Source organism: Mesorhizobium sp. WSM1497 (assembly GCF_001672455.2).
Classification (GTDB): Bacteria; Pseudomonadota; Alphaproteobacteria; order Rhizobiales; family Rhizobiaceae; genus Mesorhizobium; species Mesorhizobium ciceri.
The window spans coordinates 2,038,921-2,154,263 of record NZ_CP021070.1 but is presented as its reverse complement, the minus strand read 5'-3'; the positions used below and the strand labels follow the sequence as shown (position 1 = coordinate 2,154,263).

General features: G+C 63.5%; 102 protein-coding genes (2 of these 102 only partly in view). 59 read left to right on the top strand and 43 right to left on the bottom strand.

Annotated features, from left to right (window positions below; genetic code table 11):
* Positions 1-3,037: the start of a VCBS domain-containing protein gene (locus tag A9K65_RS35125; RefSeq protein WP_157678463.1), read on the bottom strand. The gene continues 6,071 nt to the left of window position 1, outside the view; only the first 3,037 of its 9,108 coding nucleotides appear in the window; it begins with the start codon at positions 3,035-3,037; the stop codon falls past the left edge of the window.
* A 323-nt stretch (positions 3,038-3,360) separates the two neighbouring features.
* On the opposite strand from A9K65_RS35125, the gene A9K65_RS10460 reads away from it, so the two are divergent.
* Positions 3,361-4,290 (top strand): transglutaminase-like cysteine peptidase, encoded by a 930-nt coding sequence (locus A9K65_RS10460; protein ID WP_064995657.1) that lies wholly within the window; start codon positions 3,361-3,363, stop codon positions 4,288-4,290.
* A gap of 48 nt (positions 4,291-4,338) precedes the next feature.
* Here the strand turns inward: A9K65_RS10460 and A9K65_RS10455 are convergent, their stop codons facing one another.
* From A9K65_RS10455 to A9K65_RS10400, 12 genes are all read right to left on the bottom strand, one after another.
* Positions 4,339-4,980, bottom strand: a complete 642-nt coding sequence (locus A9K65_RS10455; protein ID WP_024502654.1) for a ribbon-helix-helix domain-containing protein — start codon at positions 4,978-4,980, stop codon at positions 4,339-4,341.
* On the bottom strand, positions 4,970-6,259 hold the full coding sequence (locus tag A9K65_RS10450) for an HlyD family type I secretion periplasmic adaptor subunit (protein WP_013529846.1): 1,290 nt from the start codon (positions 6,257-6,259) through the stop codon (positions 4,970-4,972). Before A9K65_RS10450 ends, A9K65_RS10455 begins: the two co-directional genes overlap by 11 nt.
* Before the next feature lie 42 nt (positions 6,260-6,301).
* A complete protein-coding gene (locus A9K65_RS10445) occupies positions 6,302-8,434 on the bottom strand; it encodes a type I secretion system permease/ATPase (protein WP_013529845.1) in 2,133 nt (710 codons plus the stop codon).
* A 39-nt stretch (positions 8,435-8,473) separates the two neighbouring features.
* Complete coding sequence (locus A9K65_RS10440; RefSeq protein WP_013529844.1) at positions 8,474-9,922, bottom strand: TolC family protein; 1,449 nt, start codon at positions 9,920-9,922, stop codon at positions 8,474-8,476.
* A gap of 421 nt (positions 9,923-10,343) precedes the next feature.
* Positions 10,344-10,907: an invasion associated locus B family protein gene (locus tag A9K65_RS10435; protein ID WP_245322024.1), complete on the bottom strand. Its 564-nt coding sequence runs from the start codon at positions 10,905-10,907 to the stop codon at positions 10,344-10,346.
* Positions 10,877-11,338, bottom strand: coding sequence for a DUF4189 domain-containing protein (locus tag A9K65_RS10430; RefSeq protein WP_013529842.1), 462 nt, complete (start codon positions 11,336-11,338; stop codon positions 10,877-10,879). Before A9K65_RS10430 ends, A9K65_RS10435 begins: the two co-directional genes overlap by 31 nt.
* Positions 11,339-11,376: 38 nt before the next feature.
* Complete coding sequence (locus tag A9K65_RS10425) at positions 11,377-12,042, bottom strand: hypothetical protein (RefSeq protein WP_013529841.1); 666 nt, start codon at positions 12,040-12,042, stop codon at positions 11,377-11,379.
* 13 nt (positions 12,043-12,055) lie between these two features.
* Positions 12,056-12,613 (bottom strand): invasion associated locus B family protein, encoded by a 558-nt coding sequence (locus tag A9K65_RS10420; RefSeq protein WP_013529840.1) that lies wholly within the window; start codon positions 12,611-12,613, stop codon positions 12,056-12,058.
* A gap of 7 nt (positions 12,614-12,620) precedes the next feature.
* Positions 12,621-17,834, bottom strand: a complete 5,214-nt coding sequence (locus A9K65_RS10415) for a YadA-like family protein (protein WP_064995656.1) — start codon at positions 17,832-17,834, stop codon at positions 12,621-12,623.
* A 195-nt stretch (positions 17,835-18,029) separates the two neighbouring features.
* Positions 18,030-18,545 carry an AraC family transcriptional regulator gene (locus A9K65_RS10410; RefSeq protein ID WP_064995671.1) on the bottom strand — a complete coding sequence of 172 codons (516 nt, stop codon included), beginning with the start codon at positions 18,543-18,545 and terminating at the stop codon, positions 18,030-18,032.
* Positions 18,546-18,557: 12 nt separating this feature from the next.
* Positions 18,558-18,920: a hypothetical protein gene (locus tag A9K65_RS35625; RefSeq protein WP_064995655.1), complete on the bottom strand. Its 363-nt coding sequence runs from the start codon at positions 18,918-18,920 to the stop codon at positions 18,558-18,560.
* A gap of 611 nt (positions 18,921-19,531) precedes the next feature.
* Positions 19,532-19,732, bottom strand: a complete 201-nt coding sequence (locus tag A9K65_RS10400) for a hypothetical protein (RefSeq protein ID WP_013529836.1) — start codon at positions 19,730-19,732, stop codon at positions 19,532-19,534.
* Between the two features lie 308 nt (positions 19,733-20,040).
* Here A9K65_RS10400 and A9K65_RS10395 point away from each other — a divergent pair, with 308 nt between their 5' ends.
* The 4 genes from A9K65_RS10395 to A9K65_RS10380 all read left to right on the top strand — a co-directional run bounded on the left by A9K65_RS10395 (position 20,041) and on the right by A9K65_RS10380 (position 24,103).
* Entirely contained in the window at positions 20,041-21,504 is a 1,464-nt protein-coding gene (locus tag A9K65_RS10395) for a phosphatidylserine/phosphatidylglycerophosphate/cardiolipin synthase family protein (RefSeq protein ID WP_064995670.1), read from the top strand.
* 108 nt (positions 21,505-21,612) lie between these two features.
* Positions 21,613-22,461, top strand: coding sequence for an endonuclease/exonuclease/phosphatase family protein (locus A9K65_RS10390; protein WP_013529834.1), 849 nt, complete (start codon positions 21,613-21,615; stop codon positions 22,459-22,461).
* 62 nt (positions 22,462-22,523) lie between these two features.
* Positions 22,524-22,856: a hypothetical protein gene (locus A9K65_RS10385; protein ID WP_024502663.1), complete on the top strand. Its 333-nt coding sequence runs from the start codon at positions 22,524-22,526 to the stop codon at positions 22,854-22,856.
* Between the two features lie 386 nt (positions 22,857-23,242).
* Entirely contained in the window at positions 23,243-24,103 is an 861-nt protein-coding gene (locus tag A9K65_RS10380; protein ID WP_164919874.1) for a hypothetical protein, read from the top strand.
* A 62-nt stretch (positions 24,104-24,165) separates the two neighbouring features.
* On the opposite strand, the gene A9K65_RS10375 is transcribed toward A9K65_RS10380, so the two are convergent.
* From A9K65_RS10375 to A9K65_RS10340, 8 genes are all read right to left on the bottom strand, one after another.
* The gene (locus A9K65_RS10375; RefSeq protein WP_064995653.1) at positions 24,166-25,680 is read right to left on the bottom strand and encodes an aldehyde dehydrogenase family protein; all 1,515 of its coding nucleotides are present in this window, start codon (positions 25,678-25,680) and stop codon (positions 24,166-24,168) included.
* Between the two features lie 185 nt (positions 25,681-25,865).
* Complete coding sequence (locus tag A9K65_RS10370) at positions 25,866-27,140, bottom strand: RNA polymerase sigma factor (RefSeq protein WP_013529830.1); 1,275 nt, start codon at positions 27,138-27,140, stop codon at positions 25,866-25,868.
* Positions 27,137-27,511 carry a YciI family protein gene (locus tag A9K65_RS10365; RefSeq protein ID WP_013529829.1) on the bottom strand — a complete coding sequence of 125 codons (375 nt, stop codon included), beginning with the start codon at positions 27,509-27,511 and terminating at the stop codon, positions 27,137-27,139. The genes A9K65_RS10370 and A9K65_RS10365 overlap by 4 nt, the downstream gene beginning before the upstream one ends.
* A gap of 107 nt (positions 27,512-27,618) precedes the next feature.
* Positions 27,619-28,725 carry a DNA topoisomerase IB gene (locus A9K65_RS10360; RefSeq protein WP_063168907.1) on the bottom strand — a complete coding sequence of 369 codons (1,107 nt, stop codon included), beginning with the start codon at positions 28,723-28,725 and terminating at the stop codon, positions 27,619-27,621.
* Positions 28,726-28,809: 84 nt separating this feature from the next.
* Positions 28,810-29,694 (bottom strand): transglutaminase family protein, encoded by an 885-nt coding sequence (locus A9K65_RS10355; protein WP_013529827.1) that lies wholly within the window; start codon positions 29,692-29,694, stop codon positions 28,810-28,812.
* A gap of 3 nt (positions 29,695-29,697) precedes the next feature.
* A complete protein-coding gene (locus tag A9K65_RS10350; protein ID WP_063173000.1) occupies positions 29,698-32,109 on the bottom strand; it encodes a circularly permuted type 2 ATP-grasp protein in 2,412 nt (803 codons plus the stop codon).
* Between the two features lie 6 nt (positions 32,110-32,115).
* The gene (locus A9K65_RS10345) at positions 32,116-35,475 is read right to left on the bottom strand and encodes a transglutaminase family protein (RefSeq protein ID WP_064995652.1); all 3,360 of its coding nucleotides are present in this window, start codon (positions 35,473-35,475) and stop codon (positions 32,116-32,118) included.
* Between the two features lie 112 nt (positions 35,476-35,587).
* Positions 35,588-36,784, bottom strand: coding sequence for an acyl-CoA dehydrogenase (locus tag A9K65_RS10340; protein WP_024502670.1), 1,197 nt, complete (start codon positions 36,782-36,784; stop codon positions 35,588-35,590).
* A gap of 137 nt (positions 36,785-36,921) precedes the next feature.
* Between A9K65_RS10340 and A9K65_RS10335 the strand changes: the two genes are divergently transcribed.
* From A9K65_RS10335 to A9K65_RS10325, 3 genes are read left to right on the top strand one after another with little or no spacing between them, the layout of a single operon-like run.
* Entirely contained in the window at positions 36,922-37,818 is an 897-nt protein-coding gene (locus tag A9K65_RS10335) for a LysR family transcriptional regulator (RefSeq protein ID WP_064995651.1), read from the top strand.
* A 53-nt stretch (positions 37,819-37,871) separates the two neighbouring features.
* Positions 37,872-38,126 carry a type II toxin-antitoxin system ParD family antitoxin gene (locus A9K65_RS10330; protein ID WP_064995650.1) on the top strand — a complete coding sequence of 85 codons (255 nt, stop codon included), beginning with the start codon at positions 37,872-37,874 and terminating at the stop codon, positions 38,124-38,126.
* Positions 38,127-38,129: 3 nt separating this feature from the next.
* Complete coding sequence (locus tag A9K65_RS10325) at positions 38,130-38,441, top strand: type II toxin-antitoxin system RelE/ParE family toxin (RefSeq protein ID WP_064995649.1); 312 nt, start codon at positions 38,130-38,132, stop codon at positions 38,439-38,441.
* Between the two features lie 58 nt (positions 38,442-38,499).
* Here A9K65_RS10325 and A9K65_RS10320 read toward each other — a convergent pair whose 3' ends face one another.
* From A9K65_RS10320 to A9K65_RS10285, 8 genes are all read right to left on the bottom strand, one after another.
* Positions 38,500-40,827 carry a Tex family protein gene (locus A9K65_RS10320; RefSeq protein WP_064995648.1) on the bottom strand — a complete coding sequence of 776 codons (2,328 nt, stop codon included), beginning with the start codon at positions 40,825-40,827 and terminating at the stop codon, positions 38,500-38,502.
* 127 nt (positions 40,828-40,954) lie between these two features.
* Entirely contained in the window at positions 40,955-42,136 is a 1,182-nt protein-coding gene (locus tag A9K65_RS10315) for a serine hydrolase (protein ID WP_064995647.1), read from the bottom strand.
* Between the two features lie 37 nt (positions 42,137-42,173).
* Positions 42,174-43,370, bottom strand: coding sequence for a serine hydrolase (locus tag A9K65_RS10310; RefSeq protein ID WP_024502675.1), 1,197 nt, complete (start codon positions 43,368-43,370; stop codon positions 42,174-42,176).
* 64 nt (positions 43,371-43,434) lie between these two features.
* Complete coding sequence (locus A9K65_RS10305) at positions 43,435-44,469, bottom strand: extracellular solute-binding protein (protein ID WP_027161445.1); 1,035 nt, start codon at positions 44,467-44,469, stop codon at positions 43,435-43,437.
* A gap of 23 nt (positions 44,470-44,492) precedes the next feature.
* Positions 44,493-45,293 carry an ABC transporter permease gene (locus tag A9K65_RS10300; RefSeq protein WP_013529816.1) on the bottom strand — a complete coding sequence of 267 codons (801 nt, stop codon included), beginning with the start codon at positions 45,291-45,293 and terminating at the stop codon, positions 44,493-44,495.
* Complete coding sequence (locus A9K65_RS10295) at positions 45,286-46,206, bottom strand: ABC transporter permease (RefSeq protein WP_013529815.1); 921 nt, start codon at positions 46,204-46,206, stop codon at positions 45,286-45,288. Before A9K65_RS10295 ends, A9K65_RS10300 begins: the two co-directional genes overlap by 8 nt.
* A 2-nt stretch (positions 46,207-46,208) precedes the next feature.
* Entirely contained in the window at positions 46,209-47,303 is a 1,095-nt protein-coding gene (locus A9K65_RS10290) for an ABC transporter ATP-binding protein (protein ID WP_013529814.1), read from the bottom strand.
* A 141-nt stretch (positions 47,304-47,444) separates the two neighbouring features.
* Positions 47,445-49,124 carry an amidohydrolase gene (locus A9K65_RS10285; protein WP_064995646.1) on the bottom strand — a complete coding sequence of 560 codons (1,680 nt, stop codon included), beginning with the start codon at positions 49,122-49,124 and terminating at the stop codon, positions 47,445-47,447.
* 154 nt (positions 49,125-49,278) lie between these two features.
* Between A9K65_RS10285 and A9K65_RS10280 the strand changes: the two genes are divergently transcribed.
* From A9K65_RS10280 to A9K65_RS10265, 4 genes are all read left to right on the top strand, one after another.
* Positions 49,279-50,040, top strand: coding sequence for a TetR/AcrR family transcriptional regulator (locus tag A9K65_RS10280; RefSeq protein WP_245322020.1), 762 nt, complete (start codon positions 49,279-49,281; stop codon positions 50,038-50,040).
* Between the two features lie 26 nt (positions 50,041-50,066).
* The gene (locus A9K65_RS10275; protein WP_024502679.1) at positions 50,067-51,098 is read left to right on the top strand and encodes a histone deacetylase family protein; all 1,032 of its coding nucleotides are present in this window, start codon (positions 50,067-50,069) and stop codon (positions 51,096-51,098) included.
* Between the two features lie 551 nt (positions 51,099-51,649).
* Entirely contained in the window at positions 51,650-52,360 is a 711-nt protein-coding gene (locus A9K65_RS10270) for a helix-turn-helix transcriptional regulator (protein WP_013529810.1), read from the top strand.
* Positions 52,357-53,127 (top strand): helix-turn-helix transcriptional regulator, encoded by a 771-nt coding sequence (locus A9K65_RS10265; protein ID WP_027161441.1) that lies wholly within the window; start codon positions 52,357-52,359, stop codon positions 53,125-53,127. The genes A9K65_RS10270 and A9K65_RS10265 overlap by 4 nt, the downstream gene beginning before the upstream one ends.
* Before the next feature lie 16 nt (positions 53,128-53,143).
* Here the strand turns inward: A9K65_RS10265 and A9K65_RS10260 are convergent, their stop codons facing one another.
* Genes A9K65_RS10260 through motA form a run of 6 tightly spaced genes read right to left on the bottom strand, consistent with a single transcriptional unit; the run spans position 53,144 to position 57,982 of the window.
* Entirely contained in the window at positions 53,144-53,581 is a 438-nt protein-coding gene (locus A9K65_RS10260; protein ID WP_024502682.1) for a hypothetical protein, read from the bottom strand.
* Positions 53,578-54,660 carry a flagellar biosynthesis protein FlhB gene (flhB, locus tag A9K65_RS10255; protein ID WP_064995644.1) on the bottom strand — a complete coding sequence of 361 codons (1,083 nt, stop codon included), beginning with the start codon at positions 54,658-54,660 and terminating at the stop codon, positions 53,578-53,580. The genes A9K65_RS10260 and flhB overlap by 4 nt, the downstream gene beginning before the upstream one ends.
* Positions 54,661-54,669: 9 nt before the next feature.
* Positions 54,670-55,680 carry a flagellar motor switch protein FliG gene (locus tag A9K65_RS10250; protein WP_013529806.1) on the bottom strand — a complete coding sequence of 337 codons (1,011 nt, stop codon included), beginning with the start codon at positions 55,678-55,680 and terminating at the stop codon, positions 54,670-54,672.
* Positions 55,681-55,723: 43 nt separating this feature from the next.
* Positions 55,724-56,110, bottom strand: a complete 387-nt coding sequence (gene fliN, locus A9K65_RS10245) for a flagellar motor switch protein FliN (protein ID WP_023809994.1) — start codon at positions 56,108-56,110, stop codon at positions 55,724-55,726.
* Between the two features lie 16 nt (positions 56,111-56,126).
* Positions 56,127-57,074 (bottom strand): FliM/FliN family flagellar motor switch protein, encoded by a 948-nt coding sequence (locus tag A9K65_RS10240; RefSeq protein WP_013529804.1) that lies wholly within the window; start codon positions 57,072-57,074, stop codon positions 56,127-56,129.
* A 32-nt stretch (positions 57,075-57,106) separates the two neighbouring features.
* Entirely contained in the window at positions 57,107-57,982 is an 876-nt protein-coding gene (gene motA / locus A9K65_RS10235; RefSeq protein ID WP_013529803.1) for a flagellar motor stator protein MotA, read from the bottom strand.
* A 147-nt stretch (positions 57,983-58,129) separates the two neighbouring features.
* Here motA and A9K65_RS10230 point away from each other — a divergent pair, with 147 nt between their 5' ends.
* The 31 genes from A9K65_RS10230 (at position 58,130) to A9K65_RS10080 (ending at position 86,914) form a co-directional block, all read left to right on the top strand.
* Positions 58,130-59,941 carry a DUF1217 domain-containing protein gene (locus A9K65_RS10230; RefSeq protein ID WP_063173009.1) on the top strand — a complete coding sequence of 604 codons (1,812 nt, stop codon included), beginning with the start codon at positions 58,130-58,132 and terminating at the stop codon, positions 59,939-59,941.
* 7 nt (positions 59,942-59,948) lie between these two features.
* The gene (gene flgF, locus A9K65_RS10225) at positions 59,949-60,671 is read left to right on the top strand and encodes a flagellar basal-body rod protein FlgF (RefSeq protein ID WP_013529801.1); all 723 of its coding nucleotides are present in this window, start codon (positions 59,949-59,951) and stop codon (positions 60,669-60,671) included.
* 3 nt (positions 60,672-60,674) lie between these two features.
* Positions 60,675-62,078 carry a flagellar protein export ATPase FliI gene (gene fliI / locus A9K65_RS10220; protein WP_013529800.1) on the top strand — a complete coding sequence of 468 codons (1,404 nt, stop codon included), beginning with the start codon at positions 60,675-60,677 and terminating at the stop codon, positions 62,076-62,078.
* The gene (locus A9K65_RS10215; RefSeq protein ID WP_064995643.1) at positions 62,065-62,904 is read left to right on the top strand and encodes a hypothetical protein; all 840 of its coding nucleotides are present in this window, start codon (positions 62,065-62,067) and stop codon (positions 62,902-62,904) included. Before fliI ends, A9K65_RS10215 begins: the two co-directional genes overlap by 14 nt.
* Before the next feature lie 80 nt (positions 62,905-62,984).
* On the top strand, positions 62,985-63,365 hold the full coding sequence (gene flgB / locus A9K65_RS10210; RefSeq protein WP_013529798.1) for a flagellar basal body rod protein FlgB: 381 nt from the start codon (positions 62,985-62,987) through the stop codon (positions 63,363-63,365).
* A 2-nt stretch (positions 63,366-63,367) separates the two neighbouring features.
* A complete protein-coding gene (gene flgC, locus A9K65_RS10205; RefSeq protein ID WP_013529797.1) occupies positions 63,368-63,784 on the top strand; it encodes a flagellar basal body rod protein FlgC in 417 nt (138 codons plus the stop codon).
* On the top strand, positions 63,784-64,110 hold the full coding sequence (locus tag A9K65_RS10200; protein ID WP_013529796.1) for a flagellar hook-basal body complex protein FliE: 327 nt from the start codon (positions 63,784-63,786) through the stop codon (positions 64,108-64,110). The genes flgC and A9K65_RS10200 overlap by 1 nt, the downstream gene beginning before the upstream one ends.
* Positions 64,111-64,121: 11 nt before the next feature.
* The gene (gene flgG, locus A9K65_RS10195) at positions 64,122-64,910 is read left to right on the top strand and encodes a flagellar basal-body rod protein FlgG (protein ID WP_013529795.1); all 789 of its coding nucleotides are present in this window, start codon (positions 64,122-64,124) and stop codon (positions 64,908-64,910) included.
* 3 nt (positions 64,911-64,913) lie between these two features.
* Positions 64,914-65,441: a flagellar basal body P-ring formation chaperone FlgA gene (gene flgA / locus A9K65_RS10190; RefSeq protein WP_064995642.1), complete on the top strand. Its 528-nt coding sequence runs from the start codon at positions 64,914-64,916 to the stop codon at positions 65,439-65,441.
* Complete coding sequence (locus A9K65_RS10185; protein ID WP_013529793.1) at positions 65,438-66,679, top strand: flagellar basal body P-ring protein FlgI; 1,242 nt, start codon at positions 65,438-65,440, stop codon at positions 66,677-66,679. The genes flgA and A9K65_RS10185 overlap by 4 nt, the downstream gene beginning before the upstream one ends.
* A gap of 3 nt (positions 66,680-66,682) precedes the next feature.
* Positions 66,683-67,270: a MotE family protein gene (locus A9K65_RS10180; protein ID WP_064995641.1), complete on the top strand. Its 588-nt coding sequence runs from the start codon at positions 66,683-66,685 to the stop codon at positions 67,268-67,270.
* The gene (gene flgH, locus A9K65_RS10175) at positions 67,267-67,974 is read left to right on the top strand and encodes a flagellar basal body L-ring protein FlgH (protein WP_064995640.1); all 708 of its coding nucleotides are present in this window, start codon (positions 67,267-67,269) and stop codon (positions 67,972-67,974) included. The genes A9K65_RS10180 and flgH overlap by 4 nt, the downstream gene beginning before the upstream one ends.
* 17 nt (positions 67,975-67,991) lie before the next feature.
* Complete coding sequence (locus tag A9K65_RS10170) at positions 67,992-68,486, top strand: flagellar basal body-associated FliL family protein (RefSeq protein WP_013529790.1); 495 nt, start codon at positions 67,992-67,994, stop codon at positions 68,484-68,486.
* Positions 68,483-69,214 (top strand): flagellar type III secretion system pore protein FliP, encoded by a 732-nt coding sequence (fliP, locus tag A9K65_RS10165; RefSeq protein ID WP_013529789.1) that lies wholly within the window; start codon positions 68,483-68,485, stop codon positions 69,212-69,214. Before A9K65_RS10170 ends, fliP begins: the two co-directional genes overlap by 4 nt.
* A gap of 200 nt (positions 69,215-69,414) precedes the next feature.
* The gene (locus A9K65_RS10160) at positions 69,415-70,416 is read left to right on the top strand and encodes a flagellin (protein ID WP_013529788.1); all 1,002 of its coding nucleotides are present in this window, start codon (positions 69,415-69,417) and stop codon (positions 70,414-70,416) included.
* Between the two features lie 267 nt (positions 70,417-70,683).
* Positions 70,684-71,748 (top strand): flagellin, encoded by a 1,065-nt coding sequence (locus tag A9K65_RS10155; RefSeq protein ID WP_013529787.1) that lies wholly within the window; start codon positions 70,684-70,686, stop codon positions 71,746-71,748.
* A gap of 135 nt (positions 71,749-71,883) precedes the next feature.
* Positions 71,884-73,530 (top strand): flagellar basal-body MS-ring/collar protein FliF, encoded by a 1,647-nt coding sequence (fliF, locus tag A9K65_RS10150; RefSeq protein WP_064995639.1) that lies wholly within the window; start codon positions 71,884-71,886, stop codon positions 73,528-73,530.
* Positions 73,531-73,533: 3 nt separating this feature from the next.
* Positions 73,534-74,160 (top strand): hypothetical protein, encoded by a 627-nt coding sequence (locus tag A9K65_RS10145; protein ID WP_013529785.1) that lies wholly within the window; start codon positions 73,534-73,536, stop codon positions 74,158-74,160.
* Positions 74,157-75,494, top strand: coding sequence for a MotB family protein (locus tag A9K65_RS10140; protein ID WP_013529784.1), 1,338 nt, complete (start codon positions 74,157-74,159; stop codon positions 75,492-75,494). Before A9K65_RS10145 ends, A9K65_RS10140 begins: the two co-directional genes overlap by 4 nt.
* On the top strand, positions 75,491-76,873 hold the full coding sequence (locus A9K65_RS10135) for a chemotaxis protein MotC (RefSeq protein ID WP_024502693.1): 1,383 nt from the start codon (positions 75,491-75,493) through the stop codon (positions 76,871-76,873). Before A9K65_RS10140 ends, A9K65_RS10135 begins: the two co-directional genes overlap by 4 nt.
* A complete protein-coding gene (locus A9K65_RS10130; protein ID WP_064995638.1) occupies positions 76,870-78,246 on the top strand; it encodes a flagellar hook-length control protein FliK in 1,377 nt (458 codons plus the stop codon). Before A9K65_RS10135 ends, A9K65_RS10130 begins: the two co-directional genes overlap by 4 nt.
* On the top strand, positions 78,176-78,763 hold the full coding sequence (locus A9K65_RS10125) for a transglycosylase SLT domain-containing protein (protein ID WP_050596211.1): 588 nt from the start codon (positions 78,176-78,178) through the stop codon (positions 78,761-78,763). The genes A9K65_RS10130 and A9K65_RS10125 overlap by 71 nt, the downstream gene beginning before the upstream one ends.
* A 223-nt stretch (positions 78,764-78,986) precedes the next feature.
* A complete protein-coding gene (locus A9K65_RS10120; protein ID WP_013529780.1) occupies positions 78,987-79,655 on the top strand; it encodes a response regulator transcription factor in 669 nt (222 codons plus the stop codon).
* A 79-nt stretch (positions 79,656-79,734) separates the two neighbouring features.
* Complete coding sequence (locus A9K65_RS10115; RefSeq protein ID WP_013529779.1) at positions 79,735-80,994, top strand: flagellar hook protein FlgE; 1,260 nt, start codon at positions 79,735-79,737, stop codon at positions 80,992-80,994.
* Positions 80,995-81,021: 27 nt separating this feature from the next.
* Positions 81,022-82,476, top strand: coding sequence for a flagellar hook-associated protein FlgK (gene flgK / locus A9K65_RS10110; protein ID WP_064995637.1), 1,455 nt, complete (start codon positions 81,022-81,024; stop codon positions 82,474-82,476).
* A gap of 4 nt (positions 82,477-82,480) precedes the next feature.
* A complete protein-coding gene (locus A9K65_RS10105; protein ID WP_013529777.1) occupies positions 82,481-83,524 on the top strand; it encodes a flagellar hook-associated family protein in 1,044 nt (347 codons plus the stop codon).
* Between the two features lie 31 nt (positions 83,525-83,555).
* Positions 83,556-83,903, top strand: a complete 348-nt coding sequence (flaF, locus tag A9K65_RS10100; protein WP_013529776.1) for a flagellar biosynthesis regulator FlaF — start codon at positions 83,556-83,558, stop codon at positions 83,901-83,903.
* Positions 83,900-84,343, top strand: a complete 444-nt coding sequence (gene flbT / locus A9K65_RS10095) for a flagellar biosynthesis repressor FlbT (protein ID WP_064995636.1) — start codon at positions 83,900-83,902, stop codon at positions 84,341-84,343. The genes flaF and flbT overlap by 4 nt, the downstream gene beginning before the upstream one ends.
* A complete protein-coding gene (gene flgD, locus A9K65_RS10090; RefSeq protein ID WP_013529774.1) occupies positions 84,343-84,750 on the top strand; it encodes a flagellar hook assembly protein FlgD in 408 nt (135 codons plus the stop codon). The genes flbT and flgD overlap by 1 nt, the downstream gene beginning before the upstream one ends.
* A gap of 24 nt (positions 84,751-84,774) precedes the next feature.
* Entirely contained in the window at positions 84,775-85,041 is a 267-nt protein-coding gene (fliQ, locus tag A9K65_RS10085; RefSeq protein ID WP_013529773.1) for a flagellar biosynthesis protein FliQ, read from the top strand.
* A gap of 229 nt (positions 85,042-85,270) precedes the next feature.
* Entirely contained in the window at positions 85,271-86,914 is a 1,644-nt protein-coding gene (locus A9K65_RS10080) for an MFS transporter (RefSeq protein WP_063168926.1), read from the top strand.
* 22 nt (positions 86,915-86,936) lie between these two features.
* Here the strand turns inward: A9K65_RS10080 and A9K65_RS10075 are convergent, their stop codons facing one another.
* Complete coding sequence (locus tag A9K65_RS10075) at positions 86,937-88,718, bottom strand: chloride channel protein (protein ID WP_027161424.1); 1,782 nt, start codon at positions 88,716-88,718, stop codon at positions 86,937-86,939.
* 136 nt (positions 88,719-88,854) lie between these two features.
* On the bottom strand, positions 88,855-89,154 hold the full coding sequence (locus tag A9K65_RS10070) for a putative quinol monooxygenase (protein WP_063168928.1): 300 nt from the start codon (positions 89,152-89,154) through the stop codon (positions 88,855-88,857).
* Positions 89,155-89,301: 147 nt separating this feature from the next.
* Here A9K65_RS10070 and flhA point away from each other — a divergent pair, with 147 nt between their 5' ends.
* From flhA to A9K65_RS10055, 3 genes are read left to right on the top strand one after another with little or no spacing between them, the layout of a single operon-like run.
* On the top strand, positions 89,302-91,389 hold the full coding sequence (gene flhA / locus A9K65_RS10065; protein WP_063168929.1) for a flagellar biosynthesis protein FlhA: 2,088 nt from the start codon (positions 89,302-89,304) through the stop codon (positions 91,387-91,389).
* A complete protein-coding gene (gene fliR, locus A9K65_RS10060) occupies positions 91,386-92,138 on the top strand; it encodes a flagellar biosynthetic protein FliR (protein ID WP_013529768.1) in 753 nt (250 codons plus the stop codon). The genes flhA and fliR overlap by 4 nt, the downstream gene beginning before the upstream one ends.
* Positions 92,139-92,140: 2 nt before the next feature.
* On the top strand, positions 92,141-92,524 hold the full coding sequence (locus A9K65_RS10055; protein WP_013529767.1) for a hypothetical protein: 384 nt from the start codon (positions 92,141-92,143) through the stop codon (positions 92,522-92,524).
* 176 nt (positions 92,525-92,700) lie between these two features.
* Here A9K65_RS10055 and A9K65_RS10050 read toward each other — a convergent pair whose 3' ends face one another.
* The 3 genes from A9K65_RS10050 to A9K65_RS35620 form a co-directional block, all read right to left on the bottom strand.
* Positions 92,701-93,396 (bottom strand): response regulator transcription factor, encoded by a 696-nt coding sequence (locus A9K65_RS10050; protein WP_013529766.1) that lies wholly within the window; start codon positions 93,394-93,396, stop codon positions 92,701-92,703.
* A complete protein-coding gene (locus A9K65_RS10045; protein ID WP_064995635.1) occupies positions 93,393-94,769 on the bottom strand; it encodes a HAMP domain-containing sensor histidine kinase in 1,377 nt (458 codons plus the stop codon). Before A9K65_RS10045 ends, A9K65_RS10050 begins: the two co-directional genes overlap by 4 nt.
* A 160-nt stretch (positions 94,770-94,929) precedes the next feature.
* Entirely contained in the window at positions 94,930-95,823 is an 894-nt protein-coding gene (locus A9K65_RS35620) for a hypothetical protein (RefSeq protein ID WP_198327577.1), read from the bottom strand.
* A 57-nt stretch (positions 95,824-95,880) separates the two neighbouring features.
* Here A9K65_RS35620 and A9K65_RS10040 point away from each other — a divergent pair, with 57 nt between their 5' ends.
* The 9 genes from A9K65_RS10040 to A9K65_RS10000 all read left to right on the top strand — a co-directional run bounded on the left by A9K65_RS10040 (position 95,881) and on the right by A9K65_RS10000 (position 107,941).
* Positions 95,881-100,896 carry an autotransporter domain-containing protein gene (locus A9K65_RS10040; protein WP_198327575.1) on the top strand — a complete coding sequence of 1,672 codons (5,016 nt, stop codon included), beginning with the start codon at positions 95,881-95,883 and terminating at the stop codon, positions 100,894-100,896.
* Positions 100,897-101,318: 422 nt separating this feature from the next.
* Positions 101,319-102,404, top strand: coding sequence for a sn-glycerol-3-phosphate ABC transporter ATP-binding protein UgpC (ugpC, locus tag A9K65_RS10035; protein ID WP_064995632.1), 1,086 nt, complete (start codon positions 101,319-101,321; stop codon positions 102,402-102,404).
* Between the two features lie 37 nt (positions 102,405-102,441).
* A complete protein-coding gene (locus A9K65_RS10030) occupies positions 102,442-103,767 on the top strand; it encodes an ABC transporter substrate-binding protein (RefSeq protein WP_013529762.1) in 1,326 nt (441 codons plus the stop codon).
* Between the two features lie 94 nt (positions 103,768-103,861).
* The gene (locus A9K65_RS10025; RefSeq protein WP_063173028.1) at positions 103,862-104,812 is read left to right on the top strand and encodes a sugar ABC transporter permease; all 951 of its coding nucleotides are present in this window, start codon (positions 103,862-103,864) and stop codon (positions 104,810-104,812) included.
* A gap of 1 nt (position 104,813) precedes the next feature.
* Positions 104,814-105,707: a carbohydrate ABC transporter permease gene (locus A9K65_RS10020; protein WP_024502709.1), complete on the top strand. Its 894-nt coding sequence runs from the start codon at positions 104,814-104,816 to the stop codon at positions 105,705-105,707.
* 100 nt (positions 105,708-105,807) lie between these two features.
* Positions 105,808-106,419, top strand: coding sequence for a rod-binding protein (locus tag A9K65_RS10015; protein WP_064995631.1), 612 nt, complete (start codon positions 105,808-105,810; stop codon positions 106,417-106,419).
* Positions 106,420-106,432: 13 nt separating this feature from the next.
* Positions 106,433-106,858: a hypothetical protein gene (locus A9K65_RS10010; RefSeq protein WP_013529758.1), complete on the top strand. Its 426-nt coding sequence runs from the start codon at positions 106,433-106,435 to the stop codon at positions 106,856-106,858.
* Between the two features lie 85 nt (positions 106,859-106,943).
* A complete protein-coding gene (locus A9K65_RS10005; RefSeq protein ID WP_013529757.1) occupies positions 106,944-107,459 on the top strand; it encodes a hypothetical protein in 516 nt (171 codons plus the stop codon).
* Positions 107,460-107,656: 197 nt separating this feature from the next.
* Complete coding sequence (locus A9K65_RS10000) at positions 107,657-107,941, top strand: SCP2 sterol-binding domain-containing protein (protein ID WP_013529756.1); 285 nt, start codon at positions 107,657-107,659, stop codon at positions 107,939-107,941.
* A gap of 96 nt (positions 107,942-108,037) precedes the next feature.
* Here A9K65_RS10000 and A9K65_RS09995 read toward each other — a convergent pair whose 3' ends face one another.
* Positions 108,038-108,607, bottom strand: a complete 570-nt coding sequence (locus A9K65_RS09995) for an N-acetyltransferase (protein ID WP_064995630.1) — start codon at positions 108,605-108,607, stop codon at positions 108,038-108,040.
* Positions 108,608-108,760: 153 nt separating this feature from the next.
* Positions 108,761-109,894, bottom strand: a complete 1,134-nt coding sequence (gene odc2 / locus A9K65_RS09990) for an ornithine/lysine decarboxylase (RefSeq protein WP_027161415.1) — start codon at positions 109,892-109,894, stop codon at positions 108,761-108,763.
* Between the two features lie 539 nt (positions 109,895-110,433).
* Here odc2 and A9K65_RS09985 point away from each other — a divergent pair.
* The 4 genes from A9K65_RS09985 (at position 110,434) to A9K65_RS09970 (ending at position 114,480) form a co-directional block, all read left to right on the top strand.
* Positions 110,434-111,630 carry an amidase gene (locus A9K65_RS09985; RefSeq protein ID WP_064995629.1) on the top strand — a complete coding sequence of 399 codons (1,197 nt, stop codon included), beginning with the start codon at positions 110,434-110,436 and terminating at the stop codon, positions 111,628-111,630.
* A 2-nt stretch (positions 111,631-111,632) separates the two neighbouring features.
* Positions 111,633-112,532 carry a LysR family transcriptional regulator gene (locus A9K65_RS09980; protein ID WP_063168937.1) on the top strand — a complete coding sequence of 300 codons (900 nt, stop codon included), beginning with the start codon at positions 111,633-111,635 and terminating at the stop codon, positions 112,530-112,532.
* An 89-nt stretch (positions 112,533-112,621) separates the two neighbouring features.
* On the top strand, positions 112,622-113,290 hold the full coding sequence (locus tag A9K65_RS09975; protein WP_027161413.1) for a DUF1007 family protein: 669 nt from the start codon (positions 112,622-112,624) through the stop codon (positions 113,288-113,290).
* Positions 113,287-114,480, top strand: a complete 1,194-nt coding sequence (locus tag A9K65_RS09970) for a nickel/cobalt transporter (protein ID WP_064995628.1) — start codon at positions 113,287-113,289, stop codon at positions 114,478-114,480. The genes A9K65_RS09975 and A9K65_RS09970 overlap by 4 nt, the downstream gene beginning before the upstream one ends.
* A gap of 25 nt (positions 114,481-114,505) precedes the next feature.
* On the opposite strand, the gene denD is transcribed toward A9K65_RS09970, so the two are convergent.
* Positions 114,506-115,343, bottom strand: partial view of a D-erythronate dehydrogenase gene (gene denD, locus A9K65_RS09965; RefSeq protein WP_064995627.1) — the 3' portion only. It continues 140 nt past the right edge of the window; the window shows 838 of its 978 coding nt (coding positions 141-978); its start codon lies beyond the right edge, outside the window; it ends in the stop codon at positions 114,506-114,508.

Genomic DNA, 115,343 nt, shown 5'->3' with positions numbered 1-115,343 from the left:
TGTTGCCGGCCGCGTCGCTGCCCGTCGCAAGGCCCTTCTCGCTGACCAGAGCGTCGGTGTCGGATGCCGTCACCGTCACATTGTTGACGGTGATGTCCAGCGTCACCGTCGAGGTGTCGCCGTCGCCGTCGGTGATGGTGTAGACGAAGTGATCGACCGCGTTGGTGGTCACCGCGTTGGGGTTGGCCGTGTAGGTGTAGGCGCCGTTGGCGCCCAGGACCAGCGTGCCGTACTGGCCCGCGATCCCGGCTCCGCCGAGATTGCCGCTCACCGGGTTCGACACGTTCGAACCGGTTGCCACGCCCGTCACCGCCCCGCCAGGTGCCGCGCCGTCGGCGCCCAGGACGTCCGCCGTCCCGTCCGTCAGCACGTTGCCCGAGGCCTGCGCGCCTTCCGACACGCTGTTGGTGTCGGCATGCGCCGTGGGAATGTCGTCGACGATGTCGATGACGATGGCTGCCGGGGCCGACGACGAGGTGCCGTCCGAAACGGTGAGCGAGAAGCTGTCGGTCTCGGTGACTGCCGGAACGTCCGTCGTCGTGCTGGTCAGTGTGTACTGATAGGCAGCAACGCCGGTTGCCGGGTTGTAGCCGGTGATCAGCAGCGTGCCGTGGTCGCCCTGGAAGACCGAACCGTTGAGGCTGCCAATGGCAACCGTGACGCCGCCGATGGTGACGCTCTGCACGTCGTCGAGCCCGTCGGCGTCCGACACCGTGAAGGTGCCTGTTGCAACCGTGCTGCCGTCGCCGGCCGCCGAACCCGCCGCCAGACCTGCCTCATAGACCTGGTCATGCGCGCCGGCCGGATTGCCCTGGTCGACGACGATCTGCGGCACGTCGTTGGTGCCGTTGATGGTGATGGTCAGCGTTGCCGCATCGGTGTCGCCGTCGGCATCCTTCATCGTGTAGTTGAAGGTCTCGGTCAGCGTCTGGCCGGCGTCCAGCGCCTGCACCGCCGGATCGGCGTTGTTGAGCGTATAGGTGTAGGTGCCGTCGGGATTGGCCACGAAGGTGCCGTGCGCGCCCGTCGTCGAGCCATCCCAGCTGACGAAGCTCGTCGGCGTGTCGGCGCCCGGCTGGTTGTTGGCATGCAGGTCGTTGGTCAGCACATTGCCGTTGACCGGCGAAAGCGCGTCCTCGCTGATGCTGTTGGTGTCGTTGACCGCATTGGGCACGTCGTCGACGATGTCGATGACGATGGCTGCCGGGGCCGACGACGAGGTGCCGTCCGAAACGGTGAGCGAGAAGCTGTCGGTCTCGGTGACTGCCGGAACGTCCGTGGTCGGGCTGGTCAGCGTGTACTGATAGGCAGCAACGCCGGTTGCCGGGTTGTAGCCGGTGATCAGCAGCGTGCCGTGGTCGCCCTGGAAGACCGAACCGTTAAGGCTGCCAATGGCAACCGTGACGCCGCCGATGGTGACGCTCTGCACGTCGTCGAGCCCGTCGGCGTCCGACACCGTGAAGGTGCCTGTCGCAACCGTGCTGCCGTCGCCGGCCGCCGAACCCGCCGCCAGACCTGCTTCATAGACCTGGTCATGCGCGCCGGCCGGATTGCCCTGGTCGACGACGACCTGCGGCACGTCGTTGGTGCCGTTGATGGTGATCTCGACCGTTGTCGTCGAGGTGTCGCCGTCGCCATCGGTCAGCGTATAGGTGAACGTGTCCGTCAGATGCTGGCCGGTGGTCAGCGCCTGGACCGCTGCAGCGCCGTTGTTCAGCGTGTAGCTGTAGTGGCCGTCCGCATCGATCGTGATCGAACCGTAACTGCCCGCCACAGCCGACCCGACATGGCCCGAGGCCGATGTAACCGTGCCTGCCTCGACGCCCGTTACCGTCGCCCCGTCCGCGCCCTTAACGTCGGCGACGCCGTCCGTCACATTCGCGTCCGCGCCGCCGCTGGCCGTGATCACGTTGCCGTCCGCGACCGTCGCGCCGTCTTCCGTCACGCTGTCCGTATCGGCAACCGCGGTCGGCACGTCGTCGACAATGGCGACGGCAAAGGTGGTGCTGGCCGAATCGCCGTCGACGTCCGTGACAGTGATGCTGAAATTGTCCGGAACCGTGTCGTTGGGATCGAACCCGTTCGTGTGCTCGGGATGAGTGACCGATTCGGTCACCGTGTAATTGTATTGGATAGCACCCGTGCTCGGATTGTAGGAGACGATCTCCAAATAGCCGAACTGGCCCGGGATCTGCTGGCCGACGCCGGTGACGGCGACACCGTTGATAACGATCGACCCGATTCCATCCGGTGCGTCGATGCTGATCGTTCCGATGCCTGAGGTTTCGGAATTGCTTGGCGCGTCGCTGCCGGGCGATTGTGTCTGGTTGCCATCGAGGCCGGTTTCACTGGCCGCTTCGGTCGGGGCAAGCAGTGACGTGGCCACCACTGAAACCGGCCTGTCGACGATGGACGGGAACAGTTCGCGGCGATCCAGAAGCCCAAACTGCAAGGCGGTCGGCGGCAGCAATGCCGACAGGTCGAACCCGTCGCCGATGCCGCCGGGGGGAACCGAGAAATCACCGCCTGCGCTTGAATTCGAACCGCCGGGGCCGGCCGAGATGGAACCGTCGGCGCCGAAGGCGACATCGACATGGCTGGCTTCCAGCGCCGCCAGCAGCGCGACGCGCGGCACCTCGACGTCGCCGATGATGAAGGTCGGCACGTTCAGGGCGCCATCCTTGATCACGATCACCGAGCCGTCGGCCTGTTCGAGTACAAGGTTTTGGCCGTCGACCTTGATGTTGTCGATGGAGGCGTTGGCAGGAAGCCTTACCACGTGGCTGGCGTCGGCTACATATTCGTGCGGCGCAGCTGCCGGCAGCGTCTTCGCTTCCGCGGGGGCTTCCGGCTTGACGGGCGCTCCGCCGCCGACATCGACCGGCACCGGTTCGGACGCTGCCGGTGCGGCCTGCTGCGTCGAATTTGCCTGTGCGACCCGGATCTCCGCCGGCGATGCCTGATCGCCGTGTTCACTGGACGCGGAATGCTCGTTCAAGGAACCCGAAAAGCTGTCCAACTCGATATTGTTCGTCATGGCTGAAACCCCTCCGATATTTACCGGATAGAGACAGCGGCCATTTCTACTTTGCAACTGCCCCCTAATCTATTTCATATATTATGATATGCATTGCTCGGCATTTTTTACACGTGGTAAACCGCGACAATATAACCTGATATATGCTGGCTTCCGGAGGCTTCCCTGACGGAGGACTGGCCGGGATTTTTTGGTAAATCAAAGTATAAAATTGAATAAAATTTTAAATAAAATAGATGAAGACAGTTGCTGGATATTTATCCACCTTCCTTTCCAATAATTTGAGACAAGATTGGTAGCGTCCACAGTCAAAGGTGGGCGTTATGAAAAAGCAAAAATCGGTTCCGGGAAAAACCGGGCTCCAGATGCTCCTGCTGGCAATCGGGCTTGTCGGCCTGGCGGGGCCGTCATTCGCCAGCGATATCCCCGCACCCGGCAGGCCTCAGGAGAAGGTCCAGACGCCGCCCTGTCTCGGCGGTGTTTCACTGACGAGGCCCCAGCCCTGGCAGCCTGCGGACGCTTACCGGATCGGCATGGTCACCGGCAGCTATGGCCCGGATGTCGGCCGCGGGGACGGCTCGTCAACGGCGCGAGATGACGCCGGGATAGATCCGGTGCAGACCGCGTCGATTATTCCAGGGGTCTTCGGATCGGTTGCCTTGTCCATGCGCAATTTTCCCGTCGCGGCGCGCTGGGCGCCTGTCTACCGGGCAATCACCGCCTGCTCGGCAGGCAGCCCCTGCGAGCACAAGAGCACGGCTTTTGCCGGCATGATCGCCGCCGCTCAAGGCAAGGGATTCAGCGAGAAGCTGTCCTTCGTCAACAGCAGCGTCAATCGCCTGATCGCCTACAGGAAAGACAGCCTCGTCTACGGCAAGCTCGACTATTGGGCGAAGCCTTCGGAGATTCTCGAGCGGCGAGCCGGCGATTGCGAGGATTTTGCCATCCTCAAGATGACGGCCCTGCTGAGGGCCGGCATTCCGACGCAAAGCATGGCGCTTGTCGTCCTCCAGGATCGCAAGAGAGGCTTCTTTCACGCAGTGCTGTCGGTGAGCACAGGCAGCGGCACCTTCATTCTCGACAGCCTCAGCAACACCGTTATGCGTGACAGCGATCTCCCGGATTACGTCCCGCTCTATTCGTTCAGCACCGACCGGGCCTGGATCCACGGTTCAAGACCGGGCGGCGCCCAGATGGCCGACATCAAGGGCGGTTTCGCAACCGTCGCGCCCGGCGAAGGTTTTCAGCCATAGGGTTTCGGCCAGTCCAAGCCATAGGTTCTCGCCAAGACTGGCGGGCATTCAGCCGCCGAAGACGAACGCCATCAGCAGTTCCGGCTCGAGCACCGGAGCCCGCACCGCATTCAATTGCCCCCGGTATCGACGGTCGCCCGCGCCGATGACAAAACCGGTGGCCACCGGCGATTCGCCATTGGCGTCGAGCCGCGTGAAGATGTCGGCCACATTGAGGTCCAGCGCCAGCTTGAGGTCGTGCCGCGCGTCATCGCTTGGGGCGATCGGCAATTGGCGTTTGACCAGTTGCTGGAACGGCGCGTTGAACGACAGGATCTTCTTCGAAGAAGCCAGGGCAAAGGCCGGAGACGGGCACGCGACCAGTATGGCGTTGATGGTGTTGATCGATGCAAGCCTTCGCAAGGTCAGGTTTTCGTCCCCCAACCCACGCATGCAGGCCACCCTGATCGCGGATGTCAGATTGCCTGTCTGGGCCTGGCTTTCGGCGATCTCGTCGATGAGCATGCCGATCGTGCACTTCCTGCTTTCGGCCATCTGCTTCAGCGACATCCAGAATGCCCGCTCCAGACGAATGCCGCGCCGTATGCCGCCGCGCGCCACGACCCGAAACTCCAGCCCGAAGTCCTCGGCGGCGACTGGCGCAAGCAGCCGCTCGCGATCGGAATGATGAGGGCTGGCGCTACCGCTCACTCATCGCCTCCTCGCGCGCTTTGTTGATCGGCTTCAGGAGGTAGTGCAGGATCGTCTTGCGCCCGGTCTTGATGTCGACCGAGCAGATCATTCCGGGGATGATCGAATAGGCCTTGCCGTCTCTTTGAAGGGTCGATTTGTCCGTCGCCACGCGCACCTGATAATAGGGCTCCCCCGTTTTCTGATCGACCAGGCTGTCGGCTGTGATGTTGGAGACCTTGCCCTCGATGCCGCCGAAGATCGAGAAATCATAGGCGGTGACCTTGATAAGGGCTTCCTGGTCGGGACGGATGAAGGCGACGTCCCGCGGCGAGACCCGCGCCTCCACCAGCAACGTTTCGGAGGTTGGCACGATGCCGGCCACGACGGCGCCAGGCTGGACGAAGGCGCCGACCGTGTTCAGTTCCAGCGTGTTGACGATGCCGTCCACGGGAGACCGGATATCGGTGCGCGCGACCTTGTCGGTGGCTCCCCTTATGGTCTCATCCACCACCGAAAGGTCCGCCAGCGCCTGGGTAAGGTCGTCCAACGCCTCCTGCTGCAATTGCAGGCCGAGTTCCTCGACCTGAAGCTGAGCTTCCGTGATCGACGATTTGATCTTCTTTATCGTTTCGCCGGCAAGGTTCAGCTGGCCGTTGAGTTCGGTCTGTTCGCGCTCTACCCGGAGCTGCTCGGTCCTTGCCATCAGGCCTTTCTTGACCATCGCGTCGACGAGTTTTGCCTCCTGGTCGCTGACGACCAGGTTCTTAGAAAGACGATCGGAATTGGCCTCCGCCTCGGCAAGTTCCTTCTCGCGCTGATCTAGGCGTGACTTGAGCACGGACAGCTTGTTGTCGAAGTTCCCGCGCCGGGCGATGAGCAGCTTCTGTTCATTGTCGCAGATTTGCGGAGCGACCGACTGGATGTCCTGCGGGCATGGAAATGGCCCTGAGAGATTGCCGGCCTGTTCGTATTTCAGCCTCGCTATGCGCACTTCCAGCGCGCGCGCCTTGGCCTGCTGCTCGCCGAGACTGGACGTGTTGAGCGTGTTGTCCAGGCGGATGATGAGATCGTTCTTCTTGACGACCTGGCCGATCGTCACGGCGATTTCCTGAACCACACCGGCCTCGCTCGCCTGGATGATCTGGGTCTTGGAAGCAGGTATGACCTTGCCGTCGCCGCGTGCGATCTCATCGACTTCGGCAAAGGACGCCCAGGCGACAAAAACGACGAAGAGCGCTCCGATGATGAATATGGACGCCGACGCAAACAGCGGCGGTCGATCTTCCCTGGCAAGCATTTCCCACGCCCCAACGCATTGGATGCAGCAATAATTGTTTTGTCAGGCGCTTGTTTTCTGCAACGCCTGTATGACTTGGTCCTTCGGTCCGTCGGCAACGATTTTGCCCTGTTCGATAACGATCAGGCGGTCGGCCAGTTCAAGCATGCTGAACCGATGTGTGGAGACGATCAGCGTCGTGTCGCGGTCAAAGGCGACTTTGAGCTGCTTGATCAACTGGCGTTCGGAAGCAAGATCCATCGAGCCCGACGGCTCGTCCAGAAAGACGATTTTCGGTTTGGTCAGCAGCAGGCGCGCGATTGCCACCGTCTGCCGCTGGCCGCCCGAAAGATTGGTGCCGCGCTCGCCGACATTCATGTCGTAGCCGCGCGGGTGGCGTGAAACGAAATCGTCGACGCCGGCAGCCTTTGCCGCTTCGATGATCTGTTCGTCTGTAGCCTCGGGGCATGCCATCAGGAGGTTTTCCTTGATGGTGCCCGAGAACAGGTCGCCGGCCTGCGCAACGATGCCGACCGCGGCGCGAACCTCGGACGGGTGATACTGGCGAATGTCGATCCCATCCAGCAGCAACTCACCGGAAGTCGGCAGGAAGAGCCGGCCGACCAGCCGACCCATCGTCGTCTTTCCCGATCCTATGCGGCCGATGATGCCGATCCGCTCACCCGGCTTGACCGAGAAATTCAGGCCGGTCAAAACTTCGTTTTCCGAGCCTGGATAGACAAACCCGACATTCCTGAACACCATCGCCCCCTTGCGGATGGGGCGGTTGACGAAGCCTACCGTGTCGGGCCGGTCTTCCGGTTGAGCCATGATCGAATTCACCATCCTCAGCGAGAGCATGGCCTGGCGGAACCGGGACAACGTTATGGCGATCTGGCCGAGCGGCGCCACGGCCCTGCTCGCCAGCATCACCGTTCCTATGATTGCTCCCGTCGAAACATGCCCTTCTGAGAAGGCATAGGCGCCGGCCACGACCAGGGCGACGGTAACCAGCTGCTGTATGGACTGGGTGATGTTGCCCGCCGCCGCCGAAAGCTGCTTGATTTTCTCGGACGTGTTGGCGGCGTTCTTGGAGTGCTCTCCCCATTTCCGCAGCAGATACGCCTCGGCGCGCAGCGACTTGATGGTCTCCAGCGTCGAGATGGATTCGACCAGCAGGGCCTGGCGCTGCGATGCTTCGTTCATCGAGGCTGCGACGCGCTTGCCGATGCGGCGCTGGGTGACCAGGCCGACGATGACGGACATCACGAAGGCCAGCGCCGGTATGATCACCAGCCAGCCGCCTATTGCATAGATCACAAGGAGAAAGACGAAGACGAATGCCGTGTCGATGAACACGCTTATGGTGTTGGAGGTGAAGAACTCCCTGACGAACTCATATTGCGTGACCCTGTTTGCGTATTCGCCGGTCGAGCCGGGGCGCGCCGAAAGCGACGAGTTCAGCACTTTTTCGAACAGCAGATAGGATATCCGCAGATCCGCCTTGCGCCCGGCATAGTCGATGAGGGAAGCCCTTGCCGTCTTCAAAAGCAGGTCGAACAGGATGACCGCACCGATGCCGAGAGCCAGCACCCACAGTGTCGATATCGCCTTGTTCGGCAGGATCCTGTCGTAGACGTTCATGGTGAAGATCGGCGAGGCTATGGCCAGCAGATTGATGAACACCGCCGCCAGGACGACTTTCGAGTAGGTGCGCCAGAAAGCGCCCATCGTCCCCGTAAGCCAATGTCTTCGCTCGATCCTGGCCGCCGAGCCGACCGACATGGTCTCGGCGGCATTGGCATAGGTGATCGAAAAGGAAGCGCCGCCGCTGATGTAGCTGGCGGCCAGTTCCGACCGGCCGATCGTGGTGCGGCCGTCTTCCTGGGGCGCGGTGATATACGCATCGCCTTCGCCTAGAGCCAGCAGGGCGACGGGCAATTGGCTGACGCGAAAGACGATGGCCGGCAGGTCGATACGCCCCCTGAGAAAATCGCGATGATTGAACTCGGTGACTTCCAGGCCGATGCGTTCGGCAAGGTGCCTGATGTCGTCGGCCGCAATTCGCGTGTCCGAGAGCGGCACGCCGGCAAACAGCACGGTCTCCGCGCTCGGCCTGCCGAGATATCCGGCAACGGCCGAGAAGCAGGCCTTGAACGCCTCCTTCGGGGAGAGGATGTTGGGTTGCTGGTTCACGATCTGCCCGTCAGGACGCTCGCTGGACCTTGTGCTGTCCTATTTCTTCCTCACCGGAGCGAGAATATCGAATGGCAGGTCGTTCTTCTGCTCCGATGGCGTCCGCGCATAGGTTTCTGTGTCCGCGGTTTCCGGTGCTGCGAACTCGGTGCGTGCATAGGCCGTCGCTTGCTTTGCCGGCTCGAGATTCATCGTTTTCAGCAACTGTCCGGTCGCGGCCAGGAGCCGGTACTGGGCAAACAGCGATGCGTAGGACGCGGTATCCGCCAGTGTTGCCGTGTTGAACCGTGTATTCTGCGCGTCGAGCACGTCGAGCAGCGAACGCTGTCCGACCTTGAACTGCTCGCGATAGGAAGCAACCAGCTTCTCATTGGCAGCGGCTTGTTGCCTCAGGGTCTTTGCCAGATCGGCTTGCCGGAAACGGCGATCCCATGAGGTGCGAACGGCTTCCTCGATTTCGCGCTGGACCTGATGCAGCGCGAGACGCTGTTCACTGGTGCGGCGGATCTGTTCCTGCTCGTTGGCCTTGTCGATGCCACCGCGGTAGAGGTTCCAGCGCAGGACCACGCGCGCCTGCAGGTCGGTGGTGTCGCCATCGTCGCCGTCAATGTCGGTTCCTGCCCGGGCCCGACCTTCAGCGATGATGGAGGGGCCAAATTTTGCCCGCGCAGCGTCCACGAGAGAGGCCGCCGCGTCGATGTCGCTGTTGGCCATGTGTACGCGCGGATTGCTTTCCCGCGCCAACCCTATCGCGTCGTCGAGCGAGCGCGGGAGTGCGGCCGAAACATCGCCGGGCCTCGAAGGGCTGGTCAGTGGCTTTCCGACGGTTTTGAAGAAGCGGATCTTGGCCGCTTCCAGTTCCTCGGTCGCCTCCTGCATGCGCGCCTTGGCGGCGAACAGCCGTTCCTCGGCCTGTTGCCGGTCGGCCTCGTTCAGCGCGCCGCCCGAGATGCCTTGCCGGATGTCGCCGAGAATTGCCTGGTGGAAGCCCAGATTTTTCTTCGCTTCGGCAACGATCGAAGCCTGCAGCATGTATTCCAGATAGTCCTGGACAACGGACAGCCCGATGAATTCGGACCGTTCCAGCACGCGGAACGAAGCGCCATCGACGCGCGATGCCTGACGGTTCAATTCGGCCCGCCTTCCGCCGCTGTCATAAAGCGTCTGCGAAACGGTAAGATCCGTTTCAGCCGGATAGAGCGCATCGCCTTCGATGGAAAGAGAGCGCCGGGACGGATTGTCGAGCCGGCGAACGCCAGCCGATGCCTCGACATCGACACTGGGAAGATAAAGGCCCTTGGCCTGCCGCAACTCGAACTCGATGGCTTCGCGATTTTCGATCGCCTGTCCAATCTCGGGATTGGACTCCACCGCGACAGCCATCGCCTCCTTGAGCGTGAGCGCGTGAGCACTGCCGCAGGTCAGCATGGTGGCCGCCATCAAAAGACCAAGGCGCCTGCCTATGGTCGACATGTTTGTCGTATTCATTAATCCCACCCTAACGTTTCCCCAGCGTCCTTTTCAGAGCGCTAACCAAGCCAAGGCCTGCCCGTCGGTGGATTATTCACAGATTCACGAAATATGTGAGCGATTATTGATTTAGAGATCGCTAAATAGCCTTTTTGGGCAACAAGGCTGCGAGATGTAGCAAAAATAGCACATAACGTCGGCTCGCTGCGGTTGTATCCGGACGCCGCATTCAGTGGGAAAGCACAAAAAACGGCAGGCCAGTGGGCCGGTATGGCCAGAATCATGGCCGGTTCGGATAGCGGCTGTCGATGATCCAACCTGAAGTTGAGCCCTTTTTCAGGCGCGTCCCTTTGGATGCCGCGCCCAAAAATACTCCATCGCGGCGGCCGGCGTACGCTTCATGTGGCTCACTGCGGCCAAAAGCTGGTCAGCGCGCACCCTAATTTGCGCTCAACGCCACCATGCGGTCGAGCGCCGCGGTCAGGCCGCGAAGCGACACAGGGAAGCTCAGCGGGGTCTCGGCGTCCGTCGTGACATTGAGCTTCAGCACCGAGCCTCCCCTCAGCTTTCCAAGCGTCGGCCGATCGATCGTAAAGACGGAGACGCAACCCGTCGGCAGGCAGGTCCTGAAGCGCTGCGGGGACAGCGGCGGTTGATCGTCGATCTGCAGCGTCACGCCCGGATCAAGGAGGATGCCGAAGGGCAGAAGCAGGGTAGCCGTCGTCGAACCGTCCGGGCGTGCCGCGATCTCCATGGCAAGAAGCCTCTGCCCGTTCTGCTGGACCTGGTCTTGCGCAAGCGAGCACACTCTCGCCTTTTCCCGTACCGAACAGGTCACGCTCCAGTCCTGATAGACCTCACGCAGCGATGAGGGTCCATCCGGGACAGCCGCCACCTGTTGCTGGGCAGACGCCGTCGACATCAATGAGAATAGAATTGCTCCACATGCGGAGACGGCCTTCGGGCCAAGCTTCATGTGCAGACCCATTCGCGGATCTTGCATTTCTCTCCCGTCGCCTCGCAGGCCTGCAAAGCGAGATCCTCCGCTTCCCGACGGGTCTCGGCCGAGTTCACGCCCCAGGGCGTGAAACGGTTCTCCACTTTGTCTGCCACGGCAAGCGCACCGCAGTGCTTGTAGGGAAAGCCGGTCTCGTCGTCATCATTCCAATGGCGATGGTTGCGGAAGACGGTGACGACGTTGCAGGCCTTTCCGCCTGCGTTCTCGCAATATTTCTGTGCGATGTCTTTCGCTTCCTGCCGCTTGTCGGCGCCCCAGAAGAAGCCGTATTTGCTATCGGCCTGCGAATAGGCAATGGCCGCCCATATGCCCTTTTCCTCCTGTTGCGGTTCCGATGGCGCCACAAGGTCGGCTGAGACGACTTGTCCGCTCCACAACAAGGTCAAGCCCAAAACTGCCAAAGCCTGCAATCTCATGGTCGGCATCCTTTCCTTGACCTCACTCGCTTCGCGTCCTACTTCGCCGCCGAAGCAAGGGAGATCACCACACAGCTTTTGCCCGTCGGCAGGAGAAGCGCTTCACCGGCATTGCCGCCGAGCTCGTAGACCTCGACCTGCCCGAGATGGTCGGTGATCTTGCTGCCCTGCGGCAGGATGGATGGGATGTCGGCGCACGGGCTGGCGAATGGCGCCACCCGCACCATCGCCCCTTCGCAACCCGTGGCGGTGGGCGATGCGAAGACGATGCCGGCGGCCGGTCCGCTATAGCGTTCCGACGCATAGTCCATGCCGACAAAGGCCTGGATGGCGTGCTTGTCGGCGGCCTGGTCGTTCCACAGGGATTTGACGCTGTATTTCGTGCCGGTCGTCAGGATCTGTCCGAGCACTGGATAGACGGTCGAGCAGGCCTGCACACCGGCCTGCTTGACATGCTCGAGGAAGGGCGTGTCCGGAAGCACGGGGGCCGCCGCTGTTGCTGCAGGTGCGGCCGTCGCGCCGCCGACCAGATTGGCGACCGCGGCGTAATTCCCGGCGGCGAAGCCAAGCCCCGCCACGACCAATCCCAGCAATGAATATCCGGCCGCGCGTGGCCAGCGCCTTGGGGGCTCGGCCCGCCTCTGCCGATCCGCCTCGACGCTCGGAGTGCGTTTGGCGGACGTGAACTGGTCCTGCTGGCTCATGGTGGCGCCTCGGTTATTTGAGTGGTGAAAGGGCGTCTGACAGCCCCTTGAGTGTTGCGGTAACGGTGATCGTCTGCCCGTCGACCGTCGAGTAGGAGATCGCCGGCGTCGCGTTCTGCGATATCTGCCGGCGCATGACGGGGCCGACCGGCAACATGCCGACACAGACCATTTCGTTGCAGCCGTTCAGCTGCACGTCGATCGGCTGCTTCTGTCCATCGAATTTCACGGACACAAGGCCATCGCTCCTGGCGTTCGGGGCGGTGCGCAGGATCATGTACGGCTTGCCGTCCTGGGTGGCGGCAAGCGACCAGCTGAAGGCCATCTTGCCGGACGCGTCCTCGATGATCTGCGAAACGTTGCAGACCTTCTTGCGGGCTTTGAGGTTCTCGTCGCAGATCAGCGTCCAGTTGTCGAATGGGCGTATGGTGCGCTGGTAGTCTCCGAGCTTCACCTCGGGCGGGAGCACCACGTCCGAAGGCTTGATCCTGTAGGTCGACGCGACCTGCCCGGCGGCCGGCACGAGGCCGCCGCAAAGCGCCAGGCAGGTCAGGGCAACAAGTCCTTTCATCCCTGCCTCAGTTCAAGGTGAAGCTGATGCCGGCGCCGACGCCGACATGCCCACCCGCTGCCGTGCCCGACAGGTTGCCGCGGATGCGGCCGTCCTCGCTGGTGTAGCCCGCACCGAAGGCGAACGCGCCGGCGTCGCGCCAGAGGCCGCCACCCGCCGCGACGCTCAGCTTTCCGGGCCGGTCGTCGTAGCGCAGCGAGGCGGCGGCGAGGCCTATCGCGGCCGCCTGCCGGGCCTCGTCGCGGATGCCGTTGATGTCCGAATTGAGCTGGCCGAGCTTCTGGTCGGTATAGTCGTTGGCCTGCTGCAGGGTCGTGGCGGCTACCTTGTCGGTGTAGTCGTTGGACGTATCGATAGCGTAAGCCACGCGGTTGTCCGTATAGCTCTTGCCGGCGGTCAGGCCCTGGTTCATCTGGTCGACATTGACCGCATCGGTCCCTTTGACGCCGGGGCCGACTTTGGAGATGACGACCGGCGCGTTGACGTCGCCACCCTGCAGCGTGATGGTGTTCGACTTGACGCCGCCCGGGGCGTCATAGGTCACCGCGTTCTGGGTGAGGTTTCCGACGCCGGCTTTCAAATCCTCGATCGCCGTGTTGGTGGCGTAGAGCTGCGAGCCGTTGATCGCATCCGTGCTGCCGGCGTCGACGCGCCCGGCGGCGACATTGGTGATCGTCCGCTCGGCGCCGGCATCGCCGACGCTGACGGTTCCGGTCGGAGTCGTTCCGGCGAAGGTGTAGGTCTTGCCGCCGATGACGGTGCTGGAGGTGCCGACGGCTGTCTGCGTCACCGAGCCGGAGCCGAGCGCCACATCGTTGGCGTTGTTGGCCTGCGCACCCTGGCCGAGCGCGACGGCGCCCGCCCCGGTAGCCGTCGAGCCATGGCCCGCAGCCACGCTCTCGGCGCCGCTCGCCACGCTTTCCGGCCCGATCGCCACCGCGTTGGTGCCGCCGGCGATGCTGTCGGCCAGCGTCGAATTGGCGTGGAAGTATTTGATGCCGCCGCCATTGCTGATGGTGGTCAGGGCATTGTCGACGGCCGTCAGGCCGTCATAGACGGTCGAGTAGTTGTTGCCCTGGATAGTGTAGGTCGGGCCGGTGATCGAGCCGTCGGGATTGATCGTGGTAACCCCGCCGAACAGGTCGGTGACGTTTTTCGTCACGCCGCGCAACTGCGAGACGTTGACGCCGTCGGTGTCGGCCGAGCCCGCCGCGACATTGGTCAGCTTGCGTTCGGCCCCGGCGGCGCCGATCGACACCTCGCCGACCGAGGTCTGCGGACCGGCGAGCGCGAAGGCCGTGTAGCCGGCCTGCGCGCCGACCGTGGTGATGGATTGCGCACCGAGCGCCACGCTGTTGATGAAGGTGCTCTGGGCGCCGGCGCCGAGCGCCACCGACTGGACCCCGGACGCCAGCGAATTGGTGCCGAGCGCCAGGCCGTCGGCCAGCAACACATGGGCGTTCTGGCCGATGGCCGTTCCGCCGGGCGCTGTCAGGTCGACGATGGCGCCGTTGCCGATGCCGATGCCATTGTCGCCGTTGACGACAGTCGTCGGGCCGACCGCGACCGATTCCGCGCCGACCGCGAGCGAGTCGCCCGCCGCCGAATTGGCGTGGAAGTATTTCGTCGAGGTAACCGATACGGCAGCGATGGCGCCGGCGAGCTGGCGCACCGTCACTGCGTCTTGGTCCTGCGTGCCGTCGGCCACGTTGGTGATCTGCCGGTAGGAGTTGACATCGCCGACCGAAACGGCGCCGAGCAGCGTCTTGTCGCTCGTGTTGTACTGGATGAAGTTGGACGGACCGGCCGCGATCTGGCCGGTGGCTGGAGCGATCGCGCGATCGGAGATCGAACCCGAGCCCAGCGCCACGCTGCCGTCGATGCTGGCCTTGCTGTCGCGGCCGAGCGACAGCGCGCTGATGCCGGTCGCGGTCGCATTGTAACCGACCGCTGTGGACCCGACGCCTTGGGCGAAGGAATCGGTCTGCGCCAGCCCGGCCTCGTTGGTGCGGGCGTAGCGGATGCCTATGCCGTTGGCATCGGTATAGGTGGTCGAGGTGTCGCCGGCGATGTTGTTGAACGTGTTGCCGAGATTGGTGACGGAACCGCCGATGGTGCTGAGCGTGGTGCCGATGGCGTCGACGGCCTGGTTGGTGGCGGCGAGCTGCGAACCGTTGATGGCATCGGTCGACGTCGAACTGATCCGTCCGGCGGCGACGTTGGTGATGGTGCGTTCGGCGCCGACCGCGCCGACGCTGACCGTCGAGGTCGGGTTGGTGCCCTGGAAGGCGTAGGTGGTGCCATTGATCACGGTGCTGGGCGTGCCGACGGCGACGTCAGTGACACTGCCTGAGCCGAGCGCCACGTCGCCCGCATTGCCAGCAGCAGAGCCGGCGCCCAGCGCGAGCGCGTTCTGGGCGACGGCATTGGCGCCTACACCAACAGCAGTCGCCTGAACGCCAGCCGCAAGCGAGTTCTGGCCGATCGCCGTGCTGGACGTGGCTGTGGCGGTGGCGTTTGCGCCAATGGCGGTGCTGTATTGGCCCGAGGCCTTGGAGATGTACCCCAGTGCCGTTGCGTCGAGCGCCGACGCGACGGCGCCACTGCCGATGGCCGAGGCGTTGGCGTCGGAGGCGCTCGAATTGACGCCGGCCGCGATGGCGTTCGTCCCCGTCGCGGTCGCGACGGGTCCGATGGCGACCGAGTCCGTACCAGTGGCCGAGGAGTCCGCCGCCGTCGAGTTGGCGTGGAAATATTTGATGCCGCCGCCGACGTTGAGATTGTTGACGACGGCGCCGATGGCGTCCACCGCCTGGTTGGTGGCGGCGAGCTGCGAGCCATTGATCGCGTCGGTCGATGTTGAACTGATCCGCCCAGCAGCGACGTTGGTGATGGTGCGTTCGGCGCCGGGTGCACCGATGCTGACCGTCGAGGTCGGATTGGTGCCCTGGAAGGCGTAGGTCGTTCCGTTGACCACACCGCTGGCCGTGCCGACCGCCGTAGTGGTGACCGAGCCCGAACCAAGCGCGACATCGCCGGAGCTTGCCGCCGCTGTCGCGCCATCGCCCAGTGCGACGTTCCCGGCGAGGCCGGCTGCGCCCGCCGTCGAGCCGTTGCCCAGCGCCACCGAGCCTTGCCCGATCGCCTTGTTGCTGTTGCCGATGGCGACAGCGCCGTTGGCCATATTGGCCGCGGTGGCGGTTGCCGTGCCGTCGCTGTTGGCGATGTTGTTGGCGCCGCCGGTGAAGGCGCCGGTGCCGCTGGCGTAGCTGGGATCGCCGATAGAGACGGCGCCGTCGCCATAAGCGACGTTGTCGGCGCCGATGGCGACGGCCTTGCCGCCGCTCGCATTCGCCCTGGTACCGATGGCGACGGCATCGGCGGAGTTTGCGACCGCGTTCGTTCCGGCGGCGATCGCGTTCTGGGCACTCGCGTTCGCGGTATCGCCCATCGCCAGCGCGCTCGCGCCACTCGCCGATGCGCTAACGCCCAGCGCCGTTGCGCGCGCGAGGGTCGCACGGGAGCCATTGCCGAGCGCCACGGCGCCAACGTCCGTGCCCTGGGCACCCGACCCAATCGCGACCGAGCCGATTCCACTCGACAGAGCGGCATTGCCGAAAGCCAATGCGAAATTGCCTGAGGCGAGTGCGTTGGGGCCGAGTGTTGACGAGCTTATCCCCGTCGCACGGGAATTTACCCCGATTGCGACGGCGAACTGGGCCGATGCCACGCTTGTACGGCCGATCGCCGTGGCATCAGCCACGTTTGCCGTCACGTCCACGCCGATAGCGATCGCGCTCTGAGCGAGAGCCCCCGTTCCGGCAGCGGAGCGTGCGCCCAGATAGATGGAATTCACGCCGCTGGCGATGGATCCCGTGCCAATGGCGGCGGCGTTGGTCTGGCTGGCTTGAGCGTTGTGGCCGATCGACGCGGTGTTGCTGGCGGCGACACCAATACCGGCATTGGTTCCGATCGCGATGTTGTCGTTGCCGGTGACCAGATTGCCCGCGGAGGCGGAGAGCGTTGCGTCATAGGCAACGGCGCCGTCACCAGTGCCGAGGGCGACATTGCGCTGCCCCGTGACGCCGGAGCCGGCGCCTCTCAAGACGCTTGGGACGCCGCCGCCGACAGCGGTATTCTGTCCGCCGCTGACGAGCGTGCCTGCCGCGACGCCCACCGCGACCGAGCTGGCATTTCCGGTGGTTGACCCGGCGCCGGCGCCCTGACCGACAGCAACCGTGCTGTCGCCGATCGCCAGCGCTTGCACCCCGAGTGCCGTTGAGCTGTTGCCGGTCGCCCTAGCAGCGTTGCCGACGGCGACGCCCGAGACTCCGCTGGCGTTGGCGCCGTTCCCAGCGGCGAGAGAATTGCCGCCGGTTGCCTGGCTGACCACTCCCAGCGCTATCGAATTGCCGCCGCTTGCGTTACTACCCGCTCCCATTGCGGTCGCGTTGCCGCCGGTTGCTTGGCTGGTCGATCCAACCGCGGTACCAAAGCTGTTGGCGACGGTTCCCGTGCCGAGGGCGGTCGAACTGTTCCCCGAAGCCTGGCTCACGCTGCCGACAGCGACGGAATTGCCGCCGGTCGCTTGGCTCGATACGCCAACGGCCGTCGCGGCGGCGCCAGCAGTAGCCGTGGAGCCGATGGCAGTCGCGTTCGCCCCATTTGCGGTGCTGTTGACGCCAAAGGCGCTTGCCCCGCCGGCGTTAGCATGGGCGTTTCCGCCCACAGCGAGCGCGTTAATGCCGGTCGCGCTTGCAAAGACACCTATGCCGATGGCGTTGAGGCCATTGACACTCATCGAATAGCCGATGGCGATCGAAGCGTCGCCCGTTGCACTGTTGGAGGTGCCCAACGCTACGGCGTTGTTGCCATTCGTCGTGGCGCCGTTACCGATAGCGACGGCGTTGCCGCCGGTCGCCGAACCGCCACCGGCCTGATATTGCGCCAGGGCCGGCGTCGCAGCCATGCCGATCGCGAAGGCGCTCAGCACCGCGGCCGCCGCCGACATCCCGCCGACGCCGAGCGTTCCCAGGCCAAGGCGCCTGCGCCCTATGCCGAGCACGCTATGCGCCATCCGCAGCACCGCCATCAGACGGCGGCGAACCGAGCGAGAGCTCAGATCGGCCCCCGCGATCCACTGCCCCGCGAAATGCGCTGTGCGACGCCGAACAAACGAACCGCTCGAAATCTGGCCGTTCGAAATCTGGTTGTCGGTCATGGTCCCTCTCCGCTGGCCGGCACGAAATGTCTGACAATTCCGCTCCATCGCAGGAAGACATGATTCCTGCGTGCGGTATTTCACGATATTGCTGTCTTGTGAGAAAAGAGGCGAGCAAACCGGCATAGGTTAACGGCTCGTTACCCCTGCCAATGCTTTAGAATCAAGTAATCAAGCAACTCCCTAAGCGCCGTCTCATCTAAACTTCGCGCTAAGCTTTCCCATCCGCGCCTGCAGCGGCGTCATCTGCCGGTATTTCTTCATCACGGTGGTAAAATGGCTCTGGCTCGAAAATCCGCTGGAGTGAGCGATGTCGGCGATCGTCATGCCGCTGTCGGCAAGCAACCTTTCAGCGAAATCCAGCCGCAGACCGAGCACGTACTGATGCGGCGGCATCCCGAACGTCCTCGAGAAAGCCCGCACAAAATGATAGGGTGAAAGACCGCAAACCGCGGCCATCTCGGCAAGCGCCAGCTTGCGCGTAAAGTTCTCGTCCAGGAATTGCCGCACGCGGCTCGCAGCGCGGACGGAAAGCCCGCCTTTTGCGTTGAGCGTCGGTTGTCGCGAATTGGGTCCGGAAACCGGTCCGGGGACACCATCCTCACCCGGCATTTCTTGGCCTCCTGATTCGTCCCGGATGAGGTTCAACCCTAGGCTTCCTTCCGCGTTCCCCTGAAAAACAATTCGTGATTGATCGAAGCCGACCGGCATCGCCAACCCCATTCATGAGAGCGTTCCGGCCGGACGGCGAACAACGCGCGGACTGCATGACATTCCAGACGATTCCTGCGGAGCTTGGGGCCGATTTGCAGCGAGATGTGTTTTGGAAAACGCCGCAAGGCGCCTGTTGCGGCCTGGGTGGGTGCGCAGCAGATCGGCCGGGTCGACCGTGCCGAAAGCAGGCGGATCGAGTTCGGCGAGATCGAATTCATGCGCGGCCAATTGCGCCAGCGCTTCGGGAGCGATGGAAACGACGGCGTTCTCCCGGGTCAGGGACCAGGCCGGCTTGCTGTCCACACCCGCCGGATTGACGACGCGACATCCGATCGGCGTATCGTACCGCGTGATCCGGTCGCTGCCGAGCAAGGCTCTCGATCGGCGTGCGGGCCGCAGCGCTCCAGTGGAATGCTCTTTGGCCGGGAATGTCTGCGAGACGGGATCGCGGGCGGAGTCTATGACACTCCGCGCCGCGGTGGGCCTCCAGGGGCCTGCGCTTTCAGGAATTATGTCCAGGACATATCGAGCTGTCCGTTCTCGATTGACGCCCTGGGAATTGCCGCCTTCCCGAGCATCGTCCGTATTTTCCATTGCCTGGCCTCAGCCGCTTGTCTGTCGCCTGAAATCCCCCTTAGCCCGACCCGGATCCAACGTAACGCACATGCTGCGGATAGTGAATAACATCCGTACGCAAACAAAAAATTTTGTTCGGGATAAAAGCCCCTCGGGGCGAGGAACCCAGGCCTTTAGGTCGCGACTACGGGTCAACAGGTTCCTTTGGACCCTTCGGCGCATTGGCTGACGGAGCATCAAACGAAAAACCCGCCTGCTCGGCGGGTCACTGGCGCAAATCAGCACCATGCACGAATATATACCTTAGCTGAGATCACCGTGTCAAGAAAAAATTCCTATCGCGAAAAGCTGCCGACGCAAAAGCCGCGACACAGCCAGCAATGCAGAGCTACCAGATTGGCTACCGGTCATTGCAGATCGTCGCGACGATTCTCATACAAATCCCATGCAAGTTCGACAAACCCCAGAAGAACGTCCTCCTCGCTCCATCCGGCAGCGACGGCCGCCTGGACGATCTCGCGGACGAGAGGCAGCAATTGGCGTTGGCATTCTGCCGACGTGTCGGCAACTACGTCATCGCCGGGAGGTTCATCGAAGTTGAATTTCATCGTTAGGCGCCCCCCTCGCCATCAATCAAAGTGTTCATATCATTAAGTTCATTCATCCTGATATACAATAGAGGTCGCACCAAAGCATAAGAGGCTTCGGAGGCTCTGAGCAGAACAGGATGATGCCAGGCTCTATGCTTCCGCTAGGTCAGGTTTGTCCTTCTGAACAGGGTCCGTCGGGAAGCTTCTACCCATCAATCTCTGCGGCTGGTCGAAACCTTCGGCCAGGGCCGCATGCCACCATCCGGCGAATGCGCGGCAGGACCGGCCGCATTGCCTTCTGCAACCGCTCGCTGGATAGTCTCGGCATGTTGGCGACCCTGGCGACTCACTGGCCGCAAATTCTGGCGATCATCTCCGTGGTGATGGCGACGGTCGGCATCGTCCATGCCGTCATGACCAAGGAAGATGTGCGCGCCGCCACCGGCTGGGTCGGCGTGATGGTGCTGTCCCCGATCCTCGGCGTGCTGATCTACGCCGTCGCCGGCATCAATCGCATCCGTCGTGCCACGATCACCGCCCAGCGCCCGTTTGCCGACGGCGTGGTGTCCGCCAAGCATGAGCGCGACGTCGCTGTCGAAGAGGCCCTGATCGTCGAGCGATACGGGCAACGGTTCACGGGCTTGCGGACACTCGGCGACAGGGTGGCGCGGCGCGCGCTCAACCCTGGAAACGCAATCGATGTGCTGGAGACCGGCGACGAGGCCTATGCCGCCATGTGCGCGGCGATCGACGGCGCCGAGCGCAGCGTCCTGCTCGAGACCTATATTTTCGACAATGACGCCGTCGGCCTGCTCTTCGTCGAGGCGCTGGCCGGCGCCGTCCGGCGCGGCGTCACCGTCCGCGTGCTGATCGATGCCGTCGGCGCCCGCTACTCGGTGCCGAGCATCCTGGGGCATTTGCGCGAGGCCAACATCCCCGCCGATGTCTTCAACGGCAACATCGTCATGGGCCTGCGCCTGCCCTACGCCAATCTGAGGACCCACCGGAAGATCCTGGTGGTGGACGGCATCGCCGCCTTCACCGGCGGCATGAACATCCGAAAAGGCTTCTCCGCCGAATTCGCCGGCTCCAACAGCGCCAGGGACACACATTTCCGGGTGACCGGCCCGATCGTCGCCGACCTCTTTTCGGTCGCCGCCGAAGACTGGCGCTTCGCCACCGACGAGGCGCTGAAGGGCGACGCCTGGCGCATTGCCCCGCTGTCGCCATCGCCAGGCGCACCGATGATGGTGCGGGCAGTCGCTTCCGGCCCGGATGCCAGCAACGAGACCAACCACAAGCTGCTGATCGGTGCGTTCTCGGTCGCCCGCAAGTCCATACGCGTGATGTCGCCCTATTTCCTGCCGGATCGGGAACTGATCAGCGCCCTGATCACCGCCGGCAGGCGCGGGGTCGAGATAGACATCGTGGTGCCGGCGGTGAACAATCTTTTCCTCGTCGACCGCGCGATGATGGCGCAGTTCGATCAGGTGCTCAAACACTATTGCCGTGTCTGGCGAACCGAGGGACCATTCGACCATTCGAAGCTGCTTTCGATCGACGGCGTGTGGGCCTATGTCGGATCTTCCAATCTTGACGCCCGATCGCTGCGGCTCAATTTCGAGATCGACTTGGAGGTGCTCGATGCCGGCTTTGCCAGCGAGATCGAGGCGCGGATCGGGTCGGCGATTGCCTCCGCCGTGCCGGTAACGCTGGAAGCCTTGCGAGCCCGGCCGTTCCTTATCAGGCTGTTCGACCGGGCATTGTGGCTCGGTTCACCCTATCTCTAAGGCGGAGGTGCGCTTGAGGAACTCGTCTGTCATGGAACATACGCCGAAATTGCCTATTTTGACTGTATCCGGCTTCTGAATTGAAGCCAGCGAGAACGAGCAGCACAGATGCACAGAATTGGACGCAGCCTCCCGGCAAGCATGCTTCTGTCCCTTCGTGACCGCCGGATGCAGAAAGCTAACGCCGCCGCACTCAAGACGACAGCCACCACCGGCACGCTGGTTGCCTCCTACAATGTCCACAAATGCATCGGCGTCGACAGGAAGTTCGATCCGGACCGGACCATCCGCGTCATCCGCGAAATCGATCCGGATGTCATTGCCCTGCAGGAAGCCGACAACCGCTTCGGCGACCGTGATGGTCTTCTCGACCTGCCCCGGCTCGAACGGGAAACCGGACTGGTTCCGGTGCCGATTTCCGCCACCGGCAAGGGCCATGGCTGGCATGGCAACGTCTTGCTGTTCAAGAAGGGCGTCGTTCGCGACGTGCACCAGATCAAGCTTCCGGGGCTGGAGCCGCGCGGCGCGGTGGTGGCGGAGATCGACCTCGATGGAAGCCGGACGCTGCGCATCATCGCCGCCCATCTTGGCCTGCTGCGCCGCTCCCGCTCCCAGCAGGCGCGCGTCGTGCTCGACCTGATGAACAGCCCGGACGAAAGACCGACCCTGCTGCTCGGCGACCTCAACGAATGGCGGCTTGGCAACCGCTCCGCTCTCAACACGCTGCATGCGACGTTCGGCCCGCAGCCGCCGGCGGTCCCCACCTTCCCGTCGAACCTGCCGCTGCTGGCGCTCGACCGGATCATGGCCAACCGGCATGGCATGATTGCCGCCATCGACGCGCATGACACGCCGCTTTCACGCGTTGCCTCCGACCACCTGCCGCTGACGGCTTTCGTGCGCCTGGAGCGGGTGGACGATAACGCCTTGATGTCTCCCGCGTCGCAAAGAGTGTAAAATTAGTCGGAACGCCCAGTTCTTCCGCGAGTTACCATGTCTTGAACGTGTAGGAGGACGAGATGAAGAAGTTGATTCTGGCTTCCCTGTTGGCATTGGCCGCGACAGCGGCGATCACTGCGCCGACGCGAGCGGCAAGCGTGACCATCCAGTCCGACGACGATCGATATTTGCCGGACGACGATTCCGACAGTGGGATCGTTATTCGCCGTCATCACCGCGATCGCTATTCCGACAATCAGTATGATGGCGACCGGAACGTTCAGTATGACGATGGCGAATACCGGTACGGCGAATATCGCCGCCACCACCGGCATCATCGCTGCCATATCGAACTGGTCAAGCACTGGCGCCACCACCACAGGGTGATCGAAGAGGTCCGCGTCTGCGGCTGATCCCGATCGTACCAACCGGCCGGCGAAAGCCGGCCGGTTTGGTCGCGTATGGTGGCGAGAGATGCCGCCATCGACCAGTTGGAAACGCTACTGCAGACGACTGACGCGCGGCGCGGTTCGCGCAGCTGGATTACCTGGCTGATCTTGTCGCGATTGCGCTTGGCACGGTAACTCACTCTCCACCATCCCCGTCAAGCCGCAGATCACCGGCCCGCTTCCCAGGGCATGGCAATCGGTTAGCCGATCCCACCATGCACCGGTCGTTGCCCGACCCGTGTTCGGGTTGGGCTTGCTCTTCGCATTTGGTGCCTCTGGACACAGCCGTGGAAGGCTGAAAAATGTGGAGCGCAACTCGGCTTTTTGAGTTGAACCGGAACACCAGGAGGATGGCGCTGAAATTGGAAGATATTGCCGGCCATCCGGCGTTGCATCGCTACGTTCAGGAACAGTCCCTGGCGCTGATCCGAATCTATGAGGAGAGCCCTCGCCTGGCTTCCATTTTCGCCACGCAGCAGCGTTGGCTGATGGGTCATGTCGGCCTCGCCATGCATTTCAGGCGCGATCCGCACGACCGCCGCAAGGAACTGACGGTATCGCGGTTCATCGAGTTCGTGCACCAGCATGCGGTCGCCAGCCGCAACACGGCGGACGCTTTCATCAAGGAGATGCTGCACTACCACATCGCCGAGTATGTGTCGGGTGGCGACGGCCGTACGCACCCTTTGCAGCCGACGGCGGCAACCGTGCAGACCTTTACCGGCTGGGTCCTTGCCCATCTGCGGACGCTGGATCGCCTCGACGGCGCTGACCGCTTGACCAGGTTCCTCGAACACCCCGAGATGGTTGCCGGGCTGCAGCCTCTGGTGGCGGACGGCCTGCTTGCCTCCAAGCCGGTGCGCGAACCCAACCAGACCTTTTCCCTGTTCATCTGGCTCAACAATGGCGGCATCGTCATGGACTGGCTGATGTCGGGCATCGACCCCGATCACGCCGGCTTGGACCAGATTCCGACCAGCGTGGTTTCGATCGGAGATTTCGCCAAATGGCTCAAGCTCTCGCGGACCCATCTGGCCCGCAAGCTGCGCGCTGCCGAGAATCTCGGCAGCATCGGCTGGCTCGGCCAGCGCGGCCATTCGGTGATGTGGGTGTCGAATACATTCTACCAGGAATACATGACAGTCCAGGCGGCCAAACTGGCCATCGTCGACACCGCTTTCAATGCCTGTTTTCCGCCGGCTGGAAGCTGATCGGTGGGGCATCCCCGTAACGGGGGTGCCTTTCAATGCGGGCGATCAAAATCCCGAAGTTCTCAGTCGATGTCGAACGACACGCCCTGGGCGAGCGGTAGCGCCTTGGAATAGTTCACCGTGTTGGTGGCGCGCCGCATATAGGCCTTCCATGCGTCGGAGCCGCTCTCGCGGCCGCCGCCGGTTTCCTTTTCGCCGCCAAAGGCACCGCCGATCTCAGCGCCCGAGGTACCGATGTTGACATTGGCAATGCCGCAATCCGATCCGTCGACACCCAGGAAACGCTCGGATTCCTGCAGGTCGCGGGTGAAGATCGACGACGACAGGCCTGCGCCCACGGCATTGTGCTCGTCGAGCACGGCGTCGAAATCCGAATATTTCATCACATAGAGGATCGGCGCGAAGGTCTCTTCCGTGACAGGGGCCACCTGCTTGGGCATCTCGACCAGCGCCGGGTGCACGTAATAGGCATCCGGGTGCCCGTTCTCGACCCGCGTGCCGCCGGTCACCTTGCCGCCATGGGCGGCGGCTTCCTTCAGCGCCTTCTGCATGGCGTCAAAGGCCGCCTTGTCGATCAGCGGCCCGACCAGCGAGGAGGTCTCCAGCGGATTGCCGACAGACACACTCTCGTAGGCCTTCTTGAGGCGCGGAACCAGGGCGTCGTAGACGCTGTCATGCACGAACAGGCGCCGCAGCGTCGTGCAGCGCTGGCCGGCCGTGCCCATCGCTCCAAAGGCAATCGCGCGCAGCGCCATGTCGAGATCGGCGCTCGGGCAGACGATGCCGGCATTGTTGCCACCGAGTTCGAGCACTGCGCGGGCAAAGCGCTTGGCCAGCCGCGGGCCGACGTCGCGGCCCATGCGGGTCGAGCCGGTCGCCGAAACCAACGGCACCTTGGGGTGATCGACCAGGATCTCGCCGACGGCGCGGTCGCCGATCAGCACCGGCGCCAGGCCATCAGGTGCGTCCGCGCCGAAGCGCTTGACCGCACGCTTGAAGATGGCCTCGCAGGCAAGTGCGGTCAGCGGCGTCTTTTCCGACGGCTTCCACACCACCGCGTCGCCGCAGACCAGCGCCAGGGCGGCATTCCAGGACCACACCGCGACCGGGAAGTTGAAGGCGGAAATGACACCGACGACGCCGAGCGGATGCCAGGTTTCCATCATCCGATGGCCCGGCCGCTCGGTGGCGATGGTCAGGCCGTACAATTGCCGGGAGAGGCCTACGGCGAAATCGCAGATGTCGATCATCTCCTGCACTTCGCCGAGCCCCTCGGACGGGATCTTGCCGACCTCGATCGACACCAGCCGGCCAAGCTCGGCCTTGTGCGCGCGCAGTTCCTCGCCGAGCAGCCGCACCAGTTCGCCACGCCGCGGGCCCGGCACCATGCGCCAGGCCTGGAAGGCCTTGTGCGCGGCATCGATCACCTTGGCCGCGTCAGCCGGCGAGATCGTCTTCAGCGCCGCGATCTGCTCGCCCGTCACCGGGCTGCGCACGATCAGGTCGCCGCCGACGAGCGCTTCCTTGGCCACGCCCAGTTTCGCCAGCAGTTCGGTCGTTTCCTTGCCTATCGTCATTCTGGTTCCTTTCAGATCCCGTCGCCATCATATGGCGCTGGGTTAAGCCTTCGCCGTGTCGCCCGTGTGCCGAAAGGCACTTCAGGCGCAGTCATGGCGTGGCATTACTCGTTTCAGGGGAAAATCGCCACCCCGGCATGGTCCAAGCCCAAACTACACGATTGAGCCAGATGGGGAGGTGACGCTCAGTTTGCCTTTTTCGCCGGCGGGCGCACCGCACCGTCCTTGATCAACCGGTCGATATGCATGCGGATATGGGCAGCTTCTGCCGCCGTGTTCGCAAGCGCTATGGCGCGGTCGAAGGCGACGCGCGCCTCGTCGCCCCGGTCGAGCTGCATCAAGAGGCCCCCCTTGAGCCCGAAAAAGTGGAAATAGCCGGAAAGCCGTTCTTCCAGCGGCTCGATCATGGCCAGCGCCTCCCCCGGTCCACGCACCTTCGAGACCGCGACGGCCCGGTTGAGCGTGACCACCGGCGACGGCTGCATCTGCTCCAGCAAGCGGTAGAGCAGGTCGATCTCGTTCCAGTCCGTATCCTCGGCCTTTTCGGCCCGCGCATGCAGCGCGGCAATCGCCGCCTGCACCTGGTAAGGGCCGGGCTTGCGATGGCGCAGCGCCTTGTCGACCAGTGCCAGCCCCTCATCGATCATCTTGCGGCTCCACAGGCTGCGATCCTGGTCTTCGAGCAGCACGATCTCGCCGCTTTCGTCGAAACGGGCCGGTGCGCGCGCATGCTGCAGAAGCAACAGCGCCGTCAGCCCCATGATCTCCGGCTCGGTCTGGAACAGCCGCAGCAACAGCCGTGCCAGCCGGATCGCCTCCTCGCACAGCGGCGCGCGGGCCGGCGCCTCGCCGCTGTTGGTCGAATAGCCCTCGTTGAAGACCAGGTAGACCATGGCTGCGACGGCGGCGAGCCGTTCCGAGCGCTCGACCGCACCAGGCGTCTCGAACGGCACGCCGGCGTCCGCAATGCGCGCCTTGGCGCGAGTGATGCGCTGCTCCATGGCGCTTTCGCCAACCAGGAAGGCGCGCGCGATCTGCTTGACGGTGAGACCGGAGACGATGCGCAGCGCCACCGCGATCTGCTGTGTTGCCGGCAGATCGGGATGGCAGCAGATGAACAGCAGCCGCAATATGTCGTCGCGGTAGTGCGCCCCGTCCAGCCGCTCGGCGATATCGCTCTCGGCGTCTTCCAGATCGGAAACCTGGTCTTCCTCCGGCATCGGCGCCTGCTTGGCGCGCTTGCGCACCGCATCGATGCCGCTGTTGCGGCCGACGAAGATCAGCCAGGCCGCCGGGTCGCGCGGCGGCCCGTTCTGCGGCCAGTTCTTCAACGCCCTGAGGCACGCGTCCTGGAAAGCTTCCTCCGCCGTATCGAGATCGCGGAAATAACGCAGCAGCGCGCCCATCGCCTGCGGGCGGGCGGCGCTGATCGCGGAGCTGATCCAGGCCATTTCGGTCATGCGGAAACCGTTGTTGGGTTGAAGACCGAAACCGGCCGGATTTCATAGGAGCCGCCGCTCGGGTTGACCTCGGAAAGTTCGCGGGCGAACTCCACCGCCTCGTCGAGATCGGCGCATTCGAGCGTGTAGAAGCCGAGAAACTGTTCCTTGGTCTCGGCGAACGGCCCGTCGATGACGACCGATTCGCCTTTGACCTTCCTCAACGTCGTCGCGGCCGTGGTCGGCAGAAGCCGTGCCACCGGGCCGAGCCGACCAGCCTTGGCGTACTTGTCCTGAACGTCGAGGAGATTGGCCATGACCTCGTCGTCCTGTGCCTTGCTCCAGGAGCAGACGACATCTTCGGAGGCATAGCAGAGGATTGCGTAGAGCATGGCTGGTCCTTTTCTCTGTCAAAGGACGAAACAGTAAGACCGATCCCGACATGACGTCGATAAAAAAATCCAGATGTGACGGATTTGGCCACCGTCGGCCGCGTCGGTCAGCTTTCTCCCAGTTTCAGCCATCGCAGCACGAGAGCTTCCTCGTCATCGAGACCGGCAATCGCCCGTTTGCGCTTGTTGGCCTGCGCCATTTCATCCAGCAACCGTCCCTCGGACCACGCTTCGAAGACCCGCGGATGGATATAGCATTTGCGGCAGACGGCACGCGTATTGCCCAGCCGTTCGGCAACCTTGTCGATGACGCTGTTCATCGCCCTGTTTCGCTGCGCCTGGCTTTGCGGCAGTTCCGTTTGCGCAAACAGTGACGCGGCGTGAATGGTGCCGCCCCAGGTGCGGAAATGCTTCGAACTGAAGGCGTCACCGACCGCCTCACGGATATAGCGGTTGACGTCCTCGGAGCGGACCGGCCGCCTGTCGCCGTCTTCATCGAGATACTGGAACAGCTTCTGGCCTGGCAGGTCCTGCGCGCCACGCACAATCCTGGCGATGCGGCGGTCGGCCAGCTTCAGCTTCCACTCCTTGCCCGACTTGCCCTTGAAGGCAAAGCGCAGGCTTGAACCGACAATATCGACATGCCGGTCGCGCAACGTGGTCAGCCCGAAACTCTTGTTGTCGCGGGCGTAGGCGGCATTGCCGACGCGGATCATCGTGTTGTCGAGCAGCCAGACGACCGCGGCGACGACCCGCTCGAACGGCAAGCCACGACGGCGCAGATCGCTGTCGACCCTGTGCCGCAGGTCCGGCAGGCTCTCGGCGAATGCGACAAGGCTCGAATATTTGGCGCCATCGCGCTCTTCGGCCCATTGCGGATGATAACGATATTGCTTGCGTCCCCGCTGGTCCCTGCCGGTTGCCTGGATATGGCCGTCCGCGTCGGGCGAAATCCACACATCCGTCCAGGCCGGCGGAATGACGATCGCCTCGATGCGGGCCTTGGTGGCGTCCGAAACCGTCCGTCCGTCCGGTCCCTTGTAGGAAAACCCCTTGCCTGTCTTCAGCCGCCGGATACCAGGCTCGGCATCACTGACATAACTAAGCGACGCATGATCGGCCGAGCTTTGTGCCCCGTTTTTGAATACGCCATCTGGCGATACAGCGTCCTCGCCAGCCGGTCGGCCGGGCGACATTCCGGATTTCTGCAACATGTCGGCTCCACGCGAATTCCGTAGATAAGCCACTGGCCGACCGCTGGTTCCACGCGCCGTCCGAAAACGGTGTCGAGCCTGCCTTCAGGCTTTCTCGAGCACAACCGGAATGACATCGACAGCCTGCTCGCCGACCTGTCCCCCCGTGGTCTTGAGCACGCCGACGATCGGCGCTACGTCCGAATAGTCGCGGCCGTAGCCGACGGTGATATGGTCGTTGCTGGCCCGCATGCCGTTGGTCGGATCGAATTCCTGCCAGCCTGCGTCGCGCCCGCACCAGACCTTGACCCAGGCATGCATGGCATCGGCGCCTTCCAGCCGGGGCTTGCCCTTCGGCGGGATGGTGCGCAGGAAGCCGCTGACATAGCCAGCGGGAATGCCGAGCCCGCGCAGGCCGGCGATCATGATATGCGAAAAGTCCTGGCAGACACCGCGCTTCAGCCTGAAGGCATCGCTGGCCCGGGTCCGCACCGTCGTCGCCTCGCCGTCATAGGTGAAATCACGATGAATGCGATGGCACAGGTTCATGGCCGTGCTGGCGGCGGAACCGGCGATGCTGCTGCGTGCGTAGGCAGTGATCGCATCGTCGATGCCGGCATGGGTGCTGGCCGTCAGGAAATGGTGCGGTGCATCAGGTGCCAGAGACCGCACCGCGGCGAGCTCCTGCCTGAGCCGGGCGATATCGGGCGACACGTCGAGCCCGGGCTCGGGCCGAGACACCGACACGCGGGCGCTCATCCTGATGTCGAGCGCATCATGCGCATCGCGAAAGGCGATCGAGGTGACGTTGTTGCCGAAGAAATCGGAAAAGTCGGAACGCTCGTTGGGCGCCGGCGCAAAGGACAGTGATGCGGCGATGACGCGCTGCACGCCTGATATCGTCGACGGCAGCACGCGCACCTGATGACGACCGCCGCCGGCAGCGGAAGCGTAATCATAGTGGAGATGAAGCCTGATATCGTAGAGCATGATTTATCCGAAATAGGCTTTGGCGAGGCTGTTGTAGAGGCCGCCGATTTCGTGGGCGAGCTCGTCCAGCGCCTTTGCCGTCATATCCGAAGGCTCCTTGATGGCGATCTGGGTGTTGAGCTGCAGGATTTCCTTCGCCGCCGGCGACATTTGCCCCTCCCCGCCGAGCGACGGCAACAGGCCGATTTCGGCCTTCAGCCTTTCGAGCTGGAACAGGATGGAGCGCGGGTTAAGCGGATCGAGCGCCAGCAGGTCGATCACCGTGCGCCGGCCGGCCTGCACCGGATATTGGCGGCGATGGGTCATCACGCTGTCGCCGATCTCCAGCATCATGTCGAGCGCGCCGTCCGGCGCCTTGGCGCTGGTCAGCCGCGACAGCGTGCGGGAGATCTGGATGCCGCGCTCCAGCCGGCGGCCGATCTCGAGGAAGCGCCAGCCGGCGAAGCGGTACATGTTCTCGTGCAGCAGGCCGGAAAAGCCGGCGAGCTTACGCAGGATGACTGTCATCGCCCGGGTCGCGTCGTCGCCGGGCGCGACCGTCGTTGCGAACTGATGGATGGTTTTCGACAGGTCCTTCAGCGCCAGCCAGCCGTCGGGCGAGAAGCGGTCGCGAATCTGCCCGGCGCTGTAGACCGCGCTATCCAGCGTGCCGATCAGCCCTGACGGGATCGCCGTCTCGACGTCGATGCCGAAAGGTTCGAGATAATCCCTGATGTCGGCGAGCAGCGGCATGTCCGGGTCGGACGTTTCGGCGAGCCGCACATGGTAGGCGCGCAGGATGCGCACCGTGTCTTCCGAGCGCTCGATATAGCGGCCGAGCCAGGTCAGGTTCTCCGCCGCGCGACTGGGCAGGCTGCCGGGCCTGGTGCGGCTGAAACTGTCGCCTTCCTGCGGCAGCAGCGTCTCGCGCTCCACCGGTTTGTCGCTGACAACCCAGACATCCGCCGCCTGGCCGCCACGCTGCATGGCGATCGCCGTCGGGTCGAGCGACAGGCCGATGCGGGCAAAACCGCCCGGCATCACCGTCCAGCCCTCCGGCGTTCGCGCCAGGTAGACGCGCAGGCTCGCTGGCCGCGGCTCCAGCCACCCGCCGACATAGACGGGCGTCGTCGAAAGCGTCACCGCTTCCTGGCCGACAAAATCGCCGCCATCGCGTTCGATGCGCGCCACCAGCTCCGCCCGCTCTCCGGCCGACAGCGCCGAGCCGAGCTTCGTTGAATCGTCATCCTCGAAGGCAAGTCTCGTCGACAGCGCCGGCCCGATCACCATGCGATCGATGTTGGCCAGCACATGCGCGCGTTCGGTTGCTTGCCCGCACCACCATGTCGCGACGCTTGGCAGCAGCAATTCCTCGCCCCGCAAGGCCCGTGAAATCTTGGGCAGGAAGGCGAGCAGCGCACGCGTCTCCATCAGGCCGGAGCCAAGCGCATTGACGGTAGCAACCGCGCCCTGGCGGATCGCCTCGACCAGGCCCGGCGTGCCGATCTGCGAATCCGGGCGCAGTTCGAGCGGATCGGCGAAGGCGGCATCGAGCCGCCGCCACAACACGCTGATCGGCATCAGGCCGGAAACCGTGCGTACCATGAGCCGGCCGCCTGAAACGGTCAAATCCTCGCCTTCGAGCAGCATGATGCCAAGGTAGCGGGCGATGTAGGCGTGTTCGTAATAGGTTTCGTTGAGCGGCCCCGGCGTGAGGATGGCGACGCGGCCGTCGGTCTCCTTGGCCATGCCGATCAGCGCGTCGCGAAAACGGCGGAAAAAGCCGGCAAGGCGGTGCACATGCATCTCGCCATAGATGTCGGACAGCGCGCGTGTGGTGGCGACGCGGTTTTCCAGTGCGAAACCGGCGCCGGACGGCGCCTGCGTGCGATCACCAAGCACCCACCACTGGCCGTCAGGTCCACGGCCGAGCTCGAAGGCGCAGAAATGCAGGAAGTGGCCGCCGGCCGGCTTGGTGCCGACGACAGGCCGTAAATATTCGGGGCTGGCGGCGATCAATCCCGCCGGCAGGATGCCTTTTTCGACCAGCCGGTTCGGCCCGTATATATCGGCGATGGTTTCCTCGAACAGTTCGGCGCGCTGCACGAGGCCGGCGCTGATCGCCGCCCACTCGCTCTCTTCGATGAGAACCGGGACATGCGCCAGCGGCCATTCGCGTTCATTGGCGCCGGCCTTATCATAGACGCGGTAATAAACGCCGGCATCGCGCAGATACTGGTCGGCGCGGGCAAAGCGCTGGCCGAGCTTTTCAGCACCGAGTTCCTCGAGCGCCTCGACAAAATGCTTCCAGGCCGGGCGAGGATTGCCCGATGCATCGACCATCTCGTCGACGACGCCGTCGATGGGCTGGTAGTGCTCCAGCAGGCTGTGGGTCTGCGGCTTGCCGCGTCCCCTCTTGTGATTCCCCTTTGCCATCGCTGATCAGAGTCTTGCCGGCCGCCGAAGGTCAAGGGTCATCGGGAAATCTTCCGCCGGTTGTTCTTCACGGATCACATAGGCGGATGGCGTATGACCACGCGGTTCGAAGCGGGCGAGCCGCCGAGCTTCCGCCTCGTTGCCATTGACCGGAAAGGTATCGTAATTGCGCCCGCCGGGATGGGCGACATGGTAGACGCAGCCGCCGACCGCTCGGCCCGACCAGCGATCATAGATGTCGAAGACCAGCGGCGTGTTGACCAGCAGCGCCGGGTGCAGGCCCGATGCCGGCTGCCAGGCCTTGAAGCGCACGCCTGCCACCGCCACTTCGCGATTGTCAGTGACCTTCATCGGCACGATGCGGCCGTTGCAGACGACTGCGTGGCGCTCCGGGTTCAGCCCTTCGGTCTTGACCTGCAGCCGTTCGACCGAGGAATCGACGAAGCGCACGGTGCCGCCGATCGCGCCTTGCTCGCCCATGACATGCCACGGCTCCAGCGCCTGGCGCAGTTCCAGCTTGATGCCGGCATGCTGAACCTCGCCGCAGAACGGAAAGCGGAATTCGAGCTGGGCATCGAACCATTCGGGACGGAACTCAAAACCGTTGAGCTTGAGGTCGTCGAGCACGTCGAGAAAATCGGCCCAGACATGATGCGGCAGCATGAAGCGGTCATGCAGCGATGTGCCCCAACGCACGAAACGGCCGTCGAGCGGGCTCTTCCAGGCACGGGCAATGATAGCGCGGACCAAAAGTTGCTGCGCGAGGCTCATGCGCGCATTGGGCGGCATCTCGAAGCCGCGGAATTCGACCAGCCCCAGCCGGCCGGTCGGTCCGTCGGGCGAGAACAGCTTGTCGATGCAGATTTCCGAACGATGCGTATTCCCGGTGACGTCGGTCAACAAATTGCGGAACAGCCGGTCGACCAGCCATGGCAAGGGTGCGTTGCCCTGGTCTGGATGCGGCACCTGCGCCATAGCGATCTCAAGCTCGTAGAGCGAGTCGTGACGCGCTTCGTCGAAGCGTGGCGCCTGGCTGGTCGGCCCGATGAACAGGCCGGAGAACAGGTAGGACAGCGACGGATGGCGCTGCCATTGCAGCACCAGGCTCTTCAGCAGGTCCGGCCTTCGCAGGAACGGGCTGTCATTGGGTGTCGCACCGCCGACCACGACATGGTTGCCGCCGCCGGTGCCGGTGTGGCGGCCATCGATCATGAACTTGTCTGCGCCAAGCCGTGTCTGCCGCGCCTCCTCGTAGATCGCCGTCGTCGTCGCCACGCAATCCTGCCAGTTGGAAGCAGGATGGATGTTGACCTCGATGACGCCTGGGTCAGGCGCGACGCGGATGACGTTGAGGCGCGGATCGTGCGGCGGGCCATAGCCTTCGATGTGCACGGGAAGGCCTATCGCCTTCGCCGCGTTCTCGGCCGCCGCGACCAGTTCGAGATAGTCTTCCAGCGCCTCGACCGGCGGCATGAACACGCAAAGCCGGCCATCGCGCGGTTCGACCGAAAGTGCGGTGCGCACCGCGCCGCCGATCTCGGTGATCTCCTGCTCGACCCGCTCCTGCTGGCCGGTCGCAGCGGTGAACGATGCCGCCTGCTGGCGGCGCGCCATCTCGTCGGCGCCTTCCAGTTCGGCTGGAGCCGGTCCGGCCAGTATGGCTTCACGCGCGGGCAGCGGGCCGCGTGGCAGTGACGGATCGACCGGCACGATATAAGGGAATTGCTCCGGCGGCACATAGGGCAACGTGCCGAGCGGCAGCCGGTAGCCGACCGGTGAATCGCCTGGCACCAGGAACAGCCGGCCACGCCGCGTCTTCCATTTTTCCGAACGCCAGCGCGGATCCGATGCCTGGCTGTTCCAGCGCTGGACGGGGAGCACATAGCCGGACGGTTTGGTCAGCCCGCGCTCGAACACTTTCGCCATGCGGCTGCGTTCTTCCGGATCCTCCAGCCTGGAGTTGGACGGATCGACATTGTCGGGCAGCTTGCCTTCCTTGAGCAGCCATTCGGCCGGATCCTCATAGGCTTCGCTGACCATGGCTTTGTCGATGCCGAGCTCGCCGGCAATCGCGGTGAGCAGGCTTTCGGCCTGCTTCGGGCCGATATCGGCCTCGCTCTTTTCGCGTGCGATCAGCGACGGATCGCTCCACACCGGCTGGCCGTCGGCACGCCAGTAGAGCGAAAAAGTCCAGCGCGGCAGGCTTTCGCCCGGATACCATTTGCCCTGGCCGTAATGGAGAAAGCCGCCCGGCGCAAAGCGCTCGCGCAGTTTACGGATCAGTTCGTCGGCCTTTTCGCGCTTGGTGGGACCGACGGCGGCGGTGTTCCATTCGGCCGACTCGAAATCGTCGATCGACACGAAAGTCGGCTCGCCGCCCATGGTGAGCCGCACGTCGCCGGCGGCAAGTGCTTTATCGACCTTGTTGCCCAGAGCGTCGAGCGCCTGCCAGCTTTCGTCCGAAAATGGCTTGGTGATGCGCGGATGTTCGGCGATGCGGTCGACCCGCATCTCGAAGCCGAATTCGACATTGGCGAAGCTCGCCATGCCGGAAATCGGGGCCGCGTTGCGGAAATGCGGCGTGGCGGCCAGCGGCACATGGCTCTCGCCGGTGAGCAGGCCCGAGGTCGGATCGAAGCCGATCCAGCCGGCGCCGGGAAGATAGACCTCGCACCACGCATGCAGATCGGTGAAGTCGACGGCGGTTCCGGCTGGACCGTCCAGCGCCACCAGATCGGGCTTCAACTGGACCAGATAGCCGGAAACGAAGCGCGCCGCGATGCCGAGATTGCGCAGGATCTGCACCAGCAGCCAGCTCGAATCCCGGCACGATCCCTTTTTCGCGGCCAAGGTCTCTTCCGGCGAGAACACACCGGTTTCCATGCGCACGATATAGGCGATCTCGCGCTGCAGCCGCGCGTTGAGATCGACCAGGAAATTGACGGTGTTGGCAGCGCTGCGATCGATGGTCTTCAGCAGCGCCGACAGCAGCGGTCCCGCCGGCTCCGGAGTGCGATAGATGGCGAGATCGTCGCGTATTTCTCCCGGATACTCGAACGGAAACGCCTCGGCCGACGGCTCGACGAAGAAATCGAACGGATTGTAGACCGTCATGTCGGCGACGAGGTCAACCTCGATCTTCAACTCCGTCACCGGCTCCGGAAAGACGAAGCGGGCGAGGAAATTGCCGTAAGGATCCTGCTGCAGATTGACGAAGTGGTTCGCCGGCTCGACCTTGAGCGAATGGCTCAGCACCTTGGTACGGGAATGCGGCGCCGGCTGCAGCCGGATGATCTGGGGCCCGAGAACCACCGGCCGGTCGTATTTGTAATGGGTCAGGTGGTAGACGGCTGCCAGAATTGCCATGGGGCCCCGGAATTCAGCGTTTCAAACGATTTCGCTGAACCCTGACACATCTGGCGACCATTCTCCAAGCAGAGATGTTGCGGTGCACCTAATTTAAGCAACGGTTGCCGGCTCAGAAAAATGCCTGCAACCCCGTCTGCGCCCTTCCCAGGATCAGCGCATGCACGTCATGCGTGCCTTCATAGGTGTTGACCGTCTCCAGGTTCTGCGCATGGCGCATGACGTGGTAGCCGATCTGGATGCCGTTGCCGCCATGCATGTCGCGGGCCTGGCGGGCGATGTCCAGCGCCTTGCCGCAATTGTTGCGCTTGACGATCGAGATCATTTCCGGCGCCATCTTGCCTTCATCCAGCAGCCGCCCGACGCGCAAGGACGCCTGCAATCCCAGCGCAATTTCGGTCTGCATGTCGGCAAGCTTCTTCTGGTAGAGCTGCGTGCCGGCCAGCGGCTTGCCGAACTGCTTGCGGTCGAGACCGTATTGGCGGGCGCGGTGCCAGCAATCCTCGGCGGCGCCCATCGAGCCCCAGGAAATGCCGAAGCGAGCCCGGTTGAGGCATCCGAACGGTCCGCCAAGGCCCTTTGCGTTGGGCAGCAGCGCGTCCTCGCCGACCTCGACGCCTTCCATCACCACTTCGCCGGTGATCGACGCCCGCAGCGACAGCTTGCCGCCGATCTTCGGCGCCGAAAGCCCTTTCATGCCCTTTTCCAGCACGAAGCCACGGATCTCGTCCTTGCCGTTCTCCCCCTTCAGCTTCGCCCAGACGACGAACACATCGGCGACGGGCGCGTTGGAAATCCACATCTTCGAACCGGACAGCTTGTAGCCGTTGGCGGTCCTCTCGGCGCGCGTCTTCATACCGCCCGGGTCGGAGCCTGCATCCGGCTCGGTCAGGCCGAAACAGCCGATCCACTCGCCGCTGGCGAGCTTGGGCAGGTACTTCTTGCGCTGTTCGTCCGAGCCATAGGCATAGATCGGATACATCACCAGCGACGACTGCACTGACATCATCGACCGATAGCCGGAATCGACGCGCTCTACTTCGCGTGCGACCAGCCCATAGGTGACGTAGTTCGCGCCAAGCCCGCCGAATTCTTCAGGGATGTTGATGCCGAGCAGGCCGGCCTCGCCCATTTCACGGAAGATCGCGGTGTCGAAGGTCTCGTTGAGGTAGGCGTCCTCGATCCGCGGCGCCAGTCTGTCGGCGGCGAAGGCGGCCGCCCCGTCGCGCACCATGCGCTCGTCTTCCGAAAGCTGGCCCTCGATCAGGAACGGGTCTTCCCAGACGAATGCGTTCTTGTCGGCGGCCATGACGTTCTCCCAAACCAATGCATGTCGCTCAAAACGATGACACGCATGAAGCAAAATGTTGGCCCGTTCTATCGGCCTGTGCCTCGAAAAAATCAAACGAAATTGATTCACCAATCAATGAGCATTAGGAATGGATCATGAGTGTCCAGCGCCGCCTTTTGCCCAACATCAGCGCCCTTGCCGCCTTCGAGGCTGTAGCCCGGCTCGGCAGTTTCACCGCCGCCGCCCAGGAGCTCGATCTGACCCAGGGCGCGGTCAGCCGCCAGATCAAACTTCTAGAAGATCAGTTCGGCCGCCGGCTGTTCGAACGCGACAGCCGCAATGTCAGGCTGTCGACATCGGGCGAGATCTACGCCGAGGCGGTGCGTTCAGCACTTGGGCAATTGCGTGACGCAGCCCTTGGATTGATGAGCAATCGGCATAGTGGTATCCTGAACCTTGCCATTTTGCCGACCTTCGGCACGCGCTGGCTGATGCCGATGATCCCCGATTTCGTCGAAAACAATCCCGATATCACCATCAACTTCGTCACCCGCGTCGGCCGCTTCGATTTCGCCAGGGAGAGGCTGGATGCCGCCATCCACTACGGCCTGCCGGATTGGCCGGAGGCCGACTCGACACTGTTGGTGCGCGAAACCGTGGCGCCGGTCGTGTCGCCCGAATTCCTCGCCGGCCGCGCCATCGCCTCAACGGCCGATATCGGCCGCCTGCCGCTGCTGCACATGGCGACGCGTCCTGGTGCCTGGACAGAATGGTTCGAGCATCAGGGCCTGAGCGCGCCGACCGGGCCCGGCATGCAGTTCGAACAGTTCGGCACCGCCGCCCAGGCCTGCATGGCGGGGCTCGGCGTGGCGCTGCTGCCGTTGATCCTTATTGCAGGCGAATTGCAGCGCGGCCAGCTGGTGCCGGCGCCAGGCCAGCCCATGCAAAGCCGCAGTGCCTACTATCTCATCGTCCCGCACGACAAGCGCGGCCATCCGCCGGTCGCCAGTTTTCGCGACTGGCTGCTGGGTCAGGTCGCACGTCAAATTTGACTTGGCCGGTTTATCAAAAATTGATAATATTGGATAAAGCGAAAGGAGAGACCATGCCTGCAAGCTACAGCATCGGCACCCGCTATGAGACATTGGTTCGCGAGTTGGTGGAAAGCGGCCGCTATGCCAGCGCCAGTGAGGTTATGCGCGATAGCCTGCGCCTGCTGGAAGAGCGCGAAGAACAGCGCAAGGCAAAGCTTGCTGCGTTGCGCGCGGATATCCGCAAAGGCGTGGAAAGCGGCCCAGGTATCTCTGCCGAAGAGGTATTTCAGCGGCTGGAAGCAAAATACCGCGGCGGAAAGCCGTGAACTATGGCGGTCATATTTGCGCCAGCCGCCGCGCAGGACGTCGAAGAGATCAGCGACTACATCCATGCTGAAAATCCGGCTGCGGGTCGGCGCTTCATTGCCGCGCTCAGGGAACGCTGTAGCCGCATTGCAGACGTGCCGCATGGCGGCGTCCCCCGCCCGACCCTATGGCCCGGCCTGCGCTCCTTTGCATTTCATCGCTATGTTATTTTCTACACCAACGACGGCGATGAGGTGCGTGTCGAGCGCGTCTTGCATGGTGCCCGCGACATCCCAACTATTCTTGAGGGAGGACAGCCACTCAATGGCTCTTGAACTCCACGCCTCCCTGTCTCGTTGGGCTGGAACACTCATAGGGCTCGTCGCAGAATAGCTACTTTCGCTTCAGCGCATCCGCCAAAGCAGCACCGAACGCTCCCTGTTGCGCCGGCCGCTCCGGCTGGCGTTGCTGGGGTGCCGGCGAACGTGGTGCCGGCCTGCCGCCACCATTGTCGCGCGGTCCGCTGCGCGGTGCACCGCCCTCGCCGCTATCCTTGCGCATCGAAAGGGCGATGCGCTTGCGCTTGATGTCGACGTCCACGACCCGCACCTTCACCACGTCGCCGGCCTTGACCACCTCATGCGCATCCTTGATGAACCGATCGGCCAGCTGCGAGACATGCACCAGCCCGTCCTGATGCACTCCGATATCGACGAAGGCGCCGAAGGCGGCCACGTTGGTGACCGTGCCTTCCAGCAGCATGCCGGGCTTCAGATCCTTGATGTCGTCGATGCCGTCGGCGAAGGTCGCCGTCTTGAAGCCTGGACGCGGGTCGCGGCCGGGCTTTTCCAGCTCCGCCAGGATATCGCGCACCGTCGGCAAGCCGAAACGCTCGTCGACGAAGACGCGTGGGTCGAGTGCCTTGAGCGCGGCACTATCGCCCATCAACGACCGCACATCGCGCCCGCAGGCAGCGACGATCTTCTTCGCCACGCCATAGGCCTCCGGATGCACCGACGAGGCGTCGAGCGGCTCGCTGCCATTGGCAATGCGCAGGAAGCCGGCGGATTGTTCGAAGGCCCGAGGTCCGAGCCGCGGCACCTTGAGCAGGTCCTTCCGGCTGGCGAAGGGCCCGGTCGCATCGCGATGCGCAACGATCGCGTCGGCCAGCGATGCGCCCAGACCTGAAACGCGCGCCAAAAGCGGCGCCGAGGCAGTGTTGAGATCGACGCCGACGGCATTGACCGCGTCCTCGACCACCGCTTCCAGCGAGCGGCCGAGCCGGTACTGGTCGACATCGTGCTGGTACTGGCCGACGCCGATCGATTTGGGTTCGATCTTGACCAGTTCGGCCAGCGGATCCTGCAGCCGCCGGGCGATCGAGACAGCGCCGCGCAACGACACGTCGAGGCCGGGGAATTCCGCCGCCGCCGTCGCCGATGCCGAATAGACCGAGGCGCCGGCCTCGCTGACGATCACTTTCAGTGGCTTCGGCCCGCCATCCGCCGGCATGTCGGACAGCATGTCGGCCACCAGCTTTTCGGTCTCGCGGCTGCCGGTGCCGTTGCCGATCGAAATCAGCTCGACCTTGTGCAGGCGGATGAGCTTGGCGAGTTCCGCCTGCGTGCCACGCACATCGTTTCTGGGCGGAAATGGATAGACCGTCGTCGTTGTCAGCACCTTGCCAGTGCCGTCGACCACCGCCACCTTGACGCCGGTGCGGATGCCGGGGTCGAGCCCCATCGTGGCGCGCGAGCCGGCGGGAGCGGCCAGCAGTAGATCCTTGAGATTGCGGGCAAAGACGTGGATCGCTTCCTCCTCCGCCCGCTCGCGCAGATCGCGCATCAAATCGAGCGTCAGATGCAGCGACAGTTTTATACGCCAGGTCCAGCCCGCCACCTCCATCAGCCATCTGTCACCCGCAAGGCTGCCGCCGATGGCATAGGCATTGGCGATCATCCGCTCGACCGGCTTCACCGGGGAGGTGTCATCGGCATCGACCTCGATGTCGAGCGACAGCACTTCCTCGTTGCGGCCGCGCAGCATCGCCAGCGCGCGATGGCTCGGCACATTTGCCCAACGCTCGACATGGTCGAAATAATCGGAGAATTTCGCGCCGGCCTCCTGCTTGCCGTCGACCACCCTGGCCCGCATGAAGGCGCGCTCCTTCATGTAGCTGCGCAATTTGCCGACCAGATCGGCATTCTCGGCGAATTGTTCCGACAGGATGTCACGCGCGCCCTCGAGCGCCGCCTTGGTATCGGCCACCTCTTCGCTGACATAGGCCAGCGCCAGTTCGGCAGGCACCAATGAGCGGTTCGCCAAGATGGCTTCGGCCAGCGGCCCCAGCCCGCGCTCCCTGGCGATCTCGGCCTTGGTCCGGCGTTTGGGCTTGTAGGGCAGGTAGATGTCCTCAAGTTCCGCCTTGGTGGTGGCGGCGACGATCTTGCCTTCAAGCTCCTCGGTCAGCTTGCCCTGTTCGCGGATCGAGCCAAGGATGGTGTCGCGGCGCGCGTCGAGCTCGCGCAGATAGGCAAGGCGTTCGGCAAGATCGCGCAATTGCGTGTCGTCGAGCCCGCCGGTGACTTCCTTGCGGTAGCGCGCCACGAACGGCACTGTCGCGCCCTCATCGAGCAGTTCGATCGCCGCGGCCGCCTGTTCGGGCCGTGCGCTGATCTCGGCCGCGATGATGGCTGCAATGCGCTTGATGTCGGATGCCATGTCGTTCCTGCTCTCATCCAAAGAGCGGCGACCATAGGCGCAGACGTCCGGCCCGCCAACCGCCGCGCTTCGATCAGCCCGGCGGGTCCACAGGAAAGCGTGCGCCAATGTGGCGATCGCGGCGCGCCTAGATCAGCCGGCTCAGCGCCTCGAAGAACGCGACGATCTCGATATCGAGCGGATCGTCGACAGGCTCCGGCTGCGACGACATCTTGGCGATCACCACTTCGGTCCTGGGATCGACATACAGCCACTGGCCATGGATACCGATGCCGCAATAGGCGCCGTTCTCGTGTCCAGTCTGGTACCATTTGTTGCGGTAGCGGCCCTTGGGAAACAGTGGCAGCATCGCGCCGCGCTGCCAGGCGTCCGCACTGCCGCCAGTGCTGGTCGTGTCGCGCACCCAGGCTTCCGGTACGATGCGGCGGCCATTGGCCATGCCACCTTGCCGCATCATCTCGCCGACACGCGCCAGGTCGCGCGGCGTCACCGAAATGCCGCCGGCCGTGCGCGCCGTGCCCTCCATGTCGACGCCGATCGAGGCTTCGCTGACAGCGCCGAGCGGCAGCCACAGCTTCTCGCGCATCAGGTCGGTGAACCGCTGGCCCGACGCACGCTCGAGCAGCAGGCCGAGCAGGTCGGAATTGGGCGAGCGGTAGCGGAAGGTCTGGCCATGCGGCTCTGCAAGGCGTTGCAGGGTCAGGATGAATTCGCGCAGGCTCTCCGTGCCGCCGCCCGGATTCCACAGCGTGGCACGGCGATAGCGGGCGAAAGCACTTTCCGGATCGAGATAGGCTTCCTCGAAATCGAGACTGACGCTCATATCGAGCACATGCCGCACGCTCGCATCGCCATAGGCCGAGCCGGCGGCTTCGGGAATGTAGGCCGTCACCGGCGCTTCCGGGTCGAACACCCCCTCGCCTTCCAGTATGCCGGCAATGATGGCGGTCAGCGACTTGCTGATCGAAAAGATGATGTGGCGGGCGCCGAAATCCATATGCGGCGCGAACCAGTCGCCGACGATCCTGCCGCCTTTCATCACCGTCAGTGCGTCGGTGCTCGAACGTGCGAGAAAATCAGCCACTGTCTCCGGTGTGCCGGCGATCGCGACCTTCTCGCCGAGCAGGCCGCCCATATCACGCACGGGGGTTTCGACAACGCCCGACTTCGCCGCCACCCGGGCGGTCGGCACCAGTTCGCCGAGATTCTGGAACGACCACCGGTTGAACGGGTTCTCGCGCCAATTGGCGAGCACGACCTGGTTGCGCCGGAAGCCATAGCGGGTCTCGAACACGGTTTTGCCGGTCATGGCGTTTCCTTCCGGGTCGTTTCTTCTTTGTGGGGGCTCAGCGAAGCGCCGTGGCGATAGCGTGCACGGCTTTCAGCGTCGCTATGGAATAGGCACCATTGGCGAAATCCGGCCAGGTCGAAAGCTTCACCACGACCATTCCGGTGTTCCAGTCGATATGGATCATCTGACCGAACACGCCGCGGCACATCAGTGCGCGCGAGCGCGGGTCCTCGATCCAGAACTGGTTGCGATAGCTGCCCTCCGGCAGGCTGGGGCTGAAGTCCGGCCCATGCCTGCCGTTGCGCGTGTCCTCGACCCAGCCGGCCGGCACGACGCCGCCACCATTGTCGAGGATCAATTGGCCGAAGCGGCCATAATCGCGCAACGTTGCATTGAAGCCGCCATCGGCCACCGCATAGCCGGCGCTGTCGACGGTGAAGCAGGCGCTTTCGTCGGCGCCGAGCTTTTGCCAGAGTTCTTCCGAAACCAGTTGCGGCAGCCGTTTGCCTGTCACCCGCTCCATGATGAAAGCAAGCACGTCGGTCTCGATCGAGCGGTATTCGAATTGAGCCCCGTGCGGGCGGATCGTGTCCTTCAAGCCCAGGATCAGCTCGAACATGTGCGAGGGCCAGCGAAAATCCGGATCGCTGCCCGGCGGCACCGGCTTCCAGCCGGTGGCGACATCGACTTGGCCGATGTCGGAATAGCGGTCGGTATATTCCTCGGAGAAACGCACGCCGCTCGTCATGTCGAGCACATGCTGCACATTGGCGCCGGCCCAGCCGGTGGCGCCGAGCTCCGGCAAATAATCCGTGACCGGCCTGGCCGGATCGATCAGGCGGCGCCCGACCAGTATGCCGAATACCGAACCGGTGACGGACTTGGCCATCGACTGCGACAGGTGCAGCGTGCGCTCACCCATGCCGTTGAAATAGCGCTCATAGGCGATCTTGCCGTCCTTGAGCACCAGAAAACCGTCCGTATAGGTCTCGTCGAGCAGCCCGGCGAGTGTCGTCGGCTTGCCCTCGCTGTCCTCGACCGCCAGCCCGTCAAGATCGACCTCGGCGCGTTCGAGACGGCGGCGATGGCCGTTGCCGCGCCAGACTTCGGCGGTCGGCAGAATTTCACGGATGTGCTGGAACGCCCAGCGGTTCCATGGCGGCCGGTCCCAGTCGAGCTTCGGCGGCACCATGGCGGGCGGCGAGCCCTGCATGATCGGCGGCCGCGGATCGCTGTTGCGATAGGAGTCCATGAAAGGCCATTCCCGGAAAAGAAAAGACCCGGCGGCATGTGCCGCCGGGTCTCTCATGCAGCGATTACTTCTGCAGTTCGGTCCAGATCTTGGTGTAGAGTTCCTGCGTTTCCGGCGGGCACATCTTCTGGAATTCGCCTTTCGGCTTGGCATCGGCCGGAATGACGACTTCCGGCGCATCCTTCATGTCCGCCGGCATGTATTTGTCCGAGCCGGTGATGGCGTTGGCATAGCGGTGGAAGGCCGAGAGGCCCGCCGCGTTTTCCGGATCCATGATGAAGTTCTGGAACAGCTTGGCATTGTCGACGTTCTTGGCTTCCTTCAGAACGACGACGTTGTCGCTCCACAGGCCGAAGCCTTCCTTCGGATAGTTGTAGTGGATGGCCGGATTGGCCAGCCGCTGGCGCAGTGCCGAGCCGTTCCAGTCGCTGGTCGCCTTGAAATCGCCGGCGCCCATCTTCTCGATGGTGTTGTATTCCATCGCGATCCAGTTCGGCTTGGCCGCCACCAGGAGGTCGCGCACCTTCTTCAGCACCGCCTTGTCGTCGGTGCACTGCTGGCCGCCGACATATTTGATCGCCGCGAAGATGACGTCGCCCATCTCCGGAACGACGTTGACCTTGCCCTTCAGCTCGTCCGGCGTGTTGAAGACGATGCCCCAGCTGTCGGCCGGACCCTTGTAGGCATCGGTGTTGACGACGACGCCGATCGTGCCCCAGGCCCACGGCACCGAATATTTGCGGCCCGGATCGAACTCGGGATTGGCCCATTCCGGCGCGACGTTCTTGAAGTTCTCCATCTTGCCCGGATCGGTCTCGAGCAGGAGACCTTCCTTGATCCAGATCGGCACATAGGTCTGCGACGGCACCGCGATGTCGAAGCCGGTGCCGCCCTGGCGAACCTTGGCCAGCGCGGTGTCGTTGGAATCGTAATCGGTGATGGTCACCTTGACGTTGTATTTGGCTTCGAACTTCTTGATCACGTCGGGGCTGGTGTAGTTGCCCCAATTGTAGATGTTGAGCACGCCGTCGGCGCGGGCCAGGCCCGTCGAGGCGAGCAACGCCAACCCCATGGCGGTTGCTGTTGTCTTCCAGTTCATGGTTTTAACTCCCATTTTTCGGTTCAGTCTCGTTTCCTGCTGACGAAGAAAAACAACGTGACGATGGCAACCGAGAGCAGCAGGAAGGCGGTCGATATCGCGTTGATCTCGGGTGTGATGCCGCGGCGGATCTGGCCGAGCATGTAGGTGGGCAGCGTGTCCTGGCCGCCCGATTTGACGAACTCGGTGATGACGACGTCGTCGAGCGAGATGACGAAGGCCAGCATCAGCCCGGCCAGGATGCCGGGCCACAGAAGCGGCAACGTGATGCGCCGGAACGTCTTCCAGGGCGTCGCGTAGAGGTCGGCTGCGGCACGCTCCAGCGTCAGGTCCATATTCTCAAGCCGCGCCCGGATCGGCAAATAGGCAAAGGGAATGCAGAACGCCGTGTGCGCGGCGACCAGATAGCCGATGCCGGAATAACCGGTGAAGATCTTGATGCGCGAGAAGAAGATCAGCAGCGCCACGCCGGTGACGATCTCGGGCACCATCAGCGGCTGGTTGATCGCCGCATACTTGAAGGTGAGGCCGGGATAGGACGCGGTGCGGGTGGTGGCGAGCGCCGCCATAGTGGCAAAGATCGTGGAGAGCACCGCCGCGATGGAGCCGATCTGGAAGGAACGCAGCGTGGCATCGACGACCTGCGTGTTCTGCCATGCCGACTGGAACCATTTCAGCGAAAAGCCGCCCCATTCGGAGGTCGAGCTCGCCGCGTTGAAGGCATAGATGACCAGCACGATGATCGGCAGATACAGCACGATAAAGCAGGTCGCGGCGATCGCGCTGAATCCTGGCTGGTGCTTGATGGAAAAGTTCTTAGCCATGACGCACCCCCGACTTGCCGGCATTGCGCACATAGGCAAGCAGCGCCACCATGACGATGATCATGACGGCGATCGACAGCGCCGAGCCGAGTGGCCAGTTGCGGCCCTGCCCGAACTGCAATTCGATCAGGTTGGACAGCATCATGTTCTTGCCGCCGCCAAGCACGCTCGGCGTCACATAGGCGCCAAGCGCTGGAATGAAGACCAGGATGGAGCCGGCGATGACGCCCGGCTTGACCATCGGAAAGATAATCCGCCGCAGCACCTGGAAGCGCGTGGCGTAAAGGTCGTAGCCCGCCTCGACCAGCCGGAAATCGAGCTTTTCCATGCTGGCGTAGATCGGCAGCACCATCAGCGGCAGGTAGACATAGGCCATGCCGATCAGGATCGCCGTGTCGGTATAGAGGATCTGGATCGGCGCCGAGATGATGCCGAGCTTGAGCAGCATCGTGTTGATGATGCCTTCGTTGCGGATGATCTGCAGCACCGCGAAGGTGCGGATCAAAAGGTTGGTCCAGAACGGAATGGTGATCAGGAACAGCCAGAGATCGCGGGTCTTTTCGCTGCGCGTCGCCATGAAATAGGCGGTCGGGAAACCAAGCACCAAGGTGGCGATCGTCGTCACCACCGAGAGCTTGATCGAGCGCAGGAAGATGGTGACGTGGGCGGCGGCGATCGAAAGCGTGTCGTCGAAGATATCGCGTTCCAGAAACACCGCTATCCAGGCTTCCGGCGAGAACTGCCACTTCACGTCGCCATAGGAGCCTGGCGTCAGGAACGAGTAGACGAGCACGATCAGCAAGGGGCCGGTCGCGGCGAGGAAAATGACCAGCAGCGCTGGCGCTGACAAAAGCCAGCGGTCGCGGACATCGCGCCGCTCCGCTGCCTTGGCGACTTCTTCCGCGGTCGCCATCGTCAGTCCTTCAGGACCTGGGCGGCATCGCTGCCGATGAGGATGCCGACCGCGTCGCCCTTCTCGAAACCGCAGCCCGCGCTGCGCGTGTTCTGCTGGCGTACGGTGAAGAGTTCGCCGCTGTCGAGATGAACATGGATGTGGGTGTCGGTGCCGAAATAGACGATATTATCGACCCTCCCCGACAGTTCGCCCTTGGCCTTGGTCAGCTTGGCGTGTTCAGGCCGAACCACGACCGTGGCATTGGGCTTGGGCTGGAAACCCTGGGCCACGGTCGCCTCGATGGTCGCACCGGACTTGAGCGTGGCGCGCGCCTTGCCGTTGGCCATCTCGCTGATGGCGGCCGTCAGGAAGTTGGTTTCACCGATAAAGTCGGCGACGAAGCGTTCGGCCGGCTTGTCGTAGATATCCCAGGGCGAACCGACCTGGAGGATCTTGCCCGATGACATGACCGCGATGCGGTCGGACATGGTCAGCGCTTCTTCCTGGTCGTGGGTGACGAAGATGAAGGTGATGCCGGTCTCGTGCTGCAGCCGCTTCAACTCGATCTGCATCTCCTTGCGCAGCTTGTAGTCGAGCGCCGACAGTGGCTCGTCGAGCAAAAGCACCTTCGGCTGCGGTGCCAAGGCGCGGGCCAAGGCCACGCGCTGCTGCTGGCCGCCGGAGATCTGGCTGGTGCGACGACCGGCGAGTGCCTCCATCTTGACCAGCTTCAGCATCTCGGCGACGCGCGCCTTGATCTCGGCCTTCGGCTTACCCAGCATTTCCAGGCCAAAGCCGATATTGTCGGCGACCGTCATGTGCGGGAACAGCGCATAGGATTGGAAAACGGTGTTGACCGGCCGTTTGAAGGGTGGCAGCGGCGCGATGTCCTGGCCGTAGAGCAGGATTTCACCGGCGGTTGGAAAATCGAAGCCGGCGATCAGCCTGAGCAACGTCGTCTTGCCGCAGCCGGATGGCCCCAGCAACGTGAAGAATTCGTTCTCGCGGATAGATACCGAGACCGTGTCGAGGGCAGCCACCTGCCCCTCACCTGATCCGAAAATTTTGCTGACGTTTACTACTTCAATCGCATTCCGATCCGGTTTGTCCGGCACGATTACGCCTCACTGTTGACCCCGCTCTTGCTGGCGGAGCTCTTCCCCTGTTCGATGTGACCACATGGCCGGTGGGTTGGCAAGCCCGGCATTGGGTCACAGTTCAGTCAGTCATTGAGGCCTGCAAGCCCCATGCCATAGTCAGGCCTGATAGGTGATCTTGCCGCCGCAAATCGTCGTCACCGGCCGCACCTTGTGCAGATCGGCCGGGGCGGTGTTCTCGATATCCATCGACAAAACCACCAGATCGGCCATGTAGCCCGATCTCAGCGTGCCCTTGCGGTGCTCGGCGAATTCGGCGTAGGCGCCCTCGATCGTGTAACCGGCGATCGCTTCATGCAGCGAGAAACTCTGGTCCGGGTCGCTTTCTGCCCATGGTTTGCGCAACACTGCCGCCTGAATGCCCAGGATCGGATCGATCGGCGACACCGGCCAATCGGATGCGAAGACGACATGCGCGCCGGCATCCTTCAAGGTCCGCCAGGCATAGCTCAGCGGCCAGCGTGCCGGCCCGATGCGCGACACCGTCGGCTCCAGCGGAAAATCCATGGCGCCGGGCGGATGCGGCGGTTGCATGGAAGCAATGACGCCGAGTTCTGCGAAACGCGGCACATCCGATGTGGTGGTGACCTCGATGTGCTCGACCCGGTGACGGCTGTCGCGCTTGCCGTTCGCCTTCTGCGCCGCCTCATAACCGTCCAGCACCGCGCGCACCGCGCCGTCGCCGATCGAGTGCACGGCGATCTGCAGCCCGCGCCTGTCGGCCGCGACGGCCAGATCGATGAATTGTTGCGGCGTGAACAGCGGCTCGCCCACCCAGTCGGGCCGGTCGGCGTATGGCTCGACCATGACAGCTGTCCAGGAGTCGAGCACCCCGTCGTAGAACACCTTGACCATGCCCGACGACAGCCATTCGCTGTTGTAGCTTTCGGCCATACCAGATGCCTTGTCGAGCAAGTCGAGCGTCATGAAATTCTTGTAGTGGAACGGGATCTTGACGCGGCAGGGCAAGCCTTCCTCGGCTTCGATCTCGGCCAGCAGCTCAAGCTGGTAGAGGTTGCCGTCCATGTTCTGGATCGAGGTGATGCCGTGGCGGGCGCACCAGGCGAGCCCGCGCCGCATGATGTCGCGGTCGGCGTCCCGCTCGGCCGCCGTCGGCATCGGGTCCGGCTCGCCGCCGGTCGACAGCCCCAGCCGCACCCGGCTTTCGCCGGCAAGGTCGAGCACCGGGCCAAAGGCCTCGCCTTCGCGCAATTCGCCGGCGGCCAGTCCATCGTCACCCATGACAATCTCATTGCCAGGGCCGAGCGTGCGCCCCTGCAGGATGCCGGCCATTTCCAACGCCTTGGTGTTGGCCCACATGGTGTGATGGTCGGGCGCCGCCATGCAGAACGGACGATCGGGCAAAATGGCGTCGAGGTGATGGCGCGTCACGCGCTCGCTGCCGAGCACGGTGTAGTCGACGCCTTGGCCGACCAGCATCTTCGCGTCGGGCCGGGTAGGCGCATAGTCGCGGATCGCCTTCTGCAGCGCCTCGAAGCCATGGATACCGGTGAGTTGAAGGTGGGCAAGTTCAGCCCCGCCCGAAAACAGATGCATGTGGGCTTCGATGAAACCCGGCAGGACGGAGCCGCCCTTGGCGTCGATTACCTTGGTGGCCGGTCCCTTGAACTCTTCGATGGAGGCGCGGCTGCCGATGGCGATGATTGCGCCGTCCTTGACGGCGACGGCCTCGGCGGTGGGATTGTCGTCGTCGATGGTCAGTACACGACCATTGATGACGATCAGATCCGCATTGTGACCTGCACCTGTGACAGACATCGCGACTCCGCGCTTTTGACGACTGACTGAGACCGACAACCTCTTGGCCAACGACCTGCCACTCCACCGGAGCGGCGCCATGGGACGAAAAAGAATGCCAGCGCGCTGTCTTGGAAATTCCCCTTGTCATCCCAAGAGGCAGCGTGGATAAAGAATGCGACTGATTATTCGCGTTTGTCAACATACCGAATCTGGAATGTATCGTGGACAGCAAGCTCCCACCATGTTGAGACCGGGCGGGGAACGAGGACATCGGACGGTGAAGCGCAGTCTCGACCGCAAAACCAGGATAGCGCTCGAACCGCGCAAACAGCCGCGGCAAAAACGCTCCAGCAAGATGGTCGACCGGATTCTCGACGCAGCGCTGGTCTTGACGCGGGAGCAAGGAACCAAGACGCCGACGACGCTGGCCATTGCGCAGCGCGCAGGCTTGTCGGTTGGTTCGATCTACCAATACTTTCCCAACAAGGAAGCCATTCTTCTGGACCTCGCCCGGCGCTGGCTGTCATCCTTTCCCGAGGTGATCGCCAAGCGTATCAAGGTCGCCCCGCCCACCAACCGTGAAGAGTTTCGGCAGGAAGTGCGCAAGCTCTTCATCGACACGTCCAGACTCTACCTCGAAAACGCCAGCCTGATGCCGGTGATCGAGGCCATTTCAGGCAACGCCGACCTCAGGCCGATCCAGAACGAATATGACGAGCAGATCATCGCGCTCTACGCCGCATGGCTGCAGCATGTGAACCCGGCGCTTGAAGACAATGTCGCCAGCCGGCTCGGCGTGCTGATGATGGACGTCGGGCACGCCTGCCGGCTTGTCGGGCTGAAAAGAGACCGCAAGACATACGACCTCATCGAGGACGATGTGGAAAGAATGTGGCTCGCTCTGGTGAGCCCTTATCTCAATCTTGAATCTTGACTGATTTCGCACTTCGAGAGGAATTTATGAAGACTGTTTTCTCCCCCCTTCACGCCGGCCATGCCGGTCAAATGGAACTGGTCACATCAGCCATCGTGCCGGGTTTCGAAAAGCCATCGAGGGCCGAATTCATCAAGGCACGGGTCGAAAGCGAGAAACTGGGTCCCATCATCGCGCCGCACGAACATGACCTCGCCGCCGCCAAGCGCATCCACAAATCAGACTATATCGACTTTCTCCCGACGGTCTGGCCGCAATGGCTGGAAGCAGGCCTCACAGGCACGGCGATGCCCTTCACCTGGCCGACGCGCGGCCTGCGCGGCGACGTGCCGCCAAAGCGCGTCGACGCGCTGCTCGGCTATTATTCCTTCGATGCCGGCGCCACTTTCGTCGAAGGCACGTGGGCCGCGATCAAGTCTTCCTACGACGTAGCGCTGACCGCCGCCGGCCTGCTCAAGGATGGCGAGGCTTCCGCCTTCGCGCTCTGCCGTCCACCCGGCCACCATGCCGGGGCTGGCTTCATGGGCGGCTATTGCTACATCAACAACGCCGCCGTCGCCGCGCAATGGTTCCGCGACCACGGCGCCAAACGCATCTCGATCCTCGATGTCGACTACCATCACGGCAACGGTACGCAGGAGATCTTCTACGACCGTGCCGACGTCCAGGTGCTCAATCTGCATGGCGATCCGATGGTCGAGTACCCGTTCTTCCTCGGCCATGCCGACGAACGCGGCGCGGGTGCCGGCGAAGGCTTCAACATCAATTATCCGATGCCCTTCGGCACCGACTGGGATGCATGGAACGCCTCGCTCGAGGATGCCTGCGGCAGGCTCGCCGCTTATGCACCGGATGTCGTCATCGTCTCGCTGGGTGTCGATACGTTCGAGAAGGACCCGATCAGCCAGTTCAAGCTGAAGACGTCTGATTATCCCAAGATCGGCCGCCGCATCGCCAGGCTCGGCCTGCCGACGCTGTTCGTCATGGAAGGCGGCTATGCCGTCGAGGAGATCGGCATCAACGCGGTCGGCGTGCTGACCGGGTTCGAGGATCGGTAAATGCCTGTCGTCCAGGAGCATCTGGCGATTTTGGGACAACGACAGGCATAAGCAAAGGACCACCGGGACCGGGCGGCAACATCGCCCGGCTCCCACTATCGGGCCAAGGCACCAGCCTTCGGCACAGCAACCGGCGCGCCCGTCTGTCCAATGCTCCCGACCCTGGCGAAATCGACCAGCCGCCGAGGTGGCCGGCGAAGATTTTCGCGTCCCGGTCTTCTGTCCAGGGCGCGAAAACCGACTTGTGAGTCGCACATGAGTCCACCGGATTCGATTTTGTCAAATCGCGTTTGATGTCAGATTCAACTGCGGGTAGATTAGACCCGAATCAGCCGGTCCTGGGGGGCGCGGCGACCACCCAAAGTCTTTTGTTCCGGAGCTTTTCCGGCACCAGACGCGGACGGCTTCGCGTTCCCTGAATGGATTCGGGATTTGGTTCGGTGCAGCCCTGCGCCACGCGTGTGTCTTCGTCAAAGTAATGCGTATTCGGGTTCGGCGGCTGGCTTCCAGTATCCGGACAGCAGAAACGATTCCGGCCAAAAGCAACAAGAATGAGTAGTCCCGCCGCACGTCTTCAATCCGACACATTGGGCTCGCGCCTGACGTCGCGCGGCGATCTCACCAGCTTTTTCATGCAACTGACCGCCGAGATCGGCGCCGACAGCTACATGTTGGTCGCCATCGTCCACGACCAGGACCGCAACGATGCGCGCATCGTCTCCTCCAACTGGATTTTCGATGCCATCGAGCTGATCGGCAAGCGATTGATCGCCGGGCTTGCGCAAGGCGCGCTCACCGTCGCGCCAGGCATCCGCCCACAGCCGCTGGTGGCATCTCGGGCACCAGAAGCAGACGGATTGGTCACCGGCGAGGAAGCCCGCCTTCTCGACGTGCTCGGCCATGCCGAAATCTATTCGCTGCGCCTCAATGTCGGCCGCCAGCGCCTGTTTGCCCTGTTCTCTGCGGCGACCGCCGGCAGCATCGACCAGCCGGCGCTGATGCGCGCGCAGCTGAAATGCTGCTACGCGCTCTCGCACATCCCGCAACTGATTGCCGCCGCCGCCATGCAGGACCCGTTGTCGGATCGCGAGCGCGAATGCCTGTTCTGGGTTTCCGAAGGCAAGACCACCGACGAGGTCGCCGTCATCCTTGGCGTCTCCTCCAACACCGTCAACAGCTACATCACCCACGCCATCCAGAAATTCGCGGCCAGCAACCGCGCGATGGCCATCGCCACGGCGATCAGGAGCGGCATCATTTGAAACACGCCGATATCAAGGAAACGGCCGAAGCCCTTTTCAACGAGCAGCGCAACCCGTTCGGGGCCTTCACCCTTGGCTCCGAAACCCATCACGCGGTCACCATTCCCGATGCCGTGCGCCGCTGCCGCTGGATCGCCGTTGACATGAATGCCTCGGCTTTCGGCCTCTTCTTCGTAAGCCCCTCGCCCGAGCGGGCGCGGCTCGTGCCATGCTTCGATTCCGATTATCCCGGCATTGCGGTGGCGACCAAGTTCATCTCAGGCGCCAACGGCGAGGAGATCGTGCGCCACACCCGCATCTCGACCGAACCGCGCTGGTGGACGGATGACGGCGTCCCTGCCACGGCGGAGCTGTTTGGCGATTTCGCCTGGACCGAGCGGATGGCGGCGCTGGTGCCCGGAACCAGCGGCATCGCTTTTCCCGTGCACGCCGACCGCGGCCAATGCGGTCTTGTCGTGTTCCTGGGCTCGGAGATGACCTTGCAGCAGGATGCGCTCTACGAAATACACGCCCGCTGCTTTTCGCTGTTCGCCGCCGTCGCCCGCATCCGTCCGGGCGATGCCGGCCGCATGCGTGCAATCTCCAAGCGCGAACTCGAATGCCTGAAGCTGACCGCCAACGGCAACACCAGCGAGGAGATCGCGCGACTCCTGAAACTGTCGGTGCACACCGCCAACCAGTATCTGACCCAATCGACCCAGAAGCTCAACGCCGTCAATCGCAACCAGGCCGTTGCCAAGGCGCTGCGGCTGGGCTTGATCGAATAGAGGAATTCGAAAGCGATCAGCGATAGGCCAGCGGCTCGACCTTGCGGATACGCGCCTCTTCGATCACCGCTTCGAGCAGCGCCGTGTTGCGCTCCGGGTCTTCGCCCGGCTTCTCGAACGATACGTAGTTGACCGCCACCGACGCGCCGAGCTCGCTCAGCGTCAGCTGGAAATAGACGGTGACGCCGGGCGGCCTCAGTTCCAGATCGAGCACGATGCGCGGGCTCCCGCTCCAGTCGACATGCGCCTCACCACCATGGCCGAGCCGCAGAGTGCCCGGCATGAAGAACAACTCAACCGCTGAATCGACCAGGTCCGACAGGCATGCGAAATGCTCCAGCCGGATAAAGGCGATGTAGTCGGCGACATCGATCAGCCTCAGTTCGCCCACCACCTGCTCGATGGCGCTGGCGACGATGATCTCGCGGGATTTTGCGTGCGGTTGCCGGTTCATGAAATCTGTCTGCGCTCAGCCTTTTTCGAGTAGACGATCCGCACCAGTTCGGCGACGGCCTGGTAGAATTGTGACGGGATCACATTATCGACCGAAACTTGCTTGTACATGGAGCGGGCGAGCGCCACGTCCTCGAAGACCGGGATGTTGTGTTCCCGCGCGATCTCGCGGATCTTGAGCGCCACCAGATCCTGGCCCTTGGCCAGCACCATGGGCGCCGAGTCCTCGTCGCGCACATATTTCAGCGCGATCGAGAAGTGCGTCGGGTTGGCGATGATCAGCGTCGCGCGCGGCACCGCCGTCATCATCCGTTTGCGCGCCCGGTCGCGCGCCAGGGAGCGCAGCCGCGACTTGACGATCGGGTCGCCCTCGGACTGTTTGAACTCGTCCTTGACCTCCTGCTTGCTCATGCGCAGATCCTGCTTCCAGTGGAAGCGCGACCAGACGATGTCGACTGCCGCGATCAGCCCCATGACGAAGACGATCGCCACCAGGATGTCGACGGCGATGCCGCGGATGACGAGACCGAAGGCGACCGGATTGGTGATCATGCCTGCGAGCAGCTTGCGGTGGTCTTCCGACAGGGTGAAGCTCAGCACGACGATGGCAAACCCGACCTTGCCGAGTGACTTCAGGAACTCGACCCAACCCTGGATGCCGAACAGCCTGTTCCAACCCTTGGCGATCGAAATGCGCGAGAGTTGCGGCCGGACCCGCTCGCCTACGAATTGCGGCATGTTCTGGAACACCGAGGCGCCGACGCCGGCGACGGTCAGCAGCACCATCAAGCTCAGGACGGCGCGGCCGATCTCGAGCAGGACGATTTTATATAGCGCGATGACGTCGGTCTCGGTGTCCATCGGCCAGGCTTCCGGCTTCTCCAGGAACATCGACAGGAACATGCCGAGATCGATGATCGCATCCTTGGCGTAGAAGACGGTGAACACCAGTATGGCAACGAACGAGGCAAAGAGCGCTGTCTCCCGCGAATGGGGCAGCTTGCCCTGTTCGATGGTGTCTCGGATCTTCTTTTCCGTCGCCTCTTCGGTTTTCGAATCCTTGTCGACCGCGTCAGCCATGGCGCGGTCCTAGGCGGCGTCTTGGGTCGAGGGGAGTTCGAAGGCGCCTTCGCGCGACAGCCGGATCGTCGTCGTGACGATCGTCTTGCGGGCCGCCATGATATCGGCGAGGGGGATCCCGTCCGAGCCCTGCCCGAGCTCGGCTTCGATCATGCGCCGCGAGCGGGCGCCGATGGCCGACAGCACCGATTCTGCAAGGGCGGCCGACGTGCCACGCAAGGCCAGCGTGACCAGCTCCGTCGATAGCCCGTCGAACAGCAGCACCCGCGCTTTCTGGGTGAGCAGCGGCAGATCGTCGAAAGCAAACAGCCGGGCTCGCACGCCGTCGAGATCAGGCGTGCCGGCGGCTTCCAGATCCTGCATCACCTCCTCGAGCAGCGGCTTGTCGAGTTCGTTGAGGACGCTGGCGACACGCGCCTGCCCGGCCGAGGTGTCTTTGGTCGAGGTTTCGGCCAGCACACTGGTGCGCAACCGGTTTTCGACGATCCTGGCGGCAGCGTCGGGAACATTGGCCATCGTCACCATGCGCTTGATGATTTCTCCACGCATCGGCTTGGTCAGTGTCAGCAGCACGCTCGCCGCCACCTGCGGCGCCAGCTTCGACAACACCATGGCCGCTGTCTGCGGATGCTCACCGGCCAGGAAGGCGCCAAGCCGCGCCGGCTCGAGCTTTTCGAGCTCGGGCCAGATCGGCGGCGGGCCTTCCGGTGCGACCTCGAATTTCCTGTCGCCCATGATCGCGCTCATCTCTTCGGGCGAGAGCGATTCGTTGAGGATGGTGTCCATCCTGTCGGCGGAATCGAGCAATCCCGCCCCTTCGGTGAATTCGGCCTCGAACTCAGCGACAATGCGCTCAAGATCGCTTTGCGGAATCGTCCGCAGCAGCCGGGCGCCCTCGATCAGGGCCTTCAGTTCTTCCTGCTTGAAGAATTTCAGCAGGCGGCTGGCCGACGGCTTGCCCATCGCCACAAGTATGGCGGCCGCCTTCTGCGCGCGGGTCAAGGTCACCGGCGTCGTCATGCCACTCGCCTCCGCTGCCACCGGCAAGCCCCGCAAACCATGTCTAGGCGCCCTTCGTGCCGGCGATGATTTCGGTCAGCCTGATGCCGAAGCGCGAAGGATCGCTTTCCAGAACGGTGATCTCGCCGCGCGCGATCTTTCGGCCGTTGACCACGACGTCGACAGGTTCGCCGATGCGGCGATTGAGCGCCACGGTCGACCCTTTTTGCAGCGCCATCAGATCGGAGACCGGCATCTCGGTGCTGCCGAGGATGATCTGGACATCGACGGGGATGTTCATGATCACGCTCGAATTGGCCGACGAGGCCGCCCTGAACGCCGCATCGGGGCGTTGCTCCTCTTCATGCAGGACCCCGCGCAATTCTTCGATGGCACGGTCGAGTTGCTCGTCCGGCTGGTCGAGGTCGGCTTCCGCCTTGGTTTTGGCCATGATCGTCTCCAAATGCTCAGGCGCGTCCGGCGGCAGCCGGCATCAGCCCGTCGATAAAGTCCTGCCCGGCATCGTAAGGTTGCCTGATCCGGACGGTGTAATTCTGTCCCAGTTTGCCGAACTCGCATACGAACAGCGTCTTGCCCCGTGCGCTGAGACGCGCCTGGGACTGGGCCGTTTCCTCGAATTCGATGACATCGCCAATTTCGAAACCGGCGAGGTCGCCGAGAGTCAGCCGCGCCAGCGGCATCGTGGCCTCGAGCGCCACGGTGGAGCGCATCACCTCTTCCGAGAAGCGGGCGCGCCAGCTGGGGCCGTGATCGTCGTCGCTGACAGGCACGGCTCCGTCGCGGCTGGCCAGCACGACGCGCTGCGGCATCGTCACCGTCACGGTGCCACTGTCGGCCGGCGTCGAGATGCCAAGCACGATGCGGATTGCCGCGCCATCGCGCAGCACGTACCGCTTCGCCTCGGTGCCCGACATTGCCCGCGGCGCGGGCAGGCGCAGGTCGAGCGAGCGCTTTCCCGATCCGTTGAGGGCCTGTGCGACCTGCTGGAACACCATGGTCGAAACATCGATTTCGATTTGCGACAGATCGCGTTCGATCGGCGATGCCGGCAGATCCGGGTCGCCGCCGAACAGCGTGCAGACCATGATGGCGATCGCCGGAGCATCGATCACCAGGGTCATCGCATCGGAGGACGCCGACGAGCCGATCACGGTCATCGCAAACGTGTCGCCGGCACGCGAACGCGCCTCGGGAACGCGGCTGACCTCGATCGCTTTGAGATCGACGACGACCGGAACGCCAAACTCGCTGGTCAGGGTTTTCTGCAGCAGCGGCACGGCGCGTTCGGCCATGGCGCGGCCTGCGTCGATGACCTGCGCGGCCTCGCCGCTGTCGCCGACCAGACGCTCGATGATCAGCGAGCGCGCTTCCGCTGGACTGCCCAGGCTGGTCATGACAGTGCCGGGACCGATCTGTCGCGCATCGTTCAGGCGGCCTTCTTTTCGACGGTGCCGGTATTCATCGTGCTCTGCTCGACCGCGTCGATCGTCGGCCGTTCATAGGACGAGATGGTCTTGCGGCCGAACTCGATCGCCACCTGCGGCAGCGCGCCGTTCATGTAGGCCAACAGCGTCTGCTTGACGATGATATAGAGGCGGTTCTTCTTCTCGCGCACTGTCTTGATCTTGGTGGCGACCGGTCCGACCACCGAATAGGACAGGAAGATGCCGAGGAACGTTCCGACAAGTGCGGCACCAATCAAACCGCCGAGAATTTCCGGCGACTGGTCGAGCGCGCCCATCGCCTTGACCACGCCGAGCACGGCGGCGACGATGCCGAGCGCCGGCAGGCCATCGCCCACCGCCACCATCGCGTGATAGGCCTTCATCTTGTCGGACCTGATGGTCTGGATTTCTTCGTCCATCAGCGCCTCGATCTCGTGCGAGCGGGCATTGCCGATGATGATGATCCGGCAGTAATCGCAGATGAAATGCGTCAGGTCGTGGTTATGCAGCACGGTTGGGAACGCCTGGAAAATCGCCGACTCTTCCGGATTGTCGATATGCGCCTCGACCTCGCTGCGGGATTTCGAGCGCAGCTCGCGCATCAGCGAGTGCAGCACGCCGAGCGTTTCGAGATAGTCCTGTTCCTTCGGCACCGCCTGCTTGAAGGCTTCGAGAATGCCCTTGCCGGTATCCTTGACCGTCTTCATCGGATTGGCGACGAGGAAGGTGCCAAAAGCCGCACCACAGATGATCACGGCCTCCCAGGGCTGGATCAGCACGTGAAGATGGCCACCCATGGCCATGAAGCCGCCAAGGACGCAGCCGAGCGTTACCACCAGTCCAATCAGAATGCCCACGACAGGTCCTTCCGCATTTCACATCAGGAGCTAGGGATAGCCCCCGTGCCTTGTGTGAGGCTTGAATCGAAGGCGTCGGAGACGATTCAGTTTCGCGCAAGGAAGTAGGGGTATTGTCCGGACATAGCTTCGGCCGGAGGCACCTTTTTGCTTAATACCTTTACCAGCTACCAGCTCATCACCAGGGACATTTCAAAGTCGATCGACAGGATCGAGCAGCAGCCCGTGGTTGATCGCGACACCAAATATTACCTGGACAACATCACCAAGGTGAAATCGATCGACGATTTCGTCAAGAATGACCGTTTGTTCAAATATGCCATGAAGGCCTACGGGCTCGAGGACATGGCTTACGCCAAGGCCTTCATGGTCAAGGCACTCAAGGAAGGCGTTTCCGATCCCAACAGCTTCGCCAACAAGCTGACCGACAAGCGTTATGCCGAATTCGTCAGGGCCTTCAATTTCGCCGCCAACGGCACCAGTACGACTGTCTACAACAAGGCGCAGCAACTGGTGACCAGCAACTATGCGCTGCAAGTCCAGATCGGCGCCTCGCAGAAGGGGCTCCCTTACTACCAGAGCGAAACCGCCTACTACGTCACCAACATCGCCAAGGTTAAATCGGTCGACGACCTGATGGGCGACAGCCGCCTGCTGACATATGCGATGGCCGCTTTCGGACTCGACGCCGCAACCGAACCTGCCGCAACCGTCAAGGCGATGCTCGAAGGTGGCGTCAGCGATCCCGACAGTCCCGCCAACAAACTGCCCGACAAGAGCTACGCCAAATTCGTCGCAGCCTTCGACTTCGCCCAGTATGGCGATCAGACGACCATGCGCGACGATGTCCAGCAGGCGGTGCCGAAAGGATACATGGCCGGAGCCGGACTGACATTGGTCGAGCCAAGCGCGCAATATATCAAGGGCGAGGCCGATTATTACGCGGCAAACATTTCCAAGGTGACGTCGATCGACAACCTCATGGCGGACAAGCGCCTGCTCACCTTCGCCATGGCTTCCTACGGACTTGATGCGTCAACCGAAACGCCGCAGCAGGTCCGCACAATGCTCGAGGGCGGCGTCAGCGACCCCGACAGCCCAGCAAACAAGCTGACGGATAAACGGTACGCCAACTTCGTCACGGCCTTCAACTTTGCCCAATATGGCGATCAGACAACGTCGCGCGACGAAGTGCAGAAAGACACGCCGAAAATCTATACGACGGAGTCGGCGCTTGGCCTGATCGCGCCGAATGCGGACTACATCAAGTCGGAGACCGCGTACTATCTTGCCAACGTCACGAACGTGAAATCCATCGACGACCTGATGGCCAACAGCCGATTGTACAACTACGTGCTCTCGGCCTACGGACTGGACCCGGCGACGGAAAGCAAGGACCTCATCCGCAACGTTCTTGCCGGCGGCATTCGCGACGCCGACAGCGTCGCCAACAAGATGACCAACAAGGCCTATGCCGGGCTGGCCGCCGCCTTCAACTTCGAACAATACGGCGAAGCGGCCACCACCATCAATCCGGCGCAGCAGCCGACCGTCGACAAATACATGCGCCAGACCCTCGAAGAGGATGCCGGCCAGACCAACCAGGGCGTGCGGCTGGCGCTTTATTTCGATCGCAAGGCCCCAACCATCACCAGTTGGTATGACGTGCTGGCCGACACTGCGCTTGCCAGTGTCGTGCGCACCGTGCTCGGCCTGCCCGATTCCTTCGCCACCGCCGATGTCGACAAGCAGGCGCAGCTGTTCGAGCAGAAACTCGACATCTCGGATTTCTCCGACCCCGAGAAACTCGGCAAGTTCCTGACGCGCTTCACCAGCATGTACGAGATCAACAACCCGACTTCATCGGCCGTCACCTCGGTCAGCGTGCTGTTTGCCCAGCCACTCACCGTCGGCATCTCCACCGACCTGATGATGGCCATGCAGAAACTGAGGTTCTGAGACCATCATGCGGGACAGCCTGTACGTCGCTCTTTCATCGCAGATCGCGCTCGAGCGGCGCCTCGACACCATCGCCGACAACGTCGCCAACGCCTCCACGATCGGCTTTCGCGCCACCGGCGTGAAGTTCGAGGACGTCGTCTCTGGCACCGGGCAGAAATCGGTGTCATTCGCCTCCCCGGGCAAGACCTACCTTTCCGGCGCCCACGGTGCCTTGAGCGAGACCGGAAATCCCTTCGATTTCGCCATCCAGGGCGATGCCTGGTTCGCTATAGAGACGCCGGTCGGCACCGTCATGACCCGCGACGGCCGTTTTTCGATGAACGAGAACGGCGAACTGATGTCGATCGAAGGCCACCCGGTGCTCGATGCCGGCGGCTCGCCGATCCAGCTTGACCCCCGCAACGGTCCGCCCAAGGCCGGGGCCGATGGTTCGTTGCGCCAGAACGATCAGCTTGTCGGATCGATCGGCCTCTACAATTTCGATCCAGGCGCGAACTTCGTCCGCTATGGCAATTCCGGCATTGTTCCGGCACGCACCCCGGAGCCTGTCACCGATCGCTCCGATATCGGCGTTGCCCAAGGTTTTCTCGAAGAGTCCAATGTCAATCCGGTGCTGGAGATCACCAGGCTGATCATGGTCCAGCGCGCCTTCGAGAACACCGCCGCCCTGATGCGCCAGACCGACTCGTCCACCGACGAGGCGATCAAGACGCTCGGCTCGAAATAGTCCATGTCGCTCGACCAGCCATCCCTGCGGGCACTCGAAAGACAACTCCAGCCGGCACCGGAAGACCGGCTTGCCGCCCTGGAACGGGTCTGGCGGCGTTTCGCCGACGCCGAGGCACTGCTCAAGCGCGGCGGCCGCGTCATCGAAGTCACGCCCACGCACTACAAGGTGCACGGCCTTTCCAGCTTCGCCAGGCTGGGTGACATCGTCGAGCAGCCCGGCCATGCCGGTGCGCGCCGCGGCGAGATCGTCAAGATCGGCCGCGACGAGGCCGTCGTGGCACCCTTCGAACGCAGCGCCGATTCCGGCATCGGTGATGCCGTGTTCCGCCGCGGTCCGCTTGTGGTGGCACCGCATGCCTCATGGCGCGGCCGCACCATCGACGCACTCACCAGGGCGATCGATGGCGGCCCGCCGCTCGCCCGGGGAGACGACACATCGCGCGGCGCCCAGACGACGCCGGGCGCCATGGCGCGGCAACGCGTCGGCACTGCCTTCATGACCGGCGTCAAGGTCATCGATATCTTCACGCCGCTCTGCTTCGGCCAGCGCCTCGGCATCTTTGCCGGCTCCGGCGTCGGCAAGTCGACGCTGCTCGCCATGCTCGCCGGAGCCGACGCATTCGATACCGTCGTGGTGGCGCTCATCGGCGAACGCGGCCGGGAAGTCCGTGAATTCCTCGAGGACACGATCGGCGACAGCATGGCCAAGACCATCGCCGTCGTCGCCACCAGCGACGAAAGCGCCATGATGCGCCGGCGTGCGCCGGACACCGCCATGCGCGTCGCCGAGCATTTTCGCGACCAGGGGCATCGCGTTTTGCTGGTGCTGGATTCGATCACCCGCTTCGCTCATGCCTTGCGTGAGGTGGCGACGGGAACCGGCGAGCCGCCGGTCGCCCGCGGTTATCCGGCCTCGGTGTTCACCGAATTGCCCAAGCTGCTCGAACGCGCCGGGCCGGGTACGGAAGGCAAGGGATCGATCACCGCCATCATTTCCGTACTGGTCGACGGCGACGATCACAACGACCCGGTCGCCGATTCCGTGCGCGGCATCCTCGACGGCCATGTCGTGCTCGACCGCACGATCGCCGAACAGGGTCGCTATCCCCCCGTCAATCCGCTGTCGTCCATATCGCGGTTGGCCGGAAAGGCCTGGAGCGTCGAACAGCGCGCGCTGGTGACAAGGCTGAAGTCGATGATCTCGCGCTTCGAGGACACACGCGATATCCGCTTGCTCGGGGCCTATCAGGGCGGCGTCGATGCCGAACTCGACATCGCCGTGCGCCAGGTGCCGCTGATCTATGAAGCGCTGACGCAAGGGCCGAAGGATCGCCCCTCAGCCGACCCGTTCTCCGATCTCGCCCGCCACCTCAAGAGCAAGCTGAACGCCGATGCCGGAGACTGAACGCGAATACACCGAGCGCATCCTGCGCGACATGATCGCCGAGGCCAATGCCGCGCAGCAGGCAGAGGCTGACACGGCGAGAACTGCCAAGGCAAAGGCCGCCCGTGCCATCGCGGCCAAAGCCGAGGCCGTTCTGGCCAGAGCCGTCAAGCCAATCCTGCCACGGGCTGGCAAAGCCGATCCTGATCTGGCCAGGCCCGTCGAACCCGCTCTGTCCCGGGCTCCCCAGGCGGTGGCTGCCGAGATGACGCAGGCCAGCCGGGAATCGCTGATCGACGGCCTGTTCCCGCGCACCGAATGGCCGCAGCCGCCAAAGGCGCCGTTTCCCCGACTGGAGAGGAAGTCCGACCGACGCAGCGATTTCGTCATTGCCGCGCTCGGCATCGCGCTCGGCCTGATCTGCGCCCTGTTCCCCTGGTATATCTTCTTCAACCAGGACCAGTTTGGCGTCCAGGCGATGAAGTTCGGCGGCACAGGCTCTAATTCCGGGCGAGCGGGCGGCGGCGTGGTCGCCGAACGCAGCGCGCCGCTGACGGCAAAGGACGTTCCCGCGGCCAATCTCGATCTTCTTGCCACGGGGACGGTGCGGGATGATGCCGATCCCGCAGCCGCATCCGACGAGCAACCGTTTCCGGCCGACGCGGCGAAATTCCGCATGGTTCATGTCGCCAACGGCCGCGCCATGATCCAGGACGACGCTGGCCTCTGGATGGTCCAGCGCGGCTCGATACTGCCGGATTCCAGCAAGGTATCCTCCATCGAGCAGCGCAACGGCAAATGGGTCATGGTCACCAGTGCCGACCAGGTGATCGAACTGTCCCGATAAACGATCTCCGGCTTCCGGCCATCCGCAAGGCCCGCGCAAGACTGGCGGCCTAGTCTCTGGGTACCTGCTCGGAGATTCCCATGGAGCCCGTTTCCCTTTTCGACCTCGCCGCCAAGCAAGCGCAATGGCTGGCCGTGCGCCAGTCGGCCGTCGCCGGCAACATCGCCAATGCCAACACGCCAGGCTATACGGCAAACGACGTCGAGCCATTTGAAAAGGTGCTCGACCGCGCCGCCGTATCGCTGCAGGCCACCCAGGCCGGCCATCTCGGCAATGCAGCGACCAATGCCGGCTTCACCATCAAGCCGCAGGAAGATGACGGCGTTGTCATGCCGTCCAAGAACTCGGTCGTGCTGGAAGACCAGTTGCTGAAGGCCGGCGAGGTGCGCCGTTCCTTCGAGCTCAACACGGCGATCGTCAAGGCGTTCCATTCGATGATGATGATGGCGGTGAAGAGCTGACCATGGACGCACTGACCGCAGCCCTCAAAGTCGCAGCATCCGGCCTCGGCGCCCAGTCGGAACGCCTGCGCGTGGTTTCCGAAAACCTCGCCAACGCCCAGTCGACGGGCACCGCGCCCGGCTCCGACCCTTATCGCCGCAAGACCATCAGCTTCGTCTCCGAGCTCGACCGGGCCTCCGGCAGTTCAACGGTTGCAGTGAACTCGATCGATCGAGATCCCAGTGACTTTCCAGTCGAGTTCCAGCCCGGCAACGAGGCCGCCGACGAGAAGGGCTACGTCAAGATGCCCAACGTCAACGTGCTGATCGAAATGGCTGACATGACCGAGGCCAATCGCTCCTACGAGGCCAACCTTCAGGTGGTCAAGCAGGCCCGCGACCTGATTTCCATGACCATCGACCTGATGAGGAACCAGTAATGATCAGCGGTATCGGAGCCCTTCAGTTCAAGCCGTCGATCGGCGGCGATGACGCGGCGACAAGCCTGCTCCAGGGCGGCGCGACACCGTCGGCCGGTGGCAATGTCGGCACCTCCTTTGCCGAGGCGCTGAGCCAGGCAGCCTCCAAGACCGTCGACACGATGCAGAATGCCGAGCAGGTATCGATGCAGGCGCTCAAGGGCGATGCCGACACCCGCCAGGTGGTCGACGCCGTGATGAGCGCGCAGCAGGCGCTTCAGACCGCAGTCGCGATACGCGACAAGGTGGTCTCCGCCTATCTCGAAGTCAGTCGAATGGGCATCTGAGGAATTCCGCCATGAAAGCACTCGCCATCGCCGCCACCGGCATGAATGCCCAGCAGACAAATCTGGAAGTCATCGCCAACAACATCGCCAACATCAACACCACCGGCTACAAGCGCGCCCGTGCCGAATTCTCCGACCTGCTCTATCAGGTCGACCGCACGCAAGGCGTGCCCAACCGCTCCAACGCCTCGCTGGTGCCGGAGGGCGTCTCGATCGGCCTCGGCGTCAAGACGACGGCGGTGCGCAACGTGCACACCCAGGGCGAACTGACCAGCACCGGCAACAGTTTCGACCTGGCGCTGACCGGCAGGGGCTGGTTCCAGATCGAGGGTGCCGACGGCGGCACGCTCTACAGCCGCGCCGGCGCTCTCAACACCAACGCCACCGGCCAGTTGGTGACGGTCGACGGCGCTGCGGTCATTCCGGCAATCAATGTTCCTGTGGACGCCGTCGAGGTCATCGTCAACAAGACCGGCCAGGTCTTCGCCCGCATCGACGGCCAGACCGACCTGCAGAACCTCGGTCAGCTTCAGATCGCCAATTTCGCCAACGAGGCCGGCCTGGCGCCGCTCGGCGACAATCTGTTCCAGGAAACCACGGCTTCGGGGCCGGCGAACGTCGGCGTGCCTGGCGATCCCGGTTTTGCCACCATCCAGCAGGGCTATCTCGAAGCCTCCAACGTCGACCCGGTCAAGGAAATCACCGAGCTGATCTCGGCGCAGCGCGCCTATGAGATGAACTCCAAGGTCATCCAGGCCGCCGACGACATGGCCTCCGTGGTCTCCAAGAACATCAGGTAACGCATGATGTCGACGCCCGGCCTCCTGTCTGCATTCCGCCGCGCCGCGCTCGTCCTTGCGCTGGTGACCGGCACGATGCCGGCTTTTGCCCAGGAATCGGCCAACCAGTCGGCCACCCGGATCGCCAGCAATCAAGCTGGCGGCGAGGTGGTGCTTATTCCGAGCCGGGTTATCTATCCCGGCGAGACCATCAACCTGGCTGCCCTGAAACAGGTCACCCTTATCGTCGGCAAGCACAAGCCGGAGGCGGTCGCCACACGGGCCGAAGAACTGGATGGCAAGGTCGCCAAGCGCACCTTGCTGCCCGGCCGCTACATTCCCTCCGCCGCCATCCGCGAGGCCTGGCTGGTCGAACAGGGTGCCTCCGTGCAGATCTTCTTCATCGCCGGCGGCCTGACGATCTCGGCGACCGCCGTGACGCTGCAGCCAGGAGCCGCGGGCGACCTCGTCAAGGTTCGCAACATCGACAGCGGCAAAATCCTGTCCGGCACGGTGATGGCGGATGGAACCATCCAGGTCAGCGCTTCATGATGCGCGGGCTTACCTTGATCCTGGCAGCCGTGCTTGGCCTGCAGCCGGCGCTGGCCGACGGCCTGACGCCGAAGGCCAAGCGCGAGCTCGCCGCCAAGAATGGCGGCGTCTACAACGATCCCGAATATGATCCGGCCACCACAAGCCGCATGTTCCGGGTTTCGACCGGGCCGAGTTCGCTGCCGCCGGGCCAGGTCGCCTCGCGTATCAAGGACATCGCCCAGCTGCAGAGTTCGCGCGACAATCAGCTCGTCGGCTACGGCCTGGTCATCGGCCTTGCCGGATCGGGCGACAGCCTGCGCAACTCGCCATTCACCGAACAGTCGATCCGCGCGATGCTCGAAAACCTCGGCATCGCCACCGAAGGCGGCAGCGCGCGCGCCAAGAATGTCGCCGCCGTCATCGTCACCGCCAACATGCCGCCCTACGTGCAGTCGGGCGCCCGCATCGACATCGACGTCTCCTCGATGGGCGACGCGACCTCGCTTTCCGGCGGCACGCTGATCATGACGCCGCTGAAGGCGGCGGACGGCGAAATCTATGCCGTCGGCCAGGGCTCGGTCATCGTGTCCGGCTTTACCGCGCAGGGACAGGCCGAGCAGCTGACGCAAGGCGTGCCGACCGCCGGCCGCGTGCCCAACGGCGCCATCGTCGAGCGTGCCGTCCAAGCCGAATTCGACGATCAGGCGATCCTGACGCTGCAGCTGCGCAATCCCGATTTCTCGACCGCTATCCGCATCGCGGACGCCATCAACGACTACACCGGCCAGCGCTTCGGCATGCGGGTGGCGGCCGAGCGCGATTCGCGCACCGTCCAGATCAGAAGGCCGAAGGGTGTCTCGGCGGCGCGCTTCTATGCCGAAATCGAGAATTTGGTGGTCGAATCCGACACGCCGGCCCGTGTCGTGATCGACGAGCGCACCGGCACCATCGTCATCGGCAATGACGTCAAGATCTCACGGGTCGCCATCAGCCACGGCACGCTCACCGTGCGCATCACCGAAGCGCCGCGCGTCGTCCAGCCCGAACCCTTCTCCAAGGGCGAGACCGCGATCGAACCGTTCACCGCCATCGACGCCAGCCGGCCCGACGCCCGCGTTGCCGTGCTTGACGGGCCCGATCTCCAGACCCTCGTTTCCGGCCTCAACCGCCTCGGCGTCAAGCCGGACGGCATCATCGCCATTCTGCAGGGCATCAAGTCGGCCGGGGCCCTGCAGGCCGACCTGGTTCTGCAATAGGCGATGCCGATGAAGCGCTCCTTCCCAAGCCACCACAGACACCACAAAGCCGCGATCCTGCTTGCGACCGCTTTTCTCGCGGCTCTGCCCTTTGCCGGCGGCACCGCGCGCGGCGAGGAGACGGTCCGCCAGGTCCTGCCGGGAGCACAGGTGGCGGCGGCGCCGCAGCAACTGACACGGGAAAAGGCGCCGGACCAAAGCGAGATCGAGCGCTTCTGCTCAAACATCGCCGACGCCGCCCGCGACCGCCGCTATGTCCTGCAGGCGCAGGAACTGAAGCAGCTCCAGGCTGGCATTGACGAGCGCATGAAAGCTCTTGATGCAAAGAAAGCTGAATACGAGACCTGGCTGAAGCGGCGCGAGGTTTTCCTGGCCCGGGCCGAGGACGGCGTCGTCCAGATCTACGCCGGTATGAAACCCGACGCCGCCGCCGAGCGGCTGGCCATCGTCAACGCCGACCTGGCTGCGGCTATATTGATGAAGCTCGATTCACGCAAGGCGAGCGTCATCCTCAACGAAATGGACCAGAAGGCGGCGGCAACGCTCACCGGCATTATGGCCAGCGCAGCCCGAAGGGTAGATCCGTCATGATCCGGAAGATGCTTGTCCTGTGCGCGGTTGCCATGCTGTCCGGTTGCGGAACCAACCTCAAGGAGGTCGGCAGAGAGCCGGTCCTGTCCCCGGTCGGCTCCGGCATCGATGGCGGCAGCACCGGCTCGCTCTATCGATATCCGCAAACGCCGCCAGCGCCGGTCAAGAAATTCTCGTTGTGGGACGACCGCCAGAGCCGGCTGTTCACCGACCCGCGGGCGCTGTCCCAGGGCGACATCCTGACGGTCAAGATCAAGATCAACGATCGCGCCAACTTCAAGAACCAGAACGACAGGAGCCGCACCGCCAATCGCAAGCTCGGTTATGACCTCAGCGCGCAGTGGGACAAGTGGAGCACCGCCGGCAAGGGCGCCGGGGCTCTCAGCTCCACCACCGACACGACGGCTGACGGCGAGATCAAGCGCTCGGAAACGCTTGAACTCAATGTCGCGGCGATCGTCACCGATGTGCTGCCCAACGGCAATCTGATGATCACCGGATCGCAGGAAGTGCGCGTCAATGCCGAGCTCAGGGTGCTGACGCTCGCCGGCATCGTGCGGCCGGCCGATATCGGCGCCGAAAACACCATCCCCTACGAACGCATCGCCGAGGCCCGCATCTCCTACGGCGGACGCGGTCGCATCACCGAGGTCCAGCAACCTGCCTACGGCCAGCAGATCCTCGACCAGGTTCTTCCGTTCTAGGATCGGGGCAGGGCGCCGTGGCAAATATTGAACAGGTTCAGCCGCGCAAGGGTCCCTCCCCTGTCATTCAGGCCGGCATGCTGCTGCTTGTGACGGCGGCCGCCATTGGCGTGGGTTGGATGTCCGGCGGTTATCTCAAGGGCGTCGGCGCACCGGCCTCGGTACCGGTCGCGCCTGAGAACGAAGGTAAGATCATGCAGCCCGCCGCAGCCGAGCAACCAGGCCTGGGCCCGATGCTTGTCGTGCTGGCGCCGATCACCACCAACATCGCCTCGCCTGCCGGCACCTGGATCAGGATGGAGGTGTCCGTCGTCTATGACGCGCCGCAGCCACAGGCAATGTCGGATGACATCCACCAAGATCTCCTGGCCCTGGTGCGCACCTTGAAGATGCATCAGATCGAGGGAGCCAGCGGCTACCAGCACCTGAAGGCCGACCTCGAAGAACGCGCCGCGATCCGCAGCCAGGGTCACGCCAAACAGGTACTCATCAGGACATTGCTGCTCGAATGAGAAAGTTCCTTCTCGCCACCGCCATGATCGCCGCCGCCACCTCCATCGCGGCGGCTCAGCAGCTCGATCTCGGCGGCATCGGCAAGGCTGACGGCACCACCGTCGGCTACATCATCCAGATGTTCGGCCTGCTGACTGTTCTGTCGGTCGCGCCGGGCCTGCTGATCATGGTGACCAGCTTCACCCGCTTCGTCATCGCCTTCTCGATCCTGCGCGCCGGCATCGGCCTGCAGTCGACACCGGCAAACCTCATCCTGATTTCGCTGTCGCTGTTCATGACCTTCTATGTCATGGCGCCGACCTTCGATCAGGCCTGGAACACCGGCGTCAAGCCGCTGATGGACAACCAGATCACCCAGACCGAAGCCTTCGACAAGATTTCCGATCCGTTCCGCACCTTCATGCTGCACAATGTGCGTGACAAGGATTTCGACCTCTTCGCCGATCTCGCCCGCGAGCGCGGCCAGACCGTTTCGCGCGACACCGTCGACCTGCGCATCCTGGTGCCCGCCTTCATGATCTCGGAGATCCGGCGCGGCTTCGAAATCGGCTTCCTGATCGTGCTGCCGTTCCTGGTCATCGACCTGATCGTCGCCACCATCACGATGGCGATGGGCATGATGATGCTGCCGCCCACGGTGGTGTCGCTGCCGTTCAAGATCCTGTTCTTCGTCCTGATCGACGGCTGGAACCTGCTTGTCGGCAGCCTGGTGCGCTCCTTCAACTGACTCTGCCGCGCCGGCTCGAAATTCCAGCAATATATTTTCGATTAACCGTCCGGTTTAGCCCTTTGGTAGGGACTTGCCCGCATATTCGCTCGCAGATGGCGGGTGATCGATTTCAGAGATCATTGGCATGATGCCGCACCGTCATACCGGGAGGCCCGGTATGTCAAAAAAACACCTGTAAAAACCAAGGTACGAGTACCATGTCCAGCATCATGACGAACTCCGCCGCGTTGACGGCTCTGCAGAGCCTTAACGCCACCAGCAAATCCCTCCAGGACACCCAGGCCCGCATCTCGACCGGTTATCGCGTCTCGCAGGCCTCAGACAACGCCGCTTACTGGTCGATCGCCACCACGATGCGCTCCGACAACCAGGCAATGTCCACCGTTTCGGACGCTCTCGGCCTCGGCGCCTCGAAAGTCGACACCGCCTATACCGGCATGAACAGCGCGATCTCCACCATCAACCAGATCAAGGCAAAGCTGCTGGCTTCCTACGGCCAGACGGACGCCTCGAAGGAAAAGACCCAGACCGAAATCACCGCTCTTCAGGCGCAGATGAAGTCCTACGCCGACGGCGCCACCTTCTCCGGCACCAACATGCTGTCCGTAGACAGCGGCTCAACAGCCACGACGGCTGCCGATGTGAAGATCCTTTCGGCCTTCAACCGTGACGCGGCCGGCGCATCTTCGATCTCGACCATCGACGTCAAGGTGGAAAGCATCAAGCTCTATGAAGCTGGTACCACCTCGGGCCTCGCGAAGGGCATCCTTGACACGTACCGCCTCGGCAGCGACGGCAGTGTGGCCGCAGCGGTCTCCGGCACGCAGACAGCTCTAGGGGCGGCTGCACTGGCCACCGACACCTATTCGGCCGCCTCGCTTTCCATCTTCTCGGGTGGCACGGCTGCCAGCGATTCGCAGATCAAGCAGATGCTGACCGTCATCGACTCCGCGCTCGCCGATATGACCAACTCGGCCACCACGCTCGGCGCCGCCAAGAGCAGTATCGACCTGCAGAAGACCTTCACCTCGGACCTGATGGACTCCATCGACCGCGGCGTCGGCCAGCTCGTCGATGCCGACATGAACAAGGAATCGACCCGTCTGCAGGCCCTGCAGGTCCAGCAGCAGCTCGGCGTGCAGGCGCTGTCGATCGCCAACGGTTCCTCGCAGTCGATCCTGTCGCTCTTCCGCGGCTGATCGCCTCCGCTCAACCACAGTTCGCACTAGAAATTCGGGCCGCGCCAAAAGCGCGGCCCTATTTGCGTTTGCTCCAGCCCCGCACAATCCTCGATCCTTAACTCTCAAAAGCCAGCTTTTAACAGGCTGTTAACCATGCCGCGCTAGTTATGGTTAACCAATAGCTTACGACAGTTGGCGAATCGGTCCGACCGGCACGATGCCAATCGTTGAACAGGCCCATCCGGCATGTCTGAGCATGTCGGCTTTTGAGAAGGAGCGACTTTCTTGGCGAGCATCATGACCAACGCCTCGGCGTTAACCGCACTTCAAAGCCTCAGCGCCACCAACAAGTCGCTCGAACAGACACAGGCCCGCATATCGACCGGCTATCGGGTCTCGCAGGCTTCGGACAACGCCGCCTATTGGTCGATCGCCACCACCATGCGCTCGGACAATTCGGCCCTGTCGACGGTGCAGGATGCACTCGGCCTCGGCGCCTCGAAAGTCGATGCCGCTTACACCGGCATCACCAACGTGCTGACGACGATCGGCCAGATCAAGACCAAGGTGTTGTCCATGGTCGGCCAGACGGATGCCGCCAAGGCGAAGACCCAGACCGAGATCAAGGCGCTTCAAACGCAGATGAAGTCCTTTGCCGATGCGGCCACCTTCTCCGGCTCGAATTTCCTCGCGGTGACCTCCAAGCAGGTCACGTCCGCCAATGATGGCGTCCAGCCCGACTCGCAGATCGTGTCCTCATTCAATCGCTCTTCATCCGGCGCTGTCTCGATCGGAACGATCAACATCAATGTCGAGGGCACCAAGCTTTTCGACTACGGCCTTGCCGCCGAGGTCAAGAACCAGGGCGTCCTCGATCGCCAGACCTCCATCTATTCCACGGGCGCCGCCCAGACCCTGTATGACAACGCCTATGCTGGCGTGATCGCGGGCGGAGGAACGGATATCGCCGCGAACACTGCCGGCCAGACGGCGGCGGGAGCGGTCACCAAGGTCAACAATATTTCCGCCTACAACCTCGACATCACGGCCCCAGGGGTGACCGACGGCATCATCACCCAGATGGTCACCATGATGGACAAGGTCATGGCCCAGTTGACTGATTCCGCCACCATCATCGGTTCGGCCAAGAGCTCGATCGACCTGCAGAAGACCTTCACCCAGAGCCTGATGGACTCCATCGACCGCGGCGTCGGCCAGCTCGTCGACGCCGACATGAACAAGGAATCGACCCGCCTCCAGGCCCTGCAGGTGCAGCAGCAGCTCGGCATCCAGGCACTGTCGATCGCCAACAGCTCCTCGCAGTCGATCCTGTCGCTGTTCAAGAACTAATCGCGGGCGCCACCGGCGCCCTCCTTTTCGCACTCCGATTGACGGGCCGCGCCGCAAGCGCGGCCCGATTTCATTTTCGCACAAGCTTCGAAGACTAGAGTTCCGGCGGACAATCATGCTGGGAGTCGTCGAACCGTGCCGGAACAGATCCAGAGCATCATCTCGAATCTCCGCGGGTTTGGCGTGAAGCGCCTCGCCATGCTGGCGGGCATCGCCGTTCTGGTGATGGGCGTCATCGGCATCGCCTCGGTCTATCTCAACCGCCCCGCCTACGACACGCTCTATGTCGGGCTCGACCGCGCCGACGTGAACCAGATCGGCCTGGTGCTCGGCGAAGCCGGTATCGGCTTCGATGTCGGCGCCGACGGAACCTCGGTTCTGGTGCCGGCCGGCACCACCGCCCAGGCGCGCATGCTGCTCGCCGAAAAGGGCCTGCCGACCAGCGCCAATGCCGGCTACGAACTGTTCGACAATGTCGGCTCGCTCGGCCTCACCTCGTTCATGCAGCAGATCACCCGCGTGCGCGCGCTTGAAGGTGAGATCGCCCGCACCATCCAGTCGATATCGGGCATCAAGGCGGCGCGGGTCCACATCGTCATGTCCGAACGCGCCAATTTCCGCCGTGACGAGCAGCAGCCTTCCGCCTCCGTGGTCATCCGCTACGCCGGCATCGACGCCGAAAAGAGCGCCATGTCGATCCGCCATCTCGTCGCCGCCGCCGTCCCCGGCCTGTCGGCCGACAAGGTGACGGTGCTCGATTCCAGCGGCAATCTGCTGGCTGCGGGCGACGACCCTTCCAACACCAGCGCCGCCCGCACGCTCGGCGTCGAGCAGACCGTCGAGGCGCAGATCGGAGACAACATCCGCCGTGCGCTGACGGCCTATCTCGGCCCCGACAATTTCCGCGCCAGCGTCAAGGCCGAGGTCAACACCGACACCCGCCAGACGGAAGAGACCATCTTCGATCCGAATTCCCGCGTCGAGCGCTCGGTGCAGTCGGTGCGCGCCAACGAGAACAACAACCAGAAGCAGGCTTCCACTCCGGCCAGCGTCGAGCAGAACCTGCCTGAGACCCAGGCAACCGCCACCGATGGCCCGCAATCCTCCTCGCAGAACGACCGCAGGGAAGAGATCACCAACTACGAGATCAATTCCAAGAAGATCGCCACCGTCTCCAACGGCTACACCGTCACCAAGATGTCGATTGCCGTGGTCGTCAACCAGCAGCGGCTGACGACCATCCTCGGCAAGGACGCCACACCGGAGCAGATCGCCAAGCGCGTCGCCGAGATCCAGAAGATGGTCACATCCGCCACCGGCCTGGATGAAAAGCGCGGCGACATCATCGACGTCTCGGCGGTCGAGTTCATCGATGGCCTGGACGGCGAGGCGATCCCGCAGGCCGGAATGCTCGATTCGATCGGCCAGCATGCCGGCACGATGATCAATGCAGGTGCCTTCATCGTCGTGGTCTTCCTGGTGGCCTTCTTCGGCTTGAGGCCGATGGCCGCGGCGCTGACGGCAAAGGCTGCTCCAGCCCTGGCAGGTCCCAGCTTCGACGACGTCCAGCGCTCGCTGCCGACGCCGGAGGCAATGGCGGCCACCGACAATGCCGCGGTTGGCGCCTTGCCAGGCACACGCCCAGGCGCCACTCCGCTCGACGATCTTCGCCAGAAGATCCGGCCGGCGCCGCAGGACCGGCTTGCCAGGATGGTCGACCTCAACGAGGAGCGCACCGCGCAGATTCTGCGCAAATGGGCTTCCCAGGAAGTGGCGGTGTAAACCATGCCTTCCGTAGCCCTCTTCGACCTTCTGCCTGATTTCGGCACGCGCGCGCAGCGTGCCGGCCAGCCCCGGGCAGCAGTCGATCCCGAACACAAGCCCGAGACGCCGGCGCCGCAAGCCGATATCGGCACGCTGATCGCCGAGGCGGTTGCCCAGGCGGAGGCAGCGCTGGAGGGCCGCCTGGCGGCTGCGCATGACGCCGCGCTCGAAGCCGAACGCCAGGCCAGTGCTGAGGAAGCAAGGATATTTCTCGAAAGCCTTGGCGACGATGTCGGCAAGGCGGTCTCGTTGCACATCGATGCGATGGAGGCGCGCGTGACCGGACTTGTCGCCGGCACGGTCGCCCGCATCATCGGCGGCATCGTCAGCGACGATCTGCAGAAACGTTCGATCGATGCGTTGGCAGACGCCGTCCGCGAAGCGGTTGGCGACGCCGAGGCTGTGCGCATCGTCGTGCGCGGCCCGCTCTCGATGTTCGAAACACTGAAGGCATCGCTCGGACCCCGCGCCGCCAATCTCGATTTTGTCGAGGCGCCAGGCTTCGACCTGACCGTGGCTATCGACGAGGCGGTGTTCGAAACGCGCATGGCCGAATGGTCGACGACCCTCTCGGAGGTCCTGGCATGAGCGTCGCCAACGCCGATCAGGGCCGCCACGAGATCATCATCGTGCGGCGCAGTCATGACGACCATGACGAGGCCCACCATGGCGGCGTCTGGAAGATCGCCTTCGCCGACTTCATGACGGCCATGATGTGCTTCTTCCTGGTCATGTGGCTGATCAACGCCGCCAACGAGCAGACCAAGGCAGCCGTGGCCAGCTACTTCAACCCGGTCAAGCTGGTCGACCGCAATTCGAGCCGCAAGGGCCTGGAGGATCTCGGCGACGGCCCGCGCGCCATGGGACTGACGGCCGACGATCCGCAAGAGGCGACCAGCAAAGCCGGACAGAACGGCAATGCCGGCGCGGGCGCGTCCGAGCGCAAGCAGGACAAGCAGGAGCCACAGCAGGCGGAACACTCCGACGACCATCTCTTCGCCGACCCCTACGCCGTGCTTTCGGAAATCGCCACAGATACCGGCGTCATGCAGAATGTCAGCCAGAAAGGCGATGGCGGCGTGCAGGCTGCCGGCCCGGCTACCGGCGCCTCCGGTGGCGCCTCCTACCGCGATCCTTTCGAGCCGGATTTCTGGTCGCAGCAGGTCGCGGCGCCCGGCGCCGAGGCCAGCGCCCAGCGCACCAAGATCGAGGGCGATCCGGCCAAGCCCGGCGACAAGACCGCCGAAACGCAGGTGCTCAAAGTCAAAGCCGTGCCGCCTGTCGCGGCACCGCTCGAGCCACTGGCAAAGGACGCGACTAGTAAACAGGCCGCGAACCCTGCCACGGCATTGGCCGGCGAGACGAAACCGGACGGCACCAAGGCCGCGGTAGCGAAGGCTGAGCCTGAGGCGCAAAAGGCCGTCCAGCCCGACATCGGGGAGAAGGCGCCAACCGCTGCTGCCGTGAAGGCAGCGGCCGACGTCAAGCGGCAGTTGGCCGATGCTTTCAAGCCTGGCGACAAGCTGCACGACGGCGTCTCGGTCGAAGCCACCGACAAGGGCGTCGTCATCTCGATCACCGATCAGCTCGACTTCGGCATGTTCGAGGTCGGCTCGGCGTTGCCGAGACGCGAACTGGTGCTGGCGATGGAGAAGATCGGCCGCATCGTCAACAGCCAGAAGGGCACCATCAGCATCAACGGCCACACCGATGCCCGGCCGTTCCGCAGCGACAGCTACGACAATTGGCGGCTGTCGACGGCGCGCGCGCATTCCGCGTACTACATGCTCGTGCGCGGCGGCGTCGACGAACGCCGCATCACCGAGGTCGCCGGTTTCGCGGACCGCCAGCCGAAAATAGCAGCCGATCCATTGGCGGCCGCGAACCGCCGCATCGAGATCCTGATGGCGACCGGCGGATGAAGCGAGCGGCCGTCACCCGCCGGTTGATCGGCCTGTTGCTGCTGGCCGGCGGACACCCGTCCACTGGTTTCGCCCAGGAGGCCCTGCAGCCGTATCAGCTGGTGCGCTCGCTGCAGCTCATCCAGGACCGCATAGCCGCCGGCGATCATGCCGCCCTGCCGATGCAGGCCAAGCTGCTCGAGATGACGGATGCGCGCCTGCGCGCGGCGAATGCCGAGGACTACAAGGATCCCAAGAATTTTCGGGCCCTGCTTGTCTACGGCATGAGCGGCGGCAACCCGGTGACCGTCGAAGCGGCCACGTCGCGCGCTACGGCGGACCCGCAAAGCCTTGCCATCGCCAAAGGCGTGATTGAGTACCTCAACGGCCGGCCCGGCAAGGCTATCGAAGCCTTGAGGCCGATCGATCCCATGGCGCTGCCTCCGGATCTCGGCGCCTTCCTCGCTTTGGTCAAAGGCTCGCTGCTTGCCGGCGATCAACCGGCGACCGCACTCGGTCTGCTCGACGAGGCAAGATTGCTCAGCCCCGGCACGCTGGTCGAGGAGGCGGCACTTCGCCGTTCGGTCGGCCTTGCAGTCGCGCAAGGCGACGCGGCACGTTTCGCCCTTGCTTCCACCCAGTATGTCGAGCGCTACCTCTATTCGCCCTATGCCAGCCAGTTCGCGGACTCCTTTGTCTCCGGCGTCATCGCGCTGCACATGTCGATCAGCCAGGACAAGCTGGGCGACATCACCTCGATGATGGATCCCGAGCGCGAGAAGGTGATCTATCTGCGCATCGCCCGCCGTGCCGCGATAGACGGCCTGAACGACCTTTCGGCCTTCGCTTCGGCGCGGGCCGAGCAGGGCCGTGACGGCAACACCAATCAGGACGATCCACGCGCCCTCCTCTATGCCAGCCTTTCCACCGTCACCTCGGGCACAATCGAGGACATTCGTGCCAAGCTCGGCAAGATCGATCGCAGCCGGCTGTCGGAGGGCGACCGCGCCTTGCTCGACGCCGCTCAGGCCATTGCCGGCGAGGTCGTCGCGCCGCCCACCGCCCTTCCGGCGGAAAAGCCTGCCCCTGTCGCGGCCGAGCAACCTCCGGCTCCCGAGATCGCCACGCCGCAAAACGCCGATGACAGTGGCTTGCCACCGGTCGAAGGCGCCATCTCGGAGCAACCCGCCGCCACCGCGGCCTCCGGCGGACCGGCCGCCAATGCGCCGGACACGGCGGCAGTTGCAGCCACATCCGCCGAGCCTGCGACCGTCGTGCCGGCGTCGGCACCTTCGCCCGCCGCCGGTCCGGAGCCCGCCGATCCGACCGACGCCGCCATGACCAGAACACGTCGACAGCTCGACCTGATCGACCAGATGCTTGGAGCCGCCCCTAAATGACCACCAGCCTCGGCTCGGCCTTGCCAGGATTTGCCTCCACGCGCGCGACGTCGGAGCAGCCTGCCGCGAACGGCAGAAACGATGACGCCGGCTTCGGCAAAATGCTGCGCGACGATGCCCGCCCGGAACGGCAGGCGTCGACAGAGGCGGGATCGCGCGACCGGCGCTGGAGCAAGCTCGCTGCCGGCCTCGCCGGGCATGGCGCCAAGGTCGAACCGGCATCGGCCGAGCCCGGAAGGACCACCTCGGCCAAAGGCGCAAGCGTGAAAACCGGCAAGGACGATTTGGAAGCAAAGGCGCACAAGGCCGACGCCGAACAGACGGCGTCGGATACCGCGCCGCTTCAGGACGACCTGCCGCTGCTGATCGCGTTTCATGACCTGCGGCATTTCTCGACAGCGGCCAAGGCAGCGGGGGGCAATGCGGCCACCGGCGAGAATCCGTCGGACCCGGCGCTCGGCGGACAGGCTGCACTGCCAAAGACCTACCGCTCAAAATCGTCGGGCGGACGCGAAGCACTCGAAACCATGTCGAAGCCGGAGCAGGCGTCGATCGTCGACGGACCTTTGACGGCGCTTGACGGTCAGTCGCCGAGCGCTGCCTCCAGCGCGCCAAAACGCGACGTCACAGCGGCGGCCCGGAAGCTGTCGGACGCGCCGGCTGCCGATGTGCCCGGCGTGCCGTCGAAGCCCACCACGAATGCGATGAGGAGCATCGAGGATGTGCGGTCCTCGATGCGTCCCGAAGCGGGAAAACAGTCCCTGTCCGCCGCGCGCATCGACGTGGTGTCGGAACGGAGCTTCCCCGCGCCGCCGCAGGGTCCCATCAGCCAGGCGGCCCTCAATGTGATCAACGCCATAGCCGCCGACGCAGGGCCGCAAAAGGCGCTTTCAGCCTCACCCACGACCACCCATCTGGCCAGCTCTGTTGCCGTTCCGACACATGTGTTGAAGATCGAACTTCACCCTGCCGAACTCGGCATGGTGACGGCCAATCTTCGCCTCTCCGGGGAACAACTTTCGATTGAGCTGAAGCCTGAAACACACGATGCCTATCGTCGGCTGTCGGCCGACAGCGAGGCCATCGTCAAGTCGCTGCGAGGGCTCGGCTTCGAGGTTGACAAGGTCACGATACTGCAACCTTCGGTAGCAGTTCCCGCTACAACCCGGACGGATGCAACCGCTCCGTTGGCGGCGGCAACAGGCCGCGATCCAGCATCCTTTCAACCGGGGAATTCGGGCGGCGGCAATGGTGGAGCCGGCGGCCAGCAACCGGGTCAGCAATCCTCAGGGAACCGCAACGATGACGCGCAGGACTACGGCCGCGGCACTTCGCCTTCTCGCGAGCGCGCTGGCGGCGATATCTTTATCTAGCGCGGTAACAGCTGCCGCAGCCGCGACCAACCCTTGCGAGCCGGAAATCCTGCGCGCCGCCGACCGCTATGGCGTTCCCGCCGGCATCCTTTATGCCGTTGGCCTGACGGAGACCGGCAACAAGGGCAGCCTTCAACCCAACGCTTTGAATATAGAGGGAAAAGCAGTCTTTCCCAGGAGCCGGACCGAGGCCCTTGCCGCCTTCGCCAATGCCCGGCGCGAGGGCAAGACCCTGATCGATCTGGGCTGCATGCAGATCAATCACCACTACCACGCATCGCATTTTCGCAGCGTCGAGGACATGCTCGACCCACGTCAGAACGTCGACTATGCGGCGCGCTTCCTGGCCAGCCTTCATGCCCGTCACGAGACCTGGTCGATGGCCGTGGCCCGCTATCATGCCGGCCCCGACAATGACCCGGCGCAGAAGATCTATGTCTGCCGTGTCATTGCCAACATGGTCGCCACCGGCTTTGGAAAATGGACCGCGAACGCCCGCGGATTCTGCAACCCATAAGCGCATTTCCCATTACTGATAGACCTGCCACACAACCCCGAATTGTTGTTCTGGCCTGGCCAAAACTTGGCGCCGAATGCGTATCTGGCTGCACGCTAATGCAACCGATACGATTCCAGACTCCCAAGAAACTAGCTATAAGAAATGACGGTTGTTCAGGATTCTCGCCAGCGGATAGGCCTCTCTTCACGGGGCAAATGATTTGATTCGGAAGGCGGGGCCGATGATTGTGATCGTTGACGAGCGCGAGCTCGTAACAGAGGGATACAATTCACTTTTCGATCGTGAGGGCATCGCCTGTGCAGGCTTTGCATCCGGCGAATTCGGTGAGTGGGTGAATTCGGCCGCCGACACCGATCTGCGCTCGGTCAGGGCCTTCCTCATCGGCGATTGCCGCGAAGGTTCCATCTCTCCGCGCCAGATCCGCGACCGCACCGGCGCCCCGGTGATTGCGCTGAGCGAACAGCATTCGCTGGAGAACACGCTGCGGTTGTTCGAGAGCGGCGTCGATGACGTCATTCGCAAGCCCGTCCATATCCGTGAGATCCTGGCCCGCATCACCGCGATCCGCCGCCGCGCCCAGGAAGACGTCGCCTACACCGAGATCGGCGCCATGCGCATCTTCATGGACGGCCGCGACCCCGAGATCGACGGTCAGCCCCTCCCCCTGCCGCGCCGCGAGCGCCGCATCCTCGAATATCTGGCGAGCAATCGCGGGCGCCGGGTCACCAAGACCCAGGTCTTCAACGCCATCTACGGCATCTTCGACGAAGAGGTCGAGGAGAACGTGGTGGAGAGCCACATCAGCAAACTGCGCAAGAAGCTGCGCGAGAAGCTGGGCACCGACCCGATCGATTCCAAGCGTTTCCTCGGCTACCGGCTCGTCTTCTGATGCAGCGCCGCGCCAGCCTCGCGCAAGAAAACATGCGTAGCCTCGCAGCCAGCAGCATGGACACAGCGGAGACGTTTCGATGAGCCTCTATGGAATGATGCGGACCGGCGTTTCCGGCATGAACGCGCAGGCAAACCGCCTGTCGACGGTCGCCGACAACATCGCCAATTCAGATACCACGGGTTACAAGCGGTCCTCCGCCGAATTTTCGACGCTGGTCATGCCGTCGACCGGCGGCGCCTACAATTCCGGCGGCGTCACCACGACGATCCGTCAGGCGGTCAGCGATCCGGGCGTGCTTCAGTACACGACCTCGGTTTCCGACCTTGCCGTCAGCGGCGATGGCTTCTTTGTCGTTCAGGATCCGAGCGGTACCCCCTATCTGACCCGAGCCGGCGCTTTCGTTCCCGACGGTCAGGGCAGGCTTGTCAACTCGGCCGGCTTCCAGCTGATGGCCTACAGTTACGAGAACGGCGTACCGGCAGCGACGGTCAACGGCTTCGAGGGATTGGTCCCGGTTGTCATCTCCGACCAGGGCATGACCGCAACGCCGAGCACCGAGGGCAGCTTTGCCGGCAACCTGCCGGCGGGTGCGACCCCGGTCGCGACCGCCAATCTGCCCGCCGCCAACGCTGCGACCGCGCAATACACGTCGAAATCCTCCATGGTCGCCTACGACAATCTCGGCAACAAGAAGCTGCTCGACGTCTATTTCACCAACACCGGCGCCGGCACCTGGCAGGTGGCGGTCTTCGATCAGTCGAAGGCCACCGCTGGAACATCGTTCCCCTACACCGCCGGCGGCTTGCTGGGCTCGGCCAACCTGACCTTCGACACCACCACCGGCAAGCTCACCGGCACGCCCACCAACGTTTCATTTACTGTGCCGAACGGCGCCACCCTCAATCTCGATCTGTCGGCGCTGACCCAGCTTGGCACCGGCTTCACGGTTTCCGACGCCCAGGTCAACGGCAACGCACCGAGCACCATCGACAAGGTCCAGATCAGCAAGGACGGCACCATCTACGCCCAGTACAAGGACGGCTCGACCAAGCCGCTCTACAAGATCCCGCTGGCCGACGTACAGAGCCCGGACCAGCTCAAGGCGCTGCCTGGCAACGTCTATTCGCAGGGCACCGAGTCCGGCGCGGTTCGTGTCGGCTTTGCCAATGAAGGCAAGCTCGGCTCCATCATCTCCGGCGCGCTCGAGAATTCCAACGTCGATATCGCCGAAGAACTGACCAACATGATCGCGGCACAGCGCAGCTACACCGCCAATTCGAAAGTCTTCCAGACCGGTTCCGATCTGATGGACGTCCTTGTCAACCTGAAGAGATAAGACGGGCGTCGCCCGCGAAAGACCCGCATGTCACTGTCTACCGCATTGAGTATCGCCCAGTCGGCGCTTATGAACACCGCGCGACAGACCAGCGTTGTCTCGCGCAATGTCGCCGACGCCTCCAACCCGGACTATTCGCGGCGCCAGGCCGTCGTCACCAGCACGGCGCCGGGTGCGCGCTCGGTCGATATCCAGCGCGCAGCCAACGAGCTTCTGTTTCGCCAGAATCTCGCCGCGCTGTCGGCCTGGAGCGGCCAGAACGCTCTCTACAACGGCATGGATCAGTTGGGTGTTGCGGTCAATGGCGTCGACAATGCATCCTCGCCCTCGACCGCGATCGCCAACCTGCAGCAGGCGCTGCAACTCTACGCCACCTCGCCGTCGAATCAGAACCTCGGCGCCTCCGTCATCGACGCCGCCAAACAGGTCGTGCGCTCGCTCAATGAGGGCTCCAAGGCAGTCCAGGATTTCCGCACCCAGACCGACGGTCAGATTGCCACCGCCGTCGACGACCTGAACTCGCTGCTCGGCCAATTCCAGGATGCCAACACGGCCGTCATGTCCGGAACCCGTTCCGGCACCGACGTTTCCGATGCGCTCGACCAGCGCGATGCGCTTTTGAAGAAGATTTCGAACTATGTCCCGGTGTCGACCTTCACGCGAGGCGACAATGACATGGTCATCACCACCGGCGACGGCACGACCTTGTTCGAGACGATACCGCGCACGGTCACCTTCGCGGCGTCGGCAGGCTATACCGCGGGTGCCGCCGGCAATGCCGTCTACATCGACAATGTGCCGATCTCGGCGGGAGCCGGTGGCAACACCAGCGCCAGCGGCACGCTTGCCGGCCTGCTGCAATTGCGCGACGACGTCGCCTCGACCATGCAGAGCCAGCTCGACGAGACCGCGCGTGGCCTGATCACAGCCTTTGCCGAGACCGCACCCTCGATGGCCAACGCCGCCGGCCTGTTCACCTGGTCTGGTGCGCCGGCCGTGCCGGCCGCCGGCACGCTGGTCAACGGCCTTGCCGCGTCCATCAGCGTCAATGCAGCGATGGACCCGGGCACCGGCGGCAACCCGATGCTGCTGCGCGACGGCGGTGCCAACGGTGCGGCCTACGTCGCCAACACGGGCGGTGGCGCGTCCTATTCCACCCTTCTGGTTGCCTATGGCGACAGGCTCGACCAGCCGATGACTTTCGACCCCGCCGCCGGGGTTTCGGCAACGTCCAGCGTGTCCGATTACGCCGCCAGTTCGATCGGCTGGTTCGAGGGCGTGCGCCAGCAGGCTTCGACCGCCTCCGACGCCAAGGAAGCGCTGGCGTCGCGCAGCGCCGAGGCGCTGTCCAACGCGACCGGGGTCAATGTCGACCAGGAAATGTCGCTGCTGCTCGACCTCGAACACACCTACCAGGCGTCGGCTCGGATGATGAAAACCGTCGACGACATGATGACGGCCTTGCTCAACGCGGTGGGATAATTCCATGACTTCAGTCTCCTCGGCCGCAATCTCCAATGCCATGCGCTCCCAGCAGATGCGCATGCAGGCCGAACTCGTCAAAGCCACGAAAGAATCCTCGACGGGCAGGGTCGCCGACGTCGGCCTGGCTCTCGGCGGGCGCACCACCCAGGCCGTCACTTTCCAGCGCGATCTTGACCGGCTCAACGTCATCATCGATTCCAACGGCCTGGTCGGCGCCCGGCTCTCCTCGACGCAGACCTCGCTTGGTCAACTCTCGACCGCCGCTCAGACGTTCCTGTCCGCCCTGACCACCGCCTCCTCAAGCGACTCGTCCAACAGCCTCACCCAATCCTCCGGCAAGGCGACCATCCAGCAGCTGACCTCGATCCTCAACACCAGCGTCAATGGCGAATACCTGTTCGCCGGCACCAACACCGACGTCAAGCCAATCAACGACTTCACAGCTGCCGGCTCCCCCGCCAAGGCGGCATTCGACGCCGCTTTCGTCGCCAATTTCGGCTTCACCCAGGACGATCCGCTCGCGGCCGACATCACGGCTGCCCAGATGGACGATTTCATCACCAATGATGTCGCCCCGCAGTTCACGGGCGCTGGTTGGCAGGGCAACTGGTCGAACGCCACCGACCAGCAGATCGTCAGCCGCATCGCACTCAACGAAACCACACCGACGTCGACCAGCGCCAACAGCGCCGGCATCCAGAAGCTCGCAATGGCGGCAGCCATGGTCAGCAGCCTGATGTCCAGCAACATCAGCCAGGCGGCGAAGAATACGGTTGTCAGCCGCTCCACCACATTGGTTGGCGAAGCGCTGAGCGGCATTGGCCAGCTTCAATCCGAGACCGGCATCGTCCAGAAGCGGGTTTCCGATGCCAACGATCGGATGAAAACGCAGGTCGACCTTTTCGAACGGCACATTCTCGACCTGGAAGCTGTCGATCCGGCCGAAGCCGCGACACGGGTCGCGGACCTGACACAGCACATCGAAACGTCTTTCGCGTTGACCGCACGCCTGCAGCAGCTCAGCCTGTTGAATTACCTGACCTGACAACGCTTAACGGAACGGTAGAGCCCCAACGATGTACCAATTCTCTTACGCCGACATCCAGAGCAACTCCGTTGCCGACGCGAAGGACCGCGAGCGCGAGCTTCTGACCCGCTCGATCGACATGCTGGCGGCGGCAGCAGTGGCCGGCCACGGTTCGATGGAGGCGATAGAGGCGCTTCACTTCACCAACCGCGTCTGGACCGCCTTCGTCGAGGATCTTGGCTCCAGCGACAACGCCCTGCCAAAGGAACTGCGCGCCAACCTCATTTCCATCGGCCTGTGGCTGCTGCGCGAGGCGGAGGACATCCGTCAGGGCCGCACCAACAATTTCGAAGGGCTGATCGAGGTGTCCCAGATCATCAGGGACGGCATTCAATGACCAACACGCTGAAGATATCGCTGAAGCCGAACGAAAAGATCTACATCAACGGCGCCGTCATCCGGGTCGACCGCAAGGTCACCGTCGAATTGATGAACGACGTCCAGTTCCTGCTCGAAAACCACGTGATCCAGGCCGAAGATGCCTCGACACCGCTCAAGCAGCTTTATTTCATCCTGCAGGTCATGCTGATGAACCCGGCCGGCGCCGCCGCCGCACGCGAGATGTTCCGTCGTTCGCTGCCGCTGCTTCTGGCAAGCTTCGAGGACGGCCAGATCTGCAGCGCGCTGAAACAGATCGACCGCATGGTCGGCGAGGACCATATCTACGAAGCGCTGAAGGCGATCCGCGCACTTTATCCGCTCGAACGCCGCGCGCTGGGTGGCAATGACGATATTTCGGGTGCCGAGCGCCCGTTGGCTGTGGGAGCACGATACTGATGAACGTGGACATGACGACGACGATTCCGACCGGCGCCAATCAGGCCACCGCGTCCACCTCGAAGACAGCGGTCGACTACCAGTCCTTCCTGAAGCTTCTGATCGCCGAGATGAAGAACCAGGATCCGACCAAGCCGATGGATTCGACGCAGTATGTCGCCCAGCTCGCCACCTTCTCGCAGGTCGAGCAATCGGTGCAGACCAACACCAAGCTCAATCAGATCATGCAGTCCTCGGCGCTGTCGCAGGCCGACGCACTGATCGGGCGCTCGATAACCTCCGCCGACGGCCTAACGACGGGCACCGTGGCTTCGGTGCGCCTCGCCAGCAACGGTCTCATCGCTGTGCTGCAGAACGGCACCGAAGTCGCGGTCGGTCCGGGAGTTTCGGTCAAGGCGGCAAGCTGACGCTTTCGACAGAGAGCCAGTCCCATGAATGAGGCCGACGCTCTCGACATCGTCCAGTACGCGGTATGGACGGTGCTCGTCGCGTCCGCTCCGGTGGTGCTGGTCGCCATGGTGGTCGGCATCGGCATCGCCCTCATCCAGGCGCTGACCCAGGTGCAGGAAATCACCTTGACCTTCGTGCCGAAGATCGTCGCTATCATGCTGGTGGTGGCGCTGACCGGCCCCTTCATCGGCAGCCAGATATCGGCCTTCACCAACGTCATCTTCGAGCGCATCCAGAACGGGTTCTAACCTGTTTTGGGAAGGCGTGCCGCGGCATGCCGTTCATAATTGTCCGAAGACAGACGCCGCCGATCCCCTTGGCGCCTCCGCACGCACGGCAGACAAGGCCTGGACCGCCTCTATCCCATTGTTGGACCATGAGCTTTTTTGCCCTTTGCGGCGCCATGCCCTACTTTCGGCAAACGGTCTGCGCAAACGGATTGTCTGACGGGCAGGCACGACATGGCAGGAATCCCAAATGATTGACGAAAAGCCGGACAGCGAGAGCGTCTCGGCGCTGGCGCCCTTCCGGCACGGCATTTTCCGCGCCGTGTGGGGCGCAAGTCTCGTCTCGAATTTCGGTGGCCTGATCCAGGGTGTCGGCGCCGCCTGGATGATGACCACGATCGCCACCTCGCCCTATCAGGTGGCCCTTGTCCAGGCTTCGACCACCTTGCCGATCATGCTGTTTGCGTTGGTCGCCGGCGCCATCGCCGACAGTTTCGACCGGCGCAAGGTGATGCTGGTCGCCCAGACCTTCATGCTGGTGGTGTCGGTGCTTCTGACCCTGTTCACCTATTCGGGCCTGATCACGCCATGGACGCTGCTTGCCTTCACCTTCCTGATCGACAGCGGCACCGCGCTCAACAGCCCGTCATGGCAAGCCTCCGTCGGCGATATCGTTCCCCGCAACAAGGTGCCGGCGGCCGTCGCCCTCAATTCGATGGGCTTTAACCTGACGCGCAGCGTCGGTCCGGCGATCGGCGGCATCATCGTCGCCGCCGCCGGTGCGGCAGCCGCCTTCGCGGCGAACGCGGTGAGCTATATCGGCCTGATCGTCGTGCTGGCGCGCTGGAAGCCGAACGTGCCGGTATCGACCTTGCCGCGCGAGTCGCTGGGGGCCGCCATGGGCGCCGGCCTGCGCTATGTCGCCATGTCGCCCAATATCGGCAAGGTGCTGGTCAGGGGTGCTGCGTTCGGCTTCAGTGCAGGCGCTGTGCTTGCGTTGCTGCCTCTGGTGGCGCGCGACGTCGTCAAGGGCGATGCGCTTACCTATGGCATCATGCTCGGCGCCTTCGGCATCGGCGCGGTCGGCGGCGCCTTGATCAGCGTCAGGCTGCGGCAGTTGCTCTCCAGCGAGACGATGGTGCGCTGTGCGTTCGCCGGCTTCGCCGTCTGCGCCTTCAATGCCGCCGTCAGCCAGCATGCCTGGCAGACGTCGCTCGGCCTGCTTGTCGGCGGTGCCTGCTGGGTGATCGCGCTTTCGCATTTCAACGTCACGGTGCAGATGGCGACGCCGCGCTGGGTGGTCGGCCGGGTGCTGTCGGTCTACCAGACCGCGACCTTCGGCGGCATCGCGCTCGGCAGCTGGATCTGGGGCGTCGTCGCCGACGCGCATGGCGCCGAAACCGCGCTGATCGCCGCCAGCATCGCCATGCTGGCCGGCGGCGCCATCGGTCTTTTGCTCCCGCTGCCGCAACAGCAGGTGCTCAACCTCGACCCGCTCAATCGCTTCAAGGAACCGCATTTGGCGCTTGACCTGAAGCCGCGCAGTGGTCCCATCGCCATCATGATCGAATATGTGATCCGCCACGAGGACGAACCGGAGTTCCTCGCCATCATGGCCGAACGCGGCCGCATCCGCCGCCGTGACGGCGCCCGCAACTGGACGCTGGCGCGCGATCTCGAGAATCCCACCGTATGGATCGAGCATTATCACACGCCGACCTGGATCGAGTATATCAGGCACAATGGACGCATCACCCATGCCGACGCCGTCATCGGCGAACGCGTGCGGGCCCTGCACAGCGGCGACGAACCGCCCCGCGTACGACGCATGATCGAGCGCCCGACCACCGCCGGCACGGCGCTTGTGATGGCCAAGGGGCCAATCGAGCATTAAGCCCGTAACCCCTTTTGCCCGCTTACCCCTCGCCCGACAGGTCCCGGCGCGCCTTGTCGAGTTCCTCGGCATAGCGCCGCATCAAATGGCCTTCGGTCAACAGGCCCAGCACGATATGGTCGGTGAAATCTTCGACCACGGCGAGTTCTTCCGCGCCCGCCCGCTGGAATGTTTCCGCGGCGGCCTGCACGTTCATGCTCGGCACCAGCACCGCGTCCTTGAATTTGGCGAGATCGCGCACCGGCACCTCGCCATCGGACGGATCGCTGTGCAGTTCGGCCACGATCAGCACGCCGACATAGTGGTCGCCCGCATCGACGGCGATGACGCGCTGGGCAGAGCCGAGCGGCACCTCCTTGCGGAAGGCTGCCAGCGTCGTCGAGGCATAGATGGTCTTGATGTCCTTGCGCATCATCGAGCCGACTGTGAGGCTGCGCATCCAGCCGACATCGTGGGCGCTGCGGATGGTCTCGCCGCGCAGATGGAAGCGCCATGTCGAGAACGAGTAGCCGAAGGTTTCGCGCACCAGGATGGCCGACATGATCGAGGCGGCCAGCACGACGCCGGTCAGCGTCAGGTCGCGGGTCGATTCCAGCGCCAGGAAGGTCATCGTCAGCGGACCGCCGACGACACCGACGGCGAGCGACGTCATGCCGACGACGGCGGCGACGGCAGGGTCGATGCCGGTTGCCGGAGAAATAACAAGCATCACATCCGCGAACGCCTTGCCGAGCAGCGCGCCGAGGAACAGCGAGGCAAAGAACAGTCCGCCGCGAAAACCCGACCCCAGCGAGACCGCCGACGCCGCCAGCTTGAGCACGAAGACGCTGGCCACCACGGCCAGCCCGTAATTCATCGAGAATTCGCGATGCAGCGCGCCATGGCCGCTGGACAGCACCTGCGGCGTGATCAGCCCCAACAAGCCAACGATGACGCCGCCAATGACGGGGCGCAGCGACGCATCGATCGACAGCCTGGCGAAACCGCGCTCGATCAGCGTCACCAGATGCATGATGGCGATCGAGGCGGCACCGCCGAGCAGCCCGAGCAGCAGGAACGGCACATACTGGCTGGCGGTGAGCGCCGGCAGACCCGAAAGCTCGAGCGGGAAAGGCACCCCGCCGAACATTTCAGCGGTCAGCGAGGCTGAGATCGCGGCGGTCATGACAGGCGCGACATTGGCGACCGAGTAGATGCCGATGACCAATTCGAAGCCGTAGAAGGCGCCGGTCAGCGGTGCATCGAAGGCAGCGGCGATGGCGCCGGCCGCACCACAGCCGACCAGGATACGGACATCGTTGCGGCGCAGCCTGAAGATGCCCGCCAGCCGCGATGCCAGCCCGGAGCCAACCTGCGTGTAGCCGGCTTCCAGCCCGACCGAGGCGCCAAAACCGCTGGAGATCATCGTCTGGCCGGCGATGATGAAGGTGTCGGTCAGCGACATGCGCCCGCCATAGAGCGCATTGGCTTCGATCGGGTCGATCGGTGTGCGGAATTTCCGTATCCGGAGCCAGACCACCGTCAGCCCCAGCAGTATGCCGCCGATCGCCGGTATCAGCGCCTGCATCGGATTGGCGAGCGAGAACATGCCGGAAAGCCGGCCGCCAGGCTGAACGCCGAACAGCAGCCCGTGCAGGTCCTGCACGATCTGGCTCATCGCCGTGACCAATATGCCAGCCATGACGCCTACGACACCGGCGAGGATGACCACCACGATGCCGCGTGCCTCGAGCAGGGGCAACGACCTGATCAGCACCGCGCGCAGCCGGCGGGCGTAAACTTCGCTGTGGTTTCTGGAAAGCACCGGGGCGGCTCGCCGATATCGAAAGGCAGTGGAAAGCCAGCCTGATACGCCCGGCGGCACGGCATGGCAACCACAATGCCGACAGACACCACATTGGCGACAAGTGGACGCGATATCGATCGGGCCGATGGACCGTTCAGGTCGGCATGGGCTCGCCGGCTTCATAGAGTACGAGGTTGCGCTCGCCTATGCCGAGCGCCGGCCAGCTCGCACGCCAGTCCGCAATGTGCGGCGAGGCGAAGTGCGCGTCGAGCGCTGCCCTGTCGCTCCAGACTTCCGTGACCCGGATGAGCCCGGCATCAAAAACATCCTGCGCATAGGAATATTGGATGCAGCCGACCTCGGCGCGGCTGCCTGAAACCATGCGTTCCATTGCGGGCTTGGCTTCCTCAAATTTGTTTGGCGGCAAGCGGATGGTGCCGATGATCAGAAGCATGGGTTTCCCTTTCCTGGCGAGGCTAGCCGACACGGCGACCTGCGCATGATCGTTCGAACTAGCCAGTCTCCCACCCTCGCGCAAGCTTGGCGGATTACCCTCACAGGGCTGTCGCGCGCTCGGCAGTCTATGGGGTTTGAGGACGATATGGCGATCAGCGAAAGCATTCAGCCCGGCGCGGCCGCCAAGAACGGCCGCGACGTCTTCTTCGCCATCGGCATCGTCATCATACTTGCCGTGCTGTTCCTGCCGATCCCGGCCTTTCTCATCGATGTCGGCCTCGCCTTTTCGATCGCGCTTTCGGTGCTGATCCTGATGGTGGCGCTGTGGATCCAGCGGCCGCTCGATTTTTCGTCTTTTCCAACCGTGCTGCTCATCGCCACCATGCTGCGGCTGTCGCTCAACATCGCCACCACGCGCATGATCCTGTCGCATGGCAATGAAGGGACGCATGCCGCCGGCTACGTCATCGCCGGCTTCTCCAAGTTGGTGATGGCCAGCGACTTCGTCATCGGCCTCATCGTCTTCATGATCCTGATCGTGGTGAACTTCATCGTCATCACCAAGGGCGCCACGCGTATCGCCGAAGTCGGCGCGCGCTTCACCCTCGACGCCATCCCTGGCAAGCAGATGTCGATCGACGCCGACCTGTCGGCCGGCATGATCGACGACAAGACCGCGCAGCTGCGCCGCCGTGAACTGGAAGAAGAAAGCTCCTTCTTCGGCTCGATGGACGGCGCCTCGAAGTTCGTGCGCGGCGACGCCATCGCCGGCCTCATCATCACCGCCATCAACATCGTCGGCGGCATCGCCATCGGCTACATCAGGCACGGCATGGGCATGGGCGAAGCCGCCGACGTGTTCATCAAGCTGTCGGTCGGCGACGGCCTCGTCACCCAGATCCCGGCACTGATCGTGTCGCTCGCCGCCGGCCTGCTCGTCTCCAAGGGCGGCACCCGCGGCTCGACCAACCAGGCGGTGTTCGGCCAGCTCGGCGCCCACCCGCGCGCCCTCTATGTCGCGGCATCGCTGCTGGTGCTGCTCGGCCTGATGCCCGGCCTGCCGCTGTTCCCGTTCTTTGCGCTCGCCGCCGGCATGGCCGGCCTCGGCTACGTCATCCCGATGCGCGCCAACCGGGTCCTCGCCGAAGCCGAGGCGATCAAGGACCAGGAAAAGGCGACCAAGGTCGAGGAAGAGAAGAACTCGGTCAAGGCTTCGCTCGCCACCGCCGAGATCGAACTCTTGATCGGCAAGCAGCTGTCGACAAGGCTGCTGACGTCGCATCAGGAACTGGTTTTCCGCATGGGCAAGATGCGCAAGAAATTTGCCACCCAGTACGGCTTCGTGGTGCCGGAAGTGCGTGTCGCCGACGATTTCGCCATCCCGCCGAAGAGCTACCAGATCAAGGTGCACGGCACCGTGGTGGCCGAATACCAGATGCGCGTCGGCGAGATCATGGTTCTGCTCGGCAATCGCGACATACCCGAGATACCGGGCGAGGAAATCCGCGAGCCGGCCTTCGGCATGCGCGCCTATTCCGTCGTCGAAGCCTTCGCCGAGGATCTGAAGCGCGAGAACTACACCTTCGCCGACAACATGTCGGTGCTGCTCACCCACCTCTCCGAGGTCATCCGCAACAACCTGCCGCAGCTTCTGTCCTACAAGGACATGAAGGCGCTGCTCGAACGCCAGGACCAGGAATACCGCAAGCTCGCCGACGAGATCTGCACCACGCACATCTCCTATCCCGGCCTGCAGGCGGTGCTGAAGCTGCTGCTCGCCGAGCGCGTCTCGATCCGCAACCTGCACCTGATCATCGAGGCGATCGCCGAGATCGCGCCGCATGTGCGCCGCACCGAGCAGATCGTCGAGCATGTCCGCATCCGCATGGCCCAGCAGATTTGCGGCGACCTGTCCGAGGGCGGCGTGCTGAAGGTGCTTCGCCTCGGCAACCGCTGGGACCTCGCCTTCCACCAGAGCCTCAAGCGCGACGCCAAGGGCGAGGTGCGCGAGTTCGACATCGACCCGCGCCAGCTCGAGGAGTTCGGCCAGGACGCCACCAAGGCGATCAAGAAATATCTGGAAGCCGGCGAACGTTTCGTCCTCGTCACCGCGCCCGACGCCCGCCCCTATGTGCGCATGATCATCGAGCGGCTGTTCACCACGCTGCCGGTGCTCAGCCACGTCGAAATCGCCAAGGGCGTCGAGATCAGGGTGCTCGGAACCATATCGTGAGCGTGCTGTCGCAAGGCGTCGTCATCGCGGCGTTCCTCGCCTTCTGCCGCATCGGCGCCTGTTTCATGCTGATGCCGGGCCTGTCCAGCGCCCGCGTCCCGGTCCAGGTCAGGTTGTTCGTGGCGGTCGCCGCCACCGGCGGCCTGCTCGCCTTCCTGTGGGACAAGATCTTTCCTTTCGTCGACCCGCGCCCGCAGATCCTTGTGCCGATGATCATCTCGGAACTTCTGGTCGGCGGCCTGATCGGCGCCATGACCAGGCTCTACATGGAAGCCCTGCGTTTCATGGGCTCGGCCATCGCCATGCTGGTCGGTTATGGCGGCACCGGCGGACCGGCGATCGAGGAGCCCGAACCCCAGGCAGCCCTTGCCGCCATCATCTCGTTCTCGGCGCTGTTGATGCTGTTCGTCTTCGATTTCGACCACGAGATAATACGCGCGCTGGTTTCCTCCTACACGGTCGCGCCGGTCAACATCTTCTTCAACCCGCAGGCAGCCCTCGTCGATGTCACCGACACGGTGTCGGACACCTTCTTCCTGGTCATCCGCCTCGGCAGCCCGTTCGTCGCCTATGCCATTCTCGTCAATCTGACGATCGGCTTCGTCAACAAGCTGACCCCGCAGATCCCGATCTATTTCATCTCCCAGCCCTTCATCATCGCCGGCGGCATGATCATCTTCTATTTCGCCGTCGGCACCATGCTGTCGCTGTTCGTCGACGGCTTCGTCGACCTGACGCTGGCGAGATGACCATGAGCACGCGCAAGGACCGCCTCAAGAAACTGGTCAAGGTGCAGGAACAGCTGAAGGCGCTGCACGAAACCCGCCACGCCACCTTCCTTGCCGCGGCCAGTGCCGCCGAGGCTGAAGCCAGGGAACTGGTCGGCCATTTCGACCAGCCCGATTCGCTTTCCGCCCTGTTCCCCGATCTCTACCACCGCCGCATCGCCCAAGCGGTCGTGCGCCAGGAGGCGAACCTGGCAAGCGCGAAGCAAGAAGCCGGCCTCATCGCCGCCGCGACCGCCCGCACCAACATGGTTGAGCGTGCCTACAAGGACGTGCGCAACCGCGACGAGCGCGAACGCTCCGACCGCGAGCGGCTCGACATCATCGCGCAGAAGCAGGGCGAGGAGTAAGCTGAGGGTGTTCCGCTATGGGCCAACGGTGAGCGTCATTGACCAGGTTGCGAATGGCGGCAATCTCGGTCTTAGGGGCGGGCATGGTGGCTTCCTGAGAGCGGACATTGCAGGCTGCACATCGAGGTCCTGCCGCGCCATGACCAGTCGATGCTTCGGTCTGGAAGCAGAGACGTTCATTGCACGGCGGCGGCTGCGGTGAAGATGTAGCCAACGCCATAGACGACCTTGATCGGCGCGGGCAAGCTGATGTGCTCCTCCAGTTTGCGGCGTAGCCGGCTGACGACTGCGTCGAGATGCCTGTTGTCGAAGTTCGACCTGGGACGGGCGACAAGCTCCACCAGATCCTCGCGCTGGCAGATTTCGCCGCTACGGTTGCAGAGCACGTTCATGAAGGCGAACTCGGCCGCCGTCAGTTTAAGCGAACGGTGATTGGGCGCGATCAGCATCCAGTTCGTGCCGTCCAGCACCCACCGATCGCTGCTGCCGTTGGCAGAGTCGGGCGGGGCTCCCGTCCGTCGCAGCAGGCTGCGAATTGCGGCGTCGATCTCGCGCAGCGTGCTGTGCTTGACCAGGTAGATGTCGGCGCCGCTCTCAAAGCCACGGATACGGTCGTCGCTGTCACCGAGCGCCGTCAGCATGATGATGCCGCAGGCATGTGATTTGCGGATTTCGGTTGCCAGATCGAACCCGTTCCCATCAGGCAGCCCGACATCGAGGATGATGACAGCGGGCGAGCTGCCGTTGGCCAGCGTCTGGCGCAATTCCCCTGCCGTGGCGACGCCTTCGGCCGTGAAGCCCGTCAGTTCCAGGAAATCCGCCAGATCCTTGCGCAGCCGGGGCTCGTCCTCGACGATCAGAATATGCGTCATGCGGTCAGTTCCTCGGGCGAAAGTCGATCCGTTGCCTCGCCTGCCAGAGGCAGGCTGACGATGGACGTAATGCCCTGGTCGTCGTTGGCGAGCAACTGCAGCTTGCCGCCGTGATAGGCCAGCAATTTGCGCGAAGAATAGAGGCCGAGACCGGTTCCGGTTCCCGCCATCGTATTGGAGGCCCGGAAAAAGCGCCTGCCGATCTTGTGAAGCTCGGCCTGTGGAATGCCGATGCCACGGTCACGCACCCGAATGACCGCACTTCGACCTTCGCTGCGCACATCGATATCCACTGGCTGGTCCTCCGACGAATATTTGAGCGCGTTGTCGATGAGGTTGATCAGGACGGTCGCCAGCATCTCGGGATCGGCGACAAGCGAAACGGCGTCGTCATCCGCCGTAAAGATCAGGCGCTCGCCGCGCCCGGTCATCCCGAAATGCAGCCGCACATCGGCAATAAGCAAACCGACACGTATCATCTCCGGCTGAAACCCGCTGTCGCGATCATTGGCCATGAAGCGGTCGATCAGGGAAAACAGGCGATCGAGCGCCTCGCCAATGCCGGCAATCCGTTCTCGTGTCGCTTCGGGCGACTTGTGGCCGACAAGGCCGATCATGTCGGCCGCGTTGCGGATGATGGCGAGCGGGGTGCGAAACTCGTGGCTGACGACGCGCATGAAGTCCGCCTGCTCGTCGCGAAGCACACGTTCGGCCGCCAGGCTCGCGTTCAACCGGCTTTCCAGCCGTCGTCGTTCCCGTACCTCCCGCGACAGGGCGATATTTTTCTCCAGCAGCGCAGAGGACAGCCGCGAACTGACCATGAACAGCAGGCAGCCGAAAAAGGCGATCAGGAACAGCGCGCCCTGCAGCAGATACCAAGCGTTGCGGTCGGCCAGAACTGAGGCGCCTTGAAAATCGACCGGCAGCCGGTATTCGATGATGCTCTGGAGAACGCTAGCCGCGATATACTCGGCAAGCACACCGATCGTGATCCAGCGCAGGAGGGTTGGTTGCGTCCGGTCCCGCATCAGCCCAAGACACATCACCGACATCATCACGACCGTAAAGAAGGTCGATGCGTGAATGCGTATGATCCAGGTATAGCGTGGCTGTCCCAGAAAGCGCGCCAGACCCTCGGCCAGCAACACCAGGCCTAGCTTGATGATCGTGTTGTGGAGCACGATGGCCCAGGCCGCCGGCTGCTCCCCACGCAGGAGAATCAGCAGCACCCCCGCCGCGATAGCGACGAAGCCGGCCGCAAGAAACTTCAACTCATAGAGGCGGCGCCACGCCAGCCACACAAACAACCAGGTGACGGCCTGCAGGCTTGCGGTTGCAAACGTAACAACCAGAACGGTCTTCAGATCAAGCATGGTCGAGTATTCGCACGGGGTTCCCCTGCCGCACCCCCCGATGCGCCAAATGTTGAATCTCGCAGGAGTTGTGCGGGGAGGCAAGCGCGATCCGCCCGTGCAAGAATTGGTCAGAATTCAATAGAATTGATCGGTGGAATTGTCGGGAGAGGACGTTTTATCATCGGCCGCGATCGTCTTGGTGGTTTCGCCGGGCGGATTGTGAGGAAGCAGTCGGGCGATGTGCGTGGCGGACGCACGCGACCCGACGCAGCGGCAAGCGATGATTTTCGCGGGACGCTCGGCGATCGGGCCGGCCGCGGAATCGTTGCTTGCGGCACACGGGGGGAATTCCATGACAATTCGCGATCGTCGCTCGCTCATACGCCCGCTTGTACTTTTGTGCTCCACGGCGCTCGCGGGGTCGTTGCTGCTGCCAGTCATCCTGACGGCGCCGGCGCATGCACAGGCTCTTTATGGTGCGACCGGAGGCAGGGGCGGTGATGGTGACGTAGACAGCAACGGCGGCGATGGTGGCGATGCAGGTGACGCCGGCGTCGCGGGCAACGGTCCGGATGCAGGGACCGGTGGGGCGGCCGGCACGCAGGCCATTCCAGACGGTGGAAATGGTGACAACGGCGGCTCCGGTGGCGGTGGTGGTGGCGGTGGTGGTGGCGGCGGTGGTTACAGCAATATCATTGCTGGCGACATTTCCGCGCCCCTCAATGGTGGCAATGGAGGCTATGGCGGCGGCTTTTTGGACGGAGGCTATGGCGGCGGCGGCGCTGGTGGCGATGGCGTGCGTAATGAAGAGGTGAACCCGGCAATTTCCGTGACGGCTGATGTTCATGGCGGCGATGGCGGCGATGGCAATGGCAATGGCCCGTTTGCCGGCGGCGGCGGCGGCGGCGGCGGGGGCGGGGGCGCCGGCATGATGCTTCTGAACAACGGCGCCATCACTGTTGAAAGCTCGGCCACCGTTGCTGGCGGAAACGGTGGCAATCCTGGCGCCAATTTCGGCGGTGGTGGTGGTGCGGGCATTGTTTTGAACGCCGGCGGCGACTTGACCAACCATGGCGATGTCCTCGGTGGCACGGGCGGGGCTTTAGCCACCGGAGGAACAGCCATTGTGATGGGAGATTCTGGCAGCATCGTCAACGACGGTCGCATTACCGGTGGCCGCGCCGGGGTTTCTGCATCCGCCGGTGCAGCGATCGACCTCAGAAATGGTGGGACGGTTTTTAACAGCGGAGTGATCATTGGCGGCGAGGGCAACGGTGGCCATGCCGGCGGCTCTAACGGCCCTGCTGGCGGAACCGGCAGTGGCGGCGCCGCCGGCTATATTCCCCTGACGCCCAGCAATGGAAACGGTGGTACCGGCATCGTTGGGGCCAATTTGGCGGTGCTTAACGTTGGGGAGATTACTGGGGGAGATTCTTTCTTTGGCCGGGCTAACGCCATCACCTTCACCGGCGGCGTCAACACGCTTTCCCTGCGAAACGGCTCGATTATCACCGGCAATGTCGTGGTGGAGAGTGGCGCGACCGGCTCATTGATGCTCGGGGACTATGACACGCTGCCTTCCACACCGGCCTTCGATGTCTCGAAGCTCGTGAATACGGCCACGGTAGGCGCGAGTGACGAGTTCGTCGGCTTCACGAGCTTTAACAAGGCCGGGACGAATACCGTGACCCTGACCGGCACGGGTGCGCAGGACTGGACCATCGATCAAGGCACCTTGGTCGGCGACACCAACAGCTTCGGCGGCAATCTCACCTTCTCAGGCGTGAACACCGGCGCCGTCGTCTTCGACCAGGCGAGCGACGGTACCTATGCCGGGACCATTACCGGCCCCGGCCATTTCGGCAAGGCCGGCGCAGGTACGCTGACGCTGTCAGGCGACGCTTCCGACCTCGCGGGCAACCTGGGCGTCATGGGGGGCACGCTCGACATCGACACACAGCTCACCTCTTTTACCGGGATCATTGCTACTGACGGAACTGATCCGGACGAGTGGGCAACCGCAAGAGTTTCAGGGTCGGCCACCTGGACTGCCGACGTCCTTAGGGTCGGGGATTCCAATGGGGATTCCAAAGGGAAAGGGAGCTTGATCGTCGAGAATGGCGGTCAGGTTTTCAACGATTCGGGAGTTGTGGCGTATGGCGCGGGCAGCACTGGCTCCGCGGTGATTTCCGGAAATGATTCGGGTTGGACACTCGTTGATGCCATCGCAGTTGGTCTCTTTGGCAATGGATCGCTCAGCATTGAAAATGGCGGGCAGGTTTCCAGCGGCAACAACGCCATTGTTGGTTGGGATGCTCAAGCCACCGGAATTGTGAATATTACGGGCCCCGGGTCGGTTTGGACAGGCGACTCCATCATTGCCGTTGGCGTCTTGGGCAAGGGCACGCTGACTCTGTCGGAGGGCGGGCAGGTTTCGCTTGCCGGGGGTCCTGCTATCGTTGGGTTGGCGGCCCAGCCAGGATCATTCGGAACGCTCAACATCGGTGCGGCAAGTGGGGAAGTGGCGAAGGCCGCCGGCACGGTTGATGCGGCATCGATAGCTTTTGGCGCTGGCACAGGCACGGTTGTGTTCAATCATCTGGGAAATCCCGATGGGTCCGATCTGATTTTCAGCCCTTCCCTGACCGGCTTGGGGACCATCCTCCATGAAAGCGGCACGACCGTTTTGGCCGCGGACAGTTCCAGCTTCACCGGTGCCACCACTGTTGCAGGCGGCACGCTTCTTGTCGGGAACCATGCCAGTGCCGGCTTCCTCGGTGGCACGATCAATGTCGAGGACGGCGCCACGCTCGGTGGCTCGGGCACGGTGGGCACGACGACGGTTGCCGATGGCGGGCATATCGCGCCAGGCAATTCGGTGGGTACGCTGACGGTTGCCGGAAATCTGGGCCTCTCTTCAGGGTCGATTCTCGATTACGAATTCGGCAATCCAGGCGGTTCAACCGGCTCTCCGGGGATAAGCGACCGCATCGGGGTGAGTGGCAATCTGACGCTCGACGGTACGCTCAATCTTGCGCAGAGCGGCGACGTGGGCGATGGCACGGCGGGCCTCGGCTATTACCGGCTGATGACCTATGGCGGCAGCCTTACCGACAACGGCCTGGAGATCGGCACGAAGCCGCCGCTCTCCGATCCGGCCGGCTATGAGATCCAGGCGGGCGGCGGCAATGTCGACCTCTTCATCGGAGCGGCCGGCGACGACACGCTGCAGCACTGGCAAGGCGGCGACGGGACCTGGAACACCACGAACGAAAAATGGCTGAACCAGGGCGGCGATACTCTCGTCTCCTGGGCAGGAAACCATGCGGTGTTCAAGAACGAACCGGGCGGCTTCGACGGCGGCACGATCGCCGTCGAAGGAGCGCAAAGCTTCAAGGGCCTGCAATTCGTCGACAGCGGCTACCGCCTGGAAGGTTCCGGCACGCTCGCGATAGATGGTTCCGACAGCGCCGATGGCAATGCCGAGATCCGCGTGCTGGCCGGCACGGCAGCCACCATCGCGACGACGATTACCGGCGCGGGCGGGTTCAGCAAGACGGAAGGCGGCACGCTCGTCCTGGAAGGCAGCAACAGCTATCAGGGCGGCACGCGGCTTCTGGGCGGGACTATTTCCGTTTCTTCCGATGCCAATCTCGGCGCTGCAAGCGGTGCCCTGACATTCAACGGCGGCACGCTGCGGAACACGGCGGCCTTCACGACCGCGCGCAATGTCGATCTCGGCGCGGCCGGCGGCACGTTCCGGACGGATGGCAATCTGACGGCGAACGGCGTCATCTCCGGGACCGGCGCGCTCACCAAGACCGGGGCCGGCGGGCTGGTGCTTTCGAGCGCCAACAGCTACGCCGGTGGGACGACGGTTTCGGCAGGATTCATCACCGCGGCGACGACAGGCGCGCTGGGCAGCGGACCGGTGAATGTCAAGGCCGGTGACCTCCGCTTCATCAATGATGCAAGCGCCGAGAGCCTCGACATCGTCATGGAAATGAACGCAACGATGCGCTTCGATGGCAGTGCGTCGGCGGGAACGGCGACGATCGTCACTACCCAAAGCCGCATCAACTTCAACGACGAAACATCGGCCGGTGCGGCTTCGATCACCGGCAATGGTAGCAGGACGTCCTTCAACGGCAATTCGAGCGCCGCCAATGCCACGATTGGCGTTACAATCCAAGGAACGCTCGACTTCTACGACACCGCGTCTGCCGGCAGCGCCGCCATCACCAACAAGGGCGGCTTCGTTGGCTTCCATGGCGCCAACACCGCGGATGGGGCCGCGATCATCAACGATACGGGGGGAAAGGTCGACATCTCCGAAATGACGTCGGACGGTATCGCGATTGGCTCGCTTTCGGGCGATGGTCTCGTCTTTCTCGGCTCGAAGTCGCTGACGCTTGGCGGATTGGATAAGAACGACACCATCGGCGGCGCCATCCAGGATGGCAGCACTGGCATCGGAGGGAGCCTCGTCAAGACCGGCGCCGGCACGCTGACGCTGAACGGCGTCAGCACCTATACCGGTCTGACCACCATCGGCGGCGGCAAGCTCGTTGTCGGCGACGGCAGCCATTCCGGGGCAAGCATTGCTGGCGCCATTGCGGTTGCAGCCGGCGGCACGCTCGGCGGTTCGGGAACGGTGGGTACGACCACGATCGCTTCTGGCGGCACGATTACGCCGGGCAATTCGATCGGCACGCTGAATGTGTCAGGCGATTACACGCAGGAGATAGGCTCGACCTACGAAGTCGAGATCAATCCGGCCGGCAATTCCGACCTGATCGACGTGACGGGCAAAGCCACCATCCAGGGTGGCACCGTCTTCGCGCTCAAGGCGCCGGGCGGCTACAGTGCCGGAACCCGCTACACGATCCTGAGCGCGGATCAAGGCGTGACCGGCACCTATGATGCGTTCGACCAGAACGCCCCGTTTGTCGACCTGGCACTCGCCTATGACGCCAGTAATATCTATCTCGACGTTGCCCGCAATGACGTGTCGTTCTGCGAGGTGGCCGGCACCCGCAACCAGTGTGCCACCGCCAATGGCGCCGAAAGCGCCGGGCCGGGCAACCCGATCTACGATGCAATCGCCGGCCTGCCGGACGACGAAACCGCACGCGAAGCCTTCGATGCGTTATCTGGCGAGATCCATGCGTCCGCCAAATCGGCGCTGATCGAGGACAGCCATTTTGTCCGCGATGCCATCAATGACCGCCTGCGCGCGGCCTTCGAGGGGGTAGGTATCCCGGCAACGCCGGTGCTGGCCTATGGCGAAGGCGGTCCGATGCTGGCGCCTGCCACCACCGATCGCTTTGCCGCCTGGGGCACGGCTTTCGGGTCATGGGGCACCTTCGACGGCGACGGCAATGCCGCGGGCCTCGATACCTCCACCGGCGGCTTTCTTACCGGCGTCGACGGCCTTGTCGCGGAGGATGTGCGGCTTGGCATCATGACTGGCTACAGCCACACGAGCTTCGATGCCGACGGCCGATCCTCGTCAGGCTCGAGCGACAATTATCATCTCGGCCTTTATGGTGGCACGCAGCGGGGCGCTCTCGCCTTCCGCTCCGGGCTTGCCTATACGTGGCACGACATGAAGACATCGCGCTCGGTGGCCATGCCCGGCTTTGCCGACAGCCTGAGCGGCGACTACAACGCTGGCACCTTCCAGGCGTTCGGGGAACTCGGCTATCGCATCGATACGCCAGTCGCGGCCTTCGAGCCTTTTGCCAACCTCGCTTATGTCAACCTGCATACGGACGGCTTCACGGAAAAGGGCGGTGCGGCGGCATTGACCAGTGCAAGCCAGACCACCGACGCCACCTTCACCACGCTTGGTCTCAGAGCCTCCGCCGGCTTCACGCTCGGCGCCATCAATGCCACAGCGCGCGGCATGCTGGGCTGGCGCCATGCCTATGGCGACGTCATACCGACCAGCACACATGCCTTCTCTGCCGGTGATGCCTTCACGATCGCTGGCGTGCCGATCGCCAAGGACAGTGCCGCCATCGAAGCGGGGTTCGATCTCAACCTGACCGATGCCGCAACCCTCAGCGTCGCCTACCAGGGTCAGTTCGGCTCCGGCGTCCAGCAGAACGGCTTCAATGCAAAACTCAACGTGGAATTCTAATCAAGCGGGAAGGATCGTTCCGGAATGACTGCCCCTGACGGAAAAGGGGCTATTCAATCCGCTTGTCGCATCGCCCAGGCGGTCGTACGCCAGGAAGCGAACCTCGCGAGCGCCTGGCAGGAAGCCAGCCTTATCGCCGCCGGTCGGAGCGAGCCTACAAGGACGTGCGCAACCGTGATGAAGGCGAACGCTGCGACCGCAGGTGCCGGACTTGATCGCGCAGAAGCGGACGCAGGAGCAGCTGGGAGGATTGTGTGGCGCGAAGCGGACCCTCCCAAGGTTCGGCTTTCCCCTAAACGCTTTACAGCCCGGTTTGGTAGCGCTACCGTTTCGGCCTAGCGTGAGCCTGGGAGGAGCCAGGGCTGTCGCTAGCGGAAGCGTTGTTCCTTCGACGACGTCGCGGGAATTTGTTGGGAGGATCGATGGCGTCTGTCGCAATTGGCGAAGTCTACAAATCATTCGGCGCTGTCGAGATCCTGCACGGGGTCAGCGTGAACATCGAGGACGGCGAGTTCGTCACTCTGGTCGGACCATCGGGCTGCGGAAAATCAACCCTTCTCAGAATGATCGCCGGCCTGGAAAAGATTTCACGCGGCCAGATCGCGATTGGCGAACGGGTCGTCAACAACGTTGCGCCCAAGGAGCGCGACGTCGCCATGGTCTTCCAGAACTATGCGCTCTACCCACACATGACCGTTGCCGAGAACATGGCGTTCTCGCTGATGCTCAAAGGAGTTTCCAAGCCGGAGAGCGATGCAGGCGTGCGCCGCGCGGCCGAAATCCTTGGGCTGGTGCCGTTGCTGGCGCGCTATCCTCGGCAGCTTTCCGGCGGCCAGCGCCAGCGCGTCGCCATGGGCCGCGCGATCGTGCGTGATCCGGCGGTCTTTCTCTTCGACGAACCGCTGTCCAATCTCGACGCCAAACTCAGGGTGCAGATGCGCGCCGAGATCAAGGAACTGCACCAGCGCCTCAAGACCACGACAGTCTACGTCACGCACGACCAGATCGAGGCCATGACCATGGCTGACAAGATCGTGGTCATGCATGACGGCAACGTCGAGCAGATAGGGCCGCCGCTGGAACTCTATGACCGGCCGAACAATCTTTTTGTCGCCAGCTTCATCGGCTCGCCGGCCATGAATTTGCTGAGGGGCGAGATCGCTATTGACGGCTCACCCTCGTTCCGCGGCGCCGGGGGGATTTCAGTCCCGTTGGCCTCGGCACTTTCCATCCCCAATGGCGAGCCTGTGGTGCTGGGAATAAGGCCCGAGCATTTGCGGCTGTCCGACGACCAGGGCATTCCGGTCACCGTCGCGGTGGTTGAACCAACCGGGTCCGAAGTGCAGCTCATCGGCCGGACAGCCGGCGGCGAAGAGATCGTCGCGAATTTCCGGGAACGACATTCCTTCACGCCGGGCGAAACCATCCGGCTTACGGCCGAGCCCGGCCTCATCCATCTCTTTCACGGAGAAACCGGACAGAGGTTCCAAACACGTACCGATCAGTAGGACCACAGGCAAGGACAACAAGCAGGAGGAAACGAGCATGAAGTTCACCAGACGTGACGTGATCCGCACCACCGCCGGCGCGGCGGCAGGTGCCTTGGGAAGTCGGTTCATCAGCTCTCCGGCCCTTGCCCAGGACGGACCGAAATACAAACCCGAGGATGGCGCCAAGCTTAGGCTGCTGCGCTGGTCGCCCTTCGTCCAGGGCGACGAGGACCAATGGCTGGCCAACACCAAGCGCTTCACCGAAGCGACCGGTGTCGCGGTCCGCGTCGACAAGGAAAGTTGGGAAGACATTCGCCCCAAGGCGGCGGTCGCGGCAAATGTCGGCTCCGGCCCCGACCTGATGTTCGTCTGGTTCGATGACCCGCACCAATATCCCGACAAGCTGCACGACGTGAGCGAACTGGGCGAGTATCTCGGCTCGAAATACGGCGGCTGGCATGATGGACCAAAGCAATATGCGACCCGGGAAGGCAAATTCATCGGCCTGCCACTGGCCACGATCGGAAATGCCATCGTCTATCGGGAAAGCTGGGTGAAAGAGGCCGGCTTTTCGGAGTTTCCCAAGGACACGAAAGGCTTCCTGGAACTTTGCAAGGCCTTGCAGGCGAAGGGCCATCCGGCCGGCTTCACGCATGGCCATGGCGTCGGCGACGGCAACAACTATGCTCATTGGCTGCTGTGGAGCCATGGCGGCCAGATGGTCGACGAGAGCGGCAAGGTAACGATCAACAGCCCCGAGACCCTCAAGGCGATCGAATACGCGCAGGAACTCTACAAGACCTTCATTCCAGGCACCGAAAGCTGGCTCGACGTCAACAACAACCGCGCTTTCCTGGCCGGCGAACTGGCTGTCATCGCCAACGGCATCTCGGCCTACAACACCGCCAAAATCAATAAGGACAATGATCCGAAGCTGGCTGAAATCGCCAAGGACATACGCACCACCAACCTGCCCATCGGTCCTGTCGGCAAATCCGTCGAATTGTTCCAGGTGACCACGGCTGTCATCTTCAATTACACGCCCTACCCCAACGCGGCCAAGGCGTATTTGCAGTTCATGTTCGAGGAACCGCAAATGAAGGACTGGATCACCTCCTCGGCCGGATATTGCTGCCAGACCCTGAAGGCATTCGACAACAACCCGGTATGGACTGCCGATCCCAACAACGCCGCTTACGCCAAGGCTTCGGCTACTCTGCGGCCTAACGGCTATGCCGGGCCGCTCGGCTATGCTTCGGCGGCAACCATGGCCGACTACGTGCTGGTCGATATGTTCGCCAAAGCGGTGACCGGCCAGGCGACGCCGCAAGAGGCAATGGAAGAGGCCGAGAAGCGGGCAAATCGCTATTATCGCGTTTGAGCCGGCTCAGCCGGGCAGCGCGGCTGCCCGGCTGGCTTCGGATTGCATCGTGGCCGATCCGGCCGATCAATGAGACCTCAGCAGGAGCCGACCCATGGCCGTGCCGTCAGCTGCTATCCAGCCGCGATCTTCGATCTTCTCACGGATTCTATCGCGCTGGAGCGAAAGCCGGAACGCACTTGGCTTCGGCTTCATGCTTCCGGCGGCTGCACTGCTGCTTGTCTTCCTGACCTATCCGCTGGGGCTCGGTGTCTGGCTCGGCTTCACCGATGCCCGCATCGGCCGCCCCGGCATCTTCGTCGGCATCGAAAACTATGAATATCTGTGGAGCGACGCCGTCTTCTGGCTCTCCGTCTTCAACACCTTGCTCTACACGATCAGCGCTTCGATCCTGAAATTCGCGCTCGGCCTCTGGCTGGCGCTCCTCCTCAACCAGAACCTTCCCTTCAAATCGTTCTTCCGCGCGATTGTCCTGCTGCCGTGGGTGGTGCCGACGGTGCTCTCGGCCATCGCCTTCTGGTGGATCTACGATTCGCAGTTCTCCATCCTCTCCTGGGCGCTGCAGCAGATGGGACTGATCGACCACCGCATCAATTTCCTTGGCGATCCGGAGAACGCACGCGCCTCGGTGATCGCCGCCAATGTCTGGCGCGGCATTCCTTTCGTGGCCATCACGCTGCTGGCCGGCCTGCAGACGATTCCCCAATCGCTTTACGAGGCCGCGACGCTCGACGGCGCCAGCCGTTGGCAGTTGTTCCGCTATGTGACGCTGCCGTTGCTGACGCCGATCATCGCCATCACCATGACCTTTTCGGTCCTGTTCACCTTCACCGATTTCCAGCTGATCTATGTGCTGACTCGCGGCGGGCCGGTGAATGCCACCCATCTGATGGCGACGCTCTCGTTCCAGCGCGGCATTTCCGGCGGCCAGCTTGGCGAGGGAGCCGCGATCGCGGTGGCGATGATCCCGTTCCTGCTTGCGGCGATCCTTTTCAGCTATTTCGGGCTGCAACGTCGTAAATGGCAGCAGGGCGGTGGAGACTGACATGGCCGCGATCGAAACGAGCAACCGTCCGAACACGGATGAAGGCGGCATGGGCTATCTCCAGAGCCTGCCCCGGCGCGTGGTGACCGTTTATCTGCCGCTCCTGATCTTCGTCATCGTGTTGCTGTTCCCGTTCTACTGGATGACGATCACGGCGGTGAAACCCAATCTCGAGATGACGGATTATGCCAATTTCAACCCGTTCTGGGTCGTCCATCCGACGCTCGAGCATATTCGGTATCTGCTCTTCGAGACGTCCTATCCGGGTTGGCTCCTCAACACGATCATCATCTCGACCGCCTCAACTTTCCTGTCGCTGCTGGCGGCGGTGTTCGCTGCCTATGCGATCGAGCGCTTGCGGTTTTCCGGGGCGCGGCAGGTCGGCTTGGCGATCTTCCTGGCCTATCTCGTGCCGCCCTCGATTCTGTTCATTCCACTGTCGGTAATGGTGTTCAACCTCGGCCTTTACGATACGCCGTTCGCACTGATCCTCACCTATCCGACGTTCCTCATTCCATTCTGCACGTGGCTCTTGATGGGCTACTTCCGCTCGATACCCTTCGAACTGGAAGAATGCGCGCTGATCGATGGAGCGAGCCGCTGGCAAATCCTGACCAAGATAGTTCTGCCGCTGTCGGTGCCCGGCCTGATCTCCGCCGGCATCTTCGCCTTCACCCTGTCATGGAACGAATTCATCTACGCCTTGACCTTTATCCAGTCGTCCGAAAACAAGACCGTGCCGGTCGGCGTGCTTACCGAACTCGTACGTTCGGACGTCTATGAATGGGGAGCCCTGATGGCAGGCGCGCTGATCGGCTCCCTGCCGGTGGTGGTGCTCTATTCATTCTTTGTCGAGCACTACGTCTCCTCGATGACGGGGGCGGTCAAGGAGTGAGGCTGAGGCGCAAATCCCACCCTCGGCCGGCAGCTTCGATCCGATCCCCCGCACTCCGCTCCCTCTCCTTCCCGCAAGCCTGCCACAAGCTTGTTGAGGCATGGTCTGGTCAGGGAAAACCGGTAAAAGGCGGACTTTCTTGGCGATTTCTCCACCCAGCGACATCGTTATGGATGTGGCCCGAGCCGTCGACCCGGCGGATATCGAGACCGCCCGCGCCGCGCTGACGAAGCGGGCCGGCGGCGCTGCGGGCACGTTTTCACTCGACGCAGCCGCTTCCGTCGATGCCGGCTCGATCCTGTCGCGCGCCACCGCCGACAAGGCCGCCGCTGCAACCGACCCGGCCAAGAAATTCAAGAAGTTCGAGGCGATGGTGCTGCAGACCTTCATCCAGAACATGCTGCCCAAGGACACCGAGGGCGTCTACGGCAAGGGCTTGGCCGGCGACATGTGGAAATCGCAGCTTGCCGAGCGGGTGGCGGACGTAATGGCCGAACGCGGCGGCATCGGCATCGCCAAATCGATGCTCGCCGACCACTATCTCGAAGGCAAGCGCGTCGTGCCCGTCGGTCCGGTTTCGGGCGGGCCGGAAAAGGCCGAGGTCGACCAGCAAAACAGCCTGTCGACCTCGCTGGTCCATCAATTGCAGCGCAAGGCTGCGGGATCGATGACCGGTGACGAGACGACCATAAAAACAAATATCAAGATCTAAATTGGGAAACGCCATGGCCGACTTTTCGGAATCCACCCCCAACCTGCCAGCACGCACGACCACGTCGGAAGCGCCGATCCCGTTCGCGCGGCCCGGCAACCTCGCCGCCATCATCGGCCGCATCGAGGAAGTGGTCGAGGAAGAGACGGCAGGCATCCGTAACGCCACCAACTATGATCTCAAGGCATCGAACGCCCGCAAGAGCCGCTACCTCTACGAGTTGACCCGCGCCATGAAGGGCGGCAGCGAAGCCGAATTCCTCGAGCAGCACCGCGAGGGCCTGACCCGGCTGCGCCAGAAGCTGGCGAAGAACGAAGCGGCGATCCTGGCGCATCTCAGCGCGGTCAACGAAGTCGCCAGCCTGCTGCGGCACGCCATCCAGCGCGCCGAGACCGACGGCACCTATTCCGCCGGCGAGTTCGGCTGGATAAAGGCGTGATGGCGAACACAGGCGACACGTCGGAGATCCTGCCTCGGCAACGGCGCCGTGCCGCGTTGCCATTGCAAGGGACTGACAAGGCCCGATGATCAAGGTCATCGCCATCGCCGTCTGGATCTGCGCCGCAACGCTGGGCGCCGTGTTCTATTCTTTCCAGGCGGCCGGCGAGCGCGGTGTCGGCGAAACGCCGAAGCCGATGCTGGGCGGCCTCGACTACGTCAAGACCGACATCATTTCGGTGCCGCTGATCCGCGATTCCGAGATCGGCGGCTATTTCCTGACCAAGCTTGTCTACACGGTCGAACCCGAGCAGATCAAGAAACTGTCCATTCCCGCCGAAGCGCTGATCACCGACCAGGTTTATTCCTACCTCTATTCCAATCCGCAGATCGACTTCACCAACAAGGCGACGATCGATCTCGATGCCTTCCGCGCCGCGATCCGCGATACCGTCAACACGCGTGTCGGGGCGCCTTTGGTGCATGAGGTTCTGATCGACCAGGTCAATTTCCTGTCGAAGGACGAAATCCGCGACAACTGGCTGCGCCGCAAGAAAAGCGAGACGGCGAGCGAAATGACCAAGGCGTTCAAGGAACACTGAGTTGCCGGGCTCGCATTCCCGGCCTCCTCCAGGCTCGCCTGCCGCAACGGCAGGAACCAACCGCCTGAATTCGCGTTGACGTAAACGTCAACCCAAAGCTATATGCGGCAGCGACCGTGATCGCGAAACCGCGGCACGGGCTTCGGCTGGATCGAAGCGCCGTTGCGAGACAGATGCAACCAGACAAGGAGAACAGCGTGAGCGTTCAGGAGATTGCCGAAAAGATCAAGTCGCGCGTGGCCAGCAGCGGGTTCGATCGTTCCGTGAAATTCGACACCGGCAGCGACGGCGTCATCGTCATCGACGGCGCAACCGTCTCGAACACCGATGCACCCACCGACTGCACCATCAAGCTCTCGCTCGACGATCTCGATTCGCTGATCGCTGGCGACCTGAACCCGACAATGGCGTTCATGACCGGCAAGATAAAGGTCGAAGGCGACATGACCGTTGCCATGGCGCTCAGCCAGCTGATCGGCTGAAGGCATGCAGGCGCCCAAGGTGGGCGCCCACCAATCGCGAAAAAACGCCGCCTTTTCGGGCGGCGTTTTTGCATGAAATGCTGGCGGCTTCGTATCTCAGGCCGCCGATATCAATTCCTGCGCCTTCAGCTTGCGGCCGGCCGCCCTCAGCGTGCCGTGCACGCCGTCAAGCGCGCCTTCCACCAGTTCCAGCGCCAGCAGGCGGTGCCGCTCATAGGGTCCCGGCATGGCAAGCGAACCGGTCTTCTCGGCCGAGAAGCCGAAGCGCGCGTAATAGGGCGCATCGCCGACCAGAAGGATCGCGGCATGGCCAAGACGTGCCGCCTCGGCGATGGCATGGCGCATCAGGGCCGAGCCGATGCCGGCGTTCTTGAGCGACGGATCGACGGCAAGCGGGCCAAGCAGCAGCGCAGCCGCACCGCCCTCGCCCAGCCTGACGTCCCACAGCCGCACGGTGCCGGCGACGCCGCCCGAGCCATCGCGGGCGACGAAGGCCAAGCCTTCCGAGGGCCGCCGGCCACGCCGCAGCTTCTCCGACGACTTTTTCCTGCGCTTCGGCCCCATGGCCCGATCGAGCAACGCCTCGCGCGCCGCAACATCGGCGGCGGTTTCGGCAACCATTACAAAGGCCGGTGCGTGGCCCCCAATTTCAACTGGCATTTCCATTTCCGTAATCCCTGGCGAGCGGAGATCTGTTCCACAGGCGAGCCCGGGTGGACGAAAGTCGCCCACCTGGGATGATCTGATCGGCTCTCTCAGCGCATTTTCAGGCGAAGTTGTGTCCGGTTCGCCGTTCGAAAATGCGCTGAGCAAGCGCCGTCAGATCACGTAGGATCGGAGAGGCTCGAAGCCGTTGAAGGCGACCGCCGAGTAGGTGGTCGTGTAGGCGCCGGTGCCTTCGATCAGCACCTCGTCGCCGATGGTCAGCGACAAAGGCAGCGGATAGGGCGTCTTCTCGTACATCACGTCGGCCGAATCGCAGGTCGGGCCGGCGAGCACGCAAGGTGCGGTCTCCGTGCCGTCATGCGCGGTGACGATCGGGTAGCGGATCGCCTCGTCCATCGTCTCGGCCAGGCCGCCGAACTTGCCGATGTCGAGGAACACCCAGCGCACATTGTCGTTGGCGGCCTTCTTCGAGATCAGAACGACTTCCGACTTGATGACGCCGGCATTGCCGACCATGCCACGGCCCGGCTCGATGATGGTCTCGGGAAGCGCATTGCCGAAATGCTTGCGCAGCGCCGAGAAGATCGCCTGGCCATAGGCCTGGGCGGCCGGCACGTCACGCAGATAGCGCGTCGGGAAACCACCGCCCATATTGACCATCTTCAAGACGATGCCTTCCTCGGCCAGCGTCGCGAACACCACCTTGGCGTCGGCCAACGCACGGTCCCAGGCGGTCAGGTCGGTCTGCTGCGAGCCGACATGGAACGACACGCCATAGGCGTCGAGGCCGAGCCCCTTGGCATGGCGCAGCACGTCGACGGCCATCGCCGGCACGCAGCCGAACTTGCGCGACAGCGGCCACTCGGCGCCCTCGCCATCGGTCAGCACGCGGCAGAACACGCGCGCACCGGGCGCGACGCGGGCGATCTTCTCGACCTCTTCGACGCAATCGACGGCGAACAGGCGGATGCCGAGCTGGTAGGCGCGTGCGATGTCACGCTCCTTCTTGATGGTGTTGCCGAAGGAGATGCGGTCCGCCGGCGCACCAGCGTCCATCGCCATCTCGACTTCGGCAACGGAAGCGGTGTCGAAGGACGAGCCCATCGCAGCAAGCAGGCGCAGGATTTCCGGCGCCGGGTTTGCTTTCACCGCATAGTAGATCCTGGAATCGGGCAGCGCCTTCTCGAAGGCGCGGAAATTGTCGCGCACGACATCGAGGTCGACGACGAGGCAGGGGCCGGTCGGACGTCGGGTGGCGAGGAAGTCAAGGATGCGCTGGGTGGCCATCGGGGTCTCTCCATCAGCGCCTTTCGGCGCGCAATAAGGCTGCGGGACGCGGGCTGTCGGCCTCGCGAACTCGCGGTGGACAAAGGCGGGACGGAAATCCATGGAACCAGCCGGTGGAGACCCCGGAACCATGAAGCGCCGTCTCGCGGCGGTGACCTTGGCCTTGCCCGGCCTCGGTTCGCTTTGTCTGCCTTGGCTTGGATGGGAGACCCGTCCGCACTGCCGGCAATGAAGGTGTGCCTCTTCAGTAACCCCGGTTTTTGGACAACCGGCAGAACACCAGAAAGGCCCGCACCGTCGTTGCTTCAAGGTGTCCTCGGGCTGGCGGTTGGCCGCTAGACCGACTGGAGGGGTTGGCTCCAGTTACCTTACCGATTTCCCTCACCATTCGAGGATCGGCGGACACCCACAGGCACGTGCGACTTTGGGCAAGCGCGATATAAGGGCGAAGACTTTCACAATCAATAAAAATCGTATCGCAGGTTGTAAAATTTCTGGCGTCGAACAATGTTGCGGCAACCGTATCCGGATATCGAACGATGACAGGCACGCACGGCCCTCTCAACGCCTTTCTCGATCTTCGCCAGATGCCCGTGGCACATGCCCAGCTTGGCCCGCTGGCCGGCGTGCGGCTGGCCGTCAAGGACATATACGACGTCGCCGGCTACCGCACCGGTTGCGGCAATTTGCAAAAATTCGCCGAAAGCCACGCGGCCTCGCGCACCGCACCCGCCGTGCAGATGATCCTCGATGCCGGCGCACGCTTCGTCGGCAAGACGCAGACCGACGAGCTCGCCTTCGCGCTGTTCGGTCAGAATGCGCATTTCTCGTTTCCGGTGAACCCGGCGGCACCCGACCGCGTCACCGGCGGCTCCTCATCGGGGTCGGCGGCGGCGGTGGCGGGCAGGCTGGCCGATATCGCCACTGGTTCCGACACCGGCGGCTCGATCCGAGCACCGGCGAGCTTTTGCGGACTGATCGGGCTGCGCACCACGCATGGCCGCATTTCGCTCGACGGCACGATGAAGCTGGCGCCGAGCCTCGACACGTTCGGCTGGTTCGCCGACGACATCGAGACCTACGAGACCGTCGGCAAGCTGCTGCTCGGCCGCGATCCGCACCAGCACGTGTTGGACCGGCCGCTGGCGCTGGATTGGCTGGACGGGCTGGTCGCCCGCCCGGCGCTGGCCGAATATGCCGGAATGAAGGGGCTGGCGGGCGCGGTTTTCGGCGCGCCGGCGACGCCGGCAATCCGCTTCTCCTCATCTCCCGATGAACTTTACTGGTGCTTTCGCCGGCTGCAGGCCAGGGAGGCCTGGGCGGTGCATGGCGAATGGATCACCAGCGGCGAGCGCGGCCTCGGCCCCGGCGTCGAGGAGCGTTTCGGCTTCGGCCGCGCCGTCGACGACAAGACAGCGCAGGCCGAGAAGGTGCGGCGTCTGACCTTTCGCGGCGAACTGAGCGCCCTGCTCGGCAAGGACGGCTTCCTTGTCTTGCCGACGGTGCCTGGTCCGGCGCCTTACGTGGACAGCACGCCGGAGCAGTTCCAGGCCTATCGCGAACGGGCGCTCCAGCTTCTGTGCCTGGCCGGCCTGTCCGGTTTTCCACAGATCACACTGCCCGTCGGCTCGGTCGCCGGCGCCCCGTTCGGCCTGTCGCTGCTTGGCCCTTCCGGCAGCGACATTGCCCTGATACGGCTCGGCCGGAAACTTCTCGACGCGGCACGAAAGGCCTGACCATGGACACACTGACGCGCATGCGTGCCTTCATCGACGTGGTCGAGGCCGAGGGCTTTTCCGCGGCGGCGCGCAAGATCGGCCGCTCCAAGGCCTTGCTGTCGAAATATGTGCGCGAGCTGGAGGACGAACTCGGCGCTTTGCTGCTCAACCGCACCACGCGCCAGTTCTCGATGACCGAGGCCGGCCACACCTATTACCGGCGCGCCTCGGAGATCGTGCGCGAGGTCGACAGCCTGGCCGACGCGGTGCGCGAATCCTCCGGCGACGTGCGCGGCCGGATCAAACTGTCGGCGCCCCGCACCTTCGCCGACGCGCCGATCGGCCAGTCGCTGATCGACTTCGCCAAGCAGCATCCAGACATCGTGCTCGACATCCAGCTCGACGACCGCTTCGTCGATCTGGTCGAGGAAGGCTTCGACCTTGCGGTGCGCATCTCGCGGCTGGAGAACTCGTCGCTGATCGCCAGGCGGCTGGCGCCGTTTTCGATAAAGCTCTGCGCCTCCCCCGAACTGATCGCCAAGCACGGCACGCCGACACGGCCGCAGGATCTCAGCCGCATGCCTTGCATCGTCGACACCAATGGCCGCGGACTGAACAACTGGCCGTTCAAGGGCGACAATGGCGATCCGGTCAGCGTTTCGGTGTCGGGTCCGATCGAGGTCAACAGCCCGATGACGGCGAGAGCCGCTGCCGTGTCCGGGCTGGGATTCACCGTCCTGCCGGATTTCATTGCCGCGCCCGATCTCGCGAGCGGCCGGCTGGTGTCGGTGATGGATGACCGTATCCTGTCGGGCGGCGGCATCTTCGCCGTCTACCCGCACCGCCGCTATCTGCCGGCCAAGGTCCGCGTTTTCGTCGACTTCCTGGTGCAGTGGTTCAGGACGCGTGAAGTTGCCTGACCCACTTCAGCCGAGCAGCGGTCCCAATTTCGCCCCCTTTCTGGTAACTCTCGGCAACTCTTCCGAGGCCTAGGGAATCGCGACCGAGAATGCACCTGAAACGGCACGCAATCATGCTGGCTTCGGCCTTGGCGGCTAGCTTTGCCGCCACTGGACCCGCTTACGTGCATCCACACGTCTTCGCCGAGGCTCGCCTCGATGTGATCCTCTCCCCGGATCACCAAAGCGTGAAGGCTCTGCGTCATCTCTGGCGCTTCGACGATCTGTTTTCCTCGACGGTGATGATGGAATTCGACAAGAACTCCGACCTGAAGCTCGACGACAAGGAGCTGAAGGAAGTCGCCGACACCGTTCATGCCTCGTTGGCGGAGTTCAATTACTTCCAGCTCGTCACCGTCGACGGCAAGGACGTGGCGATGACGCCGCCGCCGCATCTGATGGCCAATTTCGACAACGACCAGCTGATCATCCTGTTCGAGTCCGAACCGAAGGTGCCGATCAAGCTCAACGGCAAGATCGATATCGGCGTCTACGATCCGACATTCTACACGGCGATCGACTTCACCGAGGACTCCAACATCACGGTCGAAGGCCTGCCCTCGAACTGCACCAGCAAGGTGGTCCGTCCCGACCCCGACGAGGCCATCAAGGAAAACCAGAAGACCCTCACCGATGCCTTCTTCAACGATCCGACCGGCACCGATATGAGCAAGATCTTCGCCACCAAGCTCGAACTGACCTGTCAGCCAGAAGGATGAAGCCGGTGACGAAACCGTCCCTGCGTTTGGCATTCGGCCTGTTGGCCCTCACAGTCGCCATGATGCATTTCGCCGACGCCGCTCATGCCCAGAGTTCGCTCGGCATCGGCGTCAATGACGGCATGGCGCCCACCACCGGCCCGTTCGCCCATATCCTGATGTGGATCAATCTCAGGCAGCAGGAATTCTACCGCGCGCTGGCAACGGCGATGAAGGCGATGCGCCAGGACGGCAGCAAGATCTGGATACTCGTCGGCCTGTCCTTCGCCTACGGTATTTTCCATGCCGCCGGCCCCGGTCACGGCAAGGCGGTGATCTCGTCCTACATGGTGGCCAATGAAGTGGCGTTGCGGCGCGGCATCCTCTTGTCCTTCGTCTCGGCGCTGCTGCAGGGCCTGACCGCGGTCGCGGTGATGGGGGTCGCCTATTTCGTCCTGCGCGGCACCTCCGTCTCGATGACGGACGCAGCCTGGTTCATGGAGATCATGAGCTTTGTCTTCGTCACCCTGTTCGGCGCCTGGCTGCTGTGGCGCAAACTCGGTCCTTCCGTCCTGCGTCTGTTCGGCAAGGGCCCGGCCTACAGCCTGTCGGCGGCTCATGCCGGCCATTCTCACGCCGGTCATTCTCACGGGGGTCATTCGCACGGCGCGCATTCGCATGCCGGCCATTCCCATGCAGCTCACAGCCATTCGGCGCATGCCCATTCGCACGCGCTGCACGCGCATGACCATGTGCACGACCCTTCGCACGATCATCACGATCATGCCGAGCACGATCATGCTCATCACGATCACGCGGCCGGCGAAGTCTGCGACACCTGCGGCCATTCGCACGCACCCGATCCGGCGCTGCTGTCAGGCGACCGCTTCGACTGGCGCACGGCCTGGACAGCGGTGGCGGCGGTCGGCATCCGCCCCTGCTCCGGCGCGCTGATCGTGCTCAGCTTCGCCCTGCTCAACGGCCTCTGGCTCGGCGGCCTGCTGTCGGTTCTGGCAATGTCGCTGGGCACCGCCATCACCGTTTCGGCACTGGCGACGCTGGCGGTGACCGCCAAGAACTGGGCGGTCTATTTCGCCGGCGACGGCCGCATGGGCAACCGCATCCACTCGATCGTCGAGATCGGCGGCGCCGCCTTCGTGTTCCTGTTCGGACTGCTGCTGCTGTCGGCAAGCCTGGCGAGCGGCGGATGATGCCCGGCGCCAAGAGGCTCGGAGTTTAACCCGCGATCTTGCCGCCCAGCTCATCCGCGATGTGAGCGCGGATGATCTCGTCAAAACTCTTTTCGGCGCTGAATCCGAGCTCCCGTGACCGCTTTGCCTCGAAGCGCGTCGGCCAGCCCTTGACGATCGCCCAGATCGTGTCATCCGGAACCTCGCGGATCAGGCTTACCGCCTTCGGCCCGGCGATGCGTTCCAGCGCCTCGATCTGCTCGCCGACGGTGACGGCGACGCCGGGCATCGTCAGATTGCGGCGTGGCCCGACAGCGCTGCCGTCGATCCCCGCCGCATGGATCAGGAAGTTCACCGCCGAGCGCGGGCTGGCATGCGTGTGCACGACCGAGCGCGGCACCGGCAGGATCGCCTCATGGCCGCTCAACGGCTCGCGGATGATGCCCGAGAAGAAGCCGGACGCCGCCTTGTTCGGCTTGCCCGGCCGCACGCAGATTGTCGGCAGCCGGATGCCGATACCGTCGAAGAACCCGCGCCTGGAATAGTCGGCCAGCAGCGCTTCGCTCATCTGCTTCTGGGTACCATAAGAGGTCAGCGGCGTCGGATGGAAGTCATCGGGAATGACGTCCGGGAACGGCGCGCCGAACACCGCGATCGACGAGGTGAAGACGACGCGCGGCGCAAAGCCCGCCACCCGGATGGCATCGAACAGGGCGCGCGTGCCATCGAGATTGACGCGGTAGCCGAGTTCGAAATTCGCCTCCGCCTCGCCCGATACGATGCCGGCGAGATGAAAGACGACGTCGGGGCGCGATGCGACCAGGCGCTCAGTGGCACCCGCTTCGGCGAGATCGCCGGTGTGCAGCGTGACGCTGACGCCATCC

Excerpts from the sequence above, each read along its gene's own strand:
- flgK (WP_064995637.1), top strand. The coding sequence starts at position 81,022 with ATGTCACTGTCTACCGCATTGAGTATCGCCCAGTCGGCGCTTATGAAC.
- A9K65_RS10055 (WP_013529767.1), top strand. The coding sequence starts at position 92,141 with ATGAGCACGCGCAAGGACCGCCTCAAGAAACTGGTCAAGGTGCAGGAA.
- A9K65_RS10360 (WP_063168907.1), bottom strand. The coding sequence starts at position 28,725 with ATGTTGCAGAAATCCGGAATGTCGCCCGGCCGACCGGCTGGCGAGGAC.
- A9K65_RS10415 (WP_064995656.1), bottom strand. The coding sequence starts at position 17,834 with ATGACCGACAACCAGATTTCGAACGGCCAGATTTCGAGCGGTTCGTTT.
- A9K65_RS10030 (WP_013529762.1), top strand. The coding sequence starts at position 102,442 with ATGAAGTTCACCAGACGTGACGTGATCCGCACCACCGCCGGCGCGGCG.
- A9K65_RS10070 (WP_063168928.1), bottom strand. The coding sequence starts at position 89,154 with ATGCTTCTGATCATCGGCACCATCCGCTTGCCGCCAAACAAATTTGAG.
- flgG (WP_013529795.1), top strand. The coding sequence starts at position 64,122 with ATGAAAGCACTCGCCATCGCCGCCACCGGCATGAATGCCCAGCAGACA.
- A9K65_RS10355 (WP_013529827.1), bottom strand. The coding sequence starts at position 29,694 with ATGCTCTACGATATCAGGCTTCATCTCCACTATGATTACGCTTCCGCT.
- A9K65_RS10450 (WP_013529846.1), bottom strand. The coding sequence starts at position 6,259 with ATGCTTGCCAGGGAAGATCGACCGCCGCTGTTTGCGTCGGCGTCCATA.
- A9K65_RS10240 (WP_013529804.1), bottom strand. The coding sequence starts at position 57,074 with ATGACCAGCCTGGGCAGTCCAGCGGAAGCGCGCTCGCTGATCATCGAG.
- A9K65_RS10130 (WP_064995638.1), top strand. The coding sequence starts at position 76,870 with ATGACCACCAGCCTCGGCTCGGCCTTGCCAGGATTTGCCTCCACGCGC.
- fliI (WP_013529800.1), top strand. The coding sequence starts at position 60,675 with ATGTCGCTCGACCAGCCATCCCTGCGGGCACTCGAAAGACAACTCCAG.
- flgC (WP_013529797.1), top strand. The coding sequence starts at position 63,368 with ATGGACGCACTGACCGCAGCCCTCAAAGTCGCAGCATCCGGCCTCGGC.
- A9K65_RS10135 (WP_024502693.1), top strand. The coding sequence starts at position 75,491 with ATGAAGCGAGCGGCCGTCACCCGCCGGTTGATCGGCCTGTTGCTGCTG.
- A9K65_RS09980 (WP_063168937.1), top strand. The coding sequence starts at position 111,633 with ATGGACACACTGACGCGCATGCGTGCCTTCATCGACGTGGTCGAGGCC.
- A9K65_RS10200 (WP_013529796.1), top strand. The coding sequence starts at position 63,784 with ATGATCAGCGGTATCGGAGCCCTTCAGTTCAAGCCGTCGATCGGCGGC.
- A9K65_RS10120 (WP_013529780.1), top strand. The coding sequence starts at position 78,987 with ATGATTGTGATCGTTGACGAGCGCGAGCTCGTAACAGAGGGATACAAT.
- A9K65_RS10420 (WP_013529840.1), bottom strand. The coding sequence starts at position 12,613 with ATGAAAGGACTTGTTGCCCTGACCTGCCTGGCGCTTTGCGGCGGCCTC.
- A9K65_RS09985 (WP_064995629.1), top strand. The coding sequence starts at position 110,434 with ATGACAGGCACGCACGGCCCTCTCAACGCCTTTCTCGATCTTCGCCAG.
- A9K65_RS10325 (WP_064995649.1), top strand. The coding sequence starts at position 38,130 with ATGGCGGTCATATTTGCGCCAGCCGCCGCGCAGGACGTCGAAGAGATC.
- A9K65_RS10365 (WP_013529829.1), bottom strand. The coding sequence starts at position 27,511 with ATGCTCTACGCAATCCTCTGCTATGCCTCCGAAGATGTCGTCTGCTCC.
- flgF (WP_013529801.1), top strand. The coding sequence starts at position 59,949 with ATGCGGGACAGCCTGTACGTCGCTCTTTCATCGCAGATCGCGCTCGAG.
- A9K65_RS10400 (WP_013529836.1), bottom strand. The coding sequence starts at position 19,732 with ATGAAATTCAACTTCGATGAACCTCCCGGCGATGACGTAGTTGCCGAC.
- A9K65_RS10345 (WP_064995652.1), bottom strand. The coding sequence starts at position 35,475 with ATGGCAATTCTGGCAGCCGTCTACCACCTGACCCATTACAAATACGAC.
- A9K65_RS10460 (WP_064995657.1), top strand. The coding sequence starts at position 3,361 with ATGAAAAAGCAAAAATCGGTTCCGGGAAAAACCGGGCTCCAGATGCTC.
- A9K65_RS10305 (WP_027161445.1), bottom strand. The coding sequence starts at position 44,469 with ATGAACTGGAAGACAACAGCAACCGCCATGGGGTTGGCGTTGCTCGCC.
- A9K65_RS10395 (WP_064995670.1), top strand. The coding sequence starts at position 20,041 with ATGTTGGCGACCCTGGCGACTCACTGGCCGCAAATTCTGGCGATCATC.
- A9K65_RS10005 (WP_013529757.1), top strand. The coding sequence starts at position 106,944 with ATGATCAAGGTCATCGCCATCGCCGTCTGGATCTGCGCCGCAACGCTG.
- A9K65_RS35620 (WP_198327577.1), bottom strand. The coding sequence starts at position 95,823 with ATGGTTGGTCAAGTCGCCGCCGGCGTTCAAAACAATGCCCGCACCACC.
- A9K65_RS10370 (WP_013529830.1), bottom strand. The coding sequence starts at position 27,140 with ATGACCGAAATGGCCTGGATCAGCTCCGCGATCAGCGCCGCCCGCCCG.
- flaF (WP_013529776.1), top strand. The coding sequence starts at position 83,556 with ATGTACCAATTCTCTTACGCCGACATCCAGAGCAACTCCGTTGCCGAC.
- A9K65_RS10160 (WP_013529788.1), top strand. The coding sequence starts at position 69,415 with ATGTCCAGCATCATGACGAACTCCGCCGCGTTGACGGCTCTGCAGAGC.
- flgB (WP_013529798.1), top strand. The coding sequence starts at position 62,985 with ATGGAGCCCGTTTCCCTTTTCGACCTCGCCGCCAAGCAAGCGCAATGG.
- A9K65_RS10315 (WP_064995647.1), bottom strand. The coding sequence starts at position 42,136 with ATGACCGGCAAAACCGTGTTCGAGACCCGCTATGGCTTCCGGCGCAAC.
- A9K65_RS10380 (WP_164919874.1), top strand. The coding sequence starts at position 23,243 with ATGGCGCTGAAATTGGAAGATATTGCCGGCCATCCGGCGTTGCATCGC.
- A9K65_RS10125 (WP_050596211.1), top strand. The coding sequence starts at position 78,176 with ATGACGCGCAGGACTACGGCCGCGGCACTTCGCCTTCTCGCGAGCGCG.
- A9K65_RS10015 (WP_064995631.1), top strand. The coding sequence starts at position 105,808 with ATGGTCTGGTCAGGGAAAACCGGTAAAAGGCGGACTTTCTTGGCGATT.
- ugpC (WP_064995632.1), top strand. The coding sequence starts at position 101,319 with ATGGCGTCTGTCGCAATTGGCGAAGTCTACAAATCATTCGGCGCTGTC.
- flhB (WP_064995644.1), bottom strand. The coding sequence starts at position 54,660 with ATGGCTGACGCGGTCGACAAGGATTCGAAAACCGAAGAGGCGACGGAA.
- flbT (WP_064995636.1), top strand. The coding sequence starts at position 83,900 with ATGACCAACACGCTGAAGATATCGCTGAAGCCGAACGAAAAGATCTAC.
- flgA (WP_064995642.1), top strand. The coding sequence starts at position 64,914 with ATGATGTCGACGCCCGGCCTCCTGTCTGCATTCCGCCGCGCCGCGCTC.
- A9K65_RS10040 (WP_198327575.1), top strand. The coding sequence starts at position 95,881 with ATGGGAGATTCTGGCAGCATCGTCAACGACGGTCGCATTACCGGTGGC.
- A9K65_RS10050 (WP_013529766.1), bottom strand. The coding sequence starts at position 93,396 with ATGACGCATATTCTGATCGTCGAGGACGAGCCCCGGCTGCGCAAGGAT.
- A9K65_RS10430 (WP_013529842.1), bottom strand. The coding sequence starts at position 11,338 with ATGAGATTGCAGGCTTTGGCAGTTTTGGGCTTGACCTTGTTGTGGAGC.
- A9K65_RS10390 (WP_013529834.1), top strand. The coding sequence starts at position 21,613 with ATGCACAGAATTGGACGCAGCCTCCCGGCAAGCATGCTTCTGTCCCTT.
- A9K65_RS10385 (WP_024502663.1), top strand. The coding sequence starts at position 22,524 with ATGAAGAAGTTGATTCTGGCTTCCCTGTTGGCATTGGCCGCGACAGCG.
- A9K65_RS09995 (WP_064995630.1), bottom strand. The coding sequence starts at position 108,607 with ATGGAAATGCCAGTTGAAATTGGGGGCCACGCACCGGCCTTTGTAATG.
- fliQ (WP_013529773.1), top strand. The coding sequence starts at position 84,775 with ATGAATGAGGCCGACGCTCTCGACATCGTCCAGTACGCGGTATGGACG.
- A9K65_RS10020 (WP_024502709.1), top strand. The coding sequence starts at position 104,814 with ATGGCCGCGATCGAAACGAGCAACCGTCCGAACACGGATGAAGGCGGC.
- A9K65_RS10250 (WP_013529806.1), bottom strand. The coding sequence starts at position 55,680 with ATGACGACGCCGGTGACCTTGACCCGCGCGCAGAAGGCGGCCGCCATA.
- flgH (WP_064995640.1), top strand. The coding sequence starts at position 67,267 with ATGATCCGGAAGATGCTTGTCCTGTGCGCGGTTGCCATGCTGTCCGGT.
- A9K65_RS10180 (WP_064995641.1), top strand. The coding sequence starts at position 66,683 with ATGCCGATGAAGCGCTCCTTCCCAAGCCACCACAGACACCACAAAGCC.
- A9K65_RS10140 (WP_013529784.1), top strand. The coding sequence starts at position 74,157 with ATGAGCGTCGCCAACGCCGATCAGGGCCGCCACGAGATCATCATCGTG.
- A9K65_RS10270 (WP_013529810.1), top strand. The coding sequence starts at position 51,650 with ATGAGTAGTCCCGCCGCACGTCTTCAATCCGACACATTGGGCTCGCGC.
- odc2 (WP_027161415.1), bottom strand. The coding sequence starts at position 109,894 with ATGGCCACCCAGCGCATCCTTGACTTCCTCGCCACCCGACGTCCGACC.
- A9K65_RS10105 (WP_013529777.1), top strand. The coding sequence starts at position 82,481 with ATGACTTCAGTCTCCTCGGCCGCAATCTCCAATGCCATGCGCTCCCAG.
- A9K65_RS10330 (WP_064995650.1), top strand. The coding sequence starts at position 37,872 with ATGCCTGCAAGCTACAGCATCGGCACCCGCTATGAGACATTGGTTCGC.
- A9K65_RS10280 (WP_245322020.1), top strand. The coding sequence starts at position 49,279 with ATGCGACTGATTATTCGCGTTTGTCAACATACCGAATCTGGAATGTAT.
- A9K65_RS10045 (WP_064995635.1), bottom strand. The coding sequence starts at position 94,769 with ATGCTTGATCTGAAGACCGTTCTGGTTGTTACGTTTGCAACCGCAAGC.
- A9K65_RS10425 (WP_013529841.1), bottom strand. The coding sequence starts at position 12,042 with ATGAGCCAGCAGGACCAGTTCACGTCCGCCAAACGCACTCCGAGCGTC.
- A9K65_RS10350 (WP_063173000.1), bottom strand. The coding sequence starts at position 32,109 with ATGGCAAAGGGGAATCACAAGAGGGGACGCGGCAAGCCGCAGACCCAC.
- A9K65_RS10215 (WP_064995643.1), top strand. The coding sequence starts at position 62,065 with ATGCCGGAGACTGAACGCGAATACACCGAGCGCATCCTGCGCGACATG.
- A9K65_RS10435 (WP_245322024.1), bottom strand. The coding sequence starts at position 10,907 with ATGCAAGATCCGCGAATGGGTCTGCACATGAAGCTTGGCCCGAAGGCC.
- A9K65_RS10320 (WP_064995648.1), bottom strand. The coding sequence starts at position 40,827 with ATGGCATCCGACATCAAGCGCATTGCAGCCATCATCGCGGCCGAGATC.
- A9K65_RS10440 (WP_013529844.1), bottom strand. The coding sequence starts at position 9,922 with ATGAATACGACAAACATGTCGACCATAGGCAGGCGCCTTGGTCTTTTG.
- A9K65_RS10115 (WP_013529779.1), top strand. The coding sequence starts at position 79,735 with ATGAGCCTCTATGGAATGATGCGGACCGGCGTTTCCGGCATGAACGCG.
- A9K65_RS10145 (WP_013529785.1), top strand. The coding sequence starts at position 73,534 with ATGCCTTCCGTAGCCCTCTTCGACCTTCTGCCTGATTTCGGCACGCGC.
- flhA (WP_063168929.1), top strand. The coding sequence starts at position 89,302 with ATGGCGATCAGCGAAAGCATTCAGCCCGGCGCGGCCGCCAAGAACGGC.
- A9K65_RS10025 (WP_063173028.1), top strand. The coding sequence starts at position 103,862 with ATGGCCGTGCCGTCAGCTGCTATCCAGCCGCGATCTTCGATCTTCTCA.
- flgD (WP_013529774.1), top strand. The coding sequence starts at position 84,343 with ATGAACGTGGACATGACGACGACGATTCCGACCGGCGCCAATCAGGCC.
- A9K65_RS09975 (WP_027161413.1), top strand. The coding sequence starts at position 112,622 with ATGCACCTGAAACGGCACGCAATCATGCTGGCTTCGGCCTTGGCGGCT.
- A9K65_RS10260 (WP_024502682.1), bottom strand. The coding sequence starts at position 53,581 with ATGAACCGGCAACCGCACGCAAAATCCCGCGAGATCATCGTCGCCAGC.
- A9K65_RS10285 (WP_064995646.1), bottom strand. The coding sequence starts at position 49,124 with ATGTCTGTCACAGGTGCAGGTCACAATGCGGATCTGATCGTCATCAAT.
- A9K65_RS10010 (WP_013529758.1), top strand. The coding sequence starts at position 106,433 with ATGGCCGACTTTTCGGAATCCACCCCCAACCTGCCAGCACGCACGACC.
- A9K65_RS10410 (WP_064995671.1), bottom strand. The coding sequence starts at position 18,545 with ATGCCGGTCGGCTTCGATCAATCACGAATTGTTTTTCAGGGGAACGCG.
- A9K65_RS10275 (WP_024502679.1), top strand. The coding sequence starts at position 50,067 with ATGAAGACTGTTTTCTCCCCCCTTCACGCCGGCCATGCCGGTCAAATG.
- A9K65_RS10300 (WP_013529816.1), bottom strand. The coding sequence starts at position 45,293 with ATGGCTAAGAACTTTTCCATCAAGCACCAGCCAGGATTCAGCGCGATC.
- A9K65_RS10295 (WP_013529815.1), bottom strand. The coding sequence starts at position 46,206 with ATGGCGACCGCGGAAGAAGTCGCCAAGGCAGCGGAGCGGCGCGATGTC.
- A9K65_RS10335 (WP_064995651.1), top strand. The coding sequence starts at position 36,922 with ATGAGTGTCCAGCGCCGCCTTTTGCCCAACATCAGCGCCCTTGCCGCC.
- A9K65_RS10310 (WP_024502675.1), bottom strand. The coding sequence starts at position 43,370 with ATGGACTCCTATCGCAACAGCGATCCGCGGCCGCCGATCATGCAGGGC.
- A9K65_RS10185 (WP_013529793.1), top strand. The coding sequence starts at position 65,438 with ATGATGCGCGGGCTTACCTTGATCCTGGCAGCCGTGCTTGGCCTGCAG.
- A9K65_RS10375 (WP_064995653.1), bottom strand. The coding sequence starts at position 25,680 with ATGACGATAGGCAAGGAAACGACCGAACTGCTGGCGAAACTGGGCGTG.
- A9K65_RS10340 (WP_024502670.1), bottom strand. The coding sequence starts at position 36,784 with ATGGCCGCCGACAAGAACGCATTCGTCTGGGAAGACCCGTTCCTGATC.
- A9K65_RS09970 (WP_064995628.1), top strand. The coding sequence starts at position 113,287 with ATGAAGCCGGTGACGAAACCGTCCCTGCGTTTGGCATTCGGCCTGTTG.
- A9K65_RS10080 (WP_063168926.1), top strand. The coding sequence starts at position 85,271 with ATGATTGACGAAAAGCCGGACAGCGAGAGCGTCTCGGCGCTGGCGCCC.
- fliP (WP_013529789.1), top strand. The coding sequence starts at position 68,483 with ATGAGAAAGTTCCTTCTCGCCACCGCCATGATCGCCGCCGCCACCTCC.
- fliN (WP_023809994.1), bottom strand. The coding sequence starts at position 56,110 with ATGGCCAAAACCAAGGCGGAAGCCGACCTCGACCAGCCGGACGAGCAA.